This window comes from Rhodospirillales bacterium, from assembly GCA_023898785.1.
Lineage (GTDB): Bacteria > Pseudomonadota > Alphaproteobacteria > Micavibrionales > Micavibrionaceae > TMED27.
This window is the reverse complement of sequence record CP060239.1, coordinates 632,504-747,846: the sequence shown is the minus strand read 5'-3', so window position 1 is coordinate 747,846 and position 115,343 is coordinate 632,504. Positions and strand designations below refer to the sequence as shown.

The window sequence follows — 115,343 nt, the reverse complement described above, 5'->3', positions numbered from 1 at the left end:
GGAAGTATTGATAAACAAAGAAAAAACACAAAAAAAATAATTTATACAACAAACTTTCAGTATTCGTGTTCGGGCAGAAAGAATAACGCGAAACGCAGGCAAACTCTATGTAAGCCAAAATTTAACGATGCCCGAGCGTTGACACTGAAGGCCTTAATCAATTGTTTCCTTATAATTTTCCGCCCGGTGTTCTTTAATCCAGCGCCGTACAGCAACAATGCCGTGCCGATCACGGTTATAGCGTGAAGCACTGAGATCCGCCACTTTCTCAAGGTCTTTCTTCGGCACCGGATCAGCGCTGGGGTCAAATTCCCGAATAAAATGCCGTACACGCGGCATAATTTCGTTACGCCAGCGCCGCCCGTTGAAAATCCCATAATGCCCGCATTCCGGCTGAAAACGGTGATATTGCATGCGCTGCGGGATGGAATAGCAAATCTCATGCGCCGCTGTGGTTTGTCCGCGTGCCGAAATATCGTCCAATTCCCCTTCAATTGTTAAAAGCGCCGTTTTACGAATATCTTGCGGACGTACATCTATCAATTCGTCACTTAAGGGATCTCGCCACTTCATTGCTCCGCGTGGCAACAGATGCCGTTGAAAAACAATTTCTACAGTTTGTAGATAAAATTCAGCCGGAATATCCATTACAGAAAGGTACTCGTCATAAAACTTACGGTGCGCCACGGCGCTTTCGCCGTCTCCTTGAACAAGATGCTGGTAAAACTGCATGAATGAACCCACATGCCGGTCCAGATTCATCGACATAAACCCGCCAAGCTGCAGAAAGCCGGGGTAAACTCTCCGGTGTGCACCGGGATAGTAAAATGGAACATCATGAACAACGCTTTGTTCAAACCAGCTTAAGGGGCGCGTTTCCGCCAATTCCGTCACTTCGGTTTTAGAAACACGCGTATCAATCGGCCCGCCCATAAGAGTCATCGACAGCGGCTGGTTTGGATCATCATCCGATGCCATCAGGGATACGGCAGCCAGCACCGGTACCACCGGCTGACACACACCGATAATGTGTGTTTGTGGCCCCAACAGGCTCATAAATTCACGCAGGTATGTGATGTACGTATCAAGGCTAAACTTACCATCGCTCAGCGGAACCTGCCGTGCATCCTCCCAATCAGTGATATAAACATTGTGATGCGGGAGCAGGGCTGCCACTGTCCCGCGCAACAGCGTTGCATAATGCCCGGACATCGGCGCAACCAGCAGCACGGTCGGATCATGACGCTTGATTTTGCGCTGGAAATTAAGCAACCGGCAAAACGGCTTTTCCACGATATTTTTTTCTACTACCTCAACCTTGCGTCCATCAATCTGTGTTTCATGCAAGCCGAAATCAGGACGGCCAAAGCGCCGGGTTGAACGCTCAATCATCTCCGCCGAAGCCGCTACCATTCGCCCGGCCTGAGTATAAGACAGAGGATTCCAAGGGTTTTGAAATGCGCTGCGCATAAGCTCCGCCTGAAAGCGCAGCGGCGTCATCATGGCATGTTGGAATTCATAAAGTTGATAGAGCATATCCGTGACCTTTGAAGTTCTGTCAAAGTTTTTGAAAGCTTCCACTTTGATAAGTGAACCGCATTATTGTACACTTCATTCTACGGGAAAAACACTGCAAATCGTACTGAAGATGACTAATTTTATCACGCAATGGCATGTCCAGATCATGAATGTGGACCGGATTCCAGTCATTGTGCTGGCGTTGTTGCTCTGCGCCGTAGTCGGCATGATCACCGGGCCTTTGGCAGGTAACGCGCATCCGTTTTTCTGGAGAGTTATAGATTTATTTTTTGGCAAGTTGGGCGACCGGATGGACCGCGCTCACCGCCCGCAGGCTGATTTGATGTTTCGCGGGCTGTTTTTAAGCGTGCTCGTGATTATTCTAGCCACCTTCATCGGCCAAAGCTTCGAAACATTTGCAGCGCAAACGCCTGCTTACGGTATTACGCGAATTATATTACTTTCTTCGCTATTTGCCGCGGGAAGCATCTGGTTTGTGCTCTTAAAACTCTATTTTACAATGGAAAACAATACGGTCGGGCAAGGGGCTTTTTACGCCATCGCCCGCACCACACGGATCAATCTCGCCGCCGGCGATGATTATGGTGTCACCCGCGCCGCTGTGAGCTTAAGTGCCCGAAGCTTTGATAAGGGGCTCGTCGCCCCGGCGCTGTGGTATTTAATCGGCGGTTTTCCAGCTGCTTGCACCTATGTGGCGCTCACTGCTCTCAGCTGGCGTTTTGGAAAAAATGGCCTCGGTAGCGGTTTTGCCGCCGTGCCATTGGTATTAGAGCGGCTAATGGGTATGATCCCCTCATTCTTTGCGGCCCTGCTGATCACGCTCGCCGCAGGACTAACTCCAACAGCCAGGCTGCATAAAGGCATTGCCGCATGGTTCGGCCATAAAAACCGCGCCCCCTACGCGCAAGGCGGAGCACCTGTTTCAGCTTTGTCTTGGGCGCTGAATGTTTCAGTCGGTGGGGCTGTGCAGGATCTTTCAGGAACAGCGTTAAAGGGCGAATGGGTCGGCCCGGAAGGAGCAACGGCGAAACTTGATCATAAACACCTTCGCCGCGCGATCTATATCAATGTCATGGCGCATATCCTGTTTGTCGCCGTACTTTTGGCCACCTATATGTGGGGCGGTATTTTATAGCTTGACTTAGAGGGGCTCTTTCGATTACTTTCCGCACCTGAATGAACACGAGATAAAGGAATCAGGCCATGAGCCGTAAATGCATGATTACAGGAAAGAGCGTAATGAGCGGGAACAATGTGTCTCACGCTTTGAATAGAACGCGCCGTAAATTCCTCCCCAATGTTCAGGATACAAGCCTGTACAGTGAAGCTTTGAATAAATGGGTAAAAGTAAAGGCCAGCTCTGCCGGTCTGCGCACGGTTGAGCACAAAGGCGGCTTTGATGCTTATCTGACCGTAACGGCCAAAACCAAGCTCGATCCCGCATTGCGTCCGGTAAAAGCCGCTATTGAAAAGGCAAAGGGTGCAAAAGCTGCTTAAGTAAACGGCGTTAAAACGTTAAGATGCCCGCCAAAGCTCTGGCGGGCTTTTTATTAGAAAAATCATGACCATCGCTTACCCCAATTTCGCTTACGACATCACCCACCGGGGCGCAAAATCCGGGGCGCGGCTGGGGGTGCTTAAAACCCCGCACGGGGTTATCGAAACTCCCAATTACATCTTTTGCGGCACCAAAGCCGCTATCAAAGCGCTCTCCCCGGCGCAAATGATCGAGGCCAAAACCGATATTATTCTCGCCAACACCTACCACCTGATGCTCCAGCCTGGCGCCGATCTGATCGAAAAAATAGGCGGACTGCATGAATTCATGAACTGGAACGGCCCGCTCCTCACCGACAGCGGGGGCTTTCAGGTCTTTTCGCTGGGCGAAGGGACCATGGCCAACGAAATAAAGGGTAAGAATCAAGATAAAGGCCACGAGAATAAAAACCTGATCTCAATCACCGAGGAAGGCTGTGTTTTCCGCTCCTACGTTGATGGGCGCAAAATCAAACTCACCCCCGAAAGCGCCATGGAAATCCAGCGCAAACTCGGCGCGGATCTGCTCATGCAATTTGATGAATGCACCCCGTATCACGTCGATAAAGACTACACTGCACGCTCTATGGAAATGAGTATGCGCTGGGGCGATCGCTGCCTTGCCGAGTTTGAGCGTCATGATAACGGGGCTCAAGGTCTCTACGGCATCGTTCAGGGCGGCGTGCACAGCGATCTGCGCCGCATCTCCGCCGAATACACCAAAGACCGTCCGTTTTTCGGTACCGCCGTCGGCGGCTGTCTGGGCGGCAGCGACGAAGAAATGGAAACCGTTGTTTCTGCGAGCCTCCCCTATGCGCACCCGGATAGGCCTGTGCATTTCCTCGGGATCGGCCAGATCAAGGATGTGTTCCGCTTCGTGCGCATGGGCGTTGATACGTTTGATTGCGTTATCCCAACCCGCCTGGCTCGCCATGGCAGCGCGCTGATGAAAGGCCACCCCGGAGAGACGATTAACCTCAAAAATGCATGTTATCGCGAAGATAAAACGCCTCTGGATGAAAAAAACGGCGTGTCTGCCTCATGCGATTACTCCAAAGCCTATATTCACCATTTGCTGAAAAGCGGTGAAATTCTGGGGCTGCAAATTCTTGCCCAGCATAATGTCGCCACCATCAATCGCCTGATGCGTGAAATTCGCGCCGCCATCCGTTCTGGTACCCTCGATAAGCTGGAAAAAGAGTGGCGAACGCACTAAATCATTGGAAAAGAAATTTTTCTGCTTTTTATTAACCAAATCAATACGATTACGGTATAACTTCCAAATAAGGCACGATGCCAATTTTTGCAAAACATGATGAAAAACTATGGCTATTCAAAAAACACTCAATAATCAACTCATGATTATCCAGGAATTTACGGATGAGTACCAGTTTTGGTGCCAAAACGTACTGGCAAAGTCCTTTTTTTTAAAAGAACAGGCAGAGTCCACTGCGTCTCCCCGGAAGTTTGTAGAATGGCTTCAGGACCTATCACTGAAAGCTATCGACATTGACGAGCGCTATGACACGCGGCGAAGACAGTTATTAGAAGCACATCATGGGCTGCTAACACTTTCAAGCACATGTGAAAAGGATATAACGAAGGAAAATTTTAGCCGGTTTTATAATAATTTTCGCGCGTACATAATAGAATTGCAGAATTTCACACAGACAATCGTGCTGGAAGAATGGGGCTTTGATGTTTTCTCAGGATTGAAAAACAATGTTGTAATGAAGAGCGGACTTCAAATTGAACTGGATCGTCTTTCACGCGAAGGTTATCCGTTCTGTGTCGGCTTGGCGCGTATTGATAACTTTGCAAAATTTGAAAAAACAGCCGGGCAGGAAAAAGCTGATGAACTGGTGAAAACGGTGGCCGAGCTGATCCAAAAAACATTGCGTACATACGACGAGGCATACAGGGTGAGCCGCAATCATTTTATTATGTGCATTAAACAGTCAGACATATCAAAAGGTCAAAGAGCGCTTGAGCGTTTGCGGGAGTTACTGGAGAAAAGTGAGGCATTGGCCGCCTTGAATGACAGAAATAATATATCTATGTCCTGCTGTGTTGCATCTCCGATTCCAGCGGATAAGATCGAAGATCTGATAGACAATCTGTATGTTGATTTGGATACACAAATAAAAGAGCAAGGCACTGTCCTGACCTATCAGGAACTTAGTCCGCTACAGCGCTATATTTTGAGTGATTCTGAAAAGAACGCTTAAAAAGCAAGAATGCTAAGGTTGAAATGTCCAAAGAATATTTAAAATTTTTTAACGAGATGCGCATTCCGCGCTTCATAGTGAAGCAGGCAAGCGATGGGGCATACTGCGTTGAAGCCACAAATCAACTCGGTCTTGACTATTTTGGATCTGATAAAAAACAGGTCGTTGGGCAAAACATAAAAAAATTCATGAATACGGAAAACGCTATCCACTTTGAACAATCTTTCGAAGTCGCTATATCTAAAAAACGCTCTGTAACCATTCAGTCTTTGCCAAGCGTTCCTGGAACTGTACGTGTTCACGGATTTTATATCAGTCCAATTTTGGACGAAGAGGGGAATGTAGAATATCTTGATGTTATCGGGCAGTTTGACGTTGCAGATCAATCAATTGTCCAGCGCGAGCGCGACGATGCAATTTCACTCCTAACCTCAATCTTCGAAGTGAGCGAGGTTGGGATTGTCGTGACAGATGTAAATGCTCGCGTTGTACGCGTAAATGATAGTTTTATTAGGGCGTTCGGCTGGTCACGAGACGAACTGGTTAACCAGGAAGTTATCAGTATAATCACGCCCGACGAACGCGAACTCGCCCGGCGTAACCATGAAGAATATATCCGCTCAGGGTTGCGCTCTTCAGGTGAAATGAAGATTATCCGCAAAGACGGTTCTATTGCCAATGCCCTGTATACAACAGCGACTCTCGAACTAAGCCAGAAACGGCGCTTTCAGGTCACAACAGTGATGGACATCACCTTGCGTAAACAGATGGAACAATCCTTGCGCATGGCCAAGGACCAAGCCGATGCTGCTAATCGCGCTAAATCTGTGTTCCTAGCAAACATGAGTCATGAACTCCGCACACCGATGAATGCGATCCTCGGTTTTTCAGAAATGATGATCAAGGAAACATTCGGTCCGTTGGGGCATGAAAAATACAAAGAGTATATCGGCGATGTCCACTCAAGCGCGCGGCACCTGCTGTCTATCATTAACGAAGTTCTCGACATGTCCAAAATTGAAGCGGGTAGAATTGAGGTTGACGAAGGAGAAATGGACGTTGGAGGATTAATCGAGTCGGTTATACGTATGATGGACTCTCGGGCCTTTGGCAGTAACATTCGTTTGGTCATCAAGGTTGATAAGGATCTTCCCAATATTAAAGCTGATCAGCGCTTAATTCGCCAGGTCCTGATCAATTTGGTTACGAATGCCATGAAATTCTCTGAGGCTGGAAAAACCGTAACCGTATCAGCCTATATGCTTGATGATAAGGGAATACAGATAAAAGTTTCTGATCAGGGCAAAGGCATTCCCGATGGCAAAATTGAACAGGCGATGGAACCGTTTGGGCAGGTGACAAGCGGAGAGGAAAATTCAACAATTGAAGGCACAGGTCTAGGCCTGCCTTTGGCCAAGGCCATGGTTGATTTGCATGATGGAACACTTCATATCGAATCAGAAGTTGGCAAGGGAACAGATGTGTTTGTAACTTTTCCAGCCTACCGGACGCTTGAATGTAAGCAGTAAAAAACACAGCGGTATCAAACCAAATCTTGTCATCACGTTATTCCCATCGTATGGTCTTAACTGATTTTTACGATAAGAAGCAAAGAGGTTGAAATGCCGGATTTGGAAGAACGATGTGCGTCTGCGGGCTTAAAAATGACAGGCCAGCGCCGCGTGATTCTAAAAGTTTTAGGAGAGGCTGATGATCACCCGTCCGTTGAAGATGTATATGATCGTGCCAAGGGGCTTGATTCTTCAATCAGCATTGCAACAGTGTATCGCACATTAAGCTTATTGGATGAACTGGATCTTGTCGTTCGGCATGAGTTTCAGGAAGGCTATTCCCGTTATGAGGTAAATGCAGACCATCACCATCATTTGGTTGATCTTGAAACCGGTAAAGTCATTGAATTTCAAAATGAAGAACTTGAAAAATTAAAAATAAAAATCGCCAAAGACTTAGGGTATGACCTCGTCGATCACCGCCTCGAGCTTTACGGTAAGAAAACAAAGAAAAAGAAATAACAATATGCCTTGCAATATCCCTGTCCAAAAAGGCGTAAAAACGCCCTCAGATTGTAAATGCTATAGCGCGGTTATGCGTACATATAAAGCCATGCAAAGCGAACCTCCGCACGTGGCAAGAGAAGCCGCCTTGCGCGTTTATTGTTATCATCATCCTGAAGATGCAAAATCAGATGCATACTTAACGGTTGAGCGTTGGATTATTGCCGAGCACATTCATTAATGTCTGCCCAAATTCCAACAGCACTTTTTGTCGAGGGGCATCTGGCCAATTTAACAGCCAAAGCTGTGTCCTATTACTTCATCCAAAAAGGAAACGCCGCCTCTGGCCTGATTCTTGTCAAAATTACGAATATAAACGGCCGTGCCAGACTTTTGGTACAACAGCGTGATTTTACACATGATTGTTTGGTGTGGAGAGCCGCCCTTGAGGAAGAAACAGTTGAGGAACGCGACGCAGACGCGTACATTAAACGGGCAATCTCACGGGACCCGGACTTATGGGTTCTTGAAATAGAAGACGAAACATTGGCCAACCCCTTTGAAGAAGCGAGCAGGATTGAATCATGAAAAGTATTAAGCTGCTAATAATTATTGTTGTGATTGTAGGCGTCGCGGGCGTGCTTGGCCTCTTCGGAGCAAAGCAAGCGCTGGAAAAACAGGCTTCCGAAAAAGTCGCTGCAATTATTGAGGAAAATGCACAACAAGAAGATTTGCAAACCAAACTTATGAATACGGCGCGCTTTGCATATGAGCAATATAAAACTGCGGAAAAGAAAGATTCCAAAAGTCCTGTTGCTCTTATGAAACAGGTTTTGAATTGGAAAGAACTGCCTGCTTCTTTGCAATTATCTGAAGAGATGAAAGATGTCTTTGGCTTGCAAGCCGGCTCGGAGGAAAGTGCCGCGCATTTTCTAGTTTATCTCCTAAAACAACAAGGACTGGAATCTGGAATTTGGACGATTATTTCCCCCAAAGCAACGAAGCTCGCAGTTGGCGTAAAGGTGGATGCAGGCGGATATAAATATCTTGATCCGGCCAGCGGCGTAATTGCGATGTACCAGGACAAGATAATGGTTGGCCCTTATGCTGCACGCTACCTTATGGTCGATGGTGCAGATTATCGGCAGGTCTTTGTTAAACTCGATGAAGACTCTGATACATCTTTTTACAAAGATTTTGCTCATACGATCATGGCAGCGCCTGGTATGCCGCTTCACGTAAATTTGGCAGCTCCCGTCTTTGACGAACCATTGGTTTTAGGCGCTGTCGATGGTGAATCACAAGACGTTGCAGAAGCCTCCGAAGAGGTTCAATTAACGGCTTATATTGATTACATTGGCCAAAAACATGGCGAGAATGTGCATCGCTCATTCTATTTTACTGACGCGACTAAAATGACGATGATTTTGACAAAAAATTATAACCCCGGCATTTTGAATGCGAATATCAAGCCGCAAGTCGAAGGCAATAAGTTAGTTTTTAGCATCCCTGAAGGTGAAAAATTAACACTCGAAGATTTGCCCGGCGCTTATATTCCGGTTGACCAGATTATCATTGAGCGCCTATAAGCCTCTTTATGCTCGAAAACATCATTAGAAACCGGCGCACTTTTGCCATTATTTCTCACCCTGATGCTGGGAAGACAACGCTAACCGAAAAGTTGTTGCTCTTTGGCGGTGCGATTGAATTGGCCGGAGCGGTTAAAGCCAAGGGCGATCGGCGCCGCGCGCGCTCCGACTGGATGAAGGTCGAGCAAGAGCGCGGAATTTCTGTCGCCTCATCCGTCATGACTTTCGTGAATAATGACATTACCTATAATCTGCTCGATACGCCCGGCCACGAGGATTTCTCTGAAGACACTTACCGCGTCCTTACTGCCGTGGACAGTGCCATCATGGTACTCGATTGCGCCAAGGGTATCGAAACCCAGACCCGCAAATTGTTCGAAGTCTGCCGCCTGCGCGATATGCCGATTATCACCTTCATCAATAAGATGGACCGCGATGGCCAGGACCCGTTCGACTTGCTCGATGAAATCGAACAAAGCCTTGCCCTCGATGTTACGCCCGCCAGCTGGCCCATCGGCATGGGTCGCGATTTCAAAGGCTGCTATGATTTGCTGAATGATCAGCTCATTTTGTTTGATCGCTCCAAAGGTGAAAGCCTGAAAGAAGGCATTAAATGCTCTGGCCTTGATGATCCAAAGCTCGATGAATTGCTCACGCAAAATGAAGTCGCCAAATTGCGCGAAGACATTGAAATGGTTCGCGGTCTGTGTCCTGAATTTGATAAACAAGCCTATCTCGATGGCACAATGACGCCCGTCTTCTTCGGCTCTGCCGTCAATAACTTCGGGGTCCGCGAACTTCTGAACGGTATCGGCGTTTTTGCTCCATGCCCGCATGAGCAAAAAACCCGCGATCGCATAGTCTTTCCGCATGAGAAAAAAGTCTCCGCTTTTGTTTTTAAAATTCAAGCCAATATGGACCCCAAACACCGCGACCGCATGGCCTTTGCTCGCATATGCTCTGGCAAGTTTAAACGTGGTATGAAGCTCAAACATGTGCGTTCCGGCAAAACGCAAGTCATCCATTCGCCCCAGCTTTTCTTCGCTCAGGACCGTGAAATGGCCGAAGAAGCCTTTCCCGGCGATATTATAGGTCTGCCCAACTATGGCGGCTTGCGCATTGGTGATGCGCTAACCGAAGGCGAAGATCTGGTTTTTACAGACATTCCGAGTTTCGCACCTGAACTGATGCAAAAAGCCCGCCCGGAAGACCCGCTCAAAGCCAAACATCTTGGTAAAGCCTTGGAGCAACTGGCCGAAGAAGGCGCAGCAAGGGTGTTCAAGCCTGCAATAGGGTCAGATTGGGTCGTTGGTGTGGTCGGCGCCCTGCAATTTGAAGTGCTGCGCGACCGTATCCGCACAGAATATGAAATTCCTGTAAAATTTGAACAAACAGAGCTTTACACCGCCCGTTGGCTTTCATCTGCAGATCCGCAAAAACTAAAAAAATTCGTTGATTCCAATCAAAGCGCGATTGCCAATGACCATGATGGTGATCCAGTTTTTCTCGCCCGCAACACCTGGCACCTTGGCGATGCGCAGGAGAAAAACCCCGACATCGAGTTTAAGGCGACGAAATAGCGGCTTTGTCCTCATAAAGCTCAGGATTACTGAGCTTAAGGCGTATAGCTACAGTTTTGTTACCGATCACGCTGACAATATTTGAATAATCGTCGGTCCAGGTTTTTACACCCTTCCTGGAAATTCCAGGCCCCCAGTTATTTTTCTCAAACTCACGAAGTAGTTTTTTATTGTACGTCAGTACAATGCCATGAGCCACATGATAATGAATATCTGTACCCTCCGGACCAACGAGTCCGGACAAGCGCAGCTTGAATTAGAGTGATACCACGGGCCTTGGCCCGTGGAGGTTCATTCAAAGAGTTATTTTTGTAAATTTATCCAAATTTTTCACAGTTTTTCCCTTGAAATCCGCAGCCAGCCATGACATTTAAATCGTACATTTCTAGTCCGGATTAAGGGTAATGATTAAAATATCGCGTCTTGCAGATTATGCTGTAGTCACTCTTGCAGAACTCGCACAGCAAAAAACGCCAGTCAGCGCTGTGGTGGTGGCAGGGCAAACCCGTTTGCCCGAACCTACAGTCGCAAAAGTGCTTAAACTTCTGGCCAAAGCGGGATTGGTGCAATCAATTCGCGGTGTTAATGGCGGCTATCAACTCAAAAAGCCGCCTGCGCAAATTGACGTCGCACAAATCGTTGCGGCCATTGAAGGGCCTGTTTCACTCACCGCCTGCGTCGAGGGCAGCACTGATATTTGTAACTATCAGAAGCATTGTAGCGTCAAAGGCCGCTGGGACGATGTACATAGTACGCTGCGTAAAGCACTTGAATCTGTAACATTGGCCGATATGATGGCCCGGCCAAAAGGGTGTTCTCAAATGGAAAAAAGGTATAAGTGCCCATGAGCATCTCTGAAAAAACAATCGCCACCGTCGCGGATATGGCCGGGCGCTACGAGGCCGGTTTTGTTACCGATATTGAAACGGATAAAGCGCCCAAAGGCCTGTCTGAAGACATTGTACGTTTTATTTCAACAAAAAAGGGCGAGCCTGAATGGATGTTGGAGTGGCGTCTCAAAGCCTATTGCCGGTGGTTGGAAATGCCTGAGCCGGAGTGGGCCAAGGTTGAATTTTCACCCATCGACTATCAAGACGCTTATTACTACGCCGCGCCCAAAAGCACAGGTGATGGGCCAAAAAGCCTGGATGACGTTGATCCCAAACTGCTTGAAACTTACGAAAAACTTGGCATTCCCCTGCGGGAGCAGGAAATCCTTGCCGGAGTGCAGGATCGTACGCCCGTCGCCGTTGATGTGGTGTTCGACTCTGTATCCGTCGCGACAACTTTTAAGGAAAAGCTCAAAGAATCAGGGGTCATTTTTTGCTCTATTTCTGAAGCCATCAAGGAACACCCTGAACTCGTAAAAAAATATATCGGCTCGGTTGTTCCGCCCGGTGACAATAAACATGCCTGCCTCAACAGTGCAGTCTTTACCGACGGCTCCTTCGTCTATATTCCACCGGGCGTACGCTGCCCGATGGAACTGTCCACCTATTTCCGCATTAACGAACTCAATACGGGCCAGTTTGAACGTACGCTGATTATCGCGGATAAAGGATCGTACGTATCCTATTTGGAAGGGTGCACCGCGCCCATGCGTGACGAGAATCAACTCCACGCCGCTGTGGTCGAGCTGGTTGCTCACGATGATGCCGAAATCAAATACTCCACCGTACAAAACTGGTATCCCGGTGATTTTAAAACAGGGCAGGGTGGCGTCTACAATTTCGTAACCAAACGCGCTTTATGTGAAGGGCGCAATTCGAAGGTAAGCTGGACACAGGTTGAAACCGGATCAGCGATTACCTGGAAATATCCATCCTGTATTCTCAAAGGCGATAATTCCCAAGGCGAATTTTATTCCGTGGCCATCACCAATGGCCGCCAGCAAGCCGACACCGGCACTAAAATGATCCATATCGGTAAAAACACGAAAAGTCGCATCGTCTCAAAAGGGATCAGCGCCGGCCATTCCAACAGCACGTACAGGGGGCTTGTTAAGATTTTGTCCAAAGCCGAAGGTGCGCGTAACTTTACCCAATGCGACAGCCTTCTGATTGGCGATCAATGCGGCGCGCATACGGTCCCCTATATCGAAAGCCGCAATAAATCTGCGAATTTAGAGCATGAGGCCACAACCTCAAAAATCTCCGAAGATCAGCTCTTTTATTGTATGCAGCGCGGAATAAGTGAAGAAGAAGCGCTGGCTCTCATCGTCAACGGCTTTGCCCGCGAAGTTATGCAGCACTTGCCCATGGAATTCGCTGTCGAGGCGCAAAAACTCGTTGGCATCTCTCTGGAAGGAAGCGTTGGATAAGTGTACACTGAAAGGCACATATTTTTGAATAAGGAGCATAAAAATGATGATTGCAGATTATATTAACACCGGTGACCCGTTCCTGCTGTTTTTCGGTGGGTTCTACCTGGTTTTAGGGTTCTCATGTTTCTTTGCGCGTAAGCCCTGGGAGGAATTTACAGCACTTTTCATCGACAATGACGCCTTAAGCCTTGTTGCTGGCATTTTGATCTTGCCGATTTCGCTCTCGATTATCGCCTTTTACAATAATTGGGAAACACTGGCTTCAACCATATTAATGGTTATCGGCTATCTGGCGTTCCTCAAATCTCTTGTTTTGTTAATGCGTCCCAGTTTAATTCAGGCCTTTGTGCAAAAAGAATTCGTCCGCAAATGGATATGGCTTGACGGCATCTCCGGCGTCGTGCTCGGGCTGGCGCTGCTATTGTTATAACCTTAAGGAAAAGTAATGCTGCATATCAAAGATCTTCATGCATCTATCGAAACCGACGATGGCACAGTCGATATCCTGAAAGGGATTTCGCTCGATGTCCAGGCCGGGCAGGTTCACGCGATTATGGGCCCCAACGGCTCTGGCAAGTCCACGCTCTCATACGTACTGGCCGGGCGCGAGGATTATGACGTTACAGGTGGTACGGTCGAGTTGGGCGGAACGGACCTTCTGGATCTGAAGCCGGAAGAACGCGCCGCCGCCGGTCTGTTCCTTGCTTTCCAATATCCGGTTGAAATTCCCGGCGTAAATATGAGCTCCTTTCTCAAAACTGCAATCAATTCCATCCGTAAACAACGCGGCGAGGATGAATTGGACGCACTCGCCATGCTGAAACGCATCAAATCGACCTGCGCCAGGCTCGGCATTTCTGATGATATGATGAAACGCGCTGTCAATGTAGGCTTTTCCGGCGGTGAGAAAAAGCGCAACGAAGTCCTGCAAATGGCGATGCTAGAGCCAAAATTTTGCGTTCTCGATGAAACCGACAGCGGCCTCGATATTGATGCGCTCAAGGTTGTCGCCGATGGTGTGAATGCCATGCGCAGCCCAGACCGCGGTTTTCTGGTTATCACCCACTACCAACGCCTGCTGGATTATATCCAGCCCGACGTCGTACATGTGTTGGCCAAAGGCAAGATCGTTAAAACCGGCGGACCAGAATTGGCCAAAGAGCTTGAAGACAAGGGCTACGCTGAATTCCTTGATGAGGCAGCGTGATGTTAAAGGCTTTTAAAATTTGCGTAAGCCTGCTGGTTTTTCTCAATGTAATCATCATTGCGATCGTAATGTTTTTAGCATTGATGGCGACAGTGGAAGTGGATATAGGAGCCGTATTCTTTATCTGGCTCATATGTTTATTATTAGCAGCCGCAGATTTATTCTGTTTGAAAAAAATGTGGAGTGACCCCTCCAGGAAAATGTTGCCCTTTTTATTAGTACCAGCAAATGTTCTCCCTATAATCGTGACGTTGTCATTTTTCATTGAATAGAAGAAACGATGAATTTTTTAGAATTAAAAAATCTGCCAACTCCTAAAGACGAAACGTGGAAGTACACCAATCTGGGCCGTACGCTTCCGGCTAATCTCGTGCTGGCCGATAAACCGCAGAACATAGTTATCCACAAAAACCGTGGACAGATCTGTGAACAGCCTGAGGACATTCTGTTCACAGCTTTCGAAAACCAGCACACACAACCACGCTTGAAGATTGTGCTCGAAGACGGTGCGCAGGCGACCATGATTGAACGGCACAATGGCGAAGGCGCCTATTGGAAAAACATGGTCACAGAAATTGAGCTAGGGCAGGGCGCTATTCTTCATCACATTCGCATCCAAAACGACGCTCCCAAGGCGGTCAATACCAATATGGTCAGCCTCAAAGCCGCCCGTGACGCGGTCTATAACGGCTTTGCCCTGAATAGCGGTGCCAAACTCTCTCGTCATGAAATCCACGCCATTATTGAAGGAGAGAATGCCGAAGTGTCCTTCAACGGCGTAAACCTGCTGAACGGTGAGCAGCACGGCGACACCACCATTCTGATCGAGCATCAAGCCCCCAATGGACGCTCCAACCAGTTTTACCGCTCTTTGCTCGATGATAAAGCCCATGGCGTGTTTCAGGGCAAGGTACACGTACACCAAATCGCTCAGAAAACCGATGGTTACCAGCTCTCCAACGCGCTTCTGCTCTCACCCGAGGCTGAAATGGATACCAAACCGGAGCTTGAAATTTATGCCGACGATGTAAAATGTTCACATGGTGCCACCACAGGACAACTCGATGAAGAACCGCTCTTTTATCTGCGTCAACGGGGCTTAAACGAAGCTCAGGGGCGGTTTTTAATCATTCAAGCCTTTGTGGATGAGGTTGTGGATAAAATTGTGGATAAGAAAATCCGCAGCGAAATTTTGGAAGTAACGCAAACATGGCTGCACACAGCGCTAAAAATATGAACGTGTCTCGTAATTACCGCGATGACTTTCCTGTTTTGGCCACGCAAATGAACGGCAAGCCCTTGGCGTTCCTCGATACCGCGGCCAGCGCTCAAAAACCGCAAAGCGTTATCAATGCGATGAATAAGGTGCTTGAAACCGGCTACTCAAACATTCATCGCGGCCTTTATCGCATTTCTCAGGATTTAACTGCCGATTTTGAGGCCGTACGCGCAAAAATCGCCCGCTTTATTGGCGCTAAATCCGAAAAAGAGATTGTTTTTACCCGCAATGCGACCGAAAGCATCAATCTTGTTGCTCAAACATGGGGGCGTACGCACATGAAACAGGGTGATGAGATTATTCTCACCGAGATGGAGCATCACGCCAATATTGTGCCCTGGCAACTCCTGCAAAAAGAAATTGGCTTCACGATTAAAGTTATTCCCGTTCGTGACGATGGCGCGCTTGACCTTGATGCATTTGAAACGCTCTTGAGCGAAAAGACGCGGCTCGTCTCCATCGTTCAGATTTCCAACGCTTTTGGTATTATAAATCCTATAAATAAAATCATAACGTTATCGAAGAAGTTTAATCCAGAAATTAAAGTCTTGATTGATGGCTCCCAAGGTATCGTCCACCAGAAAATTGATGTCAAAACTCTCGGTGCGGACTTCTATGTCTTCACCGGGCATAAGCTCTACGGCCCTACCGGCGTTGGCGTCCTGTACGGGCGCTATGATGTGCTCGAAACTGTGCCGCCATATCAGGGCGGCGGTGATATGATCGAACGTGTCAGCTTTGACGGCACAACCTTCAAGGAACCGCCATATCGCTTTGAAGCCGGTACACCCGCCATTGTCGAGGTCATCGGTCTTGGCGCGGCCATCGATTACGTGCAAAGAGTAGGGTACGAACATATTATCATGCATGAAGCGGCGCTGCGCGATTACGGCCATGAACGGCTCAGTGAAATAGACGGCCTCAAGCTCTATGGTCTTAACACCGAAAAAACCGGCATCTTCAGCTTCACGATGGACTGCGCTCACCCCAGCGACATCGGCATGATCCTTGATCAATGCGGCGTCGCTGTGCGTGCCGGGCACCATTGTTGTATGCCGCTGATGCAGCGCTTTGGGCTGGATGCCACAGTGCGCGCCTCTTTGGGTCTGTATTCTAATAGACAGGATATAGATCAACTGCTAGAAGGTCTGTACAAGGTAAAGGAATTATTTGTATGAGCCAGCAGCAAAAAAAGACAGAAAAAGAGCCGTGCTCCCACGTTTATGACGAACTGGCAGAGCCGCAAGAAGCGGATGTCCCACGTGAGCATCCGCTATGGCCCGCTATGCTGGCAGCGCTTAGGGAAATCTACGACCCGGAAATTCCAGTCAATGTCTATGAACTTGGCCTGATTTACGCCGTTAAAATTGCTGAAAAAAATGGCGGCGTTCACGATGTCGAGGTTAAAATGACGCTGACCTCACCGGGCTGTCCAGTAGCTCAGGAAATGCCCGGCTGGGTGCAAGGTGCGCTTTTGCCCGTTGACGGCGTCGGTGAAGTCGATGTCGAAATAATATGGGACCCGCCATGGACGCCTGCAATGATGGCTGAAACTGCCAAGATGCAACTCAATATGTTCATGTAGGGCAGAATGAACATTAAAATCACAAACGCCGCTGCCGCTCAAATCAAAACGCTGATGGGCAAAGCGCCGCAAGATGCAATCGGCTTGCGCCTAAACGTCAAGACCACCGGCTGTTCGGGAAACTCGTATGCCATGGAATATGCAGACGAAAGTTCCAAAGCCGATGACCGCATCGAAAGCAATGGTGCCACCATCTATATTTCCAAAAGCTATTCATGGATGCTGATCGGCACAACGATAGACTACATTGCCGACGAACTGGGCAATAGTCGTTTCGATTTTCAAAATCCTAACGAAACCGGCCGCTGCGGTTGTGGCGAAAGTTTTCAGGTTGAACGGAAAGAAGAGGGCAAAGAGGCTTAGGTTTGCCGTGTTGCAGTCGCAAACGATCCGCCGCCTTGAGAATGTTGCAGCGTTGCACTATCCCCGGCATTGCGCGGCCCGCCGACAAAATCCGCCGGGTTGCCAAAAGTCATAATCGGACGGTAGCGGTTGCGTTTAAGGCCAAAAGATTCATGTGGAATATGCCCCAGTCGAATATATCCATGATCATGTCCTGTAAACTGCGTGGGCGGCATGCTCATAAAGCCCGAGCTAAACGAACTCGACGCGCCTTTTGAGGCGGCTTGGCTGGCTAAACCTAATGTTGTGCTCATTCTTCTATCACTTTCAGTTCAAAAATTCTCGCGGCAATCCGGACAAGGTCTTCACCGGAGACTTCATTCTTATAGCCGCTGTAAAAATCGCCAAATCCAGACTCTTTAAATTTACGCAAAATATCTTCGTGTCCGGCGGAGGCCAATTCATCTCCAATTATACATATTTCTAACAAAATCTCCAAATTTATGATCAAATGCTGCTCAAGAACCTCATGCAGCTCGCCATGGGGATCTGGCCGCTTCTTCCCCATAAGCATCAGTTCCATTTCCCGTAAAACACCAATCATTGTAATGATTTGGTAAGGACTGCACGTCTCGATATTTTCCGGCGCAACGATGTAACCCGTGCTGCGTGAGGCAATGGCCAGCCCATTACTTCCTACACCGGAAACAAATTTAAGCTCACCATTATAGCTCTTGATCGTTTCCCAAAGACGTTTTCCTTCCTCAGATTGCATTAAAATATCCAGATTTTGTGCTAAAAGGTCTTTTTCATGCAAATGATCGTAATCCAGCGGTGCATGCTCACGCTTGCCATCCATAAGCGGGATTTTAACTGGCTCCAGGATATTGATTTGACCGCTTTTCATCACCTGTACGTACCCGCCAACGGTCTCTCCGTTATATAACAGCGGCATATGCACGTAAAAACAGGCATCCTCTGCACTTTCATGAAGGTCAAATTTTGCATGATGTTTCAAGGTCTTGAAATGATGTCCCATCGCACTGGCCCCGGAATAGGGCGTTTTCGATGGATCTATGATGAACTTTACTTTGCGATAAGGGTAAAACGTTACATCGCTATGAAACCCTATGTAATCCATGACGTTATCTTTATCTAAACATAAACAGCCATGCCGAATCAGCAACTCCAAAGGGTGTTCCGATCCGTCCAGATAGAAATGATCCTCGCCATTGCTGATATAGTGCAGGGCAAAATAAGGAAACGTGCCTTTGTTGCACAGCAAATAATGACCGTACCCGTCTAAAAATTGCAAATCGCGGGTCCAGAGATCATAACCCGGGCCATCAAACAGACCGCCAAACGCCGGGTCAGAAACTTCTTTGATAAATTTCTTGGTTTCGTATGTGTCTAAAAGCTGCCAATCACCGCTATCGGCCATAATAAATCCCTATACTTAAGTCTTTAAAGTACACCAATTTTTATGACTTATGCAGTTCTTTGTGTCGCTACGGCTTTATTTTTCGCTTTAAGGGCAGCTTCTATAACCTCTGGGCCTGCACCATCTTCATAAGGAAGCGTGCTTAAAGCCTGTTTCCAGGCTTTTGCCCCGGCCTGATGATGGTATAATCCTAGAATATGACGCGTGATTGATTTAACGGGAGTGCCATGGCGATTAGCCTGTTCTTGCGCATAATGCGCCATCTTTTTCGCAATGTCGTCTCGCTTCCAAAGGGGCTCATTACCAAAGATTTCCTGTTCAATCTCGGCTAGAAAATAAGGGTTTGAATAAGCTTCGCGGCCAATCATTACGCCGTTAAGCCTTTCACACTGCGCCAATATTGTTCCCGTATCGGTAATTCCGCCGTTTAAAATGATGCGCAGTGCGGGGTTTTTCTCTTTAATCGCTGCCACCCGTTCATAATTCAGTGACGGAACCTCACGGTTTTGCTTTGGTGAAAGCCCTTGCAGCCAGGCTTTGCGCGCATGAATGATAAAGGTCTGACAGCCTGCATCGGCCACCATGCAGACAAACCGATCGAGAAACTCGAAGTCATCCTGCTCGTCAATGCCAATGCGGCATTTAACGGTAACGGGAATATCCACGGCTCGGATCATCGACCTGACGCAATCAGAAACCAGATCCGGCTCCTTCATCAAACAAGCTCCGAAAGCACCCTTTTGTACGCGTTCAGAAGGACATCCGCAATTCAGGTTGATCTCATCGTAACCTGAGCAAGCAACTATATCCGCGCAGCGTACCAGATCCTCAGGCTCAGATCCGCCAAGCTGAAGTGCTACCGGATGTTCGCTCTCATCAAAACGCAAGAAACGCTCGCGATCACCATGCAAAAGCGCGCCCGTTGTGATCATCTCAGTGTAAAGTCGAACATGCGGAGCAATCAGCCGATGAAAATACCGACAATGCCGGTCCGTCCAATCCATCATCGGCGCTACAGAAATTTCAGGTAAATCGTTCATGGCAGGAGTTTTAGCGCGGGGGGTGCCTTATTCGCAATAATTTTCATCAATAGACCATTGCGTTTTTAATGTGCGCCGCGCTAAAAATACATATGCGTATTCCAATTCTCACACTCTGGCTTTTGATCTTTTCACTGTCTGTAGCAGCACAAGAGCCCTCCAAAGCTTTCCGTGCGACGGATTTGCCGTTGCCACGTTTTGTATCCTTGCACTCAGGCGAAGTATATGTTCGCTCCGGTCCAGGGCAGAAATACCCGGTGCAATGGATATTGAAAAAGAAAGGTCTCCCGCTTGAAATCATCCTTGAATACGACATTTGGCGTAAAGTGAAAGATTATGACGGCCATGAAGGCTGGGTTCATAAATCCATGCTTAGTGGACGGCGCACAGGTTTTATCCACAATGATAAAATGGTTTCTATCCATAGAAAACCTAATAATAAAAGTAAGATACATGTATATCTTGAGCCAGAGGTTTTAGTTGAAATTAAGCAATGCGGCGAAGGCTGGTGCCACGTTGATGCTGCAGGTTACAAGGGCTGGCTGCCACAAAAATTCATTTGGGGTGTTTACGAAGACGAAGAATTCGATTAGTCTTTTACATGCAGTTGATTCTGCGCCCTCCACAGTATCTATCCACAGTTTTATTCACAAACCCAGTTCGAGTGAGCCTTAACCCCAAGGCCCGTTTTTTGTATGTTTGCATTAACCAATAAGCCCGACATGGGCGCGCGTTTATATTCCGGTTTGATCCGCATGGCCACAGATCCATCGCGCGGTACTGACGGTATGAAACTTATCCAGCATATCGCCGGCGTACTTGTGGAAACCTATTTGGTATTTGACGAGCCTGATAAGGCAATGGAAGCCAGCCTACAGGAGCTTTCCGGCATGATGGGCTGTCGCCCCGCAGCCGGAGCTCTGGGGCAGGGCGTCCTGCCGCCTGCAAATATAATCGATTTGGAAACGGAAAAAGGCCGCGCCGCCGCACGCGCATTTTTTGAAGAATGGCTGGATTGTGCTTTTGAATTTCACAAGCTGATGCTGGTGATCGTTCACAATATTCTCATAAGCTGGGAAGCCGAAGGCTTGCCGCGGGCTGAAAGCCTGCGTCTGTTAATCGAATGCGCTCATAAAGCTATGGGTTTTGAGCTTGCCGCTCAGGAATTATGTGATGTCGTCATTGACCGCAAAGTCGCCTCCGAGGGCTGGGGGCTGGGTGACTGCATCGCATCGTTGAGCGCTGTTGCCGGGCGCCGCCTCGCACTCTCCCTCAACACCGATGCCTGCATGATCTTCCGGGGCTGTAACTTGCCCGATAATCTCGATCATGTCGTTTTTGTCATGACACAAGAAGCTGTACGTCTCGGCGTACCTGCGGGTACAGATTGGCGGTTCGGCCTTGCGGCAAATGACGTGCCGGTCAATGCGCCCCTTGATCTGATCTTCGGCATCGAGCCATATTGCCAGAGCTTCTTCAATGCCATCAACATGAACTGTCAATACGACCAGTCGGTATCTTGCGCCAAAGCTGCCGGGCGTATGCTTGCCGTGGCCGCAGGCGGCGAAGTGCCTGAAATGGAACCGGCAATCGCCAAACCTCTGGCTATGGCGGCGATGACCGAGACTTATAAATCGGTTTGCATGGAATACGAAATCGTTTCTCTTTAACTGCCGTATTCTATCCACCGATAGATGTCTGACAGGGCTTGCGTAGCGCCCTGAATCTCCCTATAAATCAAGTGCAGTTTTCACAAACCAGATGGGTGATTCATGACTTCCAATCTCCACGCAGGGCACCAGCAATCCAGCTACAGCTACGAAGAAATCATCAAATGCGGTGAGGGTGAATTATTTGGTCCCGGTAATGCGCAACTGCCGCTGCCGCCCATGTTGATGTTTGACCGCATCACGCACGTCTCTGAAGATGGTGGTGAATATGGGAAAGGCCATATCGCTGCGGAATTTGATATTAAGCCCGACCTGTGGTTCTTTGCATGCCACTTCAAAGGCGATCCTGTTATGCCAGGCTGTCTGGGTCTTGACGCGCTCTGGCAACTCACTGGCTTTTTCCTCGGCTGGACCGGCGCAGAAGGGTCAGGCCGCGCGCTGGGAATAGGGGAGTTGAAATTCACCGATCAGGTTTTGCCGAGCACAAAACTCGTGCGCTATATCGTCAATTTCAAACGCGTCATAAACCGTAAGCTGGTTCTGGGCGTTGCTGATGGCAAACTCGAAGCCGACGGACAAGTCATTTACGAGGCCAAAGACATGAAAGTCGGCCTGTTCGATAATTCCAAAGGGTAAATTTTTAGTGTTTAGTTTGTAGTTTTTAGAATTTTGACGAACTAAACATGAGAAGCTATAAACTACAAACTAAGAGCTAAAAACCATGAGACGCGTTGTTATTACAGGCATAGGGATTATCTCCTGCATCGGCAATAATCAGGACGAAGTGCTTGAGAGCTTAAAAGCGGGTAAATCGGGTATCATCGCCGCGCCGGAATACGCTGAAATGGGCTTCCGTTCACAGGTTCACGGCAAACCGGACATTGATCTGGCGGCAAATATCGATAAACGCCTTTGGCGCTTTATGGGCGATGCGGCTGGCTATGTACATCTCTCAATGGAACAAGCCATCGACGATGCAGGGCTTGGCGAAGACCTCATCTCAAACGAACGCACTGGCATTATTGTCGGCTCTGGCGGCCCGTCAACCCGCGCTCAGGTGCTCGCTGCCGATGTAACGCGCGAAAAAGGCCCTAAGCGCGTCGGTCCGTTCGCCGTGCCTAAAGCCATGTGCTCGACGACGTCTGCCACTGCGGCCACAAATTTTAAGATCAAGGGTGTGAATTACTCCATTTCCTCGGCCTGTAGTACCTCCGCACATTGCATCGGCAATGCCGCCGAACAAATCCAGTGGGGCAAGCAGGACATCATGTTCGCCGGTGGTGGCGAAGAGCTTGATTGGACACTTTCTGTTTTGTTCGACGCAATGGGCGCGATGAGTTCCAAATATAACGACACACCGGAAAAGGCCGCCCGTGCCTATGACGTTGACCGTGACGGCTTTGTCATCGCCGGCGGGGGCGGGATTGTGGTGCTCGAAGAACTCGAACATGCCAAAGCGCGCGGGGCAAAAATCTATGGCGAAATCACCGGCTATGGCGCAACATCCGACGGCGCCGACATGGTCGCGCCGAGCGGGGAAGGGGCGGTGCGCTGCATGCGCCAGGCGCTGTCCACCATCAAAACGCCAGTGACCTATATCAATACGCACGGCACCTCGACGCCTGTGGGTGATATCACCGAAATCAATGCGATCAAAGAAGTTTTCGAACCGCTCGATCAAGCCATGCCGCATATCAGCGCCACAAAATCGATGACCGGCCACTCTCTGGGCGGTACCGGCGTACAGGAAGCAGTCTATTCGCTACTGATGATGAAACATAATTTCGTTGCCCCGTCCATCAACATCGAAAATCTTGACGAAGGCGCCGCCGGACTCCCCATCGCCCGCGCGCGCGTCGATAACGTCCAGCACGAAACAATAATTTCCAACAGCTTTGGCTTCGGCGGCACCAACTGCACCCTCGCCATCAGTAAGTACAAAGGGTAGGGCGCAATGCATTCAGAATTCATGAAAGGCAAAAAAGGGCTCATCATGGGCGTGGCCAATGATCACTCCATCGCCTGGGGCATGGCCAAGGCCTTGCACGAAGCGGGCGCGGAAATGGCTTTTACCTATCAAGGCGAAGCCTTTGGCAAGCGCGTGAAACCACTCGCTGAAAGCATTGGTTCCGATATCCTGATCGATTGCGACGTAACTAGTGAGGATAACCTCGATGAAGTTTTTTCCACACTTGCGGATAAATGGGGCAGGCTCGACTTTCTTGTCCACGCCATCGCCTATTCTGATAAGAATGAGCTGCAGGGCCGCTATGTGGATACCTCGCTGGATAACTTTCTGAAAACCATGCATATCTCCTGCTATTCTTTCACCTCTGTCATGCGCCGGGCCAGGGATTTGATGAGCGATGGCGGCAGCGCAGTGACACTCACCTATTACGGTGCGGAAAAAGTCATGCCGAATTATAACGTTATGGGCGTGGCCAAAGCCGCGTTGGAAGCCTCAACCCGCTATCTGGCGGCCGATCTCGGCCCTGAAAACATCCGCGTCAATGCGATCAGCGCCGGGCCGATGCGCACATTGGCGGGCGCTGTCATTGGCGGCTCCCGCAAAACCTTCAAATATTGCAACGCCGCAGCGCCCTTGCGAAGACCCGTAGAACTCGATGAACTGGGAGGAACCGCCCTGTATTTGCTCTCAGACCTGTCGAGCGCTGTCACCGGTGAAACCCACTATGTTGATTGCGGCTTCAACGCCATGGGCATGGCCCCGCACGATCAGTTGGATCAACTTTAACGTCATTGCGAGGAGCAAAGCGACGAAGCAATCTACTCTATTGTGAAAATGGATTGCTTCGCTGTGCTCACAATGGCAAAAAAGCCTAATGCACGCTAAAAAGCCCGTCCTGCAGGACATCAGGCGCGTCGGAGAAAAAACCGTCCACGCCCCAGCTTTGCAGGAATCGCGCCCGGTCCGTGTCGTTGATCGTATAGGCTAGCACCGGCTTTTCCAATTCCATTGCCATATCAACTTGTTCACGGGTGCAGGTGTTACCGTTCAAATGTACGGTCGAAACCTGCAAATATTCGGCCAGCTCCCGCCAGTTTTCCGGCCACGCCTCAGGCAACAAAAACCCGCGATACCAGTCCGCAGCCATATCCAGCGCAGTTTCCATGCTCACATGCTGGAATGACGAAATCAACAACCTATCATGGTCATCCCAAATGCCGGAAAGGACATCGAGCGCCACTTCCGCCGTTTCTTTTTCACGCCCGGGGCAGGGCTTGATCTCTAAATTCAGTCCCAAATCCCGTTCAATCAACGCATCGACAGCCTCTTCCAGAGTCGGCACGCTCACACCAAAAAAACCATCGGAAAACCAGCTTCCAGCATCCAGTTCCTTAACTTCCTGCAGGGTCAAATCACGGATATTCCCGCTGCTATCCGTCGTGCGTTCCAGCGTTTCATCATGGAAGATAATCGGCACCTGATCCTTGGTCAGCTTCACATCCAGCTCAACCCATTCCACGCCCATATCCGCCGCCGTATGAATGCCTTCAATCGTGTTTTCCGGCGCATAGGCCGCGCACCCGCGGTGACCAATAATTTTTGGGAGTTTTAGGGGCATAGATCCTCATCATTGTCATTGCGAGGAAGGCCGAAGCCCTGACGCGGCAATCCAACTCCTGTAGATGGATTGCTTCGCTCCGCTCGCAGGTGACGTGTCCTCAGTGATTAAGCGGCATCTTCTTTCTCGATTTTCTCGCCAGTCTCCTGATCAACGCGTTTCATGGAAAGCTTGATCTTGCCGCGATCATCAATGCCCATGAGCAGAACCTTGACCTCGTCACCTTCATTCACTACATCGGTGGTGTTAGCGGTGCGGGCATCCTGCAATTCAGAGATATGAACCAGACCATCCTTCGCGCCCATAAAGTTTACAAAGGCCCCGAAATCAACGGTTTTTACGACTTTGCCGGTATAGACTTCGCCCACTTCCGGCTCGTCCGTTAGGTCTTTGATCCACTTCACAGCCGCATCAATGGATTCCTGATTAGCAGCAGCAACTTTGATCGTGCCGTCATCTTCCACATCCATTTTAACGCCCGTGGTTTCAGTGATTTCACGAATGACCTTACCGCCTGTGCCGATCACATCGCGGATTTTATCAACTGGGATTTTCAGCGATACAATCTGCGGTGCATGCTCGTTCAGCTCGGCGCGTGCTTCGGCCAACGCTTTCGCCATTTCACCCAGAATATGGATACGGCCATCTTTCGCCTGCGCCAGGGCAATCGTCATGATTTCCTCGGTGATAGACGTAATCTTGATGTCCATCTGCAAAGCGGTAATCCCGTTCTCGGTTCCAGCGACTTTGAAGTCCATATCACCTAAGTGATCTTCATCACCAAGGATGTCAGACAGAACTGCAAACTCATCGCCTTCTTTAATCAATCCCATCGCAATCCCCGCGACAGGAGCCTTCAACGGTATGCCCGCATCCATAAGTGCTAAAGACGTTCCGCAAACAGTTGCCATAGAGGACGAACCATTACTTTCAGTAATCTCGGATACGCTGCGCATCGTGTAAGGAAAATCCTCAGCAGACGGAAGCAGGGGATGTATAGCGCGCCATGCCAGTTTCCCATGACCGATTTCACGTCGGCCTGGAGGCCCCATACGGCCGGCCTCACCAACGGAATATGGCGGGAAGTTATAATGCAGCAAGAAACGCTCGCGATATTCACCTTCCAACGTGTCCATGATTTGCTCGTCCTGACCGGTTCCAAGAGTGGAAACAACCAAAGCTTGCGTTTCTCCGCGCGTAAACAGAGCAGAGCCGTGCGTACGCGGCAAAACGCCAACTTCCGCAACAATCGGGCGCACAGCCTTTGTGTCGCGCTCATCAATACGCTTGCCTGTTTTTAGGATCGAGCCGCGCACAACATCGGCTTCCAGAGATTTGAACTTGGCGGTGATGATTTTGTCATTAATGCCGTTTTCCTCATCCGTAAAGGCTTCAATCGCCGCATTGCGGACTTCGCCAACAGCCGTTTGGCGCTCAAGCTTGTCGGTAATGCCATAGGCTTTTTCAACATCCGCCGCAAACTTGGCTTTAATATCGGCTTCCAACTTCTTGATCGCTTCCGGTGTTTCCTCGATATCCCACGGATCTTTCGCGGCCATTTCCGCCAGCTCAATAATACCGCTAATCACAGACTGATAAGCCTTATGACCGGCGCTCACCGCGCCAAGCATCACCTCTTCGGAAAGCTCCTGCGCTTCGGATTCAACCATCAACACGCCTTCACCCGTACCGGCAACAACCAAATCCAGATCCGTCTCGCCAACCTCAGGCATCGGCGGGTTGATCAGATATTCACCGTCTTTATAACAAACGCGCGCACCGCCAATCGGTCCCATAAACGGAATGCCCGAGAGTGTAAGTGCGGCAGAGCACCCCACCATGGCAATCATGTCTGGATCGTTTTCCAGATCGTGAGAAATCACCGTCGCCACAACCTGCACCTCGTTGAGGAAGCCTTTAGGGAACAGCGGACGAATCGGACGGTCGATTAAGCGTGATGTTAGCGTTTCTTTTTCGCTAGGGCGCGCCTCACGTTTGAAAAAGCCGCCCGGAATTTTACCGGCGGCATATGTTTTTTCCTGATAGTGAACGGAAAGCGGGAAGAAGTCCTGCCCTTCTTTTACGCTTTTGGCTGCCGTTACGCAGCATAAAACGGATGTTTCGCCAATGGTGGCAAGTACGCTGCCATCGGCTTGACGGGCGATTTTTCCTGTTTCCAGAGTGAGTATTTTTCCTGCAAAATCAATTTCTTTGCGATAGACTTTAAACATGTATTTTACCTTTCATATAACCGCAAACGCATCTCCGGCGTTACGGTTTCATTGATGTTTAAAATTTTGGGAATTTGTGGGGTGGACTGTAAAATGCAAACGTTTGCACTTAACGGTCAACCTCACGCTTCCCCCTTTTCAATTGCGCGTGAGAGTGGCATGATCCGCTCTGAAAGTCAAAGATAAAAGGCAAGCCGTGTTTATATTAGAGGTGTTTCTTTCGATCATTATACTGATTTTGGCAATACCTTTGGCAGCCTTTTTACTTTTTATATTGAATCCTGAATTATGGATTTTTGATTTTATTTACCCCCAAAGAAAGTCAATAAAAATGTCCAATACACTCGTCCTTCTCCGCCATGGCCAATCACAATGGAACCTTGAAAACAAATTCACCGGATTTCACGATGTAGATTTGTCCGGCAAAGGCATCGAAGAAGCCCGCCAGGCCGGCGAACAGATCAAGCAGGCCGGCATTACCTTCGATCAGGTGTTTACCAGCACGCTGACCCGCGCCAACCGCACAGCCAAGCTGGCCTTGGAAGCAGCCGGGCAGAGCGATTTAATCGACACCATGACTTTTCATGATGATCTGCGCGAACGTGATTACGGCGATCTCACCGGGCTAAATAAGGACGAAACCCGCGCCAAATACGGCGATGAACAGGTCCATATCTGGCGTCGTTCATATGACACGCGTCCGCCGGGCGGCGAATGTCTGCAAGATGTGGTCGAAAACCGTGTTCGCCCGTACTATGAGGCCAATATCAAGCCGCTGCTCGATGACGGAAAAAACATCCTTATTGCCGCCCATGGTAATTCTTTGCGCGCCATGCTGATCATTCTCGGCGTCGAAACGCCCGATAGCATCAACAATGCCGAAATTCCAACCGGCCAGCCTTTGGTTTTCGAACTGGATAACGGCGAGATCAAAGCCCGTTATTTTCTCAGTGAAAAAGAGGTGGCTTAAAGTTTACCAGCGGCAATTGAAATGCTCGAATGAAGGGCCTTTCGCGCCCAAAGCTTTTTGAATAACGCGCGCAGGTTCGAATCGATTATTATAGTGAATCCTGCGGTTAAGTTCGCGCACATCCGCATAATCTGAAGGCTTTCGTGAAGCCATAGTCGCGTTTACCGGCGCAAGATAAATCTCAAGATCGGATAAAAATTTCTTAGCGTCCCAAACACTTTTGATCTCGTCCAGTGGGCTGTAGAATGTGATGTTTTCATCCATCTCCTGGCCATATTTATCAAGCCACCCTTGCGCTTGCACTACCACATCCCGTTCGCAGTCATCTTTAGGTTCATCATTTCCATGAATCCAGGATTGTATAGTCGGCTGAACGGGAATTGGTCCAAAAATAAGCGGCCCGCCATTTGGTTGTCTAGGGGTGCTGCATCCATCCAAAAACGTTAGAGTAGAATACAGGGCAAAAACTTTAACTAAAGGTGGTGTATTCATGATACCCTCCAAATTTGCCATAACGTACACCTACCGCCTTACAGAATGCAAGAAAAAAGCGCTTTCCGCACGAAAAGCGCTCTTTCAAATCTATATATCCGTGTTTTAGCGACGGATACCCAGGCGTTTAATCAAATCCTGATACCGCGCTTCGTTCTTACCTTTCAGGTAATCCAACAACTTACGGCGCTTGGCGACCATGGCCAGCAGACCGTGGCGGCTGTGGAAGTCTTTTTTGTGCTGCTGCATATGTTCAGACAGCTCGTTAATACGGGTAGTCAGAATAGCAACCTGAACTTCAGGTGAGCCTGTGTCACCTTTTTTCGTGGCATATTCTTCAATGGTTTTTGCTTTTTTCTCGGCAATATTGGCACTAATCGACATCGTCTTCTCCTTCGTTAAATGTTGAAAACGCGAACCGGCTGTATATTGGGTCCCTGACGCTCAACCATAGCAATCGGACGTTCTTGAAACATCGCAATCGCTATATGGTCGTTTTCCAGCCCGATTTGTTTCAATCGTTCAAAATCAGGTCTGGCGACAAAGGACACAGACTGTCCGTTACGAAACTTCGCCATTTCGCCCTCTTTAATGGCCAGAGCCGGGATGTCGTCCAGCACGGTCTCAAGAGGAAGCAAAGCTTCGCGCGCTTTATCCCCCATTTCTTCTAACTTTTCAAGGGAAATCGCATTTTTCTCGCTAAAAGGGCCGACTTTCAAGCGCCGCAGTGCCGAAACATAGCCGTACGTGCCCAGCTTTTCGGCCATATCACGCGCCAGCGAGCGTACATAGGTGCCTTTTCCGCATGTCATCACGAAATCGGCGTCATCCGCTCGCGCATCAAGCAACTCAAGGCTCTCAATAAAGACCTTACGGGGCTTGAGCTCAACGTCTTCCCCGCCCCTCGCCAGATCATAGGCCCGCTGCCCGTCAATCTTTATGGCAGAAAACCGCGGCGGAATTTGCTCAATTTCACCCATAAATTCACAGAGCAAAGCCTCAATATCCGCAGGGGCAGGGCGCACATCTGAAGTTGCTATCGTTTCACCTTCTGAGTCATCCGTGTCGCGCTGTTCCCCCCATGTGATGGTAAATTCATAGATTTTTAGACGGTCCTGCGCAAAAGGAATGGTCTTGGTAGCCTCACCCAGCGCAATCGGCAAAATCCCGGTAGCCGACGGGTCGAGCGTTCCGGCATGCCCGGCCTTTTGCGCATTGAGAATTCGCCTCACCTTGGCCATCGCTTGCGTGGAAGTCAACCCCAGGGGCTTGTCGAGATTGACCCACCCGTCAATCTTATCGCCTTTTTTCCGCCGCCCCATGATTTATTCCTCGGGAAGATGCACGCCGCGCAGCAGATCATCAATGCGCTGTGCTTCATCAAAGCTTTCGTCTCTAACAAAACGTATCTTGGGCGTGAATTTCATATTTTGCTGTCGTCCAATTTCTTTTTGAAAAACATGAGCTTCTTCATTTAGGGCGGGCAGAATAATATCCATATCTGCACCACCTAAAGACATCACATAGGCTTTTGCGTTCTTCAAATCCGGCGTTACTCGCACTTCGGTCACGCTTACCCGCCCCGCATCCAGCAAGGCCTCATGATGAAAATGTCCGCGGCTCATCGTCTCGGCAATAATATGGCGCAACTGTTCTCCAACGCGTAATTGCCGTTGCGACGGCCCTTTATGTGTGTGATGCGAACTCATAGCTATATTGACCGACTATTGAACCGTACGGGCTTCTTCAATGATTTCAAAGCATTCGATAACATCGCCCGCCTTGATGTCGTCGTAATTTTCGAACGCCATCCCGCATTCAGTGCCTTCTTTAACCTCTTTGACCTCGTCCTTAAAGCGCTGGAGGGTTTTTAGCTTGCCTTCATGGATCACCACATCATCGCGCAGCAGACGGACGCCCGCCCCGCGCTTAACGATGCCCATATCCACCATACATCCAGCCACTTTTCCGACCTTGGTGACATTAAACACCTGCAGGATTGTGGCATTGCCGATGTATTCTTCGCGTTGTGACGGTGACAGCATACCTGACAGGATCGCCTTGGCATCGTCGATCACATCGTAAATCACATTGTAATAGCGAATATCCACGCCCTCGCGCTGAGCTAGATCCCGCGCCTGCACATTGGCCCGCACGTTAAAGCCGATAATCATTCCGCCAGATGCCCGCGCCAGCTTCACATCGCTCTCGGTAATCCCGCCAACGCCGGTATGCAGCGCCTGCACCTCAATATCGTCGTTCTCTGCAACCATTTTATCGAAGGACCCCAAAATCGCTTCGACAGAGCCATGCACATCCCCCTTAACAATGACGGGCAGGGCGGTTTTTTCACCAGCTTCACGTGCAGCTAGTAGATCATCAATCGTTGTACGCCCTTTGACAGCGGCAACAGCTTGCATCTCACGGCGCTTGCGCTGGCGATACTCGCTGATTTCACGTGCTTTACCTTCATCAGGCGTTACACTTACCAGATCACCGGAATCAGGCACACCATTCAGACCGAGAACCTCAACCGGCTGTCCCGGAATGGCCTCGTCAACATTTTTACCCTGATCATTGATCAACGCCCGCACTTTGCCAAATTCTGCACCCGCAACAAAGACATCGCCAATATGCAGTGTTCCGTTTTGCACAAGCACAGTCACAACTGGTCCACGGCCTTTTTCCAGCTTGGATTCTATAACTACACCCTGTGCTTCGCGATTCGGGTTGGCTTTAAGTTCCAGCACTTCAGCTTGCAGCAAGATCGCTTCTTCCAGCTTATCCAGATTGGTTTTCTGCTTGGCAGAGACCTCTACACATTGCACATCCCCGCTCAGGTCTTCGACAACCACTTCATGCTGCAACAATTCGGTCTTCACCTTCATCGGATCAGCCGCAGGCAGGTCAATTTTATTCACCGCAATAATAATCGGCACCTTCGCCGCCTTGGCATGGTTAATTGCTTCAATTGTTTGCGGCATCACGCTGTCTTCGGCAGAAACTACAATCACGCAAATATCCGTAACATTGGCGCCGCGTGCGCGCATTTCTGTAAAAGCCGCGTGTCCAGGTGTATCAAGGAATGTAATCTTTTCACCAGACTCCATATGGACCTGATAAGCACCAATATGCTGGGTAATCCCGCCAGCCTCACCGGAAACAACATTGGTTTGACGCATTGCATCCAGCAGCGAGGTCTTTCCATGGTCGACATGGCCCATAATGGTCACAACCGGTGGTCGCGTTTTAAGATTTTCCGGCTTGTCCTCAACACCGCTTAGGCCTTCTTCAACATCAGCCTCGGTTACGCGCTTGATTGTATGGCCGAACTCACCAATAACCAACTCGGCCGTGTCCGCATCAATACTCTGTGTTACAGTTGCCATCACGCCGAGTTTCATAAGTGTTTTGACAACCTCTCCCGTTGGTTCCGTCATTCTGTTAGCGAGTTCGCCCACAGTAATAACTTCAGGCACAACCACTTCACGAAAAACCTTCTGTGCAGGCTCCTTCGGCCCCTTCGCCGCCATGCGGGCTTTTTCACGCGCCCGGCGCTGCGCAGCCATCGACATCCCGCGGTCACGGTCAAAGTCACGATTTAAGGCCTGAGTTACAGTCAGGCGGCCTCCGCGTCTATCTTCAGCAGTTTTGGACGGAGCTTTAGGCGCAGCCTTTTTAAGTTTGTCGCGATAATTTTCCGATGTAGAATCCTCACCAAATTTCGCTCTTCGTGCCGTGCTTGGGTCATCGGGGTTGAGAGGGATCGTCGGAGCATTAGCTTGAGCATCTGCGGCTTTTTTGGATTCTTCAGCTTCTATGCGCTCAAGCTCTTCCAGCTCTTTTTCACGCGCTGATTTTTCGGCCTGCTCTTTATTGGCAGCTTCTTCTTTCTTCTTGTCTTCAATTGTAGTGCGTCGTTTCGGTAAAGAGCTTTTCGTCTTGCCACCATCGGCCAGCGCCTTCTCAAGCGCTTTCGCCCGCGCCTCACGTTCTGCGTCTGAAAGATGAGCATCACTTTGCGGGGTATTGTCCTGCGGTGCAGAGGTTGGTGCCGTCGTTCTTTTACGGCGTACTTCAACGGCAACGGTTCCTGGTGCGATACCTGGTCTTGGGGTCGGCGCACCGCCCTTTAGGCTCAAAGTTCCGCCAAGGCTCAAGGTTTTCTTTCCGCCTTCTTTCTTTTGGTCATCACTGTCTTTGTTTTTCGTTTCGCTCATAATCTCTTCAAGGTCTTTCTTGTATATTTTGAGTGTCGCGCACACAGGGTTATACACCACTGAGCCAGCGGTGCAAAATTTTTGTTTAAGTTTAAATGATTAGATGGAAATGCGAAGGAAACAGATTCCGGCTCAGCGTTCGTTAAAACGCTGGTCCGGTTGATAAAATATAAGACTGTGTATATGCGGTTCAAAATGTTTCTGTCTCCCATACATCGCTTTAAGCCGCATTCTCAGCGGCGGCAGCAGATTCCGCTTCTGCCGCGACCTTGTCTTCCGCCTCAAACCAGTGCGCACGCGCAGCCATAATCACGGCGTTGGCATCCTTGACGGTGATTTGACCTTCACCCAAAGTTTCAGCCAGTTCATCTGCCGCCAAATCAGCCAGATCATCCAGTGTCTTAACACCTGTTTTGCCTAGCATGATAATCTGCGCCGGAGTTAAGCCCTCCGCGTGCATCAAATCATCGGCAATTCCCAGCTCAACCTGCTTTTCAGACAGCTCTTTCTGCTTGGCGTCCAGCCATGTCGCCGCCCGGTTTTGCAGCTCAGTAGAAATTTCTTCTTCAAAACCCTCAATCTGGTTTAGTTCGTCAATCGGCGTTTCAACAATTTCTTCGACTTTGGTAAAGCCTTCGGCCACCAACAGATGTGCAATCACATCATCAACGTCCAAAGCCTCCATGAATAGAGAAGAGCGCGTTTTGAATTCTTCAGCGCGGCGCTCGGATTCCTCGGCTTCAGTCAGAATATCAATATCCCAGCCAACCAAAATGGAAGCCAGGCGTACATTCTGTCCACGTCGTCCAATCGCCAATGACAGTTGCTCGTCAGGCACAACCACTTCCATACGCTTGGTTTCTTCATCCAGAACAACCTTGGTCACTTCCGCAGGTTGTAAAGCATTTACCACAAAGCCGGCAATATCTTCAGACCACGGTACAATGTCGATTTTTTCACCGCCGAGCTCATTCACAACAGCCTGTACGCGGCTCCCGCGCATCCCGACGCAAGCGCCAACAGGGTCGATAGAACCTTCTTTGGAAACCACAGCGATTTTCGCACGACTCCCCGGATCGCGGGCGACAGATTTAATCTCGATAATTCCGTCGTAGATTTCCGGCACTTCCTGCATAAACAGCTTGGCCATAAATTCAGGGTGCGTACGGGAAAGGAAAATCTGGGGTCCGCGCATTTCCTCGCGTACTTCATAAATAATGGCACGTACACGATCGCCATTTTTCAAATGCTCGCGCGGCAAGCCTTCATCACGGCGTAGAACCGCTTCGGCGCGCCCCTGAATATCTACAGTAGCATTGCCGTACTCAACACGCTTCACAACGCCGTTAATAACTTCACCAACGCGGTCTTTAAATTCGCTGTATTGGCGTGAACGCTCAGCTTCACGCACTTTTTGCATGATCACCTGCTTGGCGGTCTGCGCGGCAATCCTGCCAAAGTCCAGCGGTGGCAACTCATCAATCAGGAATTCCCCAATTTTGGCATCCGGTTTAATCCGCTGTGCTTGAGAAAGCGGCATCTGCGCCATCTCATTTTCGATTTCGGCCGTCTCTTCAACCACCTCGCGATAACGCTTCAGCGCGATATTCCCGGTCTTGCGGTTGATCTCCGCACGAATGTCATGATCATGACCGTATTTCGAACGCCCGGCTTTCTGGATTGCTTCTTCCATCGCCGTGACGACGATCTCGCGATCAATGTTTTTCTCTCTTGCGACGTTATCCGCAACTTGTAGCAATTCCATTTTTCTTTCTCCTTATAGATTTGCTGTTTTTTGTATTAATTCATCACTCATGACCAATTTAGCCTTGGTCAAATTCGAGAAAGGGATCTCGGCCTTGCCCTGATCGGTGTCAATCAATACACTCTCGCCGTTTAATCCCTGCAAAACCCCGCGAAAGCGCTTTTGCCCGTTTTCCGCCGGGACGCAGCTTTCAATTTTCGCTTCAAACCCTTTATAGGTTTCAAAATCTTCAATCCGCACCAGCGGGCGGTCGATGCCCGGGCTACTGACTTCGAGACGATACGCCCCTTTAATCGGGTCTTCAACGTCAAACACGGCGGATAAAGCTCGGCTGATCACGGCCGCATCATCCACGCCCAGATTGCGCGTCGCCGGATCTTCGGCCAGAATCTGCACGTTCTGGCTGCCGCCTTCACCAACCACCTTAATCAGCACAAGCGCAAAGCCGAGATCTTCAATCACGGGCCGTGCATATTCGCTCAAGCGCTGTTCCAAAGGTGTTAACTTCATCACTATCCTCACCGTCATTGCGAGGAAGCCCGAAGGGCTGACGCGGCAATCCAGAATTTTGGCTTTGTGGCTCTGGATTGCTTCGCTGCGCTCGCAATGACGCATTAAATTCAAAAAACCCAACAAAAAAGGCGGGCCTCTTGATGAGCCCACCTATATCAAATGATCAGGTTGTTGAAGCATGTATACGTATGTTTTAGAGCATAGGCAAGATATTTTTGCGTTAGACACCCATTAATATGTCCCAGAACGAAAAATGATAAGCCCGTTCAATCAGATACGTTTTAGATATATGGTGTTTCTTTCCATTCGCCGTGAAATCGATAATCACGTTCTCGATCATATCGTGAGGAAGATTTGAATCATTATAAACTTGCTCATAATAGCATATTTGGTTTGCCCCGATTATACAGGATTTAAATTCCTTGAGATTGTTTTTCAGTGGTGGAATTAAACGCCCTTCCGGAGTTCTGTGCTCCAGAGTAATATTCTCAACAGATGAAATTTTGGATTGATAGGTATTGAAGATAACCTTTGAAAGGCGGGTATTTTTTAAGGCGCCACTGACCGGGCTATCCATATGTTGCATATAAATAAGCGCATCATATTGCTTGTTAAATGTGCCGGTGCGTGTGTGCAGTACGGTGCTAAAATCGTGTTGTAAATTATCTTCGTAAAAATAAGACGGGTATGGAAGATCAGTTTTGTTTTTGTTAATGCCATAGTCATAATAACGGATAAAGTGGGGTACAATAAGAAATGCCAGCACAAAAAGTCCCACAATCGAGGCGAATGCCAGAAGTACAAATTTTATAATCTTAAAAACAACATGCATGAGATTAACAATCGTCTAGAGTTTGTTTTTTATCAAACAGCAAATATACCATCTTATCCGCACCTTTCGCGCACTCCTTTTAAGAACAAAAATCTACTGTTTTTCAGAAAAACCGAGTTTCTTGTCCATTTCCTCCCAATACCAGTTCTTGGTTTTCAGGTAAGGAAAGCGGTTGCAAAAGACATTTCTCACGCGAACATGCTCAAAGTTTTTAACATTGATCCATTGCTCATAGGTTTTTATCGGCATGGCGGCCTGGCAAAAAAGCTCAAGGTCTTTTGGCAAATGGGTAAGGTTATCAAGAAATTGTGTAAGGTCCTGGACAAAAATTTTATAGTTTGGGTCTCTTGCATTGTGTTCTTGGGCTGTAAGAACGCCATAGCCGTATATTTGCGCAATTTTGTCGGCGCGCTTGTCTCCCGCCATCATGAGATAGAGGAAACCTCTGTCTCTTGCTTTTTTGCAAGGATGTATTTCCAAATAGCTGCAATTGGTATAGCCCGCTTCGGCATAAAAATTATGAGGAATAGAATGATAGCATTGTTGCTGATTAAACAGGCTCTCAAATTGCCCGCAATCTTTAATTTCTTTGGCATATTTTTGTTGCGTCGGGGGAATGCTCACGTGTACAGCTGCTAAATCCATCTGGCTTTGGTAGCGGGATAAAAGGGTAGTTCGATAACATGAGTAACGGTTTTCAACGTCCTGTATATTGCGGCAGGGCTTAAAGTTTGTATTGTCTTCTTTAAAGCTTTTCTTCCCTGCAAAATAAGTTAGGCAATTCGCATGGGTTTTCTCATTTTCCGCACCTATAAAATTGCAAATTTCAGGATTGTCCTCCTGAATTGTAATGTTTTTAAGACAAAGCGGTTGTTTGTTTTCCGATAATTGCAGACACCGCAAAAGGGTCGTTTGTCCTTCCTGCTTCATGAGCGCCATATAGCACTCATCGCGTTCGAGATGTTTGCGAGCAAAAGCCCTTCGGGTAGGTTCCCCGGATGCCGAGTTTTTCGCTCCATGGCTGTTTTTACAAATCTCTTCGGTAAGTTCCAAAGAAGGGTTTGTTTTAAGATCTTTCAGATAGTCCTGATATCCGTATTGCCCAGTGTCATCTCCCCATAGATCCGTTTGTTCCACAGAATTCGTCTCTTCTGCATAGGAAGCAGAAAATGCAAAAACGCCCAAAACCAGGATAAATGCTAAAAAAATAAAAGATTTCATGTGCGCCGTCCCCTCAAAGTTCATTGTCTCACGGGTTGGATTTTGAGGCAAATTTATGTCCGTGAAAAAAACAAATACACCATCTTGTCCGCGCCTTTGGCCCCTTTGGTCTGATAGGCCGTATCGATCCAGTCCTCAAGCTTAGTTTCCCAGTCACGTTTACTGTTTGCCAGCCACGTGAAGCCACCATGAATCATCACTTCCGTAATCATCCATTCAGCCAGATACGGCACATCGGTGCTTAAAATCAATTGCCCACCGGGTTTTAAAATGCGGTGAAAACACTTCAAATTTTCACGATTCACAATCCGGCGCTTATGATGGCGCTTTTTATGCCACGGATCGGGGTTGAGAATATATATCCCGTCCAGACATTCGTCTTCCAATGAACCCGCCAGCATCATCGCATCGTCCATATGTACGCGGATACGGGTCTGCAGATCGTTCTGAATATCTTTGAGAAAAGCGGCCATACCATTAATAAACGGCTCGGCCCCAAAATACGCATGCTCAGGATGCCGACGCATCAACGCGCTTAAATGCTCACCATTGCCAAATCCGATCTCAAACCAGCATTCTTTGTATGGCGCTTCAAACAAAGAGGAGGGCCCCAGCGTACCATCTTCCTTCAGCATTTCCACAGGCACAGACAGCTTAGGCAAAAGCGTTTCAATCACTTCCGTCCGGCTCTTATTCAAAGGGCGGCCGTGACGCCGCCCAAAGACTCGTTTCTGTGGCGATGGGTTATCCAAGAATCTTGCGCAAATCATCAACCAAGTCGGTTTTTTCCCATGAAAATCCGCCATCGGCCGTCGGCGTCCGGCCAAAATGGCCATAAGCTGCGCTACGCGCATAAATCGGCTTGTTAAGCTGTAAATGCTCACGAATGCCGCGCGGACTAAGATCAACCAGCTTGATCAGCGCATTGATAATCTCCTGCTCCGGCGCAGATCCTGTTCCATGCGTGTTTACATACACGGATAAGGGTTTAGATACGCCAATCGCATAAGCCAGTTGAATCGTACAGCCATCAGCGTACCCCGCTGCCACAACGTTTTTGGCCAAATACCGTGCAGCGTACGCCGCAGAGCGGTCAACCTTCGTCGGATCCTTTCCGGAAAATGCACCACCACCATGCGGAGCAGCACCGCCATAAGTATCCACGATAATCTTGCGACCGGTCAGGCCTGCATCGCCAACCGGCCCGCCAATCACAAAGCGCCCGGTGGGGTTCACATAGAATTCCTCTTCTGGCGGCATCCATCCTTCGGGTAATGTTTTTTCTACATAAGGACGCACCAGCTCTTTAACTTCGTCTTGCGACAAATGATCAGCATGCTGCGTCGAAACCACAACAGAAGTCGCACGCACAGGTTTGTCGTCACGATACTCCAAAGTGATTTGAGACTTTGAATCCGGTTCAATCTTACCTTCCAGCGGCCCGCCCTTACGCGCCTCAGCCAGTGCCCGCAAAATCTCATGCGAGAAATGAATCGGCGCGGGCATTAAAGCTTTGGTTTCCCTGCATGCATAACCAAACATAATCCCCTGGTCGCCGGCACCTTCATTGGTATCAACGCCTGTGCCTTCATCAACGCCTTGAGCAATATCAGCAGATTGTTTATGCAACAGGATTTGTACGTTTGCGGTTTTCCAATGAAAGCCCTCCTGCTCGTAACCAATATCTTTAATGGCCGCGCGCGCCGCTTCTTCTATCACGTCTTTGGTAATACTCTCAGGTCCGCGCGTTTCTCCAGCAATTATAACCGTATCAGTTGTAACCAGCGTTTCCGCCGCCACGCGTGAATAAGGGTCTGCGGTGAGGAATAGGTCAACAACCGTATCGGAAATGCGGTCACAGACTTTATCCGGGTGGCCCTCAGAAACTGATTCACTGGTAAAAATATAATCCTTCAGTTCAGGACGTGAATCTGGATGTTCATGTTCTTGCAGGGCAGGGGCTGTGTTTTCTAGCATGTCTGTTTCCATTCGTTACATATTTAATCGATAAGGCTGCTCGTTTGCTTTTGACCTTTCAAAAACCCAACATTAGTGACCAAGACCGGCCATGGCAAGCTGAAAGTCTATGCAAAACGAAGAACAAAAAACTAAGATATCTTTTCTGCCATGGATTTAATGAATTTAAGAATATCTTTTCGCGCTTTAGGGTCCTGCACAGAATAGTACGTGCGTACAAGATCAAGAGTCTCTTTATTATTCATCAAATCTTCACCACCAAAAGCTTGCTGCGTATTGTCAGCCATGCCACTGAGGGCCTGTGTATCTTGAGGTTTACCAAATTGCTCAAAGAAATAGCTGATAGGCACATCAAGAATTTTGCTAAGGGCATACAAACGTCCGGCACTGACTCTGTTTGTGCCACGCTCGTATTTTTGGATCTGTTGAAAGGTTAGCCCCAATGCATCGGCTAATTTTTCCTGACTTAATCCCAGTAAAGCCCGCCTCACACGCAACCGCTGCCCGACATGAACATCGACCTCGCTTGGGGTGCCTTTTGTTTTCTTGTGCATATAAAACCCTATCCTAAAGCAGTATTTACGTTTATTATTTAAGTATCATCGTGGCTTTAAAAAAACGCACTGTGAAACTCTCTAAAAAGAAATACCCCATGATTACTAGTGTATGCAACTAACCTTAGGTATGTCTATGTGCAAAAAAATCAACCTTTCTTTGAAAATTTTTGCCCACCATAGATTCCAAGCGATATAAAAAACAATAAAAATAATAGGGTTAGTGGTGTACGCAATGTAATAGCATACTTTTGTGAAAGTCTTTTTGAAGGAAGTTGTATATCGATTCGATTCGTTTCAAAAAGATTCGACTGAGCCTCGACATGTCCATAGGGAGAAATCAAAACAGAAAACCCCGTATTGGCCGCACGAACGACGGGCACCCCGGTTTCAACCGCTCTAAAAAGAGCTTGCGTAAGATGTTGATACGGTCCGGCACTAAGCCCGTACCATGCGTCATTGGTGACATTGACGATAAAATCCGGAGTGAAATCATGCGCGATACTCCCTCCCGGAAAAATGATTTCATAGCAAATCAACGGGCTGTATGTATGCCCGGAAGGGGTCGTGAATGTCTGCGCCCCTGATCCCGCTTTAAAGCCTTTAAATTGCACAATCGGCGCCAGCGGAATCCAACGCTGAAAAGGGATGTATTCACCAAACGGCACCAAATGGCGCTTATCATAGGTATTTGAAACCGTGCCACTTCGATCTACCATCACCAAAGAATTGCCGTAACTGTCGTCATTTAGGTCACGGCGCAATAAACCTGTGAGTAAAACAGAATTTTTCGGGTGCGCCGCCAACATCTCTTTTAATTCCGCCATCGCCGCCGGTTCCTCAAGCAGTCGGTAACTAAGTGCTGTTTCCGGCCAGACGATAATCGTTGGCAGGTCATAACCATTCGTGTTTTCAGAAAGCTGCAGATGTTTGCGAAAATGCGCCGCCATTTTATCCGGTTGCCATTTTTCAGCCTGATCAATATCAGGCTGCACAATCCGAACCCGTACATCCTTGTTAAAGTCAAGTGTATCAGGCAAAACAGCCAAGCCGTAACCATAGCACCCGGCAAAACTGATCAGAGCAATAACAATCGGCCATGCGCGCTGAGTCGCAGGAAGAAAAACAGCGGCCCCCAAGGCGCTTGCCCATAAAATTGTCAACCAGGTAAGTGCGTATACATCGCTGAGCCATAGCACTTGCAGCACCGGCAGGTAATCAGCCCACGTATAACCAAATAAATTCCACGGAAAGCCTGTGAAAATATGACCGCGTAGCCATTCAAACCCGCAATATATCGAAACAAACCCGAGCCATCCACTTACGCTGCGCAGGTCAAAGATCTTTTGTGATGCAAGGGCGGCAAAAGCAGGAAAAAATGCAAGCAGGGCAGGCAGTCCCGACACAGCCAGCGGCCAGGCCCATTTATATGGATTACCTTCAACCAGCAGCGCATTGCCGATCCACGACAGGCTGAACGCAAAATAGCCAAAACCAAACAGCCAGCCTAAACCAAACGCACGCTTTCCGGTTGGCGCAAATACCAATGCACCGTACAAAATCGGCAGGCTGATAAACAAAACCGGCCAGCCATTGAGCGGTGCCATCGACAGAGCGGCCAAAGCCCCTGCGCAAAAGCACAGCGTCAATGATTGCAAAGGGCGCTTAAATAAATTCAACAGAAGAATTGTGGCAGGCAAACTCATTCAATATTTGTAGAGCTATTCACCATCCTGCGCAAGGTCAGGGTTCTGCGGTATGCGTGTGATTTTTAGACGGTTAATCCGGCGCGGATCAGCATCTAGAATTTCAAACATCATACCGTTAGAATGGGTAAGAACTTCTCCGCGCGCAGGCACCCGACCTGCCAGATAAAATACAAGCCCCCCCAGCGTATCACTTTCCTCACGTTCTTCTTCATCCAGTATATGTCCATAGCGTCGCTCAAATTCTTCTAACCACACGCGGGCATCTGCCACCACAGAAGAACCATCCAATGCTTCGAGCATTTGCGGATCATCTTGCGTATCGTGCTCATCTTCAATCTCTCCAATGATGCTCTCAATCACATCACCAATCGTGATAAGCCCGTCAATCCCGCCATATTCATCTACCACCAGCGCCATATGCCGCCGCGAATGACGCATTTTCAGAACCAGATCAAGGATTGGCATTGAAGGGGAAACGATCGGAATCTCGGTAATCATTTCTTTAAGATTGATCCTTTCGCCCTTGCTCAGACCCGCAACGATATCTTTGACATGTACTGTCCCTAAAACATCGTCCAGCGTTTCCTTGTAAACAGGAAGACGGCTGAATTGCAAATCTGCAAGCAATGCCAGCAAATCGTCTTGCTTTATATCCACATCAATCGCGACAATATCGGCGCGTGGGATCATTTCATCTACAACAGTGATGTCGCGGAGCTTCAGAATGTTGGAAAGCAAAACGCGTTCATGCGTCGAAACAGAATCGGTGTTAAAGCCCTGTGGCTTGACAATATATTCTTCAATGGCTTCACGAAGATCATCATCACCTCTGTCTTTCCGGCCTGTAATTAAAAATTTTAAACGGGGAAGAAAACCGGGGCGTTCGTGTTTTTTGCTACAGCCACGCTCACTCCTGTCATCAGGAGTTTCATCCTGAGACGTGTGTGCTGTATCAGTGAGGGGTAAATTTTCCAAATCTATACGCATTTCCAACATGTCTTTGGCAAGGATTATGCCACGAAACTCTCGTGATCATAAGGGTTTTTTATATTCAACGTTCTTAATATCTCGATTTCAAGCGATTCCATGATCTGCGCATCTGCTTCTTCAATATGATCATGCCCAAGCAAATGCAAAAGTCCATGCACAATCAAATGCGTCGCATGATCTTCAAACCTCTTATCCTGTTCTTTGGCTTCATCGCGCACGGTTTCATAAGCCAGAATAATATCACCCAGCAGCATCGGCTCGTCTTGCGGGAAGGACAGCACATTGGTCGGTTTATCCTTGCCCCGCCATTCCTTATTCAGCGCTTGCACAAAATCATTATCCGCCAGCACAAGGCTCAGCTCTTTACCCTGCGCCTCAACATCGGCTTTTTCCAATGTCAGACCAATCACGGAAATCACAATATTTTGAATATCGCGTATCGCGCGTGTCCATTCACTATGCTGGATTGATATATCAATAATGGGCTGGTTCATAAAGTAAGGCTATTTCTTGTTCTCATAAGCATTAACAATCTTGCTCACCAACTTATGACGAATGACATCATCTTTTTGGAAGTGAATAAACTGGATGTCTTCAATGCCGTCAAGAATCTCGCTCGCATCGCGCAGGCCTGATTTCACTCCCACAGGTAAATCGGTCTGCGAAAGGTCGCCATTTATCACCATGCGTGAGGACTCCCCCAGCCGTGTCAAAATCATCTTCATCTGCGTTGTCGTGGTGTTTTGTGCCTCATCCAGAATCACAAATGCATTGCTTAAGGTGCGCCCGCGCATAAAGGCCAGCGGTGCAATTTCAATATCCCCATCTTCGATTTTTTTAACCATAAAATCATATGGCATCATGTCGTGCAGCGCGTCATAAATTGGTCGCAAATATGGATCAACTTTATCCTTCATGTCGCCAGGTAAAAAGCCCAGCCGCTCCCCGGCTTCTACGGCAGGGCGAGCAAAGATTAAACGCTCCACCTTGCCTTCAAGATACATCGCAACACCCACGGCTACAGCCAGATATGTCTTTCCGGTCCCCGCAGGGCCAAGTCCAAACACCATTTCATGATCAAGAATAGAGCGCATATAGAGCGCCTGATTAGGCGAGCGAGCTACAATCGTCTTCTTCTTGGTTTTAATTACAATGTCATCTTTGGACATAACCTTGTCTTTTTGTTCCTGTGTTTTCGGCTTTTCTTTATCTTCTAAAAAACGCAGCTCTGCATCAATTTCTGCTGTGCCGACCTCATGATTTTGTTCAATTTTATTCCATAAACGATTGAGAATGTGCTCGGCAGTTTTTATAGCCCCGGCATCACCCGAAAGCGTAAGCCGGTTACCGCGATCGGCAATATCAATACCAAGCCTGTCTTCAAGATAATGCAGATGCGCATTATGCGCACCAAACAGCAGGGGGAGGAGGTCGTTCTTCCTGAACTCAATAGTTTGACCGGAAACTTTTTCAGTGCTCAAACAGCTTTTCCTTTGCCAGTTTCTGATACATTAATTTTACAACAAAAATGTTAAGATTTCCATTTTATTTAGGGTGCAACCCGGCTCTCGGTTTCCCCCGTCACCACGTTGCCGGTCAGTGAGTTTTCATACCCCTCACTGATCTTAACATCAGCGATTGAATTCATCAGACGTTCATTGCCCTCAACAAACACCGATTGATTAAACGGGCTGCGCCCCACAAGCTGCCCCTCGCGTTTGCCCTTGCGATCAAACAGAATGGGCAGGGTAAGGCCAACGCTCTGGCGGTTAAAGGCAATCTGCTGTTCATTGAGCAAACTCTGCAAACGCGCCAGACGCTCAGAGGCAATGCTCTCATGTACAAGATTTTGCATATTCGCCGCCGGCGTACCGGGACGGGCGGAGAATTTAAAACTATAGCACGAAGAAAACTCAACCCGGCGTACCAGATTCATCGTGTCTTCGAAATCTTCTTCCGTTTCACCGGGAAAACCGACAATAAAGTCCGATGAAAAGGCAAGATCAGGCCGCGCCTTGCGTAGCTTTTCAATCACATCAAAATACAAATCGCGCGTATGCTTGCGGTTCATCGCTTTCAAAATTTTGTCAGAGCCCGACTGCACCGGCAAATGCAAAAACGGCATCAGCTTGTCCAGTTCCCCATGTGCCGCAATCAGATCATCGTCCATATCACGCGGGTGCGAAGTGGTATAACGGATGCGCTGTATGCCTTCAATCTCGTTAATCGCGCGTAAAAGCTGTCCCAGCCCCCAAACACTGCCATCCGGTCCGGTGCCGTGAAACGCATTCACATTCTGCCCCAGCACAATAATTTCGAGTGCGCCGTTATCGACCAGCCGCTTGGCCTCATTCAATATCTCCTGAACGCTGCGTGAATATTCACTGCCGCGCGTATAGGGCACCACGCAAAACGTGCAAAATTTATCGCATCCTTCCTGAATAGAAAGAAACGCCGATACGCCGGAATTTTTTTGCTCTTCGGGCAGCTTGTCGAACTTGTTGTCTCCGTCAAAGTCGGTATTCACAATTCGCTCATTGCCGTTGGCTTTGAGCACCATCTCTGGCAATTCATGATAGGTCTGCGGCCCAAACACCATGTCTACATAGGGCGCGCGTTCTAAAATGAAATCACCTTCAGCTTGGGCCACGCAACCTGCAACCGCCATCAGCATCTTGCCACCGTCCGCCTCTTTCTTTTCTTTCAAAGGACGCAAGCGCCCCAAATCTGAAAACACCTTATCGGTGGCTTTTTCCCGAATATGGCAGGTATTGAGAATCACCATATCCGCATCGTCTGGCGTATCAACGACTCTATAGCCCAGTGGTCGCAGAATATCAGACATGCGATTGCTGTCATAACTGTTCATCTGACAGCCCCACGTCTTAATAAATAGCTTTTTGCTCTTCTGTACGTTATTTGGCATGCAGGCTTTAAATCACAGACTTCATTGGAAAATCAAGATTTATCATCAGAAAACTGGACAAATATGGCATCATTAGACTATAAGCAGAGCTTCAATTTGACCCGTTCATCAAGGACATTGCATGCCACGACTTTTATCCTTTATCACGCTGATCATTTTGCTTATTCCAACTTTTGCAATGGCCGCCTCTTGTTATTCACCGGTTGAGGCTGAAGCTGAGCAAGGTATTCGCATCCATAGCGAACTCATGGTTATCGGCCTGAACTGCCAGCATATGGGCGTGCGCAAGGGTGATAATTTATATCTCAAATATCGGCAATTTACCGCCGATCATGCGGAATTGTTCGCAAAATATGAACAAATTCTCCTGTCCCATTTTTCAAAATCAGGCACAAAAAAGCCTGAGGAAAAGCTCAACGCGCTGCGCACCAATTTCGCCAACAAAATTTCTAACGATGCAGCCGCTATGCGCCCTGATGTTTTCTGCTCACGCTACGCCCCGCGCATTACGAAAGCATCCGAAATGAAACACAACGACCTGCGCAAATGGGCGTCAACATTTTATGAATCGCATCCCGTATCTAAACCATTCTGCGCATCCGGGGGATAAATCTGTGGATATTTTTATGGGCTCAAGGCTTTTTTCTTTAAATATAGGCCTGTAAACGCAACGCTAAACCTATGAGTATTGATTCAAAAATTGACACATTCGTTCAGCCCTTTGCCGAACATGCGGCAAACTTTGTATTTTACTCCGTACCTATCGGCAGTGGCCATGAAATAAAGCTGATCCTGGTCTGGCTCGTTGTTGCCTCGCTGTTCTTTACCATCTATCTCGGCTTCGTCAATTTTCGTTATTTTAAACACGCGATCGATCTGCTACGCGAACCCGCAAATCCTGACGATCAGACGACAGGTCAGATTACCAGATTTCAGGCACTTGCCACTTCGCTCTCCGGCACTATTGGGCTGGGAAATATCGCAGGCGTAGCAGTCGCTATTTCGGTCGGCGGCCCCGGCGCAGCGCTGTGGATGGTCTTTATGGGCTTGTTCGGTATGTCGACTAAGTTTGCCGAGGTCGTAATGGGGGTCAAATACCGCCAGTTTCTCGATCCCAATCACCCGGATCGCGTATCTGGCGGGCCGATGTATTACATTCGTGAGGCTTTTCGCGAAAAAAACATGCCGCTGCTCGGCGGCGTCATGGGAAGCTTCTTTGCCATTTGCTGCTGCTTTGGCGTACTCGGTGCGGCCAGCCTGTTTCAAACCAATCAGGTGTTCCAGCAAGCCCTGATCATTACCGGCGGCGAGGGCAGCTTTCTGATTGGTAAGGCCTGGATGGTTGGGCTGTTCATGGTCTTTATTGTCGGGCTTGTTATCATTGGTGGCATCCGTTCCATCGCCGCCGTAACCAGCAAAATCGTCCCTTTCATGGGCGGGCTTTACCTTTTGACCGGATTATTTGTTATCGGCACATATTATGCACAACTCCCCGCCGCGCTGGTCAGTATTGTAACAGCCTCATTTTCTCCTGAGGCCGGTTTGGGAGGGTTTCTCGGTGCGCTCGTCATGGGTGTGCAGCGCGCAGTTTTTTCCAATGAGGCAGGACTCGGCTCTGCTGCCATTGCTCACGCCGCTGTCAAAACAGATCAGCCTGTAACCCAAGGGCTTGTCGGTATGTTAGGCCCCTTCATCGATACCATTATCGTGTGCATGGTCACGGCATTGGTCATCATCATCACTGGTGCTTACGAACAGGGCAATGGCATGGAAGGGGTAGAACTGACCTCCCGTGCCTTTGGCAGCGTATTGCCATGGTTCCCTTACGTGCTGTTTGTCGTCGTCTTCCTGTTCGCGTATTCAACTTTACTGTCATGGGCTTATTACGGCGTAAAAGCCTTCACCTACCTATTCGGTAACACTGACCTCAACGAAATGTTCTATAAAATCATCTTCTGCATTTTCATTGTCATTGGCGCATCCGCCAAGCTCGATAACGTTATCCTGCTCACAGACGCATCCGTCTTCATGATGGCGATCCCCAACCTGATTGGCTTATATTTACTCGCTCCCGCATTGAAAAAAGATCTCAATGCCTACACCGAGAAATTAAAAGCCACATAACCACATAATAAGTTATCCACAATCACCGCTTTTAAAAAACACAACAATAACAAGCAGATAATTTAGTGCAAATCGCCGCTCTGTGAATAACTCAAACGTTGTAAAAAAACCCGCTTGCGCCCACCTGTCTATCATGGCTTTTTAGAATTCCATCGAAACCATGGAAGAAATATTGCTCGCCACAATTATGGCCGGCAATAAGGAGTGCTGGGCATGCGCGATAAAGCGGCTGTAAAAATGACGGAGTCCCCGAAAGTAACGAAGAAAGAGGCTGATGAAAAAGCCCCGGTAAAGTCTGCACAGGACTTAAGCATAGATGTCCGTGCCAGCAAAGCTCAGGAATTGCGGGAAAAAATTTCCGATAAAACAATAGGCAAAGCAAGCGGCTTCGGTGCGCTGAAAATCTCCGCCGTATCTGAAGGGCATGGCGACACATTATCCGAAAGAACGGAAAGTTTTGACCACGATGAGGAGCCGGTTCTGCTGCTCAAACCCTCCAACCAGAATATCAGCCTTGGTGAAACGCCGCGCACCATGAAAATCGCCGGTGCGGCGGGTGTTTTCGCCACATTATTCTGGCTCGGCTTTTGCGTGGCTTATATCGCCACCGCTCCGGCATTGGAACTTACGCCGCAAAGTCTCGGCGCAGTTCTGGCAGGCATGATGGCACCGCCGGCGTTGTTTTGGTTAATTCTCTCATCACTCAATCGTCGCAGCGACATCGACATCTACGCCGCGTCCCTGCGCTCAGAATTGCAAACGCTGCTCTTCCCATCCGAAGAAACCGCCAGCCTGATCAACAAAGATGTTGAGCGTCTTTGCCGTCAGGCCGCTGAAATTGCCGCCGCTTCCAAGGCAACTCTAAAATCCTTGCAGCGCGCCCGTCAGGGCTTGCGTGTTGAGATCCGGGACTTCTCAGGCGTATCTAAAAAGGCAGAATTCCACATCGACCGTCTCGCGGAAGGCTTGCAAGAACGCTCCGGCAAGCTTCTGTCCCTGACCGAGGAAATCGAACAGCGCACGGCTACGATTGATGAACGTACGCAAGTCGGTGCCGACGCCTGGGATCAGGCCACGCTTATTGTCCTTGAGCGCGCTGCTGAAATGGAGGCTGCTTTGGGCAAAGGCACAGATAAATTGCTTGAAGCAGCAGAGAAAACCTCAGATAAAACCAAGGACATTGAAAACGCGCTGCAAGGCACGTATACGGCGCTAAACGATACAGTAGATCAAATTGCCGGTCGTCTTGAAGATTTAAGCGGACGTTTTGACGATCACCGTTCTGGCCTGGCCGATACAGCCGATACCATGAGCAATGAAACCGAACGCCTTGCTGAAATGATCCGCGATCAGGTCGAAGGGCTCGAAGAGATAACCGATCGTACCATTGAGGCCATGACCCGCTCAGCCGACACGATCAAAAGCCACAAACAGGGGCTCGAAGACAGCGCTCAAGATCTTGCTCTTCGTTCTCAGGATATTGCCAAAACATTATCATCTGAAGTGAGGAATATTCACGAAGCAATTGATTTTGCAGATGAAAAAAGCTCTAAACTAGAAGAACGTCTAAACTCAAAAACTCAAAAACTCCACGATGTCGTCAGCGGTATTGCTGACGAAGCCAATGTGATCGAAATCGCTGGTGAAAAGGCTGCCCACCAATTAAGCGAGGCCCTATCCTCAGCCATTGCAGGTTCCGAAAATATTGGCAGTGCTGTAAACCGTGCAGTAGAAGCTCTTGATATTGCAACACAATCTGCCAACGATAAAGCCGAAGGCTTGTTGCAAAATACACAAAACCATATCGGTAGTCTCAATGAGGCGGGGCGCAAGCATGCCGAAGAAATTCGTAATATTGCCAAAATGCTCGAAGATAGCCGCGCCCAGATCGAAAGTGCGTCAACTGCAACACAAAGCCATATCGAAGACCTATCTCAGGCCGTCGAGGCCCAAAACCACCAGATCACGGTTTCTAGTGCCAGCCTGATGGAGCGTATCAGCGCTGTGAAAGAGGCGTTAAGTGCGCCGCTTTCCGATATTAGGAGCGCAATTAATGATGCTGATATGCGTCATGAAATGATTGAAAGCGTCTTGAAGCGCCGTGTTTCCGACTTAAACGAAGCTAGTGAAAAAGCTACACAAAGCGCTGAAAATATTAGAGAAATTCTGCGTGGGCAAGCACAGGAAATTTCCTCGCTCTCCGGGCGGATTTCCGGCAACGCCCGTACCATCAACGACCAGATGCGTACGCAAAAAGACGATTTGGCCGCGCAGGTGCGTGATGCTCTGGAAAAAGTTGATAGCGTACGCATGGCTCTGGATAAACAGTCTCAGGATATTGAACACATATCAGAACAGGCTTGTGAAAAAATTTCAGTATTCAGTAAAGAGCTTTCAGGTCGTTGTGTTGAAATGAGCAATCTGACCAGGCACAATTTCGATCGCCTTGATGAGCTTGATGAGGCTTTGGCAGAAAAAACAGGCGCATTGAAATCCCGTGCTGACGAGGCAGCGCAGTCAATTGAGATTTTTAAAACTGCTCTGCTGGATACGGCAGAGGAAATTGAACCGGTCTACGAAAAGGCGATTCAGGGCGCTGAAGATGTTCAGGATCGTTTCGAAACACTGCGAATTGAATATGAGAAAACTAGTGAAAGTAATTTAAATAAACTCAGGCAGATAGGAGTTGTTTTTGATAGCAGACTTGAAGATTTAAAAGCCGGTTCTGACGAAGCAGCCTCCATCCTCAAATCCTCCAGCGACCATTTGCAAGCCCGCGCCCAGGACATTGAAACGGCGTCTCGCTCCGCCAGTAGCAAAATGCAGGAAATCGCCGCAGCATTATCCGATCAATCCTCCGATATCCACTTAACAACCGATCAGGCGCTTTTGAAAATTGAAACCGTGCAAAAAGCGATTAACGAGCAGTTCCACGAGCTTTCTGCTTCTGTCGGGCAAGCCATTGCCCGCATTCAGGATGCCGGAACTGAGTTTACTCACCAATCCGAAGGTCTGCAGGCGCAATCAGACCGTGTCGCAATGCATTTCGAAGGTCTTGGCGCCAAGGCGCGTGAAGAAACAGGCATGCTTCACGAAGCCAGTCAGAAAACCGTGATTGATACCGAAGAAATGGTTCGTCGCGTACAGGCCGAAGCCGAAGATCTGCTGTCCAAAGCACAAGGAGCATTGCTGGATCTCAAGAAATCCGGCGACAGCTTTACACTGCGCGCCCGCGAAATCGAGGAGCATATGAAAGCTTCCCTCAAGACGTCCGAAAAATACGGTCAGCAAATGCGTACACAAGCCGCTCAGGTTGCCGAAACCTCCGCGCAATCCGTTGACAAGCTTGGCAAATCTATAAAAGCCTTGAAAACACGCATGGATGATATTGGACAAGCCGCCAATGATGTGAGCGCCAAGGTCGAAAGCACTCGCGAGAAGCTCTCCGGAGAGTCTGAGCGCCTCATCAGTGTTTCAACTGCCGCACTGGAATCGGCCCAAACTGCGTCTCAAACTTTTGGTAAGCAATCTGAAACGCTGCTCAAGGCATCGCAAGATGCTGTACAGGCCGCCGAAAAAATGCACCAAAACACGCTGCACGTACAACGCGAAAACTTCATGAACAGCGCCAAATTCATTGTTGAAAGCCTACATTCTATGTCTGTCGATCTTACGCGAATTAAAGACGGTGAAATCTCCGAAAAAACCTGGAAAGCTTTCCAGAAAGGCGATGTTTCAGCCTTTACGCGCCGCCTCTCCGGCCTCACAGATCAGGCCGCGATCGACAAAGCGCGTGATAAATTCGCCAAAGACACGGAGTTTCGTACATACGTACAACGCTATATTCGCCAGTTTGAGGAAATGTACACTCAGGCGCAAACCAACGATCATGGCGCAATGTTAAGCTCGACCATCGCGTCCAGCGAAATTGGCAAGTTATACGAAACGCTGGTCTCCATCGCCGGTAAAAAATCCGCTATCTCTGAAGGGACATTAAAGGCGGCTTAATGCGAATGAGCTGAATACAATTAAGGTCTATTGATCTCCGCTTGCAAAACCATAATAATATGAAGCGTCAAATTTGAGCATTCTCTCTTAAGACTATAGACGGGCCAGATAATGAACACCAAGACCAAGTTTTGTAACGGTATTTCCGATATTTCCGACAGCTATGCCGGCTTTATCATCGACCAGTGGGGCGTACTCCACGATGGACACAAGCCCTACGACGGTGTGGTTGACTGCTTGAAAGAACTCAAATCCCGTAAAAAACACATTATCATCCTGTCCAATTCCGGCAAGCGCGCTGAAGCTAACAAAGAACGTCTAAAAAAAATCGGTATCGGTCCCAGCCTTTATGATCAGATTGTAACCTCCGGGGAGATAACCTGGCAGGGAATTGATCAACAAAATGAAGGGTTTTTTATCGGGCTTGGCAAAAAAGTTTATGTCATAAGCCGCGGCGGAGACCGCTCAATTGTTGACGGGCTTGATATTGAGGTTGTGGGCGACCCTGCCAAGGCAGACTTCCTGATTATCAGCGGCTCTGACGCGCCAGATAAAACGCTCGAGGATTATGAGCCAACCCTGAAGAGTGCAGCACGCAAAGGCCTGACTGCTCTTTGTGCAAATCCTGACAGCCGCGGCGTTATGGGATCACAAAGCATTATGGGGCCTGGCACACTGGCCCGCCGTTATCAGGATTTTGGCGGCGTTGTACATTATATCGGCAAGCCTCATCAGCCAATTTTCAAACATTGCATCAGGATATTGCAGGAAAAAGAGATATATCCCGGCCAGACAATCGTGATCGGTGATGCGCTTGCCCACGATATCCTGGGCGGCGATCTGGTGAATATTGATACCTGCCTGGTCAAAACCGGCTTGCACACACACGCCTTCGAGCACGCACAAACTCCGGCTTCAATGAATAAAGCCCTGATCCTGCTTTCACATCAGTTTAACAACGTACGCCCAACATATTTGGTGGAAAGCCTGAAATGGGGCAACCCGCTTCCGGATCGGAAACACAAAAAACGCGCCGCGCGTTAAGTAGAAGGCTAAGCATCATGCGGAGGCAGAAAAACCTCCATCGCATCTCTAATATCTGGTAGAGCCTTCACTGCGGCATCTTCTCCGCGCGCAATAAGTTCTTCGGCCTTTTCAAATTCCAACAAACCAATGTCACCGATCTGGGGCTTGATATGAATATCCGGCGGATCCCCGGCCAGCCGCGAACGGGTCATACGATCCTGCATAATCCCCAACGCCGAAACCATAACGCCAAACAGACTCGGCGCATGCTCCTGACGCTTAAACAGCCGCTTGGTCAGTGTTGATGTATATTTAGCTTGCTCTTCTGGCGGCACATCGGCATCATTAAACAAATCAAATCCGGCCACTGTCTGATACCCTTGGCCGGGTTTAGCCGCTTTCCCGATAATATCGGCGTTCAAATCAACGCCAATCGTCATACGTGCGCCCATCGCTTGCGCCGGGGCTACCGGCACGGGGTTAACCAGCGCACCATCCACTAAAAAGCGATGATTGCGCTCTACCGGAGGAAACACACCGGGCAGCGCAAACGAAGCGGTCATTGCCTCAATCAAAGAGCCCTTGCGCAGCCAGACTTCGTGACCCGTTACCAAATCCGCGGCAATCGCAATAAACGGGGCAGGGAGGTCTTCAATCTCCATATCCTTAAAATTTTGCTCAAGAATTTTTTTGAGCTTGTGTCCGCCGATCATTCCGGCGCTGCGCACCCGAAAATCGAGATAGGATAAAATGCGCATCCGGTTAAGCGAAAGCGCCCAGTCTTCAAACTCGTCAAGCTTCCCGGCCAGATAACTCGCCCCGACAACCGCACCAATCGATGTGCCCGCAACAATAGACGGACGAATGCCGTGACGATTTAAAACATTCAGCACACCGATATGCGCAAATCCGCGCGCCATACCGCCGCCTAGGGCTAAACCAATTCCCGGCGGATGTGCCGGAGCTTCAGAATCCAAAACCTCTTTATCGCTCTCAGAATCGCTCATGTGTACTTCTTTTCTTGAAGTTTTCTCTCCTTCAAGTATAACACAAAACACATGTCTAAAGATATTACTCATCACGCTGCGCTGCCGAAGAAAACAACGCTTAACCTCATGAAAAGGTTGGTGAAAACATATCTTGCGCCATATTGGGTGAGTGTTTTGACGGCCTTGCTTTTCATGGCTCTGGCCGCCGCAATGACCGCCGCCGTCGCCCAGCTTATGCAGCCAATCCTGGATGAGGTTCTCAATGGCAAAAAAACCGACATGATTTTGCCCGTAGCCGCAGTAATTTTGACTGTGTTTATCCTACGGGGAATTTCAACCTATGCGCATACAATCATGATGAACAAGGTCGGCCAATCTATTGTTGCCGATATCCAAAAAGATCTATTTTCGCACTTCATGGTGCTGGATTTACAATTTTTCCACGACAATCCAAGCGGCCAGCTCATCTCACGTGTGATCAATGATGTGAATGTTATGCGCATCGCCGTTTCCGATACACTCACCGGCTTTGGCAAAAGCATCCTGACATTGGTTTTTCTCACCGGCGTAATGTTTTATCAGGACTGGAAACTCTCACTGGTCGCCTTCACGATCTTTCCATTTGCTGCGCTCTTTGTCGCGCGACTTGGTCGCCGCTTGCGTAAGGTTTCAACATCCATTCAAAAAGAACTCGGCAGCCTGTCCGACCGTCTCTCACAAATCTTCCACGGCATACGCCAGGTCCAGGCCTACGGTATGGAAGACTTTGAGCGCGGCCGCGCCGGAGAAGCTATCGACAGTGTAAAAAACCTGAACATCAAATCTGTACGCATTGGCAATCTTTCCACACCGGTCAATGAAATTCTCGTCGGTTTCGTTTTCTTCGGCATTATTCTTTATGGTGGGCATGAATCTGCAGAAGGGCGCATGAGCGCCGGACAACTCGGCGCGTTCATCGCGGCTTTTACACTGGCCTATGAACCCATGAAAAAACTCGCAAGACTAAACAACACAATGCAAACGGGCCTAGGCGCAGCGGAGCGTGTGTTCCAGATGATAGATCTTGTTCCCAACATTCAAAATGAATCCGGCGCGCGGGAACTCGCCGATAAAACGCCCTCTATTACCTTCACCGATGTCCAGTTCCAATATGAGGAGGGTGATACCCACGCTCTTGATGGCATCAGCTTTACCGCCAAATCCGGCAGCGTCACAGCGCTTGTTGGTCCATCTGGCGGCGGGAAAAGTACCGTCATGAATCTTATCCTGCGCTTTTATGATGCAAAATCTGGCCACATAGAAATTGCCAATCAGGATATTCGTACCCTTACACTTGAAACCCTGCGGAGGCATATAGCGCTTGTCTCGCAGGACATCACGATCTTTGATGATACCATCGCTGCTAATATCGCCTATGGTCGCCCCGACGCCACACAAGATGAAATTATCGCCGCCGCCAGGGCCGCCGCCGCCCATGATTTTATTGAAAGTTTTCCAAGAGGCTATGAAACGCAAGTTGGTGAAGACGGCGTAAAACTTTCCGGCGGTCAGCGCCAGCGTCTTTCAATTGCTCGCGCAATATTGCGTGATGCCCCAATCTTGTTGCTCGATGAAGCTACATCCGCGCTCGATAACGAATCTGAAAAACTGGTGCAAGACGCGCTGCATAAACTGGAGGAGGGACGTACAACACTTGTAATCGCGCATCGCCTCTCCACCGTACAAAATGCAGATCAAATCCTTGTGCTTGATCATGGTCGAATTGTTGAACGTGGAAATCACGAGGCCCTGATACAGGAAAAAGGACTTTATGCTAAAATGTATCAGACAGGCTTAAAGGATTAGGCTGAACAGGATTGCATATTTTTTCATTATTAAGCAGAATAGCCATACAAAATCTATAAGGACTGAACTCAGATGCCTAGTCATGCCGCCATTACCGAACAGTTTCTAGCCCTCCCTCCCGACACTGAGGTAGAAAAAGCCCTTAAAGAACTCAAAAAGAAAAAACTGGAATCCGCTATTATTATTAATGGAAAAGGGCAGGTAGAAGGTACGTTTTCCTTGCAAGGTGTCATGAAAAATTTATTGCCGGTGTCAGTGGCTATGGAAGACGGTATTCAGCTTGATGTAACGGTGCGCGCAGCACCTGGAATTGCCAAGCGCCTGAGAAAGGTATATCCGCTTAAAGTTTCGGAACTCATGGATCGCAAAGTACAGGCGGTTGCCCCGGAAACGCCGATTTGGGAGGTTATAAACTATCTGGTCAGCCATAACGACTCATTATGGGTCATTGAGCCTGAATCAGGTAAGTGTTTGGGGATGATTACAGCCCAATCGGCCATGGATGAGCTCAAACGTTTGCAGGAAAGTGAATCATGAAAAACTTAAAGCCCACCGCAAAATATATCCTTATTCTCACCGCATTGATTGGAATCCTCGCCGCATTCGCGATGCAACCTAGCAAGATACACGCACAAAGCCAGCAGCCACAAGAAACGGAGCCCCCGCGCACTGCAATCAAAATCCCCCCACTGCTGGAGGCCGAACCATTCGCGCAGGACACTCTGAGGATCAGAAAAGATAACGGTGAAGAACTTTATTTCAATATCGAACTGGCTCTTACACCTCGCCAACAGTCTCAGGGATTAATGTACCGCACGGAAATGCCGAAAGATTCCGGAATGTTGTTTCTCTTCAACGGCCCCATAAAAACATCCTTTTGGATGAAAAATACACTCATTCCGCTCGATATGTTGTTTGTGCATCCTGATGGCACTATTCACCATATACATCACAACGCTCGCCCTCAGGATAAAACAAGTATAACATCAAAATTTCCGGCCAAAGCTGTTTTGGAACTGAACGGCGGCACCGCAGACAAAATGGGCATTAAAGAGGGAGATCAGATCATTCATCGTCTGTTTAATAATGACGCTGCAAAACCCTAAACAAGAACTTGCTCTTGGAATTATGATAGTGTAAGACTGCCCCTCGAAGGTACGGAGTGTAGCGCAGCCTGGTAGCGCAACTGCTTTGGGAGCAGTGGGTCGGGAGTTCGAATCTCTCCACTCCGACCAGCCTTCCCACATGAAGTGGAGTATTGATGACAACCAGCCCATCAAACACCAACACCAAACCCACAGACGAACAACGTTGGCGCGAATATGCTGTAAAGGCGCAAAGTGGCGACAAGCGGGCTTACAATGCGCTTCTCAAAGAAATCGCCTCATTTGCGCGCAGCTACATTTTATCCAGCCTAGCAAATCCGGAATGGGTCGACGACATTACACAGGAAATTTTGATTTCCGTGCATAAATCCCTGCATACATACAGCGCCGATCGCGCGTTTCGTCCATGGCTCATGTCAATTATCCATTTTCGCCGCACAGATTACTTACGCAAATACTATAACGCACGCGGAAACAAGCAAACCACGCTCGATAACGCGGATTTTCAACGCGCAAATGTAACGAATCCAGAGCATGCAGGCGAATACAAAGACATAGAGGCGGCTTTGGCAGATCTGCCGGAAAACCAGAGAAAGGTCTTTGAGATGATCAAAATACAAGGCTATACGGCCAAAGAAGTGGCGGGTGAAATGGGCATGAGCGTCAGCGCGGTAAAAGTCTCTGCCCACAGAACAGCCAAAAAACTAAAGGAAGCATTAGAGTAACTGCCAATGAACGAAGAAAAAAATATTGATACCGTCATTAACGGCCTTTGCGACGAGTTGGAGCCTTGTAAATGCCTTGCTCATCCGTTCGTCAGAGTTTTACCGTTTTTGGGTGTTGCAATTATTTACATCGCAACACTGGCCTGCTTAATTGGCATTCGTTCTGATTTGCCACAAAAATTCGCCGAGGCTTCCTTTATGTTTGAGTTGTTTTTAATGGCCTTCATGTCAATCTCAGCGGCAATTTCCTCATCTTATCTGGCTGTGCCAGGTGCTTGCGAAAAGAAATGGATCATCATCCCTCCACTAACGGCCTTTGGCATTTTTTGCATGTGGAGCCTCATTCTCGCCGTATCGGAAGGCATGCACATGCCGGTGCTGCATATGGATCATTGCATGGGCGAGGGGATGTTTATGGCCCTTATTCCCATGACCATGATGATCGTTCTGGTGCGAAACGGCGCAACGACTTTTCCCAAGATAACGGCGCTTATGAATGCCTTGGCCGCCACAGGGCTCGGCTATATTGGTTTACGCTTTACATGCTCTATGGATACAGTCGGCCACGTCACGGTTTCCCATCTTCTTCCTTACGTGGTTATAGGCATGATCATGGGACTAGGCGCCAGAAAGCTCTTTAAATGGTAGAAATGACGGCGTATTTGCTCTAAATTCAAAGAAGAAAAATTCAAGGACAAACCATGATTAAAGCCAGAATTTACAAACCGTCTAAAACAGCTATGCAATCAGGGCGGGCCAAAACAAAGCCCTGGATCTTGGAATATGAAAGTAAATCTGCTCGTTGCCCTGAACCATTAATGGGCTGGACAGCTTGCGAAGATACGCTCGGCCAGGTTCGTCTAAAATTTAATACAATGGAAGATGCTGAAAATTATGCCGAATCCAACGGCTTGTACTACATAGTTCAGGCTGAGGCCGTACGAAAACTCAAGCCCCGGAATTACGGAGATAATTTCAAATATATCCCGCCGGAAGACGAAGATTAGAAGGCCGAGCAGTTAATTCTTATTTTACAAAGTCGAAATATTCTATTATTCCATTCTATGATCCAGCAAAAGACGGTCCCGTAGCTCAATTGGATAGAGCACCTGCCTTCTAAGCAGGGGGTTCCAGGTTCGAGTCCTGGCGGGATCGCCATTTCATAAAAATAGGCCCAACAGGATCTTTTTAGGCTTATGCCGCGCTCACAGCCTCAAGGGCTTTAGTCATAGACGCACCCGGCATGCGCTTTTGTATCTGCTCGATATAATTTTCGCCGAAATACCCCATCAATAGCGAGATAAGCCCGTCATACTTCTGACCGTCCTGTTTTCTCGTGTCATAAATTATGCGGTCCTCATACGCCGAAATCCACAAAGCTTCCGGGTTTCTTTTGGCGATAATAAGATCACCTTGTGAACGCGCCTGATGCGGCGATCTGTGCGACTTAAAAACAATCAGCCCATCACCCAGAATTTCTTTAAACGTGTCCTGAATCGCCAAAGGCAGAAAGTTGAAATTAAACGCATCGTTGCTTAACGGGTCAATAATACTCACGATTTCCATCTTTCCCCATTCCGTAGACATCGCAAAACGAGAGCGCGCCGTATCAGACAGCCCCTTCATCGCATTATTGTGAATTTTCCACGCTTGCTCTACGGGGAGAGAAAACGCCTTATGTCCCTCAATATCACGGCCCTGAAATATATATTTGGGCTTTACGCCCATACGCCGAAGCTCTTCATGCAAAACGCGAAGAGAGCGTTCATCGTCATTCACTTTCAAAATAATCGGCGTTTGGTTTTCAACGGAAATAAAACTATGCGCAAGTATCCGCTCAACGGCCTCTTTCGAAATATCCATCCATTGATAGCCCGGTCCGTTTGTATTCGGAATGTAGTTATTCTCCGCGTCACGAACCAAAAACTCATCCGGGTGCGTAAAGTGTGAAACGATATTGATATGCATATGCGGGAATTCCGCGTGGATAATGCGGAAAGTCTCCGCCATCGCCTCATCAAAACGCTCAGGACGAAAGGCAATCTCTTTCGTCCCGAAACGCAAAAGGCTTACGCCGGCTTGTCCGGCGGCGGCGGCAAATTTATATAAGGTCTGATTGGGCAAAACCATAATATCGCCGCCGGAAAGCAGAAGCTCACGAATGGGGTAGCGTTTCTCTCCGTTTTTCGGATCAATCCCGCCATTCTTCTCCAGCTTTCGATTGTAATCTAAAATATAATCGCGTAGCTCTTCCGGACGAACACTGATCTTGCCGGTGTCCTTGTTAAATAGATCCAGCCGGTAGCAATAGCGGCAATGAGCAGAGCATGTCGGCGAAGCATAGCCCAGAACAATCTCGTCATATTTGTGCAAGAGTTTTCCATGAAGATCGTTATCGCCCGGCGTAAAATTCATTTGGTTAGAAGGATCTTTTGCGCCCTCAATACTAAACATCTCGTTAAGGCGAGGCAGAATAAGCGCGGCAATCGGCAAGCTTGGCGGCATTTTAGGAATAAGAACATTGCCATGATTATCGCAAAGCTCTTCGCCGGTAACCAAAGCTTGATAATGCGGATTGATACCAAACATCATGCGCCTGTCTACGCCTGCGTCTTTCATAGCCTCAAATTCTTCGAAGCCATAGATGTCTTCCATCAACGTACTGACGCGCTTATGCGTGAATCTGCCGCGCATGGGACGTATATATCGCAAATCCGATTTAGGAACATTCTCGTTCCTTTGAATAACATTATTTTCGCTAGCCATGTTCACCGTTCTCGTTTGCAAAATTATTTCGTAATGCATATCGACAAGAAGTAAGGTTAGTGGAAAAGAGTGTTGGAAGCTATTGTTTTTTAAGGGTTTTTTGTGTGCATCGCAGCAATCTTGCCGATATTGTGCAATGGTGCAATGCGAAAAATAACGCCGGAATTTTTGCTAAGTTATTGTATAAGAATTTATATTTGGTGACGCTAAAGTGAAAAGAATGGCCGTACCAAAAAGTGCACAAATGTGTACAAAAAGGTCATAAAAAGATGGCTCAAAGGGCCAAAATAAGGACCGCGGATACACAAAACATACGAATCACACAAAAAAGGTCCGGAGACCTTTTAAAGATGCTCCGGACAAACGGCGGTAATAGAGGGTGTGTAGCCTCCAATATACGCGTTTTCGAAACGATTGCAAGGAAAAAACACAAAATTTATATAAAATTTTATCAAAACCGAAACTAATAGCAATTTTAAATATAAAGAGTAAGTAATCAAAAAATAATTTAGAATTATACAAGTATAATTAATTATATTCTATTATTAATATTATGCTTTATATAAAATATTATTGTTAATTTATTTTATTTCAAAAATATATTTCTTGTTTTTATATATTCCATACTTATATTTGTATAATGTTATAGCTCACAAAAAAGCAATTCTATGAGCGTTGTCTTTGGTATGAATACCATTTATCGTGATTTAGAATTAAACCCTAAAGAAACTTTATATGAAACATATCCTTTCATTTTTAGTCGTATTGTTATTTCCTTCATCGGCTCTTGCACATGAAGGTGTATCCGGCGGGTTTGAGGCTGGAATATCACACCCTGTTTTGGGTCTCGATCACCTTCTTGCCATGGTAAGCGTCGGTATCATCAGCTCTCAAATAGGCGGTAAGGCTATATGGACTGTACCCACAACATTTGTCATTGTTATGGTAGTTGGTGGCGCACTTGGTATGATTGATATGGGCCTTGTTGCAATTGAGATCGGTATTGCTTTATCAGTCGTAGTCTTAGGATTTACAATCGCCGGTAATGCCAAACTTCACCAGGTTGGTATTTGTGCATTTGTGGCCATGTTTGCTGTTTTTCATGGCTATGCCCATGGTCAGGAAATCCCCGAGCTGGTAACTTCATGGTCTTATATAGCAGGCTTTATGATGGGTACCGCAGCGCTACATATTCTTGGTGTTGCTATCGGGCTTTTTGCGAAGAGAGTAAGAAATGGAAACGTTTTGTTACGTTATGCTGGAGCTGTTATTGCCGGTATGGGAATTCATATCCTTATAGGTATGGCCGAATTCTATTACCTTTTTTAGTTCCTGTTGGTTTTGGCTTTGGAGTAGGGTGTATATATTGCCAGATCGGAAGTCTTGAAAGCAGTGGATCAAGATATAGGAACCCCTCGACGGAGCATGTTACGGGGCATTCTAATTATAATTTCCTGTAAGATTTACCGTCCCGGTATAAGTACCTGCTGCTTGGCCGGGATTAACATTTAATGTGCCCCCCAGCCTAAAACCGGTTTGGGTTAATACTGTTAAGATATGAGTAAAAGCTGTGGCATTGATGGTGCCAGCCGCGCCGTTAATCGTAAACAAGCCTACGGTCATTGTGGCAGCAGCCCCGTTTGAAATTACAACGCTAGTCGGTGCCGTAACATCAATCTGGCGCCCCGGAGTTCCTCTGAGGGTAAAGCCTCCCGACGTAATTGTGCCACCGTAAGACGTCACCCCTCCGCCAACTGTTGGGGTATCAGAATTATCTACATTAATCGTACCGCCCGCACCGGAATCGGTTATTGAGCCAAAATTCAACGTGCGCGTTTGTGTAATCGCAAGAGCACCATGGACAGCAGCCTGAATAGGAACGCTGCCTGTAGCCGCGTACGCCGCCTGAGCGCTCCCTACGGCCAGAACAGTTATCGCTCTTAGTAAAATTTTTTCGGATAAAATATCCATTATCTATCCACACATGCTCTTAATTTCACATCCTGACCTAACATAATTAAGGCGCCCCTTAATAATATCCGGATGCAAATGCAATCCTAACATATAACAGACCTGTTGCAAAAGTAGTTTGATTTTGAGCAGGGAGAAATCTGGGCTTTGTGTTTTTCTATCAGAACCCTGCGAGAAGATTCGTAAAGCCTGTTTACCTCCTTTGCAAAGGCAGTTTATAATGTGAACTGCAAAGCCTCTCACTGTTCTGCATAATATAAAAACTGAACGGCTTTTAAATCCGAAAGCGGCTAATGACAAAGGGGATAATCCTCGTCCTGCCCGCAATAAGAGGCGCAAGCCTAATGGACAGAATAAGCCCCATAATCAATCAAGACCCGGCAACAAGAAACGGTTTTATCGCAGCAAGAAAAAAGCGGCTTAGAAATTTCAGTATTGTTTACGGATAAATCAGTTCGGCTTCACAACACGGACACGAACCAGCGACCAAAATCTTAATGTGTTTGATGACGAAAAATTGGGACAAAATTGCTGTGGCTTTTCGCCGCCTATTGTCCCACCAGTGCCCCAAATTTGATTATAATGTCTGGAAAGTGGCTCACCCGTTTTGATACATTACGAACGCATCATTATCAAGATGTGCTGTTCATTTACAAGACAATAAGCTTTACCTGTTATTTCGGGAAAATGCAATGCGGGGCTTACTTGAAGCCGAAGTTACGGTTTTTCAAAAATACCGATATTCTTGCCCCTGTAAGGGATGGACATGACCATATTAAAGTCATTAACTTCAGTGGGTTTGTGATAGCGGATGACGGCTATACCGTTCGGGTGGGAATGGAACCATTCTTCAATATTTTCAAAGGTTCTATCATCCATATGGTGATGTAATCGCCCTAAGAACGTTAGTTCGCCCTGATATTTGCGAACAAAGGCACAATCCTTGTTTTCATGCTGGCTAACATAATCCGCGATGGGCTGTAAGTCATATTTCTTGAAAATCGTTTGTGACGCGGCAATCTGACCGGTAATGATAAGTGCGACCATGGCAACCGATACAGCCCTAATTCGGGCAGGTTTCATAGACATCGTATAGGCGATGAAAATCAATACACCCGGCAACAATGGCACAAGATAGTGTGGCTGTTTTCCGCCGATAAAGGAAAACCCAAGAACCACGGGTATAATCCAGCACGCCAAAAATCTTAATGCCGGATTTGTTTTAAAGCTATTCTTAACAGACCCTAGCCCTGTCCAAAAAGACGGGAAAAAAGCCCACGGTAAAAACAGAACCGGAAGCAACGGTAAATAGAAATAAACCGGTCTTGTATGCGCGTTTTCCATGTTTCCGCTAATTCGGCCCGCCGTCTGTTCCCAAATCAGCGAAAAGGCAAAATCGGGATTGGATGCTTTTAAAACCGGGATAAGCCAAAGCAGAACGGGTATTGTGGAAAGGATGAAAGCAAGGCCGCAGCCCCCATACCATGACAGCCATTTTTTATGACCGTCCAACCAAAAGGGCGCAAACAGAACTGGAAAAATCACGTAAAGCCATGCGACCGGGCCTTTGGTCAAAACGCCCAAACCCATCGCCAAGGCCATCCCCAATATAAAAACCGGCCTTCTGTCGTTTGCGAAGGCAATAAGGGCAAGCAAAGCCAGCAAGACAAACAGGGTCAAGGTCACGTCAAACATGACCAATGTGCTGTATATCAGAAAGGGGACACTGCCTGTCATCAAGAATGGTAAGGTTTTAAATTCAAGCTTTTCTGCTTTAAAAAGTTCTTGTGCAAAAATTTGCGTAAAATAGACACAGCCCGTGGCGGCGAAAACTACTGGCAGCAGTCCGGCCCACCGGCTTACGCCGAAAATTGACCATGTGTCATTAATAAGCCAGAACAATAAAGGCGGCTTATGATGGTAGGGTTCAAAATTCAGCGTTAACGGTCCAAACCAATCACCCCGCAGCCACATTTCCCATGCTACCGTCATGTAACGGGTTTCATCAATCGGCAAAAGCGGCCTGAAGAACACAGCCGTTAAAAACAGGGCTGTCATGGCGATGATGGGCCAGAATGGTTGCAGCTTGGTTTGTATCATGTCAGGTGCTTTAATTTGAGCCCGAAACACCTTCAGGAGTGCCATCTTTTTCTTTGTTATGGATGAAATAAAGATTGCGGGCATATATAAAAAGCCCTGTGCTTTGGCCTAGCATAAATACCGGGTCTTGCCGCCAGATTGCATAGGAAAATAAAACCAGACCGCCCGCAAGGCTGAAATACCAAAACGCGTCGGGCATAACGCTTTTTCCTGCTTTTTCAGAAGCCAGCCATTGCACGAAAAAACGCATAAAAAAAAGACCTTGACCCAAAAAGCCGATGGCAAGCCAGACGGTTTCAAAGTTGAGTGCTGGAAGTGTCAATGTCATAGTGTTTCCTTTTTTAATTAAGTTCTTCGTAAACATCGTCAAAATTAGCACGGCGGTTTCTTTTTTGAAGCCACAGAACCCCCCTTATATCACTTATCCCGACAAGGGCACGGTCCAGCGTTCCATATTTGGATTGGCCGTGAACACGGGGGCGGTGCGATACCGGCACATGAACAAGCTGTACATTATCACGCATCATCAGGGCTGGCAAAAAGCGGTGCATATGGTCGAAATAGGGAAGATTTAAGTAATCCTTGCGCTGGAATAATTTTAACGAACATCCGGTATCTTTCGTTTGGTCCTTTAGAAAGCCGGAACGGATGCTGTTCGCAATTCGTGATGACAGGCGGCGTACAAGGCTATCGTGGCGCTCGATTCGTTCACCAAGCACTATAACTTTCGGCAAGGTCTTTTTATGGTATTCGTACGCTTCCCACAGCGTTTTTATATCGGTGGGATCGTTCTGGCCGTCCCCGTCCATGGTTACGATAAGGTCGTTTCCTGCGGCCCTTACACCCGTCCAAATGGCTGCGGATTGGCCCGACTGGTTTTTATGTTTTAGTATTCTTAAGGCGGAATATTGGGGGCGAAGCTGCTTCAAAAGGTCAAAGGAACCGTCTGTGCTGGCATCATCGACATACACGATTTCGCTGATAGGAAGATTTTCTGCGGCCCCGGCAATTTCCCTGACCAAAGCTTCGATATTGTCTTTTTCATTATAGACAGGAACGACAACACTTATCATGGATACAATTCACCCTTACTTATTTCGTGAATTGCAAAATGTAATTTGAAACTTAAGGGAAACTTAAGGGCTTAAAAATCATTCAAAAAACGATGTTAAAAGCTGTCCCTGTGTCGTCCAGACCTTTATCGACAGTGATAGTGCCGTTATGACGCTGTGCAATGGTTTTAACAATTGAAAGGCCAAGCCCGGAACCGGTCGCGTTTGTGCCGACAATACGGTAAAAGCGGTCGAAAATGCGCGTTTTTTCTTCTTCTGGAATACCGGGGCCATTATCAGCAATGCGAAGGGTTGCACCATCCGGCGTTTTTGATAAAGATACCTGTACCTTACCGCCGGTTTCCGTGTAAAGAATGGCGTTGTTCAAAAGATTGCCGACCATAATGCCAAGAGCATTTTTGTCACCTTCTATGTTGCAGTTTTCATCTGGCGTAAATTGAATGTCTATATTCTTGTCTTTTGCAAGCGCCCTGTGTTGTTCCAGAACATCCGTGACAATATCCCTTAAATCACAGATTTTAGACGGCGCTTGAACCGCATCGGGTTCCTGACGGGCCAGTTCCAACAACTGCTTAACCAAATGTGCGCTGCGTTCGACCCCTTTATAAAGTTCGGCAATCGCGTCTTCTTTTTCTACGTCCGTCTTCGCGCGGCGTAATATATCCAGTTGAAGGGATATGTGTTTTCTTTGCACTTCAAAGCTTTGGCTTTTAAAAATTCGCCAAACCCATTACAATTTTGCTGTCAGCAATCCTAAAGTGAAAAGATTTAAGTATGAAAGCCGTAATCTTAGCCCGTGTATCGACCAAGGAACAACAAGAAGACGGCCATTCGCTGGACGCGCAGCTTGGAAATTTAAAGAACTACGCCAAATTAAAAAATCTGACCATCATCAAGCAATATACCGTCATTGAAAGTTCGACGAAGGGCGGGCGGCCTGAATTTATGCGGATGCTTGATTTCGTCAAAGCGCAGAAAGAAAAGATTGCCGTTATTGCTGACACCGTTGACAGGTTCCAGCGTAGCTTTCGTGAAATGCCACTTTTGTTGGATTTACTGGATAGGGATGCCGCCGAATATCATTTCATCAAAGAAAATAACGTCCTGACTAATAATTCAAACAGCATGGAAAGGGCTATGTGGGGGATTGGCGTGGTCATGGCGCAATCCTATACGGACCAGCTTTCCGATAACGTCAAGCGCAGCGTGAAGCACAAAGTTGCCAATGGGGAATGGCCCGGAACCGCGCCTTTGGGCTACTTGAACGCGATTGACGCACTGACAGCCAAAAAGACCATTATTCCTGACCCTGATAGGGGGTTTCTGATAAAGCGGTTTTTCGAAGAATACGCAACTGGCGTTTATTCCTTGTCAGAATTGGGGCGTAAAGCCAAGGAATGGGGCTTACGTTCGCGGAAGGGCAAGGAAGTCAGTAACCAGACCCTGCATGACCTTATCCAAAACCCGTTTTATTACGGTGTGATGCGGATTAAGGGCGGGTTGCAGCCCCACAGATACGAAAGCCTTATCAGCAAGGAACTATTCGATGCCTGTGAAGCCGTTAGAACCGGCAGGGGACGGACACAGGCTGTCGCTGAAACGAAATACCCGTTCATCTTTCGCGGCCTTATCAAATGCGCTGTATCAGGCCGGATTGTCAGTTGCGACCGGAAGAAGGAACGGCATAATTACCTGATTTGCCGGAAACCCAAAGATGCCGATAAAAAGATGTGGGTAAAAGAAGAAGACGTTCTGGAACAGGTGCGCGATGTTTTCTTATCTTGTAATCGTAGCGCCAGCTTTTGCCTCCGGCCTTCATAACAAGCAGGTATAGCCCTTGGCCATCGCGGAGTTTGTAATTCTTTTCCGTGGGCTTTGCTGTGCGGCATGCAATGTCTGTCAGTTTCATTTTCGGGTATCTCCTTTTCCGCATATACCCGAATACCCGAAGATGTACCCGAAAACATGCTGGATTTCGTCAAGGTTATTGAGACGTTATAGGAGCCTAAAGGCTTCGATAACGCTAGGTTTCCTAGACTTTTTGGATTGTATCGGATTTTCTGGGATAAGGAAAGTGGCTCCTCGGGCCGGATTCGAACCAGCGACCAAGTGATTAACAGTCACCTGCTCTACCGCTGAGCTACCGAGGAACACGAGGCAATTTTATGCCTATAGGAAAAAGCTTTGTCAACAATAATGGCACGGTTTTCTATTAAGAAGCGAAGGATACTTTCCTGACCGTTGTTGATTGTTATTTCTAGCGGGGAATCCAGCGCGTGTTGTAAATGCCAAAAATTTCAGGCATCTTTTTCATGTCGATCTGAGAGAACAAAACACCGCCCTTGCTGTTCTTTTGGTGGTAATCACAAAGCCCGCCAGAGTTATATTCAGGGGATAGCTCTTTTATAACATTAAGTTTGCCTGTGGAATCACGCTTAAGTTTTGCACGGCTTATGTCTTCAAACGCAACTAAATAGCACCCGTCATGGGCTCTGTTCTTAACAAACAACCCTTTTTTGCCGGAAGGTGTAATCAGAAGATATGGTTGGCCGTCATGTTCAATAAGACTTGTCCCGGTAAGGGCAAAATACCCAAATCCGGAAGCATCATTATAATCTGTAAGAACACCATTATAGCGCCAGCTTTTTCCATGATCATTTGATGAAAACAGCACGGTCTTGCGTTTTTCCCAATCGCCGACTCCTGAAGGGGCCGTGTTCGCATCTAGGCTCATATACAAGACGCCGTCATAAAAGAAGGCTCCAACCTCGTTATAGAACAGGTTTCCAGACAAGGATGGGTGCAACGAATTGGGCTGAACTCTGCAATTATGTTTCTTATGCCCAAATAAGCATTCCGGTTTTGACCAGGGCCCTTCGGGGTTAGGGGCACTCTTATACTCAATCCAGCCTTCTCTCATCAAGCCATCGTCTTTTTTAAATGGAGGCAGAACATAATATCTTTGCGAAAACAATTTCCATCGTCTCGCCGGAATGTCTCTTGGGTCGTAAACAAGACTCGGCGTTTCATAACGCCAAACGCCCTTAAAGCTTTTGCCATTAACGCGCACATCTTCGGCGCTGGATTTATTTATCGTGGAAATATATGTCCAGGACGCACCGTTATCCATACTTTTAGCAAGATGCGTTGAAACAAATTCCGGCACAGAAACCCGGGAATAGGCCATCCACCCTACACCATCTGCACCATATTCCACGGAAAGATCGAATATGCCGTTAAGTGCCTTATCTCCTTGCGGTGAAATTTTTGTAAACGCAAGAGATTCATCCGCATAAAGGGCAGAAATGTTAAGTAAGAAAAGAGCAAAAACAAAAAGAATTGATTTCTTGATCATGGTCTAACATCTCCTTCATTAGGGGAGAATGGAGGCACGGACCGGAGTCGAACCGGTGTACACGGATTTGCAATCCGCTGCATAGCCACTCTGCCACCGCGCCAACAATAACAAACAGATACAAATAAATGCAAACTGTTATGATGTTTAGTGTAAAATACCTATGCAAGTCAATTGTGAAAGTCTTGTACGGAGTGTTTTATGTAACGAATCAGAGGCAATGTTTAAAAACGGCTGGAATGATCATGATAACTACGGTAAACAGAAGCTAACAGATTGTTTCACAACATCAAGAGCGCACAAGTCATGGCGGATTTTCAGCAAGTACGAAAAAATATGGTCAATGGGCAAATCAGCATCAACGGCGTGATTATTCCAGAAATTCTTGAGGCTTTTGAAAATACCCCGCGGGAACTGTTTGTTCCTGAAAAATATAAGAACCTGGCCTGTAATGATGAAGATATTCCATTAGGACGCGGGCGCTTTATTTTAGAGCCGTCTGTGCACGCCAAAATGATTCAGGCGTTGGAGCCTAAAGCCGATGATGTCGTATTGGAAATTGGCGGCGGGACCGGTTATGGCGCAGCGATTCTCTCATCACTTGTCTCCACGGTCGTTGTCACTGAAAGCGAGCCTGAGTGTATAGCCAAAGCCCAAAAACTTTGGGATTCTTTAGGATTATGCAATATAGCGGTTTTCGAAGGGCCGCTGGCAAAAGGCAACCCGGAACATAGCCCATACGATTCGATCATTATCAAGGGCGCCGTATCAAGCGTTCCAGAGCAGATACTGGAGCAATTAAACGAAGGTGGACAACTGATATGTGTTATAAAGGCCGCAGAAAAAAACACCGGACAAGTAACATTATTTAAAAAACTGAGCGGAGAGAGACAATATTCATCCTATCCTCTTTTCGATGCGGCAACCCCCTATTTGCAAGGCTTTGAGCCAAAAGAGACCTTCCATTTTTAACTAGTCTTTGTGTAGTAAATAAAACTCAGATGTGGATAGGCTGAGAGAAACTCTGCTCTCCCTCTTTGACAAGCTGTGTAGTATGATAGAAACTGAAATGAAATAACACGCTGATATATATTCAATTTGCATGTCCGAACAAGAAACCGAAGAAGAACCGTCCATCGAAGAAATCCTGACGTCTATACGCCAGATCATTTCTGACGACGATGAAGAAGCCGCTGCTGAAGAAGTTGTTGCGGATGAACCTGCTCCAGAACCGGATCCAGAAGAGGAAGTTATTGAATTAACAGACAAAATCGACGATGAGCCGGAGCCAGAACCGGAGCCAGAACCGGAAGAGGAGCCAGAACCGGAAGAGGAGATCGAGGAACCTGAACCAATCGAGGTTGAGATGCAGGACAGTGTCACTCCGTCTGAACCTGTTTCAAGGGAAGACGATGAAGATGCGCTGTTGACCCACGCCGCCGAAAATGCTGCATTCGATGCTTTTTCAGAACTCGCGAAAAAAACAGCCGTAGAGCACGGTGGAATCACCGTTGAAGAAATCGTTCGCTCGGAGCTGCGGCCTCTGCTGAAAGACTGGCTGGATAAAAACTTGCCGCCGATTATTGAACGCCTTGTCCAGGAAGAGCTTGAGCGCGTGGCCAAGAGGGCCCTCGAAGAGTAATCCCTTATCTTTTTTGTTCCTAAAACCTTGCTTTTGCAAGGAAAACCCTTATGATCTGTGCGCTAAACAAGATCGCTCAAAGGATAAGCTATGCTTGAAAAAACATTTGATCCCAAAGCCATTGAGAAAAATCGTTATAAGCGCTGGAAAAATTCTGGTGCATTCGCATGTAATCCGGAAGGCAACGCGCAACCTTTCACCATCATGATGCCACCGCCCAATGTAACGGGATCTTTGCATATTGGCCATGCGCTAAACCACACACTGCAGGATATCCTGATTCGCTATCAACGCATGAAAGGCCGTGATGCTTTGTGGCAGCCCGGAACAGATCACGCCGGAATCGCTACGCAAATGGTGGTCGAGCGTAAACTGGCGGAAGAGGGTGCCTCACCACGCCGTGAAATGGGCCGCAAAAAATTTCTTGAAAAAGTCTGGGAATGGAAGGCTCATAGCGGCGGCACCATTGTCGATCAACTCCACTCACTGGGCACCACGCCCGATTGGAACCGTGAGCGGTTCACGATGGATGAAGGGCTGTCCAAAGCAGTTCTCAAAGCGTTCGTTCAGCTTTACCACGAGGAGCTGATCTACAAAGACAGCCGCCTTGTGAATTGGGACCCCAAACTCGAAACGGCCATTTCCGATCTTGAGGTTGAGCAAAAAGAACAAAAAGGCCATATGTGGCACCTTAAATACCCGGTTGAAGGTGAAGAAGAGCAATTCATCACTGTCGCCACCACCCGCCCCGAAACGATGCTCGGCGATTCCGCCGTAGCTGTGCATCCGAACGATGAACGCTACAAAGACATAATTGGAAAATCTGTTGTTTTGCCGATTACGGAACGCCTCATTCCTATCATCGCCGATGAATATTCTGATCCCGAAAAGGGCACAGGCGCGGTGAAAATCACCCCGGCGCACGATTTCAATGACTTCGAAGTAGGCAAGCGCCACGATCTGCCGATGATCAATATCTTCGACCGTCATGCCTGTATTGCCCCGCTGGAAAGCATACCGAGCGAATATCACGGCCTCGACCGCTACGATGCGCGTAAGAAAGTGCTAAAAGAATTTGAGGAACTGGATCTGCTGGTCGAGGTCGAAGATATCAAAAACGCCGTGCCCTATGGCGACCGCTCCGGCGTGGTGATCGAACCGTTTTTAACAGAACAATGGTTTTGCGATACGCCCACACTGGCCAAGCCTGCGGCTCAAGCCGTACGCGATGGCCGTACGCGTTTTGTGCCCCAGCAATACGAAAATATGTATTTCGCTTGGATGGATAATCAGCTCCCCTGGTGCATTTCGCGCCAGCTCTGGTGGGGGCACCAAATCCCCGCATGGTACGACGAAGACGGCAACGTCTATGTCGCCGAAACTGAAGAAGAGGCACAAGCACAGGCAGGCACAGGCGTTAAGCTCACCCGCGACGAAGACGTGCTCGATACATGGTTTTCTTCCGCACTGTGGCCGTTTTCCACCCTTGGCTGGCCCGATGACGGCGAAGAGGCAAAACGCATGCTGAAAAAATATTATCCCGGTGATGTTCTTGTCACAGGGTTTGACATCATCACCTTCTGGGTTTCCCGCATGATGATGATGAGCCTGCATTTCATGGGCGAGGTGCCATTTAAGGATGTGTACGTACATGCGCTGGTCCGCGATGCTAAGGGCCAGAAAATGTCCAAATCCAAGGGCAATGTCATGGACCCGCTCGAACTCAGCGAGAAATACGGCACAGATGCCCTGCGCTTTACGCTTGCTGCCATGGCCGCACAAGGGCGCGACATTCGCCTGGCCGATGAACGCCTGCAAGGCTACCGCAATTTCGCCACCAAACTCTGGAACGCTTCACGCTACTGCGAGATGAATGGCTGCAAGGCCATCGCAGGCTTCGACCCGGCCAAGGTCGAGTACACGCCGAATCAATGGATTATCACGGCCCTGACAGAAGCCAAAGTTGAAATTGAAAACGCCTTAGACGCATATCGCTTTAATGAAGCCGCCAATGCGATCTATCAATTCACCTGGGGCACATTTTGCGACTGGTATCTAGAATTCACCAAACCTGTATTGCAAAGTGGAGGAGACGCTGCTGAGGAAGTAAAACAAACCACCGGTTGGGTGCTCGAACAAATCCTGATTCTGCTCAATCCTTTCATGCCCTTCATCACCGAGGAATTACATGAAGCGTTGACCGGCAGAGATCAGCAGATCATCGCTATGAATTGGCCCGAATATGATGAGAGACTAGGTTCTCCAGCTGCGCGTGAGAAAATGGATTGGTTGATCCGCATGATCTCCGAAATCCGCTCTGTACGCGCTGACATGAACGTGCCTGCAGGTGCAAAAATTCAGCTTTTGGTCAAAGATGCCTGTGCGGATACAAAAGCCGGGCTGGAAATCTTCGGAGACATCATGAAGCAAATGGCGCGCCTTGAAAGCATTGAACATGTCGAGGATGTTCCCAAAGGCGCAATTCAAACCCTGGTGGGTGAAACCACGTTGATTTTGCCAATCGCCGATATTATCGATCTCGATGCCGAACGTATGCGTCTCAAAAAACGCATTGATAAACTCGAAGATGACATTAATAAAATATCTCAACAGCTTGATAATAAAAAATTTATTGAGAACGCTCCAGAGGAAATCATTGCTGAACAAAAAGAACTTGTCGCTGAAAAACAAAGCGCTCGCAAAAAACTCACCGCCGCCCTCCAGCAGCTCGAAGCGGCTTAATTCTCAGTTCCTTGCATGAGCCAAGCAATAAAAAACGCCCTCAAAGCGGGGCGTTTTTGTATTCCGGCGCTGTAAAAAGCGGTCTATTTCTTATCATTGGCCTTTTCAGACTTCTGGTCCTCTGCCAGACCAAAATTCCCAAAACGTTTTTCAAACTTGGAAAGCTGGCCTTTCTCGATCACTTTACCCGTTCCACCTTGCCACGCAGGATGTGTCAACGGATCAACGTCGAGCTTGATTACATCACCTTTTTTGCCATAGGTGCTGCGGGTTGTGTATTCGCTTCCGTCTGTCATCACAACTTTAATGTCATGGTAGTCGGGGTGAATATCGGCTTTCATATCGTATCTCCTATTGATCGAGGCGAATATTTATCGTTTATAGCCGGGGAATGCAAGTATTTTCTTGAAAAACAAAGGGCGCAGGCATGAATTGGTGGCTTCCGCATAAATTTGAAACCAAAAAAACATATCTCGAAGTGAGAGTGCAACTTATCCGGGCCATGCGCGCGCATTTCGATGATCAGGATTTTTGGGAAGTCCAAACCCCAATATTGCAAACCATGCCCGGCGCGGATGTTCATATTCATGCCTATAAACTTGAAAACGGCGCTTACCTCCACAACAGCCCCGAATTCGCGATGAAAAAACTTCTCGTTGCCGGCGCACCGAAAATTTATCAAATATGTCCAGTTTTTCGCCGTGAAGAGCGCACAAATCTCCATAACCCCGAATTTACGATGCTGGAATGGTACAGGGCACAGGCCGATTACACCAACATCATGAAAGATTGCGAAGAATTACTGCGCAGTCTGGAAATCAAGGAGTTTCATTATAACGGCCAAACCTGCGATCCCCACGCTCCCTGGAGGCGCATAACCGTCTGCGAAGCTTTCAAGCAATATACCGATATTGATCTTGCATCTCACTTCGGTAACGTAGATACTTTTCGCTCCACTGTCGCCGAAAAAGGCATCCGCACCATCGAAACCGACAACTGGGACGACATCTTCCACGCCGTGATGGCGGAGAAAATCGAGCCGCATCTGGGGCAGGGGGCTCCGACTATCCTGTATGATTACCCCGCATCCATGGCCGTGCTTTCACGCAAGAAGCCCGAAGATCCGCGCCTCGCCGAACGTTTTGAGCTATATGTCTGCGGCGTTGAGCTCGCCAACGCTTTTAGCGAACTCACCGATCCAGCCGAACAACGCGCCCGCTTCATCGCTGATATGGCCGAAAAACAACGTCTCTACGGCGAAAGCTACCCGCTCGATGAAGATTTCCTCGCCGCGCTCGATCACGGCATGCCCGAAAGCGCAGGAATAGCCCTCGGTGTTGATCGCCTTATTATGCTCGCCACCGGCGCTAAAGAGATTGTGCAAGTTCTGTGGACGCAGGACTAGAAAGAGTCGTTTGTGAAAGCTCAAGAAGCTTTTGGCGTGCAGTCTCTCGTACATGCGCTCAACCTCGGCTGTTTGCTCTTGTGAAGACCCCAGTGCAGAAAAAGTCAGCACATCTTGATCCATTTTTCGCATAAGCTGTCGATACACACTCTGGTCAAAATTAGTCAAACGGCCGTCTTCAATCAAAAAGACCGAAAGAGATAGAAAGCGGCTGTTTCACACCCCAGAAAAGCAGGAGCAGGAACGCTGCAAAATTGACGATTAAAAGCGCATAAAAAGGCGTCGCCACATGTTTCCAATCTACATGAAGGTCCCGATGTCTATTTTCATTTGTAGTAGAGGTAATCCAAGGAGTTCCCCAGTCGTGCAATTGCCGGAATTTTGACAAAGTAGCTTTCGCGGCGAGCCATGTCACAAAAAGCTGCGTTCCCAGAATAAAGAATGTTTTAGCAAACAGAGTAGGAAATAATGCGCTTATTAAATCCATTTTAAGCCGCCTGCGCCCCGGCTTCCTTACCGACAGAAGCAGTATAGATCTTATCAATAGCATTGCTCAGCGCCGCATTAAACTCTTCATCGCTCTGCTGCGCCCGTAGATCGTTGGACAGGGCCCGCGAGAAGCTGGCAATCATCCCGTCATTTTCAGCCAGACGGCGACAAGCTTCGGCCAGATCATACCCCCCTGACAGCGCCACCACCTGCAATACATTTGGATGGGAGATCAACTCTGCAAAGAAATTTGCCTCTTCAGGCAAGGTCAGTTTCAACATAATCTTCTGATCATCACTCAAAGCATCCAGTTGCTTCAAAATTTCCGCCTTCATAATGCGTTCGCAATCGGCTTTATCGTCCGCGTTGATATTCACTTCCGGCTCGATAATCGGCACCAGCCCATGACTTAAAATCTGCTTACCCACTTCAAATTGCTGCGCGATCACCGCCGCAATGCCGCTTTCGGAGGCTGAATGAATAACAGAGCGCATCTTGGTGCCGAAAATGCCTTTGGCTGTTGCACGTTCCAGCAAGCCATCCAGCTCCGGCATCGGCTTCATCAACTGCACACCGTCGGCCTGTTCGGCCAGCCCCTTATCAACTTTCAAAAACGGCACAACGCCAAGCTCTTCCCAGAGATACTGCGCGGTGGGCGTGCCATCAATATCGCTATCCATCGTCTTTTCAAACAAAATTGCGCCCAAAATTTTCTCGCCGTTAAACGCCGGAGAGGTAATAATCCGCGTACGCATTTCATGCACCCTAGCAAACATTTCCGTCTCATTGCTATAAGCGCTTTCATCCACACCATAATTCTTCAGCGCCTTGGGTGTCGACCCACCGCTTTGATCCAGAGCAGCGATAAACCCTTTTCCTGATGTGATTTTTGTACGTTGTTCAGCATTTGACATGAAGAGCACCCCATCGAATTAAAAACAAAAAATTGGCTATTGCCCTTACGTATAGCCAACCTTCTGATGTTTAACAAGGGGGGATTACGCCTAGCGCTCAAGAGCCTCGGGGACAAAACTCATTGATGTCGGTGCGCTACCGGCACGACGGCCAAAACCACTGGAAATATGGGGCGTGTTCGAAGCTGCCAGATGATAAACATTGTCGCCTGTTGTGCGTCTGACAAGCGCTAGCACACCATCAGCCAGTTCTGCATTTGCTCTAAACGTGTTCGCCATCTTCTTCTATCAACCTTTCTTCCAGTAACTTGGTAAACGCCCTGTTCTTGGTTGCTACTGACCCTTCATAAAGCATATCTATAATATCCTGCTTCGAAGCAGCCTTTTTCTCTGTCAACGCTGCGATAATCTTGGCATCGCGAAGCGAGGGTTTTTCCTGCTTCAAATATCCCGTAAGCCCTTCCAGGAAAATCTTCAAACTCTCGTGCCGCCCGTCAAAATATCCCAGTGCGCCGTCCAGGCCTTTTTTCGAATAACCGCAAATCTCTATCCTTTTGGCGCGGCCATCGCTGTCACAATCTTGAACCCGAATGCAGCCATAATCAAAAAGCCAGTCTGCCTCGCGCTTCACGGTGGATTTATCGAGATGCAAACGCTCCATAATTCCGGCCTGCGTGGTCCCCGGGTTTTGATCAATATCGCTAAGGATCATGGCCCGGCGCAAAGAAGAGGAGGCGTCATTCCCCAAGGCTTCGACAAGATGATCAATGATCATGCAGGCCTTCTGGCCCTCTGTTGTCATTACCCGCTTTGCGAGATGTGTAACCATAACTCTTATATACACCATCAGGCGTTTCTAATACAAGAAAATTTGACATTTTGTTAATATATATGCCACAAGTGTAATAATTTATAGCATTGGGCGGGGTTTATGTGCATAAAAAAGCCGGCCTGGAAACGAATTTCACAGACCGGCTTTGCCACGGAGAACGGTTTAGACTCACAAATATGGTGAGCGATTCGCCTCCTGTCAACAAAATCAGGTATATTTTTTAGGGGTATTCAATAAGTAATATTTAATAGCCAGTTTCATGCATTTTTAATGCAATATTTAGGAGTTAGCCCCTAAGAAAATTGTAAGAGAAACAAAAAAGAACGCAAGGAAGAGCCCCAATGCAGGAACAAGAACAGGGTAACTTTTATAGCTTTTCGGAAGAAACAGTAATATGGGTATAGCCAAAAAGGGAAGATAGAGAAGATAGAGACCAATTTTAAAAAATAACAAAAGAGGAAAAGCCAATGTGATTAGGGCCACAAAAAGAGGCATCAGGGCAACGCCTGCAATAAATTCTATAGCAAGAAAAAGAAAAGTGGTATCTCCCCTGTTAACGTAATATGAATAATAATCATCAGCAAAGATACAAAAGAGGGTAACAACAACAATGGAAACAAAGGGGCTGAATAATAAGCCTGCAAGATAGCCTCTCAACAAATCTCCCCATCGTGACTGAGAGTTTTCGGCCAAGAGCAAGTCACGAATTTTCGTGCTAAAAGACAAATTTTAATACCCGACTTTATGCATCTTCAACGCGGTGTCGATCATCCGGCAGGAAAAACCCCACTCATTGTCATACCAGCTCATCACCCGGACGAAATCGCCATCAACAATTTTTGTCCCGGCCAGACTGAAGATTGAAGAATGCGGATCATGATTAAAGTCGATCGACACACACGGATCGTCATAAACATCCAGCACGCCTTTCATTTCACCGTGCGCATATTTCGTCACAGCCGCGTTCACCGCCTCAACGCTCGTTGCTTTTGACGGCAGGAACGTCAGATCAACCAGCGACACATTCGCCGTCGGCACGCGCAGCGCAACGCCGTCCAATTTACCGTCCAGCTCCGGCAACACCTTGCCCACAGCCTTGGCCGCGCCGGTCGAGGAGGGGATAATGCTCATCGCCGCCGCCCGCGCACGCAAAGGGTCTTTGTGAGAACCGTCAACCAGATTCTGGTCGCCCGTATAGGCATGAATCGTCGTCATAAAACCTTTTTCAATTCCGATTTCCTTATGCAGCGCATAAGCCACCGGGGCCAGACAGTTTGTCGTGCATGACGCATTTGAAACAATCTTGTGCTCTTTTTGTACAAGATCGTGATTAACCCCGTAAACAACCGTAATATCTTCATCTTCACCCGGCGCAGAAATCAGAACCTTCTTCGCACCCCGATCCATATGCAACTGAGCGCCCTCGCGATCCTTAAAACGCCCCGTACACTCCAGTAAAATATCAACGCCTTCATCGCCCCATTTCAGTTCCTTCGGGTCACGGCTGCGGAACCGGTGAATAACCTTGCCGTCAATCATAATGTGATCATGCTCAAGATCGCGCTCAACGGTAAATGGCGCGCGTCCGTGAATGGAATCATATTTCAAAAGTGGAAAAAAGTTTCCACCCGGATCATTGATTGCCACAATCTCGACGTCATCGCCAGCATAGCCCTCAAACACGGCCCGCGCGACCAAACGTCCAATACGCCCAAACCCGTTAATCCCAATCCGTAATGTCATGAGCTTTATTCTCCTTACTTTTGAGCCAATTTAGTATTAGCCGCTTCAACAATCGCTTCCGTTGTAATGCCGAAATGTTCATACAATTCATCCGCCGGGGCCGAGGCTCCAAAACTGTCCATCCCGATGAAATATGAATGCGCACCGATAATCCGGTCCCACCCTTGGCGAATGCCCGCTTCAACGCCGATCTTGATACTCTTGTTACACACCAGCTTTACAAAGTCTGCGCTGTCTTTCTGCGCATTCTCATAAAACAAATCCATACACGGCACGGACACAACCCGTACGCCAGCGCTGATTTTCTCTGCGGCTTCAACCGCCAGCATCACTTCCGAACCCGAAGCAAAAATAGTCACCTCCGGCTCGCCATCGCAATCGCGCAGAATATAAGCCCCGCGGGCCACCATATTCTCATCGCGGTATTCACACAAAGTCGGCAAGCTTTGACGCGTCAACGCCAGCACAGAAGGGGCATCTTTTTTATTTATAGCCAACTCCCAGCTTTCCGCCGTTTCAATCCCGTCACAAGGGCGGAACACATACACATTGGGAATGGCCCGCAGCGCCGCAACATGCTCAACCGGCTGATGCGTCGGCCCGTCTTCCCCCAGCCCGATTGAATCATGGGTCATTACATGAATAACCCGCTGTTTCATCAATGCGCCCAAACGAATGGCGGCCCGCGAATAATCAGCAAATTGCAGGAATGTTCCGGCATACGGAACAAACCCGCCATGCAGGGTCAGCCCGTTCATGCACGCGGCCATGCCAAATTCCCTCACCCCGTAATTGATATAATTGCCGGAATAATCCTCTTTATTGATGACCTTGGATGCCGCCACCTTGGTGTTATTTGACCCAGTCAAATCCGCCGACCCGCCAACCAGCGAGTCAATGGCAGGCACCAAAGCTTCCAGCACCATGCCGGAAAGCTGGCGCGTCGCCTTTTTCGGCTTCTCAGTCGCAAAATCACTTTTCAACTTCGCAATCAGCGGCGCGAGAGCAGGGGCCAGATCCAAAGTCATCGCCCCCATAAAGGCATCTTTCTGCTCATGGCTGTTTAACCGATTCTTCCAGTCATGGGAAAGCGCCTTGCCTTTTGCCCCGATGGCCCGCCAGTTGGCCAAAATCTTATCCGGCACTTCGAACGGTGCATGCGGCCAATCCAGTTTTTCCCGCGCGCCCTTAATCTCATCCTCGCCCAAAGGCGCGCCATGCGCTTTGTTGCTGTCCTGCTTGGTCGGCGCGCCAAACCCAATATGCGTTTTGCAGCAAATCAGACTCGGCGTATCGGTGGTTTTCGCCTTGGCAATTGCCGCTTCAATCTCGACGAAATCATGACCGTCAACCGTCTGCACATCCCAGCCATAAGCCTCAAAACGCTTCGGCGTATCATCAATAAACGTCAGATCAACCGTCCCATCTATGCAGATATTATTGTCATCATACAGTACAATCAGCTTCTCAAGCTTTTGATGCCCGGCCAGCGAACAGGCTTCATGGCTGATCCCTTCCATCAAATCGCCATCACCGCACATCACATATGTATAGTGATCAACAAGATCATCACCGTAACGGCCATTCAAAATCCGTTCAGCCAGCGCCATCCCCACGGCTGTAGCAATGCCTTGCCCCAGCGGCCCGGTGGTTGTCTCGATCCCTGCATCCTGTTCAACTTCCGGATGCCCGGCCGTAATCGCCCCCATCTGACGGAAATTTTTGATCTGCTCTAGCGTCATCTTCTCATACCCGGTCAGGTAATTAAGAGAATACAGCAACATCGACGCATGCCCGCCTGAAAGCACAAACCGGTCACGATCAGGCCATTCCGGATTTTTAGGATCAAATTTCAGGAACTTCGAATAAAGAACTGTCGCCACATCGGCCAATCCCATCGGCGCGCCCGGGTGCCCGGAATTGGCTTTTTGCACCGCATCCATCGACAGGGCGCGAATGGCATTGGCCATAGATTTAAGCTGAGGTTCGGTGAGGTCCTGAATTTGCGCATCAGGAGCGGCGGCGGTTTTTGAGGTCATCAATCAGTGATCCATACTTATAAGTATAATTTTGTGCGCCTAACATGCCGCCAAGGAGGCCTCCCGTCAAGCACACAGCACATAAATTCCTGTGGTTTAAGTGGGAAAAAACTTTTCACCATCTTGACGGAGATTCAGCCGCCCTGTTAGCGTATGCCCATTCACATATAGAACAAGAAAGGTGCGCCGTGTCTCAGATACTCGAAGCTCTGGTAAAGCTGGAACAATCTATTGGTGGTTTGGAAGGCTCAGTTAGTCATATTGAAGCCTCACTGTCCGGGCAACAACGCGATATGTTTAGTGCGTCACGACCCGTCGCTGCAAATGGCAACGGCGTTGATACTCAGACCGTTGTCAAAAAGCTGGATAATATTATCGAGCAGGCCGAAACTGTCCTTAAAGAAAGTCACGGCTAATGGCTGAAGTAAATATTACAATCAATGGTCGGTCTTTCGGCATTTCCTGCGAAGACGGACAGGAGCAACGCGTTCTCGATCTCAGCCATTACGTCGATTCGCGCATGAAAGATATTTCCAAGGCTGGAGCGGCAAGCAGCGAAGCACACCTCATGGTTCTGACAACGCTTTTGCTGGCCGATGAAGTTTTTGATCTTCGCAACGATGTTGGTTCAATGAGCGAAAATCTGCAAAGCGCGCAGGCCAATCAAAACGAAGAAGCTGCCGTTGCCGGGGCAATTGAAGATCTGGCCAGCCGCATCGACCGCATCGCTAGCCGCATCCAGAATGCTTAGCTTTTCTACTTTTTGTCATTGTGAGGAGGGTAAAGCCCGCCGCAAAAATCTACCTTCATCCTTGATTGTGCGCAATTTAATCATTGACAGTTTTCATATGAGCGCAATACCGTGCAAAAATTAACAATCAAGTCATAAAACGATACTTTAAGGGAATTAAGCAATGCGCAGAGATGGTTTGAGCGAAGAAAATAGTAATAATATTACAATTTTTCAGCGAATTGCTGAGACACTGAGAAAAACAGAGCAAGACCGAATAAACCTGGTAACAAACGCTCCTCAATACATAAAAGGAGAAGTAACGCTGATTGATAACCAGAAAGCGCCGATGGGAGGAAGCCCCGCGTTAAAAATAAACGGAGACTCTCTTGTTCTTCATGAGTTTAGGGGAAGGCAATGGATTGAAGAAAGGCAAGGAAGAGGAGATTCTTCTATTTCTCAAATTCTTACGCAAATGGAGAGCCACGTGGAGCCTCAGAACCCATAATGTGGAAAAGGAATTCAACTTATGAAAAGTCTGTTAATTCGTTTTTTTAGAAAAAATACACGAACGAATTCTCTTGAAACGTCATCCCTAAATACCCCATAGTGCCCATGGGTTTGCTGCGGGGTGCGTGATACATCTATTTATCCCGGAGGCCGATGCTTTTCGCATAGGGAGCTGTCCCTGACCTTATCCACTCTCTTTGCATTGGGGATTTGATTATTACGGCGCCCACCTGGTTACCAGGGTCCCATGCGGATATTGCTTTGTACACGGCCTTTGCGGCGCCCACCCGCAACTCGTCATTGCGAGGAGGCGAAGCCGACGCAGCAATCCATTTTTTACTTTTATCTTATAGATTGCTTCGCTACGCTCGCAATGATGCCGACGAAAAAATAACACCATGACCGACCAAAAAACCATCCTCAGAGACCAGGCCCGCAAGCACCGTACACTTACCGATATTCGCGCCGAAGATCCTGACGCGGCCACACCGCTATTCTTTGATGCGCTTCAACCGCATGCGGGGCAGATAATCGCAGCCTATTGGCCCAAAGGACGCGAATTTGACCCAACCGGAATTTTGGAGCGTGCTCTCAATGAAGGCCTGACCTGCGCACTGCCAAAGGTTGAAGCAGATACCAAAATATTGCGCTTCATACAGTGGACCCATAAAACAAAACTGGTTAAAGGCGCGTTTGGAATATTGGAGCCGGAGGAGGGACCGGAACTCCAGCCTGATATCTTCCTTGTCCCTATGCTGGCTTTTGATCGCAAGGGTTACAGGCTAGGGCAGGGCGGTGGTTATTATGATGCAACACTTGAACACTACCGCGGGAAAAAAGATGTCGCAGCCGTGGGAATAGCCTATGCAGCCCAAGCCGTTTTGTTTAACCTGCCTGCCGAAGATCATGACCAGCCAATGGACTGGATCTTAACGCCCAAAGGCATAGCGAAATATAACTGACCTGTCATTGCGAGGAGTGCAACGACGAAGCAATCCAAAAATAATATTTTGCTTCGTGTTCGCCGGTGACAATTAAGGAGAAATAATGAGAATAATTTTTATCGGCGATATTATGGGTCGCTCTGGCCGTGAAGCTCTTGAAAAGCATTTGCCACATCTGCGCGAAGAACTGAAACCAGACATCATCATCGTCAACGGTGAAAATGCCACCAATGGCCGCGGGATCAATATCAAAGCCTGCAAACAATTCTACGATTGGGGAGTCGATTGCATCACCACCGGCAACCATATCTGGGACCAGCGCGAAATAATCTCTCATATAGCCAAGGATGAAAAACTCCTGCGCCCGCTCAATTTTCCGCCCGGCACACCCGGCAGCGGTGTTTATAAACATCGTCTGAATGACGGACGCACCATCACCATCGTCAACGCTATGGCACGGCTGTTCATGGACGCTATCGACGATCCGTTCCAAGCCATCAATACGCTGCTGTCTGAGGAAAAACTCGGACGCACAACCGATGCAATTTTAGTTGATTTTCATGGTGAGGCGACATCGGAAAAACTTTCCTTCGCCCACTATATCGACGGCAAAGTTACCGCCGTCGTTGGCACCCACACTCATATCCCCACCGCCGACGCACATATCTTGGAAAATGGTACGGCTTACCAAAGCGATGCTGGCATGACGGGCGATTATAACTCGGTCATCGGCGTTAAAAAAGAAATGGCGATGCAGCGTTTTATCAAGAAGATGCCCGGTGAGCGTTTTCTTCCCGCCAGCGGCGAAGCCACGCTTTGCGGCTGCTTAATCGTTTCCAATGACAAGACCGGCAAGGCTGTCTCAATCGACCCTATCCGTTTGGGCGGCATCCTCCCCGGCATTATGCCGACGGCCTAAAGCTTATCATCCGGGTGTTTGTCAAAATAGCGCATGCACGCATCGCTCAGGGCATTGAGCAAATCCTGTCCCTGCTTACCGCCATCGCCGGAAATCTTTCCCTGAAGAATGGCAATAATCGTTGTGTGAAAGGCGAGCACGATTTCCAGCACTTCAATATCAGGCTGATCAATAACCTCAAGGAATTGAATAAGCTTATCGGCAATCATCGTAACAAGGTTGTAATGGAACATTCCGCCATTGGCCTTAAGCTGCATCGTAGGATAGAGCATGTTAGCGATAATCTGCTCTTTATCCGTTGATGGAGAATATCCCTTGGCCATTTCAACGCCTTGCATCAGCGTTGCCAAATACATCATCGCTAAAGGCTCAAAATCATGTGTATTTTCCTCCAGAAGCTTTTGAGCTTTATCAAGAATCTCATCGCTCAATCCGCCATGGCCGACTTTTTGTTTCAAAGTATTAGTCGGCTTAATGAATTCCGCTTTTCGCCGTCGGGGTTGATTGTAATGCGTCATGCTTCGCCCATTTTACTTCGTACATTTATCATAACAGGCTCGGCGCGCCGCTCCCGCCCGCTATACCCTCTGTCATTTTTGCGGCGACGATCAGGACCAAAAAAATCTTCCGAACGCACAAACTGACGCGGCTTTTCAATGATCTGCGCAATTCTGCGATATAAATCCCTGGCATTAAAGGGCTTCACCAAAAATTCCGTAACACCCACGTCACGAGCCTGCATCACCCGCCGCTTTTCACTAAACCCCGTCATCAAAATCACAGGGACGTACTGATTGGGGCTGAGTGGATCATTGCGTAGCCGTCGCGTCAAAGATATGCCGTCAACCGGCTTCATCATCCAGTCCGTAATAACCAGATCGAATGTCTCTTTACGATAAAGGACAAAACCTTCCTCGCCATCACGTGCGCTCGATATTTTTTTGATTCCGAAAGTTGTTAACAAGGATTTGATAAGCTCAACCATCGGCAGGTTGTCTTCAACAATCAGCACGGAAACATCCGAAAAATCATAGGCCATCTATCTGGTCCACTCGCTTTTATCCCTCTTAGCATTTTAGCACAAGTAATTGTAAATTCTGGAACTTTTTATTCAAAAATATGCAAATATCAAAGGAAAAACCTCTTGAAAGGCTGAAGAACCCTTTTATACTTACCTCATCTAATAAACCGGAAAAAAGTAGGTAAATCAATGGCTGGACATTCAAAATGGGCAAATATTAAGCACAGAAAAGGCCGCGCCGATGCTGTGCGTGCCAAGCTCTTCTCTAAACTGGGGCGTGAAATCTATGTTGCAGCCAAGCTCGGCGGCGGTGATCCGGATATGAATCCGCGCCTGCGTCTGGCCATCGCCACGGCCCGCGGCCAATCTATGCCCAAAGACGGCATCGAAAAAAACATTCAAAAAGGCATCGGTGGCGGCGAGGGCGAGGAGTATGAGGAAATCCGCTATGAAGGTTATGGACCTGGCGGCATCGCCGTGATCGTTGAATGTTTAAGCGATAACCGCAACCGTACAGCCGCCGAAGTACGCTCGATCTTTGCCAAAGGCAATGGCAATCTCGGCGAAACCGGTTCGGTGAATTTCATGTTCGACCGCTGTGGCGAAATCGCCTATCCTGCGGATAAAGCCGGCGCTGATGATATGTTCGAAGCCGCGCTGGAAGCCGGGGCCTCGGATGTTGAAAGCGACGACGAAGAACACCGGATATTATGCGAAGCCGATGATTTTGCTGCCGTGCGCGATACGCTCGAAGCCAAATACGGCGAACCCGAACGCCAGGGGCTCATCTGGAAACCCAACGTCACCAGCGAAGTGGACGAAGACGGCGCGCACGCCATTCTCCGGCTTGTCGATGCCCTCGAAGACAGCGACGACGTCCAGCACGTCACGACCAACTTCGAAGCCCCCGACGCGGTGATGGAAAAAATCATGGCGGAAGGGTAATGGCAATATTGAAGGAAATCTTCAGGCTTAATTTTATCATTTATCGTATCTATATCCTTTACGCACTCGTCTGCATGGGATGGATGCTGCTTACATTTCCTGTTGCAATGAAAGCTCGAGAATTCTCAGAGATAAGCCTTTTTATGTTTGTGTGTGCGGTAGCGATCTTTACCGGATTTTTAGGATTAAATTTACACTATATGAAAGTAAAAAATGCCCCTCTGATTATCCCTATGATAAGCCTCGGAATTTTAGGATTTCTACTATTTTACAGCTTTGGTATAGTTGCGATTTTTACAGCAGAGGGCTTAGGTGCTTTCGGCTGGTTATTAATATCGGGCTTCCTGTCTTTTTTTGGCGGTATCCCCGTTTATGATGGCTTCCGAATTATAAAAAAACAAAAAAGCAACCTTAAACCTTTAGATAAAATGTCCACTGAAGAAAGAAAAGCATTTCGGGAGCAATCTGCAAAAGAAGAAAAAGAAGCTCTTAAATCTATTTTGAATGATGAGGAATAATTTGTTCTTGTTTCGTTCCAATTTTGTGGTATGATTTACACATGATCATTCTCGGCATCGATCCCGGATTACAAAAAACTGGTTGGGGGCTTATAGAAAGCCTCGGTTCAGCGCTGCAATTCAAAGCCTCTGGCCTCATTAAAACCGATGCGGCCCAATCCCTGCCGGGCAGGCTTGCCTCTCTACATTGTGAACTATGTAAAATTATAGAGGCGTGGAACCCATGCGCTGCCGCCATCGAGGAAACCTTCGTCAATAAAAACCCGGCCAGCGCCCTCAAACTCGGCCAGGCGCGCGGTGTTCTTCTGGCCGTGCCCGCGCTTTACGGCATTGAAACGGCTGAATATTCCGCCAATAAGGTCAAAAAATCGATTGTCGGCACGGGCCACGCCGCCAAAGAGCAAATGGGCATGATGGTCAAAACCTTGCTCCCGGCCTGTGGGCAAGTCAGCGAGGACGAAGCCGACGCGCTTGCCGTCGCCATCACTCACGCTCATTATGGAGGGGTTCATAAGGCCCTCCGCGCGTAAAAATTAAAAACAAAGCGAAGGATTTCAACTTTTTTGAACAAAAACAAAGTGATGAGTATCCTCTATGATTGGTAAATTAAGCGGCATTATTGATTCTTTTTCCTCCGGCCATCTGATTTTGGATGTCGGGGGCGTGGGCTATCTGGTCCATGCCAGCGCCCGAACGTTAGAGAAGATCGGCCAGAAAGGCGACCCCGCCAGTCTGCTGATCGAAACCGCCGTGCGCGAGGACGCCATCACGCTTTATGGTTTCGTCGACTCAGCGGAGCAAAGCTGGTTCAAACTCCTGACCTCCGTCCAAGGCGTCGGCGCCAAAGCGGGCCTGGCCATTCTCTCGGCTTTGACACCGGAAAAAATATCCCTCGCCATCGCCGCGCAGGACAAAGCCATGCTTACCCAAGCCGATGGTGTCGGCCCCAAGCTCGCCACACGCATCCTGACCGAACTTAAAGATAAAGCCGTAAATCTAGACTTATCTCCAAAATCGGTGGAAGGGTTTGTAGATAATTCAGAGAAAACACCCGAAGGAGTCGACAACGACGCCGTCTCCGCCCTCATCAATCTCGGCTACGCCCGCGCCGATGCTTACTCCGCCGTCATCCGCGCCAAAGATAAAGCCAACGATAACCTGCAAGACCTCATCCGCCTCGCCCTTAAGGAGCTTAGCGCATGAACAGATTTCATTGTCATTCCGAACGAGCGCAGCAAGGAGGAATCTCCTTCAAACATATGAGATTTCTCGCATTCGCTCGAAATGACATTTAGGATGATTTAATGGAGCAAGCGCAGAAAAACCAGAATTTAGAAAAAGACGCTCACGAATTCGAAAAAGGCGAGGAGGGGGCTTTGCGCCCACTATCCCTCGACGAATTCATCGGCCAGCCGGCCCTGCGCGAAAACTTGCGCATTTTCGTCGAAGCCTCCAAAGCCCGCGGCGATGCAATGGACCATGTCCTGCTGTTCGGCCCGCCGGGGCTGGGCAAAACCACACTCGCGCAGATCGTTTCCAAAGAACTCGGCGTCGGTTTCCGCGCCACCTCCGGCCCCGTCATCGCAAAATCCGGCGATCTCGCCGCCATTCTCACCAACCTTGAGCCTAACGACGTCCTGTTCATCGATGAAATCCACCGCCTCAACCCGGCGGTCGAGGAAATTCTCTACCCGGCGATGGAAGACGGCAAGCTCGACCTCATCATCGGCGAAGGCCCCGCTGCGCGCAGCGTTCAGATCGATCTCGTGCCCTTTACGCTTGTTGGCGCCACCACACGCTCCGGCCTGCTCACCAACCCCTTGCGCGATCGTTTTGGCATCCCGCTGCGCCTTGAATTCTATTCTCCCGAAGAACTCTCCCTCATCGTCGCCCGCACGGCGCGCCTGCTGAATATGCCCCTGGCCGAAGACGGTGCGCTTGAAATCGCTAAGCGCTCCCGCGGCACCCCCCGTATTGCCGGGCGCCTCACACGCCGCGTCCGCGATTTTGCTCATGGCCAAAACGCCGCCAAAATCAATAAAGCCCACGTCGATCATGCGCTTGGTCGCCTCGATGTCGATGCCAGCGGTCTTGATTCCATGGACCGGCGCTATCTCAATTGCATCGCCGTGAATTACGGCGGCGGCCCCGTCGGGGTCGATACGCTCGCCGCCGCTTTGTCCGAACAGCGCGACATGATCGAAGACGTCATTGAACCCTACCTTCTTCAGCGAGGCCTGCTGCAAAGAACTCCACGTGGAAGAATGATTTCTTCAAAAGGATACAATTACTTAGGGTTAAAAAATAAAGTTAGATCTCAACTATCTATGGAGAGTTTGGATGAACAGTAAATTGTCTGAATTTCGTTCCAAATTAAACGATCTCAATACTCGTCTTGAGAATAGCGGTTATGGCGCTTTGTTAATGGGCGCTATCTTAATTGCCGCCTTCTTAACACTAACTTACTATACGGATTTCCCGAACTTTTTTGAAAAACCCATTCCCACCTCTATGCTGTGCCTGTGTCTTTTAATTAATTTGCTGCTAACTATTTATCTCATCAGGCCGAAGCCGGTCAGAAATTATATAGCCCTTTTTATTACCGTTATCGTTTTGATGTTTGGTTCTTATTTCTATGGAAGGGAATATAATCGGATAAATTATTTTATCTCACTATCTGGTTCTCTCTTTTTCCACTGGACCGAAAATGAAGAACAATACTTTTTATGGACCAGAGCAAATTTGGAAGAAGCGGAGGTTTACGCAGAAATAGAGGAATGGGAAGCGCAGTGGGCAAAGTATTCAAAGAATTTTTCACGTATGAATTTAGGCTGGCTTTACCTTGAGGGAAAAGGAACAGAAAAAAATGAAGAAAAGGGCTTAGAACTTCTTAAACAGGCTGCGGATGAAGGTTTTTTTAAGGCACATCTTAAATTATCTAGTTATTACTTTGAAAAACAGGATAAGGATAACGCGATTTTATATTTGCAAAAGGCGCAAGAGACAAGGCCTGACCTGATACCTGAAGAGTATTTAAAAACATCAGAAGAATCTATTAAGAACGAACACTCAAACAAAAAACAGTAATGCAGCACACAACCGACATCCGCATTTACTATGAAGACACCGATGCGGGTGGGGTTGTCTATCACGCCAACTACATCGCCTATGGTGAACGCGCCCGCGCTGAATTCTTGCGCCATATTGGCCACCAATCCAGTAACCTTGCGAAGGATTGCGGTGTCACATTCGTAGTAAAACATATCGACATTGAATATCACAAACCGGCTTTTTTAGATGACCTGCTCACCGTTCACACAAGCATTACCAGCATAAAGAATTCGAGCTTTACCATGCACCATCAGATCAAAAAAAACGGGGAGATCATCACGGATCTGCATGTCGTGCTTGTCTGCGTCGATGCAAATAAGCTAAAACCAGTGCGTATACCTGAAATCCTACGTGCTGAATTTGAAAAGCTGATCTAAGAGGAAAAAAGACCATGCCCGAAGCCGTTCCCGCCGCCGCCGTTGAAACTGTCGAAAATCTCGGCAGCTATAGCCACGATCTCAGCATGTTCGGCCTGTTTATGGAAGCCGATCTCATCGTCAAAGCCGTAATGATGATCCTCATGATGGCATCGCTCTGGAGCTGGACCATCATTTTTTCCAAACGCTCCAATCTTAAGCGCGTCAACCGCAAAGCCAATATTTTCGAAGATTCTTTCTGGTCGGGCGAACCTCTCGATAAAATCTATCAGCGCGTTAAAAATTCCAAGCCTGACCCTATTCTTGCGACTTTTTCCGCCGGTATGGAGGAATGGCAAGCCGGCGTTGCCGGCGGCATCCCTGCTAAGGAAAGTCTGCATACCTCACTGCGTCAGCGCGTTGAACGCGCGATGAATGTCGCTATAGGTCGTGAGATTAACGCACTTGAACGCGGTATGACTTTTCTGGCTTCGGTTGGTTCGACCGCGCCTTTTATCGGCCTGTTCGGCACGGTCTGGGGGATTATGAATTCCTTTTCTTCTATCGCTGCAACCAACAACACCTCGCTTGCAGTCGTTGCGCCGGGCATCGCCGAAGCCCTGTTTGCCACAGCTCTGGGACTGGTCGCCGCCATCCCGGCTGTCGTCGCCTATAACGTATTTTCAAGCGGTATTAACAGTTACGCCGATCGCCTCGAAGCCTTTACCGATGAATTTATGGCGATTCTTTCCCGGCACCTCGATTCGCAAGATGGCGAAGCCTCCGGCAGAAGGGCGGCTGAATAATGGGCGCGTCGTTAACCACCAAAACTAGCAGCCGTGGCCGTAGAACCGGCGGCACCTATCGCCCGATGGCTGAAATCAACGTTACGCCCTTTGTAGATGTCATGCTCGTGCTGCTCATCGTTTTCATGGTTGCTGCCCCGTTGCTGACCTCCGGCGTCGCCGTTGACTTGCCGCAATCCGAAGCAAAATCAATCCCGGACGAGGATAACAAGCCTATCGAAATTACACTGGCCAAGGACGGAAAGCTCTATATCGGCGACAGCGAAATGGATGAAAAAAAGCTGAAATTTCAGCTTGAAGCAATGACCGAAGGACAGGCCGATCGGCGCATTTATATCCGTGCCGATCAGGGACTGGAATATGGTCGGGTGATGAAAATCATTGGTTCTATCAACGCCGCAGGTTTTTCAAAAGTCGCTCTCATTTCCGAGAATACCAACAGGTAATTTTCATGAATGCCGCGCGTCCAGATAACCTGCAAAGCGCCCATCAAGGCTCTATGAAAGGCGCCCTGATCAAATCCTCGATTTTTCACGGGTTGGTGATTACTATTGCACTTGTCGGTATTCCGTTTGTAAAAACGGAGCCGCTGATTGTAGCGCCGGTCAGCGTCGAACTGGTCGATATTTCCGAACTTTCCCAGACGGATCAAAAACCGTCGCCAAAGCCTAAACCGATTCCGACGCCTGAAGAGCCGAAAAAAATCGAACCGCCAAAACCGCCGGAAGAAGAGCTGAAGAAACCGGAAGCCCAGCCAGAGCCGAAAAAGCCGGATCCCGTGCCTTTACCCAAACCGGAAGAATCGAAAAAACAGCCGGAAAAACCAAAGCCAAAGCCGAAGGAAAAGCCAAAGCCTAAACCGAAAAAAGAAGAGCCAAAGCAGGACGACCTTTTTAACTCACTGCTCAAGGACCTCACACCCACAGAAGAAGAGGACCAAAATAAACAGAATTCAAAAAACCCTGATCTGGAAGATGGTCAAACCGCGCCGATAGCAAACCAGATCAGTATGAGCGAGCTTGATGCGCTGCGCCGCCAGATTGAGCCGTGCTGGAATGTGCCATCAGGCGCAAAATATGCGGAAAATCTAGTGGTTACACTGCGTTTGAGCATGAATCGCGATATGACAGTGCGCGACGTACGTGTAATCAATGGCGGCTTAAATCCTGATCCGGCCTTCCGCGCAGCAGCGGATTCGGCTGTACGCGCCGTGCGCAACCCGCGCTGTTCACCGTTCCAATTGCCGCCCGAAAAATATGAGCAATGGAAGACGATTACTATTAATTTCGACCCCAGCGATATGCTATAACGTGTGAATTCGAAAGGATGTATCCCATGAAAAAGATTCTCTTCGCTCTTCTTTTATTGCTGGTCATGCCACAAGCCGCACACGCCGAACTGGTGCTAGACCTTAAACGCGGCGTTGTCGAACCGATGCCTATCGCCGTTTCCAGCTTTCACGCGGCCAGCCAGCAACACCACGATTTTGCCACGCAAATCCCCGGCGTCATCTCGGCCAATTTGGAAAGCTCCGGCCTGTTCAAACCCCTTAATCCTCGCGCTTTCGTGCAGGATGTGAATTCTATGCAAATCGCTGGCCCGCGCTTTGGCGAATGGCGCGCCATCGGCACACAGGCCCTTGTTTCCGGCAGCGTTACCACCACTGCGGACGGACGCACGCGCGTTGAATTTCGCCTCTGGGATGTATTCAGTGAAAAACAATTGATCGGCATGGCCTATATGACCACGCCGGAAAACTGGCGCCGCATTGCCCATATTATTTCTGATGAGATATATAAACGCCTGACTGGTGAGGAGGGCTATTTTGACACCCGCATCGTCTATGTTGCCGAAAGTGGCCCGCCGCAGGCCCGCGTCAAACGCCTCGCCATTATGGATCAGGACGGCGCCAACCATAAATATCTTACCGATGGCCGCGACCTGGTGCTTACACCGCGCTTTTCACCATCGCGCCAGCAGATCACCTATATGTCCTATGGTCGCCGGGGCCCGCGTGTTTACCTCTACGACATCAATACCGGCCGCCATGAAGAGCTAGGCAATTTCCCCAACATGACCTTTGCCCCGCGCTTTTCGCCTGATGGCAACAAAGTGATTATGTCGATGGCTACGAACGGCAACACCGATATCTATGAAATGAGCTTGCGCACCCGCCAACCGCAGCGTATCACTACCAATTCATCGATCGACACCGCGCCAAGCTATTCTCCGGATGGCAGGCAGATTGCCTTTGAATCCGACCGTGGTGGCACCCAACAGCTCTATACGATGAATGCCGACGGGACGAATGTGCAGCGCATCACCTTCGGACAGGGGCGCTATGCCAACCCGGTCTGGTCGCCGCGTGGCGATCTCATTGCCTTCACGCGCATGTATAAGGGCAAATTCTATATAGGCGTCATCCGCCCAGATGGCAAAGGTGAACGTCTGATCACCAATGCCTATCATGTCGAAGGTCCAAGCTGGTCGCCCAATGGCCGTGTCCTGACATATTTTAAAGAACGCCCCGTTGGCCCAGGCGGAACGCAGCGCCAGGCCAAAATCTATACGGTGGACATAACAGGATATAACGAGCGTTGGCTGCGCACCCCGCAAGACGGCTCCGACCCGGCCTGGAGTCCGTTAAACCCATAAAGGCGAGAGCAGAAAAGTCATTGCGAGAAGGCCGTAAGGCCGACGCTACAATCCATAGATTGCTTCGCTACGCTCGCAATGACAGCTCAGAAAACATCGCAATAACTCTCTGATAAGTATCTTGCTTAAACGGCACGATGAGTTTGAGCGTATCGCTTAGAGCCACCCACTGCCAGGCTTTAAATTCCGGGCGCTGATCAGCATCCAGCCGAATGTCGCTGTCCTCGCCGGTAAACCGCATCGCCACCCAGTGCTGTTCCTGCCCTCGATAGCGACCGTCCCAGAGCCTGCCCAGCAAATGAGCAGGTAAATCATAGCGCGTAGTTTGCTCGCTGATTTTCAACAGCTCCGCGCTATCCGTACCAATTTCTTCGCACAGCTCTCGCCGCGCCGCCACTTCCAAATCCTCACCCTCGTCAATGCCACCCTGCGGCATCTGCCAGGCACCGGGCGTATCAATTCGTTCACCGACGAAAACATGCCCCTGAGCATTAAATAAAGCGATCCCGACACAGGGTCTATAGGGCAGGGCGCTTTTATCCATTTTAAAATCCCTAATAATTATTTGCCGCCGCCACAGCGGAAACCGGTACGATCTGGATACCACGTTTTTGCAAAGACTCCAGCCAACGTTTGAGCGCCGGAATATTACGCGGAGACGGGCGCACAACCACCAGCGTCCCGCCCTGCGCATCAATCTGCTTCAACGCCTTTTTAATCGCCGGGCGTTGCGGATCGACAACATCAATATAGCTTTGTACGGCCGTATGTGGAGTGTGCATTTCCTCGGCTATGGGCTCAAAAAAACTTTTTTCTTCGCTGTTCAACTCAAGGAAGCCAAGCCCGCGCCTAAAAAGATCATTCGCCATATTTTTAAACATTTGTCCGGCGTTATCCAAAGTATCGTCAGTATACGCTGCCACGCCGACATAGCCGGTTATCCGCCCCATTAACCATTGAATACGATCCTGATTATATTGAAGGCTTACCCGCGTCAGCAGGCCTTTCGCACCAGGATCTTCCATTGGAAAATTCTTGTTTTCCATCGGTAAATGCAGCCAAACCTCATGCCCGTCGGCACGCGCTTCACTAACCCATCTCTCAGGATTCTGGCTATAAGGTGTAAGAACAAAAGAAACCGAAGCAGGCAACGCCGCAATCATTTCTTCCGATAGAGCATTCGAAAGACCAAACTGTTCTACGACTACGGCAATAAAGGGCCGCTCCTGATTAAGCACAAACGGTTTACGGTAAGCCGCAAAAGGCGTCTCAACCGCATTCTTTGCAATGGGGAGACGACCAAACGCGCTGTCTTCAAACAAGCCTTCAACGGGTGCCTTACCAAGCGACTTAGCATCTTGGATGACGACATCCTTCAAGCTGCTGTTGTCTTCATGAGAGATGTTCTCTATAGCGCTATGCTCTGAACCATGTGCAGAAGAAGGTGCTTCAACGAGATCCTCTGCGCCCAGATGATCTTGCGCGTCAATAAAACCTGTCTCGCTCAGACCATCAATCAAAACAGTCTGACTTGCCAGCTTGGATTGCAGATATTCCCGCGTAACATCAGCCTGCAAAAAGGCATAACCAAACAAGGCGCCATAGACAGCCAGAAGGACAAACACGCCACGCGCAAAGCTTTTAAAAGAAAAACGCTTCTGAATGCTGTGCATCAGTTCCATAAAAATCCTTTACGGTTGACTTTGCGTCTCTGCTGCTGACGGTTCAGCCTCAGGGGCAGGAGCGTTGTCATTCACCGCGCGCGGCTCACCTTTATACAGCATCAGGCCATTAAGAAGATCAAGAGCGCGCATCAGTTGATAATCCTGGACTTCTTCATCCTCACCTTCGCTCTCTTCCGTACTCTCACTATCATCCTTCACGGCTTTTCTATCAAGTGCACCTTTCAGATTTTCTTCTCGCAAACGTTTAATATTATAGGATTCGATCTTAGCAGGCTCAACAAGGATATCCGGCTCAATGCCTTTAGCCTGAATAGAGCGCCCCGATGGCGTATAGTAACGAGCTGTTGTCAAACGCATAGCGCCATGACCGGGCAACGGGATTACTGTTTGTACAGAGCCTTTACCAAAAGATTGTGTTCCAAGCAAAATCGCACGGCGATGGTCTTGCAATGCGCCGGCAACAATCTCCGATGCTGAAGCCGATCCACCATTGATAAGAACGATAATTGGCAAACCTTCGGCCAGATCGCCCGGTGTAGCATTGTCACGCTTGGTATCATCTTCATGTCGCCCGCGCGTCGAGACAATCTCGCCCTTATCTAAAAATATATCAGAAACCGCAATCGCCTGATCCAGCAAGCCACCGGGATTATTACGCAAATCCAGCACATAACCATTCAGCTTGTTACCAAGCTCAGCCTTAATTTCCTGAATAGCCTTTTTAACACCGCTATCTGCATTTTGGTTGAAAGTGGTAATGCGTACATAGCCGGAGTTGCCTTCAACTCGGTGACGTACAGAGCGAATCTTGATGATATCGCGAACCAACGTCATCTCAATTGGCGCATCTGCACTCTCACGAGTTATGAGAAGATCAATCTCCGTGCCAACCTTGCCGCGCATTTTATCAACAGCCTCTGAGAGTGTTAAACCCATCACAGGCTCATCATCAATTTGCACTATGTAATCTCCGGCCAGAACTCCGGCACGAAACGCAGGAGTATCATCAATTGGTGAAACCACTTTGATAACGCCGTTTTCCATCGTAACTTCAATTCCCAAGCCGCCAAACTCGCCGCGTGTGCTAATCTGCATATCTTCAAATTTTTCATTATTAAGATAGGATGAATGCGGGTCCAGCGCCGTAAGCATGCCATTAATAGCACTTTCGATCAGTTCATGGTCTGCTGTTTCCTCAACATATTGCGCGCGCACGCGCTCAAACACGTCGCCAAACAAATCAAGCTGACGGTAAGTATCGCTGTGATCTTCTACAGCAGGCTGTGTGCCTGCTGTGCGCGGCTCGTCCACGTTCTGTGCAAAAACACCGTGAAATGTAAACACCATAAGGGTAAGAGCAACAAGAAACAGTGTCAGTATGCGCATCAGCTTAAATCTCCAAATTTTTTGGCCGGGTCCACGGCTTTGCCTTTATGGCGCAGCTCATAATACAAAACAGGTCTTTGACTGGTAGAACTTTTGTGAAGCACACCCAAAGGCTCGCCAGCTCCAACAGATTGTCCGACCACTGTATCAATATTTTCCAAACCTGCAATAAGACTATGCCATCCTTTTTGATGTTCAAGGATCACCATATTGCCATAATTTTTAAAATACCCGGCAAAACGGATAATTCCGCCCATTGGCGCAACAACCAAAGCCCCCGCGCGTCCTTCAATATCAAGCCCTTTGCTCGGTGCACCAAAATTATCTGGCTCATTATAGCCGGTCTTGATTATACCGGGCAGGGGCAGGCGTGGCTGCCCAGACTTTGGCGGCTCTTGTCTGACAATACGTTTTTTATTGGCTTGCGCTACTTCCTGTCCTCGTGCGCGGTCAGCATCCAAACGGCTAACAAGATCGGCAAGATTTTTCGCTTGTGCAGAAATCTTTGCAACCTTTTTCTGCTGCGCAGCAATATCATTGCGCGTACTGGCATAAAGCCGGGTACGCTTTTTAACCATTGCATTCAGTTCGCGCTGCTGCGCCTCCAGCTTTTTTGAAGACTCAACCATAGCGGCGCGTTTAGCCTGCAAATCCTCTGATACACTTTGCAGATTCTCAAGCGTTACTTTCAGATCTGTTGCCTGCTTGTTCAGGGCCGGTAAAATCTCTTCCAGCAACATCGCGCTTTGCGCAGTTTTGAGTGGCGCTTCGGGACGCACAATAAGCGCTTCTGGCGGCAAGCGGCGAATTCGCTCCAGCGCCAAAATAAGCCGTGAAATCGACCCGCGATCATTTTGTAATTTTTCTGAAAGAGATTTTTCTTCCTTTTCCAGATCCGCAATTTTCAAATCCAGATTTTGCAGTTCTTTCTCATTTTTCTGAATCGCCTTGGCCGTTTTGACCAGAGAATTTTTAGTCGCGTTCAAATCTTTTTCTATCGTCTTAAGATCAGCTTCCAGCGCTTTTTTGTTGGCCTTTGTATTTTTCAGCTTGGTGTCTAGGTTTTCTTTCTTCGGCGGAACTGGGGCATCTTGAGCCTGCACCATCGCAGCAGGCATAAACAGAAACAATAAAACTAGAAACAGGCGCATAGAACTTAGGTCTCAAAATTTAATCCCGATGATAGGGATGTTTTTTCAAAATTTGTTGGCTCCTGTAAATCTGCTCTAAAAGCATCACGCGTGCAAGCATATGCGGCCATGTTTGGCGGCCAAAGCTGAGGAGAAAATCGGCACGCGCGCGAATCGTATCATTCAAACCATCCGCACCGCCCAAAATACACTGCACTTGCGCGTGGCTTTCATTTTGCAACATCTCAAATTTTGCCGCAATCTCACGCGATGGCATGGTCTTGCCGCGTTCATCCAATGCAATGACAAAACAATCCGGCTTAATACGCGCCAAAATCTGAACGCATTCATCGCTGTGAATTTTTTTCTGCTCTTTATAACGGGATTCAATCTCGTGAACGTGTACATTCCAATCCATCCGCTTCAGATAATCCTGAAACAGATCCGCATGCGCACCTTTTTTCATACGCCCACAGGCGAGAATTTCAATATTCATGAAATATATACTAAGCGTTATGCGTGTAACGGATCTCTGACAACTTCGAAGGGCTGGAAATTCCCCCACATTTTTTCGATATTGTAAAAATTGCGGACCTCAGGCCTGAACAGATGAATGATCACATCCCCTGCATCAATAGCAACCCAGTCCGATCGATCCTTGCCTTCCACACCAACGCTCTTAATACCGTTGAGCGCCAGTCGCTTAAGAATTTTATCTGTCAGCGCACTCACATGACGTGACGACGTTCCTGATGCAATGATCATATAATCAGCCAATCCGGTTTGTTCATCCAGTTTAATGCTGACAATATCTTCGGCCTTATCTGCATCTAACGACTGCTCGATAAGGCTTTTCAGTTCACTAGGGGTTAAGCGTCCTTTGGAACCGTGATGCGGATCATGGGTTAAAATGGCCGAGGCCTCCTTCCTTGCTTTATATTAGTTTCTACGAACATAAAAAAAGCTGAACGCAAAGGCCCAGCGGGTGCTGTGCACATACAGGCACAAGATCTGTGGTCCACAACGTACTCACAACGCCGCCCAATGAGATTATGCTGCATTGAACCCCCATCGGTTTGATCTGCTACTGCCGTCACATTTAGACCACATACTATCATTATAGGCCGTTTAGCCCTGCGCGGCAACAATCATCCTTGTCGCAGTGCACGTTTAATCGGCCGTTTTTGTTGCTTTATTATTATTTTTCAAAGCATTATGACGAATTTCAGTCGAAGATATATTGACCATTTTTTTCTGCATCATCCAGTAGGATATGCCCGAATCGAGCGGATAAGCACTGCCATGATCAATGACCATGTGTTTTTGATGTCCATACATTCGGTACGGACACCCGGAAACCAAGGAACGCGCCGGGCTGCGCGTCAGATGTAGCATCGGAATTTCATCGAGCAATTCACGCCAGTAATGCCATTTATGTAAGGAGAGCGCATTATCCATTCCGCTGATCCAGACAAACTGTGCACACGGATAACGGCGTTTAAGCTTGCGAATGGAGTGATAGGTAATCGACGTACCCAGATCCTTTTCAATGTCGGAAACAAGAATTTTCGGATGATCAACAAGCTTCTGACATAAAGCAATACGCTTAGCCAGAGGAAGAGCTTTAACGTCCTTAATCGGGTTTTGCGGACTGACCAGCCACCACACCGCATCAAGCTGCAACCCCTTAAGCGCCGCCAGGGAAATATGCACATGGCCTGCATGTGGCGGATTAAACGACCCGCCCAGCAAACCCACGCGCATATTCTTCCAGCGCGGTGAATTCAGTAAATGCGGCTTTGAAAAGACAGACATAATGGCCAGTGTGGCTCGTCAGGGCCGGGTTTGTCCAGTGCCGTGTACCAGATATTTGTAAGTGCATAGCTGCTCAAGCCCTACAGGCCCGCGCGCATGCATTTTACCTGTCGCAATGCCGATTTCCGCGCCAAAACCGTATTCGCCGCCATCAGCGAACTGTGTTGAGGTATTATGCATGACGCTGCCGCTATCGACATTCTTAAAGAAATATGCCGCTGTCTCTTCATCCTGTGTCAAAATACTGTCCGTATGATGCGATCCGTAAGTATTGATATGGTTTACAGCTTCTTCGATTCCGCCCACAACGGCGCAACTGATTTTCTTATCCAGATATTCCATTCCCCAATCATGCGCTGAAGCTACGCCAATTCGACTATCCAAGGCCTGAGCCATCTTGTCGCCAACAATTTCGCAGCCTTCATCCAGAAGTTTTGAAAGCACGGCTTTTGCAATTTCCGGATCAAGTTTCTGGTCAAGCAGCAACGTTTCCGCGGCATTGCACAGGCCCGTACGGCGCAGCTTCGAATTACGCGTGACTTCAACAGCAATTTGCGGATCGGCGTCTTTGTGAATATAGACATGGCAAATACCGTCCAGATGACTGAATACCGGCATGCGGGCATGGTTTTGAACGCGCTCAATAAGCCCTTTGCCTCCACGCGGTATCATGACGTCGATATATTGATCAGCCGCCAGCATGGCATCAACCGCCGCGCGATCAGGAACCGGAATCATGCCCACTGCGCCTTCCGGCAATCTATGTTCTTTTAGTGTTTCCTGAATGAGGCGGTGCAACGCCAGCGAGCTATGCAAACTTTCCGAACCACCACGCAAGATGACCGCATTACGAGATTTTAAACACAGCGCCGCCGCATCAATGGCTACATTCGGCCTGGATTCATAAATCATCCCCAATACACCAATCGGCACTACAACGCGCTGAATTTTAAGACCGTTTGGGCGCTCGGTCTCCCACAAAACACGGTTTACAGGGTCCGGCAAATTCGCAACCGTCTCAACACCTGCGGCCATGCCTTCAATCCGCTCCTCATTCAAAGCAAGCCGATCAAGCAGGGCAGGGGAAAGTCCTTTTTGTTCTCCAGCAGCCAAATCCTTGGCGTTACCTTCCAAAAGAATCGGAACATTGTCCCGCAACTTCACAGCTAAAGCGTTCAAAATTGCGTTGATGTTGGATTCGCTCGTTTGAACAAGAATGCGGCTGGCCTCTTTGGCCTGCATCCCCAATGTGTGCACAGTTTCCTGTGGGGATTGCTGGAAAAGGGCTTCGGACATAGGCAGGCCTCAAGAATTAATGGAGATTTTTACCAACATTTTTGATCGCTTGCGCCACCAGCTTTTCGTTGGCTTTTTTGTCAAGCTTATCGGAGATAATCTCCCTGGTCGCTGCAATTGCCAGAGAAGAGGCATACTCAAGAATCTCAGCCTGCGCATTTTGCTTCATACGCTCAAGACGTTCCTGTAACTGTTTTTCACGCCGTGCAATCACCTCATCCAGATCGTCTTCCGCTTTTTTCTGAATTTGCTTGGCTTGCTTTTGTGCGTTGGCGATAATATTTTCAGCATCTTTGACCGCATCTTTATGCTTGCGCTGATACTGCGCCAACATCTCCTGAGCCTCAACGCGCAAATTCTCCGCTGTTTTGATTTCCTCACGGATACTCGCAATACGCTGATCCAGCATGGAAAGCAGGGCATTTTTACCGAATCTAAAAATCAGCCCTGCAAAAATAATGAAAGAACATAGAAGCCAAATACTAGGATCTTCGAGAAATGTCATTACCTTTGTCCTTTACGCTGCTTTTTTGTCAATGTTCTTAACCAGAGACTTTGCCTGATCGATGTCCGTAGATATGCCGACGATTTTCTCTGCTGCCAGACTGGCAATTTCTGCTGCAACTGCGTACATGTCGGCCATCGCATCGGTTTTGGCTTTTTCGATTTGTTTTTCAGTCTCTGTGTTTTCTTTGTTTGCGCGCTCTCTAAGCTCATCGAGCTTTTTATTTGTTGTGGTCTTTATATCTTCCTCAGCTCTTTCAAACAGTTCGGAGGCTTTCTTGCGCGCACCATCGAGAATTTCATCATAGGCCTGATGAACGTCTTCCGCTTCTTCTTTTAAGCTTTGCGCACTATCAAGATCTTCTTGAATTTGCATACGACGAGCTTCCAAAGTGCCAGAGATTTCCGGCAAAATCTTCCGTGATAAAATCACATACAGACATAGGAAAGTTACTGCGAGCCAAAAAATCTGGCTGGGAAACCACGTAGGGTCCATTTGCGGCAAACCTGATGAAGCATGATGTGCCACATCCACATGCTCACCAGCATGTTCGCCTACATGTATAGCCGCTTCACCACGCTTATCGACAGCATGCACAGCCCCATCTTCCACGATATAATCAGGCGCAGAAGAATCCTTGCCAATAAATTCTTCACTATCGGCAGCAAAAGCCTCACTGGCCCATAAGAGGGCCATAGAGGCTTGTGCACCAAATTTTAAAAAAGTGGTATTCATACCATCTCCGTCTTACTTGAAGAGGATCAGCAAAGACACACCAAGAGCGAAAATAGCCAGCGCTTCTGTCAAAGCGAAGAACAGCAGATATTTACCGCCAAGGATTTCATCAGACTTAGGGTTGCGGGCGATCGCATCATTGTAAGAGGCGAAAATCAGGCCCAGACCAATACCAACACCCAGCAAAGGGATAAGGGCAATCGCAGCACCAATCAGTTTTGCAGCTTCTACTTCCATTGTTAATAACCTTCCTTTTTAGTTTAAATGGTTGTTAAAGTTGAATTCGTAAATTCTTTCCCGTTATTTGCAGCATTTGCAGCGCATCCTACAGTTTTAGTGATGAAGATCAACCGTATCTTTTAAATAAATACAGCTCAAAATCGCAAAAATGTAGGCTTGCAATACAGCCACGAGAAGCTCAAGAGAATATAGCGCGACGTTAAAGAACATCGGAATTAAACCGGCAATCAGCCCAATGCCGCCAAGTCCAAGCATCATCGTGCTGAAACCGGCAAATACTTTCAGCATCAGGTGTCCGGCCATCATGTTGGCAAACAAACGTAAGGACAAGGTTGCAGGACGGATTAAGAAAGACAGCACTTCAATCGGCACGATGAGAAGCTGCATGACAAACGGTACGCCTGGCGGGGTAAACAAAGTCAAAAATTTCAGGCCATGATTGAAAAATCCAAAGGCCGTAACGATCAAAAAGATCATCAGCGCCAAAACGCCCGTCACAATAATATGGCTGGTGTATGTAAAAGAGTAGGGAAGAAGCCCCAAAACATTGCCCATCAGCACGATAATAAAGACGGTGAAAATCAGCGGGAAATATTGCCGTCCGTGTGAGCCGACATTATCGCGCACCATGCCGGCGACAAATTCATACAGCATTTCTGAAAAAGCCTGCATACGGCTTGGAACGATCGCCTGCTTGCGCATCGCCAACATCAAAAACGAAGACGATACAAACGCGCCAATGGCCATCCAGAGGGCTGAATTTGTAAAAGACAAATCAAAACCTGAAACCTCAAAAGGGATAATGGGGGTAATCACAAACTGATGAATAGGATCGGCCACGGCGCTTACTCTTCTGTTCTCTCGTTGCTATTGGCGTTTGGCGCTTTATTATCGTCTTTTTCATCGCGATGCAACTGCGAATATCCCACGCCCATACCTAAATTTTTGGATACACGGAAAATGGACAGAAAACCCGCGCACGTGCCCAGTAAAAACAAGGAGATAAGGAAAAGCGGCGCCGTCCCTAGCCACTGGTCGATGAAATAGCCCAAAATGGCGGATAACATAACGGAAGCTACAAATTCATAGCCCGCCTGCATGGCCATTTTGCTGTTTTGCGCTTTTCTGATTCGCGAAAGCTCTTCTGCGTCCGGGTCTTTACCGTGTTTAGCCTCACGAATTTTCTTTTCTAAATCTTTCAGGTCAGAATTCATGCTCGCGGTTTTAAGCTGCCTCCTCAAGGAAGTCAAAACTTTGCTGCAAATCCACGGAGACAAGCTGCGAGACGCCGCGCTCAGCCATTGTCACGCCGTACAGCCGGTGCATTCGCGCCATCGTCAGACGGTGGTGGGTAATCACCAGAAAACGCGTTTCGCCGCGCTCGGCGATCTCTTCAAGCAAATCACACACGCGATCAACATTGGCATCATCCAGCGGCGCATCAATTTCGTCCAAAACGCAAATCGGCGAGGGGTTGGTCAAAAACATCGCAAAGATCAGCGCAATCGAGGCCATTGTTTGTTCGCCACCTGATAGTAGAGACAGGGATTGCAGTGCTTTACCCGGCGGCTGGGCAAAAATCTCAAGACCCGAATTGAGAGGATCATCCGATTCAACCAGCGCCAGATGTGCCTGACCACCACCAAACAGCCTTACAAACAACCCCTGGAAATGCGCGTTTACATGCTCGAAAGCTGCCAATAAACGCTCTCGCGCCTCGACGTTGATTTTCTGAATGCCGCTGCGCAGCTCTTCAATTGCCTGCACCAGATCATTACGCTCATGGATTAGCCCACCGGCCTCTTTCTCGAGTTCCGCCGCTTCTTCCTCGGCCCGCAAATTCACTGCGCCGATATTATCCCGCTCGCGGATCAGGTTTTCTTTCTTGCCTTTCAACGAATCCAGATCTCCCAGATTCTTATCCATATCAATCGCCGAATGCTCTGGCAGTTCTTCGGGTTTCATATCGAATTTTTCCTCAATGCTCAGGCTCATCGCGCCGCGCTGTTCCTGCATCGAAGACATCAGCGCCTGGGCATGTGCCCGTGCTTCCCGTGCTTCACCCAAAACGCCTTCCGCTTCTTTCAATGCCTTGGCCGTTTCGGCAACTTCATTCTCTACGCGTGCCAGTTTGTCTGCGGCATCACCTCGCTTATCCTCCAACTCTGAAATCATATTCAGCAATTTGGCTCTATCCTCTTCGAAGTCATCTGGACGAGAATCAAGGCTTTCGAGCTTGCCAGACAGAGCCTGGGTCCGTTCATTCAGCTCTTTAATTCGCTCCCGCGCACGAATAGCGCGGTTTTGTAGATGCAGCCGCTCGTCACCAATTGCCTGCATCCGGGCGTTGCGTGTACTTCGCTCTTGCACATAAATGTCGTAAGCGCGCACCGCTTCGCCATGAGCTTGCCGGGCCTCTTGCAGTGTCTCGCGTAAGGCTTCAAGCTTCTGTTCTTTATTCTCTTCATCGGCACTTTCATACGCCGTCAGTTCCTTGGCATCACTCTCCAGCGCGCTTTCCAACTCGTCGATCTCCTGCGCTGTCACCGCAATCACATCCTCCAGCCGCAGGATTTCACTCTGCATGCGGGCATGCTCTTCACGCAAAGATGACCACTCATTACGAACTTCATTCAGGCCGGCCTCACAAGCACGCATCGCGCTTTGCGTTTTTTGCAGCTTTTCACGCAAGCTCACGCGCTGGCCTTGTGCCGATTCCAGGGCTTTCTCCGCCACTGCCACATCTTTTTCAATTTGTGGTCGCTTCTTAATCAGGCTCTCAAGCTTGTTTTGCTGCTCAAGCTGTTGTGCATGACGATCAGGCGCAGATGATTTTACGCAATATCCATCCCAGCGCCAATAAGTCCCGTCCTTGGAGACCAGCGCCTGACCGGGCTTGAGCGATTCCCACAAAGCATCGCCGTCCTTGGCCGTTTCCACCACGCCAATCTGCGACAGCGCGATATTCAAAACTTTCGGTGCCTTCACATGCGGGCGCAATTCATCCGCACCTTTTGGTAAGGCGGGCAGGGCGGCTGTGCTTTTCACCGGCAGCCAGGTACTTGAAGCTTTTTCATCCAGTGACGCCATCAAGCTGTCGCCTAGCGCCCGCGATAATGCCTTTTCAAAACCCTGCGCCGCCGAAACATCTTGCAGCACAGGCGCAAAATCACCTTCATCTTCTAATTTAAGAACACTATACAACACACTGATTTCAGTATCAAATTCAGCTTTCTTATTCTTTGCCGTATTGAGCGCCTCTTGTGCCCGGTCAATATCGCCTGCCACAGTTTCCAGATCTGTCTCCAGCGTCTCAATTTTCTGGTCGTAATCTTCTTTTGCCTTTTCCTGATCCGTAATCTCTTTTTCAAAATTCCGGCCCTTGGCAGGCTGCGCATTGCGCACCCCTTTCAAATCGCTTTGCGCTTGATCACGCCGTGCCTCCAGCGTCTCTTTACGCCGTGTATTGCTTTCAATCCGCTGCGTCAACGCGTTTTTTCGTGCCTTGGCTTCGGCTGTGCCCTGCATCAAGGCGTTATAGCGCTCTTCCAGCTCCAGGACTTTAGCTTCCAGCATCGCCCGCGCGGCATCTTTTTCTTCCAGCTTGCTATCCTCGGACTTCTGCTCAGCCGCAATCGCGCTATGCTCCACCTCCAGCTTTTCAAGCAGGCCGCTGCTTTCCTCTAGTGAGGCCTCTTCGTGGCCCTTGTCGGTTTGCGCTTGCTCCAACTGCTCTTTGGTTTCCTCAATCAATTGATCAATTCGGCCGCTTTCATCTTCCAGCCGTTGCAGGGCAAGCTTTTGCGTTTGCAATCCAGCCGCAATCTCTGCTTCAGCCTGACGCAACGCCGGCAAATCTTCCGATTGCGTACCTTGCGTTTTGGTCAGCGCACTGACCACGCTTAAACGTGCCACCACCTGGCTTTCCGCCTCTTCAAAGCTCCGGCGCGTGGCGCTCATCCGCTCATCCAGCCTTTGCCACTCCATCCAGGCGATCAGAATTTCCATCTGACGGATTTGCGTTGAAACATTGCGGTAACGTGTAGCCTGCCGGGCCTGACGTTTCAATGCGCCCAGCCGCCCCTCCATACTCCCTAAAATATCTTCAATGCGGATAAGGTTTGTATCGGCAGCTTTAAGCCGCAGCTCAGCTTCATGTCGGCGGGCAAATAGTCCCGAAATTCCAGCGGATTCTTCCAAAACCAGCCGCCGTTCCAGCGGCTTTGCATTGATAATCTGTGTGATCCGTCCTTGCGAGACCATCGCCGGGGAATTTGCTCCGGTCACTGTATCGGCAAACAACATCTGCACATCACGGGCTCGTACGTTCTTGCCGTTAATTTTATAGTTAGACCCGCGGTCACGCTCAATCCGGCGTACAACTTCGATCTCATCGGCGCCGTTATAGGCCGCCGGCGCCACGCGCGAGGAATTATCCAGCAGGAGAGAAACATCGGCGATATTGCGCGCTGAACGTTTCGATGTGCCGTTAAAAATCACATCTTCCATCCCATCGCCGCGCATGCGCCGCGCAGAATTTTCTCCCATCACCCAGCGCAACGCTTCAACGAGATTAGACTTTCCACAACCATTCGGGCCAACCACGCCATTAAGGCCCGGACCAATATCAAGTTCGGTCCGGTCAACAAACGACTTAAAGCCGTTAATACGCAGTCGCTTGAATTGAATCATTCGCCCTCATTCGTGGGTTCGGGAGAAGCTCCTCCATGAATTTCGGTCACAGCATCTTTGATGGCTTTATCAAAAGCATCATAGGGCCGTGCGCCACTGAGCACCACCTGATTATCGATCACAAAGCTCGGGGTGGAACTGATATCCCACTGTTTTTGTACAGCCTGCATGCGTTTCAAAATGCTGTCCTGCAGCTCTTGATTTTGCACACAAGCGGCAAAAGTAGCTTTGTCTATGCCATATGCCTCCGCCTTGCTTTCGAGGAGGCTGAGATAATTATTTTCTCCAGCCCAATCTTTCTGCGTCTCAAACAGTTCCCCGATAAATTCAAAATACTTTTGATTATCAGCAATGCACCGCGCCGCCATCGTTGCGTGCAGAGCAGGCGCGTTCAACGGAAAGTCTGAGAACACAAGATAAGCCTCGCCCGTATCAAGATAGGCGGCTTTTAGCTCTTTAAAGGTTTCAGTGTGAAATTTCCCGCAATGCCCGCAGGTTAGCGAACTATGTTCGGTAATTTTGATCGGTGCAGACGGATCGCCCAAAACCCGTTCTTTCTTCGCCGCCGCCAAATCAAACGCTGGCGAAGACGTTTCAAGGTTTTCGGAGACCTCCACTTCTATATCGTCTGCGACAACCTCTTCGGCATCATCTATAGCCATGCCATCTTCGCTATAGGCCTGCTCAATTTCATCGATTTCAGATTCTTCAATGTTGGCCTTTGGCGCTTCGGGAATTTCAATAGGACCTAAGGACATCCCATAGGCAATGGCGAGGAATAAAAACAATATCCCCACACCAATGAAAATCTTCGTATCGGACGACTTCGCAGTCGCACCTTTATCTTTCTTTTTATCCGTTTTAGAAGTCTTGTCAGCCATTGGTCACGGTCCTTTATAAAGGTGTTGTTCACATAATGCATCTGATCGTCAGATGTCATAGCAGCCTTTGTTTTTGAAATGCAACTAAAATTCCCACTCTAAAGCCCATGATGTCAATGTTTCTGCGGGATCAAGGGGGGATTATCCACAAGTGATAGGGAAGAGGTTTCAATATCGGGAGATACTCAGAACAGCAGCATTTTCCTGTTCGCCGTGCACAGCACCAAGAGGACGAAGAAAAATACGTGTTTCTTGAATGCCCTTATCCATCAGCAGGGCTTCAATTACCAACGCGCGCGCAAGAGCAGTCCGTCGTGCTCCGCTTTCGACATTATTTGCGCTACTGGCGTAAGAGCGAATTTCAAGAGTTGCATCATCATATTTTTGTAAACGGATCAACACCTGTTGTAAGACGATGCGTTTCTGTACGTCGCTCAATTCAGTTTTATAAGCTTCAAATGGCAGAACAATTTCAAAAGCCTTATCATTACTCATTGAGCTTAAATCTTTGAGTGTTGTAGCTGGCTTAGAATGTGTCTGCACCACGTTGGCTTCTGGTTGAGGCACAACATCTGAGGTATCTCCGTCAATCGCGCGTAAAATATCCTGAGCGGTTTGTATAACAAGTTTACCTTCATCAATTTGCGAATTCGGCTGGCGAATAAAACCGGAATGTTGGGGTTTGTGCTGAGGTAAAGGGGCCACCACCCGCGCCAGTGGTTCTGACACTTTGGTAACAGGCTCTGATCGGGCAGGGACCTCATCAGGCACAGCCTGCTCAAACATTGGCGGTGGGCTATAGTTTTCCAGTGTCTCAAAATTAATCTCGACATTGCCTTCTTGTGCAAAAGCGAAAAGCGGTGAAGCCAAAGTCATGAAAAACAGGAAAAAAACCAGTCTAAACACCATTCTGCGGCCTCACGCAGCGCTTTTCAGCACCTTTTTGATGTCACTAAAGATGCCTTCATTAGACGCCAGAATATTACCGGTCTCCAGGGGATTGGCTTTATGATCATCCAATTCCGCAATAAAACCTCCGGCTTCCTTGACGATCAACATACCAGCTGCCACATCCCAGGGCTGGAGTTTGCGTTCCCAAAAGGCTTCATAACGTCCAGCGGCAACATAAGCCAGATCCAGCGCCGCAGCGCCAAAACGCCGCAAACCGGGGGAAACATTTAGCGCAGCGGCATATTCCCTTAAAAAACGCTCCTGATCAACAACAGCGCGGCGCGGCGCTCCAGTTGCGATAGTAGCACGCATCATGTCCTGACGCCCGGAAACCCGCAGGCGTTTATTACGGTGAATAAACGCCCCGCCATTTTTTTCGGCTGTGAACATCTCATCTTTTACCGGATCATAAATCAAACCGTGCGTCAACTCGCCTTTAGCTTCTAATGCAATCGAAATACACCAGTGCGGAATGCCGTGCAGGAAGTTCGTTGTTCCGTCCAGAGGATCGACAATCCATCGAAAATCAGGATTAGAGCCAGCGCGTTCACCGCTTTCTTCCATCAGGAAGCCATAAGTCGGCTGGCCTTTTTTCAGCTCTTCATAAATCAGTTCTTCGGCGCGTTTATCAGCAGCGCTGACAAAATCACCGGGGCCTTTCTGCGAAACCTGAAGCTGCTCAACTTCGCCAAAATCACGGATCAATGATCGCGCGGCTTTTTCCGCCGCCTTGATCATCACATTGAGAATAGGGGACGTAACAGCCATCAATCCTTCGCCCGCTCGACATAGGTGCCGTCTTCACTCTTCACCACAATCCGCGTACCCGATTCAATATGCGGCGGCACCATCACTTTTTCGCCATTGGCCAAAATAGCCGGTTTATAAGATGTCGTAGCGGTTTGACCTTTCACAACAGGCTCGGCCTCGACAATCTCAACCGTAACTGTGTCGGGCAATTTAACGCTCAGCGGCTCACCTTCAAAAGTTTCGATCTCAACAATCATCCCCTCAACCAGATACGCCGCACTCTGTCCGATCAGTTCTTTGTTAATAACAATCTGTTCAAAAGTCTCTTGGTGCATAAAGGTATAATCCTCACCATCGGCAAACAGGAATTGATAATTGTCCTGCTCCAGGCGTACGCGTTCAACAGTTTCTTGTGTCCGAAAACGCACGTTATCCTTGCTGCCGCTGCGAATATCGCGCAGTTCAACTTGCGCCACCGACGCGCCCTTGCCGGGCTGCTGAATGTCATTTTTTACTACGGCCCAAAGCTTGCCGTTGTAATCGATCACGTTCCCGGATCGTAGTGTAATAGCGTTAACCTTCATGCTTTTTCATCCATTATGATTGATTGACCCAGATGCTCGAGGCGGGCTTTCATATCCTCATCCTCAATATTCAACAACACATCGGATAAAGTCTTTTTTTCGGCGGGCGTCAAGGGGGCTTTTGGTTTTTTGAACGTTTTCGTCTGCGTATTAGACGCAACATTGACAAATTTAATCGCCGTAATCCAGCGCTCGCCAAAAATCTGATTGATCCGTTCTAAAATAAGGTCTTTTTGATAATGAAGCAATGTCGCATCCGCGCTATTGGCCGCAATTTCCAGCGTGGCATCAGGTTTTTTCTGTCCCTTCTTCTTGCGATAATGAATTTTAACCGGCTGCCCCTTATCGGCAAGCTTCTCTCCGACAATATCGCGCCAGTTATTTACAATCCTCCCCAGCGCAATATATTTACGCTCAAAGCTCTTTCCCGCGATTTTAGCCGTAGCCTCTGACAGGGGGCGCATGCTATTCAAACTCTCTACTTTATTGTGAAGCCGGAACGACCATGACAGTGACCATAGCAAACAGCAAACTTTCCGTAAATGATATTGAAAAAGTTCGGGGACAATTGCTGGATTGGTATGATGCTCATGCTCGCGATATTCCATGGCGAGCTAAAGCAGGGCAGGCACCCGATCCCTATCATGTCTGGTTATCCGAAATTATGTGCCAGCAAACCACCGTACAGGCGGTTAAGGCGTATTATCTGAAATTTCTTGAATTATGGCCAAGCGTACAAGATCTTGCCGCCGCCGATCAGGATGATGTAATGGCCGCATGGGCAGGTCTTGGCTATTACGCTCGCGCACGTAACCTGCATAAATGCGCCAAAGTTGTAGTGAATGAATTGGGTGGCGTATTTCCATCTAGGCAGGAGCAACTCAAAAAACTCCCAGGCATAGGGGACTACACCAGCGCCGCGATCGCTGCCATTGCCTTCAACCAGCCCACCACTGTCATGGACGGTAATGTTGAACGCATCATCGCTCGTTTTTTTGCTGTACGCGAACCATTACCAAAAGCAAAACCACAGTTAAAAGCGCTTGTACATCAATTCTATGACGATTTTACTGTACGTCCCGGCGATTTGGCGCAAAGCTTTATGGATTTGGGGGCGGGTATTTGCATCCCCAAAATCCCGCGCTGCGGCCTCTGCCCTCTACAAGGGGCTTGTCAGGCGCATCGGCAAGGCATCGCCGCCGAGCTACCTGCAAAAATCAAAGCCAAAACCCGCCCGCAAAAATACGGCAATATCTACTGGATCAGCAACGATCAAGGGCAGGTTCTGTTTCATCAGCGCCAAGAAAAAGGGCTGCTTGGAGGTATGCTGGGCTTGCCTACCTCTAATTGGAAGGCGGACAATACCACCCTCACACACCCAGAGTATATCAATACACCAACTCCCTTACATATTCAGGTTCAGCACACATTCACGCATTTCGATCTGAAACTCGATTTATTCAAAGCAACGCTAAAAGCGAAACTGCCCATCAAAGATATAAAATTGTGCTGGTTATGCCCGATGAGTGCAGGAAACAAACTGCCCAGCGTATTTAAAAAGGCGCACAAGATACTGGTGTCGCCCAATAAACAAAAACCTTGAAGTTGCGAGTTAACGCTAACCCCAGTATAATTAAACAATGAGGATGCGCATAAACAGAAAGTGAATGGGGTAATGTTTAAAAAGATAGGGGTGTGGATTGGTGTTATTATAGTAGGTGTTATGGCGTCTGTTTCCTACGCTCAAGAAAGTCCTGAACAAGGGCCGGTCATATATGAATCCCCCACAATTAAAAACCTTTCTCAGCTCTACTGGTCATTATCAAAATTCAAGCCGGACGAGAATGGCAAAATTGATGACATATACATTGATAATTTCTTATTTATTAATGAGTGTAGCCTGTATCAAGAATTCTCAGATAATGAATTTGAATGGGTAAACATAAGAGAATCTGCCAGAAATTTTCTTGAAGAGAATAAATCTGGATTCCCTCTGAGATTTGAATACACCCAGCCGCTGCGGCTAGCAGAATACGATCTTGAGAGTCAGACATTCGATGTATGGGAACCCTATAAAATTAATGGAATTCGGCGTTTTGAAATTTTAGCAGAAGACCTGTTTGAGGATATTTGTAATCAGCCGGCTAAATATGCAATTGAGGGTTATCCAAAGGGCCTGTTTGCAGAAATGAACCGGCCCTTTACTCTGGAAACTATTAAAACACCGCCTGAAATAGCAGAAACATATATCAAGGAAAAAATGCGAGGGGTCACCGTTACTCCAAGAAGAAAAGAAGAAAAATATAATTTAAGGGATGCGTACCTAGTGATGAAAATAAGGTTTTTTTCATATCAGGAAGAGGTGAGAAGTATAGATTATGTGAAATTAACAAAGGTCCTGGCTGTATTGGAAGGCTATGAAATTTATGGTGATCAGAATAAAGCCATGCTTTTATTTTCAGAAAATTTTAAGCGTAGGAAAAAACACTCGAACATGGAAGAAGAGTTGAAAAAACGCTACCAGGAACGCCTCAAAAAGCAGATGGAGAAAAAGAAAAAAGGCTTGTTGAGAAAAAAAAGCGAGTAGCAGGGCACCTTTCTAAGTCGCCTTTTCTGCTCGTATTTGCTCGCGCAAATGATCAATCGGCTTCACGCTCTTACCATCTGTATAATGCCAGAATGTCCAGCCGTTGCATGAAGGTGCATCCTGCACAGCCGCTCCCACCTTATGTATAGAGCCGCGCATGCTCTCAATGCGGTTCATTGCCACCACAGAGCCGTCAGCGTGAATTTTCACGCTATGGCGTTTCTTGGCATCGGTCAGGATTGTGCCGGGCTTGAGTAATCCGCGCTCAACCAACGTCCCAAACGGTACGCGCGGGGCTTCACGTCTGGTTTGAATGTTCAGAACATTATCCTCGAGCGGCTTAATTGCGTCAATCCGCGTCTGTGCGTGGTTTGCATAGTCCTGCTCTCGTTCTAAGCCAATAAAATTCCGCCCTAAAACCTTAGCCACCGCGCCTGTCGTGCCTGTGCCAAAGAACGGGTCTAAAATGGTATCCCCCTGTTTCGTTGATGCCATCAATACACGGTAAAGCAGACTCTCCGGCTTTTGTGTTGGGTGCGCTTTTTTGCCGTCTTCACCTTTCAGCCGTTCCCCGCCAGTGCACAGCGGCAAATACCAGTCACTACGCATTTGCAAATCTTCATTAAGATTTTTCATCATCTCGTAGTTAAACGTGTATTTCGAAGCTTTGGACTTGCCCGCCCAGATCAAGGTCTCGTGCGCATTGGTAAAGCGGCGCCCACGAAAATTCGGCATCGGGTTGGATTTGCGCCAGATAATATCGTTCAGCACCCAAAATCCAAGGTCCTGCAAAATCGTTCCAAGCCGAAAAATATTATGATAGCTGCCGATCACCCAGATTGAGCCGTCAGGCTTAATCAGATCTCGCGCCGCCCCCATCCATTGGCGGGTAAAGTCATCATAATGTTGCAAAGATTCATATTGATCCCAGTCATTATCAACCGCATCAACTTTTGAATTATTAGGCCGGTGCAAATCGCCGCCAAGCTGCAAATTATAGGGCGGATCAGCAAACACGCAATCAACGCTCTCTTGGGGTATGGACTTCATAATCTCGACACAATTTCCGACATGGATCTGGTTAATGCTGGAATCCAGAGTGCTTTTGCGCTTTTGCTTCGCCATGAAATACCTTCCTTGTGGATAAGTTGAGAAGGCACCATGAGTCAAAAGCGATTCGCCGTCAAGATAAAAAATGGATTCACATAATAGAATCAGGACTCTAACGGAGAGTCTTAAACGACTCTATGCCGCAGAATTTAAGAGCTTTCGAGTCGATCCGTGTGCGATAAAATTTTTCACCGGCCCGAAAGATTTACGGTGATGCTGCGTAATGCCATGAGCATCAATCCCTGCCAGATGCGCTTTGGACGGATAACCGACATTGCTGTCCCAGCCATAATGCGGATGCTCTTTATGCAGGGCGCGCATAATCCTGTCACGCGTTACCTTGGCGACAATCGAGGCTGCCGCAATCGATACGGATTTGCTATCACCTTTTACCACCGCGGTAGCCAGGCAGGGCAGGTTGGCCGGAAGCTTGTTCCCGTCCACCAGTGCACGAATATAGTTCTGTCCTGTCTTCAACAATGCATCTTCCATCGCTTGCAGGCTCGCCTGCAAAATATTGATTTCATCAATCTCCGCCGGTGATTTTTCTGCCACCGCCCAGACAAAACGCGCGGTAATCTGGTCATGTAACGCCGCAAGTTTCTTTTCCGATAACTTTTTGCTATCACGAATTTCACAGACAAAGGGCAGAGCCCGCAGCTCATCAGGAATATAAACACAAGCTGCAACCACCGGCCCGGCTAAAGGTCCGCGTCCAACTTCGTCCAGTCCGCACACCGGACCGTCAAATTTCCGCTCAAGACTAAAATCAGGCATAGATTCACCTTAAATAAACGGATCGTATGACCACTGCAGTAAAGCTTGGCGCTGTCGTGGACGGCAATCCAGGTTCCCAGGCTCGCAGTTGGCTCTGATTTGAGAGGCATGGCGCGCAAACGCTTTCCAGCGCTTGATTTGCCAGCTATCAATCTCGGGCATCCTGCGCCCTAAATAATATCGACAATACCACTGAAACCAGCCGCGTACGTCTGGCGGGGCAATCCAGCCCTTTTGTTGCCAGACTTGCAAAGGCTGACGGCTCTTGATTTTAAAACAATTCAGAGACGCATCCGCTCGTTCACTGATTTTTGCATTCTCAAACCAGTCATCGGGGAATTCATCCCGGCAATCATTACAATATTTTCCTTCAAATACGCCCAGTTCAAGCATTTCTTTGGGCGTAAAATGCGGCTTAAAAGCCGGATCAAAATTTTTACCCATTGGTGCATCCAGCCGGTAGCTGTAACCGCTTTGCATTTTGTCATTGACGGTAATTTTATCGCCAACCTTGTACATCAGGCTCAGCCCTTTAGACTTTTGCTGGCGATTTCATAAACATCTGGAGAAAGATCTTTCGTTCCCACAATCCGCTCCAGACAGCTACGCATTTTGGTCTGACGATCCTCCGTATAGCGCCTCCATTCCCGCATCGGCGTCAGCAGCCGCGCCGCGATTTGTGGATTAATCGTGTTCAACTCCAAAATCTCATCACACAAAAAGCCATATCCTGATCCATCCACAGCATGAAAACCGATCGGGTTATTCATCGCAAAGGCCGCATAGAGTGACCGAACTCTATTAGGATTTTTTATATTAAAATCAGAATGTTGTTTAAGTTTATTAAGATTTTGAATAATATCTTTGCGGACCGCCCCAGCCTGCAACGCAAAGTACTTATCCACAACCAGTGGATAAGCCTTAAACCGCGCATAAAAATCATCAAACGCCTCATCACGCTCAGCGTTTTGATTATCCGCCAGCCGAGCCAGCGCTGCCACCCGGTCGGTCATATTATCAGCCGTCTCATAATGCGCCTTGGCCAGCCTTGCGCATCCCGTTCCGTTCGTCGCGCTCAGCAGGCCGAGAACAACATTACGCAGCGCCCGGCGGCCCATTGCCTCAGGCGAAAGCGAAAACGCGTCCGCACTTCGGTTTGCTTTATACAGCTTTTCCAGCTGCGGCTTATAATTCCGTTTAATTGCGGCCAGTAAAGCCTGACGCGCCTTATGAATGCCGTCCGGATCAATCACCGCACGCTGCTGTCCGATCAAGCCGACCGAGGGCACGCTTAACGCCCGCGCCATCAACGCTTTATCAGCCACCGGGTCCAGAGCATCCTCAATCAACGCGCCAATCGTATCCATAAATTTCGGACAAATCTCCTTGCTGTCCCCATCAATCATCTGGTCCAGCATTCGCAAAATCAGCGCTTGCCCCGCCTCCCAG

Annotated in this window: 123 protein-coding genes, 4 tRNA genes and 1 other RNA gene (1 of these 128 cut by a window edge); 61 read left to right on the top strand and 67 right to left on the bottom strand. The window is 48.4% G+C overall.

The genetic code is table 11. The annotated features are described in order from the left end of the window. Positions 1-153 precede the first annotated feature (153 nt). Positions 154-1,536 carry a polyhydroxyalkanoate depolymerase gene (locus H6859_03900; GenBank protein USO06341.1) on the bottom strand — a complete coding sequence of 461 codons (1,383 nt, stop codon included), beginning with the start codon at positions 1,534-1,536 and terminating at the stop codon, positions 154-156. Between the two features lie 112 nt (positions 1,537-1,648). On the opposite strand from H6859_03900, the gene H6859_03895 reads away from it, so the two are divergent. The 10 genes from H6859_03895 (at position 1,649) to H6859_03850 (ending at position 10,487) form a co-directional block, all read left to right on the top strand. After that, complete coding sequence (locus H6859_03895) at positions 1,649-2,674, top strand: cobalamin biosynthesis protein (GenBank protein ID USO06340.1); 1,026 nt, start codon at positions 1,649-1,651, stop codon at positions 2,672-2,674. A 68-nt stretch (positions 2,675-2,742) separates the two neighbouring features. Continuing rightward, the gene (rpmB, locus tag H6859_03890) at positions 2,743-3,036 is read left to right on the top strand and encodes a 50S ribosomal protein L28 (GenBank protein ID USO06339.1); all 294 of its coding nucleotides are present in this window, start codon (positions 2,743-2,745) and stop codon (positions 3,034-3,036) included. 64 nt (positions 3,037-3,100) lie between these two features. Then, a complete protein-coding gene (tgt, locus tag H6859_03885) occupies positions 3,101-4,291 on the top strand; it encodes a tRNA guanosine(34) transglycosylase Tgt (protein ID USO06338.1) in 1,191 nt (396 codons plus the stop codon). 109 nt (positions 4,292-4,400) lie between these two features. Beyond that, a complete protein-coding gene (locus H6859_03880; GenBank protein USO06337.1) occupies positions 4,401-5,303 on the top strand; it encodes a diguanylate cyclase in 903 nt (300 codons plus the stop codon). A 23-nt stretch (positions 5,304-5,326) separates the two neighbouring features. Beyond that, a complete protein-coding gene (locus H6859_03875) occupies positions 5,327-6,832 on the top strand; it encodes a PAS domain S-box protein (protein ID USO06336.1) in 1,506 nt (501 codons plus the stop codon). 93 nt (positions 6,833-6,925) lie between these two features. Beyond that, positions 6,926-7,336, top strand: a complete 411-nt coding sequence (locus H6859_03870; GenBank protein ID USO06335.1) for a transcriptional repressor — start codon at positions 6,926-6,928, stop codon at positions 7,334-7,336. Positions 7,337-7,340: 4 nt separating this feature from the next. Beyond that, on the top strand, positions 7,341-7,559 hold the full coding sequence (locus tag H6859_03865) for a hypothetical protein (GenBank protein ID USO06334.1): 219 nt from the start codon (positions 7,341-7,343) through the stop codon (positions 7,557-7,559). Continuing rightward, the gene (locus tag H6859_03860) at positions 7,559-7,906 is read left to right on the top strand and encodes a DUF1491 family protein (GenBank protein USO06333.1); all 348 of its coding nucleotides are present in this window, start codon (positions 7,559-7,561) and stop codon (positions 7,904-7,906) included. The genes H6859_03865 and H6859_03860 overlap by 1 nt, the downstream gene beginning before the upstream one ends. Then, a complete protein-coding gene (locus H6859_03855) occupies positions 7,903-8,907 on the top strand; it encodes a hypothetical protein (protein USO06332.1) in 1,005 nt (334 codons plus the stop codon). The genes H6859_03860 and H6859_03855 overlap by 4 nt, the downstream gene beginning before the upstream one ends. Positions 8,908-8,915: 8 nt before the next feature. Then, the gene (locus H6859_03850) at positions 8,916-10,487 is read left to right on the top strand and encodes a peptide chain release factor 3 (GenBank protein USO06331.1); all 1,572 of its coding nucleotides are present in this window, start codon (positions 8,916-8,918) and stop codon (positions 10,485-10,487) included. On the opposite strand, the gene H6859_03845 is transcribed toward H6859_03850, so the two are convergent. Continuing rightward, complete coding sequence (locus H6859_03845; protein USO06330.1) at positions 10,471-10,731, bottom strand: hypothetical protein; 261 nt, start codon at positions 10,729-10,731, stop codon at positions 10,471-10,473. The two genes, H6859_03850 and H6859_03845, sit on opposite strands and share 17 nt — an antisense overlap. A gap of 160 nt (positions 10,732-10,891) precedes the next feature. On the opposite strand from H6859_03845, the gene H6859_03840 reads away from it, so the two are divergent. The 8 genes from H6859_03840 to H6859_03805 all read left to right on the top strand — a co-directional run bounded on the left by H6859_03840 (position 10,892) and on the right by H6859_03805 (position 17,244). Beyond that, the gene (locus tag H6859_03840) at positions 10,892-11,335 is read left to right on the top strand and encodes an SUF system Fe-S cluster assembly regulator (GenBank protein ID USO06329.1); all 444 of its coding nucleotides are present in this window, start codon (positions 10,892-10,894) and stop codon (positions 11,333-11,335) included. After that, on the top strand, positions 11,332-12,807 hold the full coding sequence (sufB, locus tag H6859_03835) for a Fe-S cluster assembly protein SufB (protein ID USO06328.1): 1,476 nt from the start codon (positions 11,332-11,334) through the stop codon (positions 12,805-12,807). Before H6859_03840 ends, sufB begins: the two co-directional genes overlap by 4 nt. A 43-nt stretch (positions 12,808-12,850) precedes the next feature. Beyond that, on the top strand, positions 12,851-13,240 hold the full coding sequence (locus H6859_03830) for a hypothetical protein (protein USO06327.1): 390 nt from the start codon (positions 12,851-12,853) through the stop codon (positions 13,238-13,240). A gap of 15 nt (positions 13,241-13,255) precedes the next feature. Beyond that, positions 13,256-14,017 (top strand): Fe-S cluster assembly ATPase SufC, encoded by a 762-nt coding sequence (sufC, locus tag H6859_03825; GenBank protein ID USO06326.1) that lies wholly within the window; start codon positions 13,256-13,258, stop codon positions 14,015-14,017. Between the two features lie 280 nt (positions 14,018-14,297). Then, positions 14,298-15,254, top strand: a complete 957-nt coding sequence (sufD, locus tag H6859_03820) for a Fe-S cluster assembly protein SufD (protein USO06325.1) — start codon at positions 14,298-14,300, stop codon at positions 15,252-15,254. Further along, a complete protein-coding gene (locus tag H6859_03815) occupies positions 15,251-16,474 on the top strand; it encodes a cysteine desulfurase (protein ID USO06683.1) in 1,224 nt (407 codons plus the stop codon). Before sufD ends, H6859_03815 begins: the two co-directional genes overlap by 4 nt. Then, a complete protein-coding gene (locus H6859_03810) occupies positions 16,471-16,881 on the top strand; it encodes a DUF59 domain-containing protein (protein USO06324.1) in 411 nt (136 codons plus the stop codon). Before H6859_03815 ends, H6859_03810 begins: the two co-directional genes overlap by 4 nt. Before the next feature lie 6 nt (positions 16,882-16,887). Continuing rightward, the gene (locus H6859_03805) at positions 16,888-17,244 is read left to right on the top strand and encodes an iron-sulfur cluster assembly accessory protein (GenBank protein ID USO06323.1); all 357 of its coding nucleotides are present in this window, start codon (positions 16,888-16,890) and stop codon (positions 17,242-17,244) included. Here H6859_03805 and H6859_03800 read toward each other — a convergent pair. The 3 genes from H6859_03800 to dusA are packed head-to-tail and all read right to left on the bottom strand — an operon-like array spanning position 17,241 to position 19,704. Further along, entirely contained in the window at positions 17,241-17,537 is a 297-nt protein-coding gene (locus tag H6859_03800; GenBank protein ID USO06322.1) for a hypothetical protein, read from the bottom strand. The two genes, H6859_03805 and H6859_03800, sit on opposite strands and share 4 nt — an antisense overlap. Next, the gene (locus tag H6859_03795) at positions 17,534-18,664 is read right to left on the bottom strand and encodes a hypothetical protein (GenBank protein ID USO06321.1); all 1,131 of its coding nucleotides are present in this window, start codon (positions 18,662-18,664) and stop codon (positions 17,534-17,536) included. Before H6859_03795 ends, H6859_03800 begins: the two co-directional genes overlap by 4 nt. Before the next feature lie 47 nt (positions 18,665-18,711). After that, positions 18,712-19,704, bottom strand: a complete 993-nt coding sequence (dusA, locus tag H6859_03790; protein ID USO06320.1) for a tRNA dihydrouridine(20/20a) synthase DusA — start codon at positions 19,702-19,704, stop codon at positions 18,712-18,714. Positions 19,705-19,892: 188 nt separating this feature from the next. Here dusA and H6859_03785 point away from each other — a divergent pair, with 188 nt between their 5' ends. From H6859_03785 to H6859_03765, 5 genes are all read left to right on the top strand, one after another. Then, positions 19,893-20,297 carry an SH3 domain-containing protein gene (locus tag H6859_03785; GenBank protein USO06319.1) on the top strand — a complete coding sequence of 135 codons (405 nt, stop codon included), beginning with the start codon at positions 19,893-19,895 and terminating at the stop codon, positions 20,295-20,297. Between the two features lie 102 nt (positions 20,298-20,399). Continuing rightward, positions 20,400-21,374, top strand: a complete 975-nt coding sequence (locus H6859_03780) for a hypothetical protein (GenBank protein USO06318.1) — start codon at positions 20,400-20,402, stop codon at positions 21,372-21,374. 102 nt (positions 21,375-21,476) lie between these two features. Further along, positions 21,477-22,010 (top strand): bifunctional 3-hydroxydecanoyl-ACP dehydratase/trans-2-decenoyl-ACP isomerase, encoded by a 534-nt coding sequence (gene fabA / locus H6859_03775; GenBank protein ID USO06317.1) that lies wholly within the window; start codon positions 21,477-21,479, stop codon positions 22,008-22,010. An 85-nt stretch (positions 22,011-22,095) separates the two neighbouring features. Then, positions 22,096-23,322, top strand: coding sequence for a beta-ketoacyl-ACP synthase I (gene fabB / locus H6859_03770; GenBank protein ID USO06316.1), 1,227 nt, complete (start codon positions 22,096-22,098; stop codon positions 23,320-23,322). Between the two features lie 21 nt (positions 23,323-23,343). Further along, a complete protein-coding gene (locus tag H6859_03765; GenBank protein USO06682.1) occupies positions 23,344-24,129 on the top strand; it encodes an SDR family oxidoreductase in 786 nt (261 codons plus the stop codon). Positions 24,130-24,214: 85 nt separating this feature from the next. Here the strand turns inward: H6859_03765 and H6859_03760 are convergent, their stop codons facing one another. Further along, positions 24,215-24,961, bottom strand: coding sequence for a glycerophosphoryl diester phosphodiesterase (locus H6859_03760; protein ID USO06315.1), 747 nt, complete (start codon positions 24,959-24,961; stop codon positions 24,215-24,217). Positions 24,962-25,068: 107 nt separating this feature from the next. Next, entirely contained in the window at positions 25,069-27,192 is a 2,124-nt protein-coding gene (pnp, locus tag H6859_03755; protein ID USO06314.1) for a polyribonucleotide nucleotidyltransferase, read from the bottom strand. Positions 27,193-27,523: 331 nt separating this feature from the next. On the opposite strand from pnp, the gene H6859_03750 reads away from it, so the two are divergent. Beyond that, positions 27,524-28,162, top strand: a complete 639-nt coding sequence (locus tag H6859_03750) for a 2,3-diphosphoglycerate-dependent phosphoglycerate mutase (protein ID USO06313.1) — start codon at positions 27,524-27,526, stop codon at positions 28,160-28,162. 3 nt (positions 28,163-28,165) lie between these two features. On the opposite strand, the gene H6859_03745 is transcribed toward H6859_03750, so the two are convergent. The 17 genes from H6859_03745 to miaB all read right to left on the bottom strand — a co-directional run bounded on the left by H6859_03745 (position 28,166) and on the right by miaB (position 45,361). Then, a complete protein-coding gene (locus H6859_03745; protein ID USO06312.1) occupies positions 28,166-28,654 on the bottom strand; it encodes a hypothetical protein in 489 nt (162 codons plus the stop codon). Between the two features lie 105 nt (positions 28,655-28,759). Next, complete coding sequence (rpsO, locus tag H6859_03740) at positions 28,760-29,038, bottom strand: 30S ribosomal protein S15 (GenBank protein USO06311.1); 279 nt, start codon at positions 29,036-29,038, stop codon at positions 28,760-28,762. A 14-nt stretch (positions 29,039-29,052) separates the two neighbouring features. Further along, positions 29,053-29,976 carry a tRNA pseudouridine(55) synthase TruB gene (gene truB, locus H6859_03735; protein ID USO06310.1) on the bottom strand — a complete coding sequence of 308 codons (924 nt, stop codon included), beginning with the start codon at positions 29,974-29,976 and terminating at the stop codon, positions 29,053-29,055. A 3-nt stretch (positions 29,977-29,979) separates the two neighbouring features. Continuing rightward, positions 29,980-30,363: a 30S ribosome-binding factor RbfA gene (gene rbfA, locus H6859_03730; protein ID USO06309.1), complete on the bottom strand. Its 384-nt coding sequence runs from the start codon at positions 30,361-30,363 to the stop codon at positions 29,980-29,982. Between the two features lie 15 nt (positions 30,364-30,378). Further along, positions 30,379-32,874, bottom strand: coding sequence for a translation initiation factor IF-2 (infB, locus tag H6859_03725; GenBank protein USO06308.1), 2,496 nt, complete (start codon positions 32,872-32,874; stop codon positions 30,379-30,381). Between the two features lie 220 nt (positions 32,875-33,094). Further along, positions 33,095-34,639: a transcription termination/antitermination protein NusA gene (gene nusA / locus H6859_03720; GenBank protein ID USO06307.1), complete on the bottom strand. Its 1,545-nt coding sequence runs from the start codon at positions 34,637-34,639 to the stop codon at positions 33,095-33,097. Positions 34,640-34,651: 12 nt separating this feature from the next. Continuing rightward, a complete protein-coding gene (locus tag H6859_03715; GenBank protein USO06681.1) occupies positions 34,652-35,149 on the bottom strand; it encodes a ribosome maturation factor RimP in 498 nt (165 codons plus the stop codon). A gap of 223 nt (positions 35,150-35,372) precedes the next feature. Continuing rightward, positions 35,373-35,984, bottom strand: a complete 612-nt coding sequence (locus tag H6859_03710; GenBank protein ID USO06306.1) for a hypothetical protein — start codon at positions 35,982-35,984, stop codon at positions 35,373-35,375. Between the two features lie 93 nt (positions 35,985-36,077). After that, positions 36,078-36,629: a hypothetical protein gene (locus tag H6859_03705; GenBank protein USO06305.1), complete on the bottom strand. Its 552-nt coding sequence runs from the start codon at positions 36,627-36,629 to the stop codon at positions 36,078-36,080. Positions 36,630-37,258: 629 nt separating this feature from the next. Then, complete coding sequence (trmB, locus tag H6859_03700) at positions 37,259-37,957, bottom strand: tRNA (guanosine(46)-N7)-methyltransferase TrmB (protein USO06304.1); 699 nt, start codon at positions 37,955-37,957, stop codon at positions 37,259-37,261. Then, a complete protein-coding gene (locus H6859_03695) occupies positions 37,950-39,182 on the bottom strand; it encodes a methionine adenosyltransferase (GenBank protein USO06303.1) in 1,233 nt (410 codons plus the stop codon). Before H6859_03695 ends, trmB begins: the two co-directional genes overlap by 8 nt. A gap of 131 nt (positions 39,183-39,313) precedes the next feature. Then, on the bottom strand, positions 39,314-39,736 hold the full coding sequence (locus H6859_03690) for a helix-turn-helix transcriptional regulator (protein USO06302.1): 423 nt from the start codon (positions 39,734-39,736) through the stop codon (positions 39,314-39,316). A 149-nt stretch (positions 39,737-39,885) separates the two neighbouring features. Then, positions 39,886-41,442, bottom strand: coding sequence for an apolipoprotein N-acyltransferase (lnt, locus tag H6859_03685; GenBank protein USO06301.1), 1,557 nt, complete (start codon positions 41,440-41,442; stop codon positions 39,886-39,888). 15 nt (positions 41,443-41,457) lie between these two features. Continuing rightward, the gene (locus H6859_03680; GenBank protein USO06300.1) at positions 41,458-42,432 is read right to left on the bottom strand and encodes an HlyC/CorC family transporter; all 975 of its coding nucleotides are present in this window, start codon (positions 42,430-42,432) and stop codon (positions 41,458-41,460) included. Positions 42,433-42,455: 23 nt separating this feature from the next. Then, positions 42,456-42,929, bottom strand: a complete 474-nt coding sequence (gene ybeY / locus H6859_03675) for an rRNA maturation RNase YbeY (GenBank protein ID USO06299.1) — start codon at positions 42,927-42,929, stop codon at positions 42,456-42,458. A gap of 9 nt (positions 42,930-42,938) precedes the next feature. Then, on the bottom strand, positions 42,939-43,853 hold the full coding sequence (locus H6859_03670; protein ID USO06680.1) for a PhoH family protein: 915 nt from the start codon (positions 43,851-43,853) through the stop codon (positions 42,939-42,941). Between the two features lie 131 nt (positions 43,854-43,984). After that, entirely contained in the window at positions 43,985-45,361 is a 1,377-nt protein-coding gene (gene miaB, locus H6859_03665) for a tRNA (N6-isopentenyl adenosine(37)-C2)-methylthiotransferase MiaB (protein ID USO06298.1), read from the bottom strand. Between the two features lie 121 nt (positions 45,362-45,482). On the opposite strand from miaB, the gene H6859_03660 reads away from it, so the two are divergent. From H6859_03660 to H6859_03645, 4 genes are all read left to right on the top strand, one after another. Further along, positions 45,483-45,971 carry a hypothetical protein gene (locus H6859_03660; protein USO06297.1) on the top strand — a complete coding sequence of 163 codons (489 nt, stop codon included), beginning with the start codon at positions 45,483-45,485 and terminating at the stop codon, positions 45,969-45,971. Positions 45,972-46,042: 71 nt separating this feature from the next. Continuing rightward, positions 46,043-47,485, top strand: a complete 1,443-nt coding sequence (locus H6859_03655; GenBank protein ID USO06296.1) for an alanine:cation symporter family protein — start codon at positions 46,043-46,045, stop codon at positions 47,483-47,485. Between the two features lie 213 nt (positions 47,486-47,698). Further along, complete coding sequence (locus H6859_03650; GenBank protein USO06295.1) at positions 47,699-51,493, top strand: hypothetical protein; 3,795 nt, start codon at positions 47,699-47,701, stop codon at positions 51,491-51,493. 111 nt (positions 51,494-51,604) lie between these two features. Then, positions 51,605-52,537 carry a TIGR01459 family HAD-type hydrolase gene (locus H6859_03645; protein USO06294.1) on the top strand — a complete coding sequence of 311 codons (933 nt, stop codon included), beginning with the start codon at positions 51,605-51,607 and terminating at the stop codon, positions 52,535-52,537. 8 nt (positions 52,538-52,545) lie between these two features. Here the strand turns inward: H6859_03645 and H6859_03640 are convergent, their stop codons facing one another. Continuing rightward, a complete protein-coding gene (locus tag H6859_03640; GenBank protein ID USO06293.1) occupies positions 52,546-53,526 on the bottom strand; it encodes a patatin-like phospholipase family protein in 981 nt (326 codons plus the stop codon). Positions 53,527-53,577: 51 nt separating this feature from the next. Here H6859_03640 and H6859_03635 point away from each other — a divergent pair, with 51 nt between their 5' ends. From H6859_03635 to H6859_03600, 8 genes are all read left to right on the top strand, one after another. Further along, positions 53,578-55,353, top strand: a complete 1,776-nt coding sequence (locus H6859_03635; protein ID USO06292.1) for an ABC transporter ATP-binding protein — start codon at positions 53,578-53,580, stop codon at positions 55,351-55,353. A 72-nt stretch (positions 55,354-55,425) separates the two neighbouring features. Beyond that, positions 55,426-55,890, top strand: a complete 465-nt coding sequence (locus H6859_03630; GenBank protein ID USO06291.1) for a CBS domain-containing protein — start codon at positions 55,426-55,428, stop codon at positions 55,888-55,890. Continuing rightward, positions 55,887-56,459 (top strand): DUF192 domain-containing protein, encoded by a 573-nt coding sequence (locus tag H6859_03625; GenBank protein ID USO06290.1) that lies wholly within the window; start codon positions 55,887-55,889, stop codon positions 56,457-56,459. The genes H6859_03630 and H6859_03625 overlap by 4 nt, the downstream gene beginning before the upstream one ends. Before the next feature lie 52 nt (positions 56,460-56,511). Continuing rightward, positions 56,512-56,588: transfer RNA gene (locus tag H6859_03620), tRNA-Pro, on the top strand. A gap of 26 nt (positions 56,589-56,614) precedes the next feature. Beyond that, complete coding sequence (locus H6859_03615) at positions 56,615-57,184, top strand: sigma-70 family RNA polymerase sigma factor (GenBank protein ID USO06289.1); 570 nt, start codon at positions 56,615-56,617, stop codon at positions 57,182-57,184. Positions 57,185-57,190: 6 nt separating this feature from the next. Continuing rightward, complete coding sequence (locus H6859_03610; protein ID USO06288.1) at positions 57,191-57,832, top strand: DUF1109 family protein; 642 nt, start codon at positions 57,191-57,193, stop codon at positions 57,830-57,832. A 56-nt stretch (positions 57,833-57,888) separates the two neighbouring features. Further along, a complete protein-coding gene (locus tag H6859_03605; protein ID USO06679.1) occupies positions 57,889-58,191 on the top strand; it encodes an ETC complex I subunit in 303 nt (100 codons plus the stop codon). Positions 58,192-58,265: 74 nt separating this feature from the next. After that, positions 58,266-58,342 (top strand) — tRNA-Arg (locus H6859_03600). A gap of 36 nt (positions 58,343-58,378) precedes the next feature. Here H6859_03600 and H6859_03595 read toward each other — a convergent pair. After that, a complete protein-coding gene (locus H6859_03595) occupies positions 58,379-59,950 on the bottom strand; it encodes a hypothetical protein (GenBank protein ID USO06287.1) in 1,572 nt (523 codons plus the stop codon). Positions 59,951-60,685: 735 nt separating this feature from the next. On the opposite strand from H6859_03595, the gene H6859_03590 reads away from it, so the two are divergent. Beyond that, positions 60,686-61,279 (top strand): HupE/UreJ family protein, encoded by a 594-nt coding sequence (locus H6859_03590; GenBank protein ID USO06286.1) that lies wholly within the window; start codon positions 60,686-60,688, stop codon positions 61,277-61,279. A 111-nt stretch (positions 61,280-61,390) separates the two neighbouring features. Here the strand turns inward: H6859_03590 and H6859_03585 are convergent, their stop codons facing one another. From H6859_03585 to H6859_03565, 5 genes are all read right to left on the bottom strand, one after another. Beyond that, the gene (locus tag H6859_03585; GenBank protein USO06285.1) at positions 61,391-61,921 is read right to left on the bottom strand and encodes a DUF4402 domain-containing protein; all 531 of its coding nucleotides are present in this window, start codon (positions 61,919-61,921) and stop codon (positions 61,391-61,393) included. A gap of 717 nt (positions 61,922-62,638) precedes the next feature. Then, a complete protein-coding gene (locus H6859_03580) occupies positions 62,639-64,021 on the bottom strand; it encodes a glycosyltransferase family 39 protein (protein ID USO06284.1) in 1,383 nt (460 codons plus the stop codon). Positions 64,022-64,031: 10 nt separating this feature from the next. Continuing rightward, positions 64,032-64,349, bottom strand: coding sequence for a lipid-A-disaccharide synthase N-terminal domain-containing protein (locus tag H6859_03575; GenBank protein USO06283.1), 318 nt, complete (start codon positions 64,347-64,349; stop codon positions 64,032-64,034). A gap of 13 nt (positions 64,350-64,362) precedes the next feature. Then, positions 64,363-65,094 carry a glycosyltransferase family 2 protein gene (locus H6859_03570; protein USO06282.1) on the bottom strand — a complete coding sequence of 244 codons (732 nt, stop codon included), beginning with the start codon at positions 65,092-65,094 and terminating at the stop codon, positions 64,363-64,365. Positions 65,095-65,176: 82 nt separating this feature from the next. After that, complete coding sequence (locus H6859_03565) at positions 65,177-65,788, bottom strand: HAMP domain-containing histidine kinase (protein USO06281.1); 612 nt, start codon at positions 65,786-65,788, stop codon at positions 65,177-65,179. An 80-nt stretch (positions 65,789-65,868) separates the two neighbouring features. Between H6859_03565 and H6859_03560 the strand changes: the two genes are divergently transcribed. Then, complete coding sequence (locus tag H6859_03560) at positions 65,869-66,915, top strand: recombinase family protein (protein ID USO06280.1); 1,047 nt, start codon at positions 65,869-65,871, stop codon at positions 66,913-66,915. A 254-nt stretch (positions 66,916-67,169) separates the two neighbouring features. Here H6859_03560 and H6859_03555 read toward each other — a convergent pair. The 3 genes from H6859_03555 to H6859_03545 all read right to left on the bottom strand — a co-directional run bounded on the left by H6859_03555 (position 67,170) and on the right by H6859_03545 (position 68,552). Further along, positions 67,170-67,244: transfer RNA gene (locus H6859_03555), tRNA-Asn, on the bottom strand. A 107-nt stretch (positions 67,245-67,351) separates the two neighbouring features. Continuing rightward, complete coding sequence (locus tag H6859_03550; protein ID USO06279.1) at positions 67,352-68,449, bottom strand: hypothetical protein; 1,098 nt, start codon at positions 68,447-68,449, stop codon at positions 67,352-67,354. Positions 68,450-68,478: 29 nt separating this feature from the next. Beyond that, a tRNA-Cys gene (locus H6859_03545) sits at positions 68,479-68,552 on the bottom strand. 203 nt (positions 68,553-68,755) lie between these two features. On the opposite strand from H6859_03545, the gene H6859_03540 reads away from it, so the two are divergent. From H6859_03540 to H6859_03530, 3 genes are all read left to right on the top strand, one after another. Next, positions 68,756-69,421, top strand: a complete 666-nt coding sequence (locus H6859_03540) for a protein-L-isoaspartate O-methyltransferase (GenBank protein ID USO06278.1) — start codon at positions 68,756-68,758, stop codon at positions 69,419-69,421. A 130-nt stretch (positions 69,422-69,551) separates the two neighbouring features. Then, complete coding sequence (locus H6859_03535; GenBank protein ID USO06277.1) at positions 69,552-70,091, top strand: DUF2497 domain-containing protein; 540 nt, start codon at positions 69,552-69,554, stop codon at positions 70,089-70,091. A gap of 90 nt (positions 70,092-70,181) precedes the next feature. Continuing rightward, positions 70,182-72,833, top strand: a complete 2,652-nt coding sequence (locus H6859_03530) for a valine--tRNA ligase (GenBank protein ID USO06276.1) — start codon at positions 70,182-70,184, stop codon at positions 72,831-72,833. Positions 72,834-72,916: 83 nt separating this feature from the next. Here H6859_03530 and rpmE read toward each other — a convergent pair whose 3' ends face one another. After that, positions 72,917-73,174, bottom strand: coding sequence for a 50S ribosomal protein L31 (rpmE, locus tag H6859_03525; protein USO06275.1), 258 nt, complete (start codon positions 73,172-73,174; stop codon positions 72,917-72,919). A gap of 86 nt (positions 73,175-73,260) precedes the next feature. On the opposite strand from rpmE, the gene genX reads away from it, so the two are divergent. Next, positions 73,261-74,238 carry an EF-P lysine aminoacylase GenX gene (genX, locus tag H6859_03520; protein USO06274.1) on the top strand — a complete coding sequence of 326 codons (978 nt, stop codon included), beginning with the start codon at positions 73,261-73,263 and terminating at the stop codon, positions 74,236-74,238. Between the two features lie 178 nt (positions 74,239-74,416). Here genX and H6859_03515 read toward each other — a convergent pair whose 3' ends face one another. From H6859_03515 to tkt, 7 genes are all read right to left on the bottom strand, one after another. Further along, positions 74,417-74,725: a hypothetical protein gene (locus H6859_03515; GenBank protein ID USO06273.1), complete on the bottom strand. Its 309-nt coding sequence runs from the start codon at positions 74,723-74,725 to the stop codon at positions 74,417-74,419. Between the two features lies 1 nt (position 74,726). After that, on the bottom strand, positions 74,727-75,641 hold the full coding sequence (locus H6859_03510) for a fructose bisphosphate aldolase (GenBank protein USO06272.1): 915 nt from the start codon (positions 75,639-75,641) through the stop codon (positions 74,727-74,729). A 90-nt stretch (positions 75,642-75,731) separates the two neighbouring features. Next, positions 75,732-75,920, bottom strand: coding sequence for a hypothetical protein (locus H6859_03505; protein ID USO06271.1), 189 nt, complete (start codon positions 75,918-75,920; stop codon positions 75,732-75,734). Beyond that, entirely contained in the window at positions 75,904-76,443 is a 540-nt protein-coding gene (locus H6859_03500; GenBank protein USO06270.1) for a MarR family transcriptional regulator, read from the bottom strand. Before H6859_03500 ends, H6859_03505 begins: the two co-directional genes overlap by 17 nt. Before the next feature lie 309 nt (positions 76,444-76,752). Next, the gene (locus H6859_03495) at positions 76,753-77,166 is read right to left on the bottom strand and encodes a hypothetical protein (GenBank protein USO06269.1); all 414 of its coding nucleotides are present in this window, start codon (positions 77,164-77,166) and stop codon (positions 76,753-76,755) included. 36 nt (positions 77,167-77,202) lie between these two features. Further along, positions 77,203-78,216 carry a type I glyceraldehyde-3-phosphate dehydrogenase gene (gap, locus tag H6859_03490; protein USO06268.1) on the bottom strand — a complete coding sequence of 338 codons (1,014 nt, stop codon included), beginning with the start codon at positions 78,214-78,216 and terminating at the stop codon, positions 77,203-77,205. Positions 78,217-78,230: 14 nt separating this feature from the next. Further along, positions 78,231-80,255 (bottom strand): transketolase, encoded by a 2,025-nt coding sequence (tkt, locus tag H6859_03485; GenBank protein ID USO06267.1) that lies wholly within the window; start codon positions 80,253-80,255, stop codon positions 78,231-78,233. 188 nt (positions 80,256-80,443) lie between these two features. On the opposite strand from tkt, the gene H6859_03480 reads away from it, so the two are divergent. From H6859_03480 to H6859_03455, 6 genes are all read left to right on the top strand, one after another. Continuing rightward, positions 80,444-80,671 carry a hypothetical protein gene (locus tag H6859_03480; GenBank protein ID USO06266.1) on the top strand — a complete coding sequence of 76 codons (228 nt, stop codon included), beginning with the start codon at positions 80,444-80,446 and terminating at the stop codon, positions 80,669-80,671. Next, positions 80,671-81,006, top strand: coding sequence for a cell division protein ZapA (locus tag H6859_03475; GenBank protein USO06265.1), 336 nt, complete (start codon positions 80,671-80,673; stop codon positions 81,004-81,006). Before H6859_03480 ends, H6859_03475 begins: the two co-directional genes overlap by 1 nt. 163 nt (positions 81,007-81,169) lie before the next feature. Further along, positions 81,170-81,493, top strand: coding sequence for a hypothetical protein (locus H6859_03470; protein ID USO06264.1), 324 nt, complete (start codon positions 81,170-81,172; stop codon positions 81,491-81,493). Between the two features lie 110 nt (positions 81,494-81,603). Further along, positions 81,604-81,782, top strand: a non-coding RNA gene (gene ssrS / locus H6859_03465) — 6S RNA. A gap of 111 nt (positions 81,783-81,893) precedes the next feature. Beyond that, positions 81,894-82,457, top strand: coding sequence for a 5-formyltetrahydrofolate cyclo-ligase (locus H6859_03460; protein USO06263.1), 564 nt, complete (start codon positions 81,894-81,896; stop codon positions 82,455-82,457). An 85-nt stretch (positions 82,458-82,542) separates the two neighbouring features. Next, complete coding sequence (locus H6859_03455) at positions 82,543-83,358, top strand: TIGR00282 family metallophosphoesterase (protein USO06262.1); 816 nt, start codon at positions 82,543-82,545, stop codon at positions 83,356-83,358. Here H6859_03455 and H6859_03450 read toward each other — a convergent pair. Together H6859_03450 and H6859_03445 are read right to left on the bottom strand one after the other, a co-directional pair. Beyond that, on the bottom strand, positions 83,355-83,876 hold the full coding sequence (locus H6859_03450) for a hypothetical protein (protein USO06261.1): 522 nt from the start codon (positions 83,874-83,876) through the stop codon (positions 83,355-83,357). The two genes, H6859_03455 and H6859_03450, sit on opposite strands and share 4 nt — an antisense overlap. After that, entirely contained in the window at positions 83,873-84,397 is a 525-nt protein-coding gene (locus tag H6859_03445; GenBank protein USO06260.1) for a response regulator, read from the bottom strand. The genes H6859_03450 and H6859_03445 overlap by 4 nt, the downstream gene beginning before the upstream one ends. 171 nt (positions 84,398-84,568) lie before the next feature. Here H6859_03445 and H6859_03440 point away from each other — a divergent pair, with 171 nt between their 5' ends. From H6859_03440 to tolB, 11 genes are all read left to right on the top strand, one after another. Further along, positions 84,569-85,324, top strand: a complete 756-nt coding sequence (locus H6859_03440; GenBank protein USO06259.1) for a YebC/PmpR family DNA-binding transcriptional regulator — start codon at positions 84,569-84,571, stop codon at positions 85,322-85,324. Next, positions 85,324-85,842 carry a hypothetical protein gene (locus H6859_03435; GenBank protein USO06258.1) on the top strand — a complete coding sequence of 173 codons (519 nt, stop codon included), beginning with the start codon at positions 85,324-85,326 and terminating at the stop codon, positions 85,840-85,842. The genes H6859_03440 and H6859_03435 overlap by 1 nt, the downstream gene beginning before the upstream one ends. A 41-nt stretch (positions 85,843-85,883) precedes the next feature. Beyond that, positions 85,884-86,372, top strand: coding sequence for a crossover junction endodeoxyribonuclease RuvC (gene ruvC, locus H6859_03430; GenBank protein ID USO06257.1), 489 nt, complete (start codon positions 85,884-85,886; stop codon positions 86,370-86,372). A 64-nt stretch (positions 86,373-86,436) separates the two neighbouring features. Beyond that, positions 86,437-87,045 (top strand): Holliday junction branch migration protein RuvA, encoded by a 609-nt coding sequence (gene ruvA, locus H6859_03425; GenBank protein ID USO06256.1) that lies wholly within the window; start codon positions 86,437-86,439, stop codon positions 87,043-87,045. A gap of 101 nt (positions 87,046-87,146) precedes the next feature. Continuing rightward, positions 87,147-88,193 carry a Holliday junction branch migration DNA helicase RuvB gene (gene ruvB, locus H6859_03420; protein ID USO06255.1) on the top strand — a complete coding sequence of 349 codons (1,047 nt, stop codon included), beginning with the start codon at positions 87,147-87,149 and terminating at the stop codon, positions 88,191-88,193. Further along, a complete protein-coding gene (locus H6859_03415) occupies positions 88,183-88,929 on the top strand; it encodes a sel1 repeat family protein (protein ID USO06254.1) in 747 nt (248 codons plus the stop codon). Before ruvB ends, H6859_03415 begins: the two co-directional genes overlap by 11 nt. Beyond that, entirely contained in the window at positions 88,929-89,330 is a 402-nt protein-coding gene (gene ybgC, locus H6859_03410; GenBank protein ID USO06253.1) for a tol-pal system-associated acyl-CoA thioesterase, read from the top strand. The genes H6859_03415 and ybgC overlap by 1 nt, the downstream gene beginning before the upstream one ends. Positions 89,331-89,344: 14 nt before the next feature. Further along, positions 89,345-90,115 (top strand): protein TolQ, encoded by a 771-nt coding sequence (tolQ, locus tag H6859_03405; GenBank protein ID USO06252.1) that lies wholly within the window; start codon positions 89,345-89,347, stop codon positions 90,113-90,115. Next, complete coding sequence (gene tolR / locus H6859_03400) at positions 90,115-90,561, top strand: protein TolR (GenBank protein USO06251.1); 447 nt, start codon at positions 90,115-90,117, stop codon at positions 90,559-90,561. The genes tolQ and tolR overlap by 1 nt, the downstream gene beginning before the upstream one ends. 5 nt (positions 90,562-90,566) lie before the next feature. Continuing rightward, entirely contained in the window at positions 90,567-91,424 is an 858-nt protein-coding gene (locus tag H6859_03395; GenBank protein USO06250.1) for a cell envelope integrity protein TolA, read from the top strand. 17 nt (positions 91,425-91,441) lie between these two features. Continuing rightward, a complete protein-coding gene (gene tolB, locus H6859_03390) occupies positions 91,442-92,770 on the top strand; it encodes a Tol-Pal system protein TolB (protein ID USO06249.1) in 1,329 nt (442 codons plus the stop codon). 67 nt (positions 92,771-92,837) lie between these two features. On the opposite strand, the gene H6859_03385 is transcribed toward tolB, so the two are convergent. The 19 genes from H6859_03385 to H6859_03295 all read right to left on the bottom strand — a co-directional run bounded on the left by H6859_03385 (position 92,838) and on the right by H6859_03295 (position 109,884). After that, complete coding sequence (locus tag H6859_03385) at positions 92,838-93,314, bottom strand: RNA pyrophosphohydrolase (GenBank protein ID USO06248.1); 477 nt, start codon at positions 93,312-93,314, stop codon at positions 92,838-92,840. Positions 93,315-93,324: 10 nt separating this feature from the next. Then, positions 93,325-94,452, bottom strand: a complete 1,128-nt coding sequence (locus H6859_03380) for a divergent polysaccharide deacetylase family protein (GenBank protein USO06247.1) — start codon at positions 94,450-94,452, stop codon at positions 93,325-93,327. A gap of 9 nt (positions 94,453-94,461) precedes the next feature. Continuing rightward, entirely contained in the window at positions 94,462-95,802 is a 1,341-nt protein-coding gene (locus H6859_03375) for a S41 family peptidase (protein USO06678.1), read from the bottom strand. Positions 95,803-95,840: 38 nt separating this feature from the next. Then, positions 95,841-96,992, bottom strand: a complete 1,152-nt coding sequence (locus H6859_03370; protein ID USO06246.1) for a peptidoglycan DD-metalloendopeptidase family protein — start codon at positions 96,990-96,992, stop codon at positions 95,841-95,843. Positions 96,993-97,011: 19 nt separating this feature from the next. Beyond that, complete coding sequence (locus tag H6859_03365; protein USO06245.1) at positions 97,012-97,467, bottom strand: 23S rRNA (pseudouridine(1915)-N(3))-methyltransferase RlmH; 456 nt, start codon at positions 97,465-97,467, stop codon at positions 97,012-97,014. A 17-nt stretch (positions 97,468-97,484) separates the two neighbouring features. Beyond that, complete coding sequence (gene rsfS / locus H6859_03360; protein USO06677.1) at positions 97,485-97,883, bottom strand: ribosome silencing factor; 399 nt, start codon at positions 97,881-97,883, stop codon at positions 97,485-97,487. Between the two features lie 258 nt (positions 97,884-98,141). Continuing rightward, positions 98,142-98,786 carry a nicotinate-nicotinamide nucleotide adenylyltransferase gene (locus tag H6859_03355; protein ID USO06244.1) on the bottom strand — a complete coding sequence of 215 codons (645 nt, stop codon included), beginning with the start codon at positions 98,784-98,786 and terminating at the stop codon, positions 98,142-98,144. An 18-nt stretch (positions 98,787-98,804) separates the two neighbouring features. Further along, positions 98,805-100,082 (bottom strand): glutamate-5-semialdehyde dehydrogenase, encoded by a 1,278-nt coding sequence (locus H6859_03350; GenBank protein ID USO06243.1) that lies wholly within the window; start codon positions 100,080-100,082, stop codon positions 98,805-98,807. A gap of 16 nt (positions 100,083-100,098) precedes the next feature. Beyond that, the gene (locus H6859_03345) at positions 100,099-100,587 is read right to left on the bottom strand and encodes a hypothetical protein (GenBank protein USO06242.1); all 489 of its coding nucleotides are present in this window, start codon (positions 100,585-100,587) and stop codon (positions 100,099-100,101) included. Between the two features lie 12 nt (positions 100,588-100,599). Further along, positions 100,600-101,322, bottom strand: a complete 723-nt coding sequence (locus tag H6859_03340) for a hypothetical protein (protein ID USO06241.1) — start codon at positions 101,320-101,322, stop codon at positions 100,600-100,602. Between the two features lie 12 nt (positions 101,323-101,334). After that, the gene (locus tag H6859_03335; protein ID USO06240.1) at positions 101,335-101,559 is read right to left on the bottom strand and encodes a F0F1 ATP synthase subunit C; all 225 of its coding nucleotides are present in this window, start codon (positions 101,557-101,559) and stop codon (positions 101,335-101,337) included. Between the two features lie 96 nt (positions 101,560-101,655). Further along, positions 101,656-102,402, bottom strand: a complete 747-nt coding sequence (locus tag H6859_03330) for a F0F1 ATP synthase subunit A (protein ID USO06239.1) — start codon at positions 102,400-102,402, stop codon at positions 101,656-101,658. Between the two features lie 5 nt (positions 102,403-102,407). Then, positions 102,408-102,776 carry an AtpZ/AtpI family protein gene (locus H6859_03325; GenBank protein ID USO06238.1) on the bottom strand — a complete coding sequence of 123 codons (369 nt, stop codon included), beginning with the start codon at positions 102,774-102,776 and terminating at the stop codon, positions 102,408-102,410. 10 nt (positions 102,777-102,786) lie between these two features. Then, positions 102,787-106,254: a chromosome segregation protein SMC gene (gene smc, locus H6859_03320; protein USO06237.1), complete on the bottom strand. Its 3,468-nt coding sequence runs from the start codon at positions 106,252-106,254 to the stop codon at positions 102,787-102,789. Next, on the bottom strand, positions 106,251-107,135 hold the full coding sequence (locus H6859_03315) for a DsbA family protein (protein ID USO06236.1): 885 nt from the start codon (positions 107,133-107,135) through the stop codon (positions 106,251-106,253). The genes smc and H6859_03315 overlap by 4 nt, the downstream gene beginning before the upstream one ends. Before the next feature lie 168 nt (positions 107,136-107,303). After that, positions 107,304-108,044, bottom strand: coding sequence for a hypothetical protein (locus H6859_03310; protein USO06235.1), 741 nt, complete (start codon positions 108,042-108,044; stop codon positions 107,304-107,306). 9 nt (positions 108,045-108,053) lie between these two features. Further along, complete coding sequence (locus tag H6859_03305) at positions 108,054-108,854, bottom strand: inositol monophosphatase (protein ID USO06234.1); 801 nt, start codon at positions 108,852-108,854, stop codon at positions 108,054-108,056. Beyond that, positions 108,854-109,420: an elongation factor P gene (gene efp / locus H6859_03300; GenBank protein USO06233.1), complete on the bottom strand. Its 567-nt coding sequence runs from the start codon at positions 109,418-109,420 to the stop codon at positions 108,854-108,856. Before efp ends, H6859_03305 begins: the two co-directional genes overlap by 1 nt. Further along, positions 109,417-109,884, bottom strand: a complete 468-nt coding sequence (locus tag H6859_03295; GenBank protein USO06232.1) for a DUF721 domain-containing protein — start codon at positions 109,882-109,884, stop codon at positions 109,417-109,419. Before H6859_03295 ends, efp begins: the two co-directional genes overlap by 4 nt. Positions 109,885-109,925: 41 nt before the next feature. On the opposite strand from H6859_03295, the gene mutY reads away from it, so the two are divergent. Continuing rightward, positions 109,926-111,023 (top strand): A/G-specific adenine glycosylase, encoded by a 1,098-nt coding sequence (mutY, locus tag H6859_03290; protein USO06231.1) that lies wholly within the window; start codon positions 109,926-109,928, stop codon positions 111,021-111,023. 72 nt (positions 111,024-111,095) lie between these two features. Beyond that, positions 111,096-112,007, top strand: a complete 912-nt coding sequence (locus H6859_03285; protein ID USO06230.1) for a DUF4852 domain-containing protein — start codon at positions 111,096-111,098, stop codon at positions 112,005-112,007. Between the two features lie 12 nt (positions 112,008-112,019). Here the strand turns inward: H6859_03285 and H6859_03280 are convergent, their stop codons facing one another. From H6859_03280 to pepN, 4 genes are all read right to left on the bottom strand, one after another. Continuing rightward, positions 112,020-113,132, bottom strand: coding sequence for a site-specific DNA-methyltransferase (locus tag H6859_03280; protein ID USO06229.1), 1,113 nt, complete (start codon positions 113,130-113,132; stop codon positions 112,020-112,022). A gap of 120 nt (positions 113,133-113,252) precedes the next feature. Next, on the bottom strand, positions 113,253-113,894 hold the full coding sequence (locus tag H6859_03275) for a ribonuclease HII (protein USO06228.1): 642 nt from the start codon (positions 113,892-113,894) through the stop codon (positions 113,253-113,255). A gap of 9 nt (positions 113,895-113,903) precedes the next feature. Beyond that, on the bottom strand, positions 113,904-114,413 hold the full coding sequence (locus H6859_03270; GenBank protein USO06227.1) for a hypothetical protein: 510 nt from the start codon (positions 114,411-114,413) through the stop codon (positions 113,904-113,906). A 5-nt stretch (positions 114,414-114,418) separates the two neighbouring features. Next, on the bottom strand, positions 114,419-115,343 hold the end of the coding sequence (gene pepN, locus H6859_03265) for an aminopeptidase N (GenBank protein ID USO06226.1). It continues 1,676 nt past the right edge of the window; the window shows 925 of its 2,601 coding nt (coding positions 1,677-2,601); its start codon lies off the right edge, out of view — the gene reads right to left on this strand; its stop codon occupies positions 114,419-114,421.

Coding starts and splice junctions, on each gene's coding strand:
- H6859_03850 (USO06331.1), top strand. CDS start 8,916: ATGCTCGAAAACATCATTAGAAACCGGCGCACTTTTGCCATTATTTCT.
- H6859_03570 (USO06282.1), bottom strand. CDS start 65,094: ATGATAAGTGTTGTCGTTCCTGTCTATAATGAAAAAGACAATATCGAA.
- H6859_03415 (USO06254.1), top strand. CDS start 88,183: ATGAACAGTAAATTGTCTGAATTTCGTTCCAAATTAAACGATCTCAAT.
- ruvC (USO06257.1), top strand. CDS start 85,884: ATGATCATTCTCGGCATCGATCCCGGATTACAAAAAACTGGTTGGGGG.
- H6859_03750 (USO06313.1), top strand. CDS start 27,524: ATGTCCAATACACTCGTCCTTCTCCGCCATGGCCAATCACAATGGAAC.
- H6859_03795 (USO06321.1), bottom strand. CDS start 18,664: ATGGCCGATAGCGGTGATTGGCAGCTTTTAGACACATACGAAACCAAG.
- H6859_03515 (USO06273.1), bottom strand. CDS start 74,725: ATGGATTTAATAAGCGCATTATTTCCTACTCTGTTTGCTAAAACATTC.
- H6859_03440 (USO06259.1), top strand. CDS start 84,569: ATGGCTGGACATTCAAAATGGGCAAATATTAAGCACAGAAAAGGCCGC.
- H6859_03275 (USO06228.1), bottom strand. CDS start 113,894: ATGCCTGATTTTAGTCTTGAGCGGAAATTTGACGGTCCGGTGTGCGGA.
- H6859_03310 (USO06235.1), bottom strand. CDS start 108,044: ATGGTGTTTAGACTGGTTTTTTTCCTGTTTTTCATGACTTTGGCTTCA.
- H6859_03455 (USO06262.1), top strand. CDS start 82,543: ATGAGAATAATTTTTATCGGCGATATTATGGGTCGCTCTGGCCGTGAA.
- H6859_03590 (USO06286.1), top strand. CDS start 60,686: ATGAAACATATCCTTTCATTTTTAGTCGTATTGTTATTTCCTTCATCG.
- rbfA (USO06309.1), bottom strand. CDS start 30,363: ATGAGTTCGCATCACACACATAAAGGGCCGTCGCAACGGCAATTACGC.
- H6859_03780 (USO06318.1), top strand. CDS start 20,400: ATGTTTGCATTAACCAATAAGCCCGACATGGGCGCGCGTTTATATTCC.
- H6859_03690 (USO06302.1), bottom strand. CDS start 39,736: ATGCACAAGAAAACAAAAGGCACCCCAAGCGAGGTCGATGTTCATGTC.
- H6859_03810 (USO06324.1), top strand. CDS start 16,471: ATGAGCCAGCAGCAAAAAAAGACAGAAAAAGAGCCGTGCTCCCACGTT.
- sufB (USO06328.1), top strand. CDS start 11,332: ATGAGCATCTCTGAAAAAACAATCGCCACCGTCGCGGATATGGCCGGG.
- H6859_03280 (USO06229.1), bottom strand. CDS start 113,132: ATGGCGAAGCAAAAGCGCAAAAGCACTCTGGATTCCAGCATTAACCAG.
- H6859_03630 (USO06291.1), top strand. CDS start 55,426: ATGCCTAGTCATGCCGCCATTACCGAACAGTTTCTAGCCCTCCCTCCC.
- H6859_03880 (USO06337.1), top strand. CDS start 4,401: ATGGCTATTCAAAAAACACTCAATAATCAACTCATGATTATCCAGGAA.
- H6859_03435 (USO06258.1), top strand. CDS start 85,324: ATGGCAATATTGAAGGAAATCTTCAGGCTTAATTTTATCATTTATCGT.
- H6859_03340 (USO06241.1), bottom strand. CDS start 101,322: ATGAATACCACTTTTTTAAAATTTGGTGCACAAGCCTCTATGGCCCTC.
- H6859_03325 (USO06238.1), bottom strand. CDS start 102,776: ATGAATTCTGACCTGAAAGATTTAGAAAAGAAAATTCGTGAGGCTAAA.
- H6859_03270 (USO06227.1), bottom strand. CDS start 114,413: ATGTACAAGGTTGGCGATAAAATTACCGTCAATGACAAAATGCAAAGC.
- ybeY (USO06299.1), bottom strand. CDS start 42,929: ATGAACCAGCCCATTATTGATATATCAATCCAGCATAGTGAATGGACA.
- H6859_03580 (USO06284.1), bottom strand. CDS start 64,021: ATGATACAAACCAAGCTGCAACCATTCTGGCCCATCATCGCCATGACA.
- H6859_03510 (USO06272.1), bottom strand. CDS start 75,641: ATGTCAAATGCTGAACAACGTACAAAAATCACATCAGGAAAAGGGTTT.
- H6859_03295 (USO06232.1), bottom strand. CDS start 109,884: ATGCGCCCCCTGTCAGAGGCTACGGCTAAAATCGCGGGAAAGAGCTTT.
- fabA (USO06317.1), top strand. CDS start 21,477: ATGACTTCCAATCTCCACGCAGGGCACCAGCAATCCAGCTACAGCTAC.
- miaB (USO06298.1), bottom strand. CDS start 45,361: ATGCCAAATAACGTACAGAAGAGCAAAAAGCTATTTATTAAGACGTGG.
- genX (USO06274.1), top strand. CDS start 73,261: ATGAATTGGTGGCTTCCGCATAAATTTGAAACCAAAAAAACATATCTC.
- H6859_03645 (USO06294.1), top strand. CDS start 51,605: ATGAACACCAAGACCAAGTTTTGTAACGGTATTTCCGATATTTCCGAC.
- fabB (USO06316.1), top strand. CDS start 22,096: ATGAGACGCGTTGTTATTACAGGCATAGGGATTATCTCCTGCATCGGC.
- truB (USO06310.1), bottom strand. CDS start 29,976: ATGGGGCGGCGGAAAAAAGGCGATAAGATTGACGGGTGGGTCAATCTC.
- tolR (USO06251.1), top strand. CDS start 90,115: ATGGGCGCGTCGTTAACCACCAAAACTAGCAGCCGTGGCCGTAGAACC.
- H6859_03625 (USO06290.1), top strand. CDS start 55,887: ATGAAAAACTTAAAGCCCACCGCAAAATATATCCTTATTCTCACCGCA.
- sufD (USO06325.1), top strand. CDS start 14,298: ATGAATTTTTTAGAATTAAAAAATCTGCCAACTCCTAAAGACGAAACG.
- rpmE (USO06275.1), bottom strand. CDS start 73,174: ATGAAAGCCGATATTCACCCCGACTACCATGACATTAAAGTTGTGATG.
- H6859_03470 (USO06264.1), top strand. CDS start 81,170: ATGCGCAGAGATGGTTTGAGCGAAGAAAATAGTAATAATATTACAATT.
- tkt (USO06267.1), bottom strand. CDS start 80,255: ATGACCTCAAAAACCGCCGCCGCTCCTGATGCGCAAATTCAGGACCTC.
- H6859_03815 (USO06683.1), top strand. CDS start 15,251: ATGAACGTGTCTCGTAATTACCGCGATGACTTTCCTGTTTTGGCCACG.
- H6859_03650 (USO06295.1), top strand. CDS start 47,699: ATGCGCGATAAAGCGGCTGTAAAAATGACGGAGTCCCCGAAAGTAACG.
- H6859_03575 (USO06283.1), bottom strand. CDS start 64,349: ATGACATTGACACTTCCAGCACTCAACTTTGAAACCGTCTGGCTTGCC.
- H6859_03505 (USO06271.1), bottom strand. CDS start 75,920: ATGGCGAACACGTTTAGAGCAAATGCAGAACTGGCTGATGGTGTGCTA.
- H6859_03585 (USO06285.1), bottom strand. CDS start 61,921: ATGGATATTTTATCCGAAAAAATTTTACTAAGAGCGATAACTGTTCTG.
- smc (USO06237.1), bottom strand. CDS start 106,254: ATGATTCAATTCAAGCGACTGCGTATTAACGGCTTTAAGTCGTTTGTT.
- H6859_03855 (USO06332.1), top strand. CDS start 7,903: ATGAAAAGTATTAAGCTGCTAATAATTATTGTTGTGATTGTAGGCGTC.
- H6859_03900 (USO06341.1), bottom strand. CDS start 1,536: ATGCTCTATCAACTTTATGAATTCCAACATGCCATGATGACGCCGCTG.
- H6859_03830 (USO06327.1), top strand. CDS start 12,851: ATGATGATTGCAGATTATATTAACACCGGTGACCCGTTCCTGCTGTTT.
- H6859_03860 (USO06333.1), top strand. CDS start 7,559: ATGTCTGCCCAAATTCCAACAGCACTTTTTGTCGAGGGGCATCTGGCC.
- H6859_03760 (USO06315.1), bottom strand. CDS start 24,961: ATGCCCCTAAAACTCCCAAAAATTATTGGTCACCGCGGGTGCGCGGCC.
- H6859_03660 (USO06297.1), top strand. CDS start 45,483: ATGCCACGACTTTTATCCTTTATCACGCTGATCATTTTGCTTATTCCA.
- H6859_03445 (USO06260.1), bottom strand. CDS start 84,397: ATGGCCTATGATTTTTCGGATGTTTCCGTGCTGATTGTTGAAGACAAC.
- H6859_03695 (USO06303.1), bottom strand. CDS start 39,182: ATGCTAGAAAACACAGCCCCTGCCCTGCAAGAACATGAACATCCAGAT.
- H6859_03610 (USO06288.1), top strand. CDS start 57,191: ATGAACGAAGAAAAAAATATTGATACCGTCATTAACGGCCTTTGCGAC.
- H6859_03285 (USO06230.1), top strand. CDS start 111,096: ATGTTTAAAAAGATAGGGGTGTGGATTGGTGTTATTATAGTAGGTGTT.
- lnt (USO06301.1), bottom strand. CDS start 41,442: ATGAGTTTGCCTGCCACAATTCTTCTGTTGAATTTATTTAAGCGCCCT.
- H6859_03305 (USO06234.1), bottom strand. CDS start 108,854: ATGGCTGTTACGTCCCCTATTCTCAATGTGATGATCAAGGCGGCGGAA.
- H6859_03380 (USO06247.1), bottom strand. CDS start 94,452: ATGGAACTGATGCACAGCATTCAGAAGCGTTTTTCTTTTAAAAGCTTT.
- H6859_03370 (USO06246.1), bottom strand. CDS start 96,992: ATGCGCCTGTTTCTAGTTTTATTGTTTCTGTTTATGCCTGCTGCGATG.
- H6859_03385 (USO06248.1), bottom strand. CDS start 93,314: ATGGATAAAAGCGCCCTGCCCTATAGACCCTGTGTCGGGATCGCTTTA.
- H6859_03335 (USO06240.1), bottom strand. CDS start 101,559: ATGGAAGTAGAAGCTGCAAAACTGATTGGTGCTGCGATTGCCCTTATC.
- H6859_03500 (USO06270.1), bottom strand. CDS start 76,443: ATGACAACAGAGGGCCAGAAGGCCTGCATGATCATTGATCATCTTGTC.
- H6859_03365 (USO06245.1), bottom strand. CDS start 97,467: ATGAATATTGAAATTCTCGCCTGTGGGCGTATGAAAAAAGGTGCGCAT.
- H6859_03710 (USO06306.1), bottom strand. CDS start 35,984: ATGCATGTTGTTTTTAAGATTATAAAATTTGTACTTCTGGCATTCGCC.
- H6859_03705 (USO06305.1), bottom strand. CDS start 36,629: ATGGATTTAGCAGCTGTACACGTGAGCATTCCCCCGACGCAACAAAAA.
- H6859_03715 (USO06681.1), bottom strand. CDS start 35,149: ATGAAGTTAACACCTTTGGAACAGCGCTTGAGCGAATATGCACGGCCC.
- H6859_03450 (USO06261.1), bottom strand. CDS start 83,876: ATGACGCATTACAATCAACCCCGACGGCGAAAAGCGGAATTCATTAAG.
- sufC (USO06326.1), top strand. CDS start 13,256: ATGCTGCATATCAAAGATCTTCATGCATCTATCGAAACCGACGATGGC.
- H6859_03870 (USO06335.1), top strand. CDS start 6,926: ATGCCGGATTTGGAAGAACGATGTGCGTCTGCGGGCTTAAAAATGACA.
- H6859_03655 (USO06296.1), top strand. CDS start 46,043: ATGAGTATTGATTCAAAAATTGACACATTCGTTCAGCCCTTTGCCGAA.
- H6859_03530 (USO06276.1), top strand. CDS start 70,182: ATGCTTGAAAAAACATTTGATCCCAAAGCCATTGAGAAAAATCGTTAT.
- rpmB (USO06339.1), top strand. CDS start 2,743: ATGAGCCGTAAATGCATGATTACAGGAAAGAGCGTAATGAGCGGGAAC.
- H6859_03535 (USO06277.1), top strand. CDS start 69,552: ATGTCCGAACAAGAAACCGAAGAAGAACCGTCCATCGAAGAAATCCTG.
- H6859_03460 (USO06263.1), top strand. CDS start 81,894: ATGACCGACCAAAAAACCATCCTCAGAGACCAGGCCCGCAAGCACCGT.
- H6859_03680 (USO06300.1), bottom strand. CDS start 42,432: ATGCGTATAGATTTGGAAAATTTACCCCTCACTGATACAGCACACACG.
- ruvB (USO06255.1), top strand. CDS start 87,147: ATGGAGCAAGCGCAGAAAAACCAGAATTTAGAAAAAGACGCTCACGAA.
- H6859_03615 (USO06289.1), top strand. CDS start 56,615: ATGACAACCAGCCCATCAAACACCAACACCAAACCCACAGACGAACAA.
- H6859_03355 (USO06244.1), bottom strand. CDS start 98,786: ATGTCTGTCTTTTCAAAGCCGCATTTACTGAATTCACCGCGCTGGAAG.
- H6859_03745 (USO06312.1), bottom strand. CDS start 28,654: ATGAATACACCACCTTTAGTTAAAGTTTTTGCCCTGTATTCTACTCTA.
- H6859_03805 (USO06323.1), top strand. CDS start 16,888: ATGAACATTAAAATCACAAACGCCGCTGCCGCTCAAATCAAAACGCTG.
- nusA (USO06307.1), bottom strand. CDS start 34,639: ATGGAATTGCTACAAGTTGCGGATAACGTCGCAAGAGAGAAAAACATT.
- gap (USO06268.1), bottom strand. CDS start 78,216: ATGACATTACGGATTGGGATTAACGGGTTTGGGCGTATTGGACGTTTG.
- H6859_03895 (USO06340.1), top strand. CDS start 1,649: ATGACTAATTTTATCACGCAATGGCATGTCCAGATCATGAATGTGGAC.
- H6859_03315 (USO06236.1), bottom strand. CDS start 107,135: ATGGCTGACAAGACTTCTAAAACGGATAAAAAGAAAGATAAAGGTGCG.
- H6859_03395 (USO06250.1), top strand. CDS start 90,567: ATGAATGCCGCGCGTCCAGATAACCTGCAAAGCGCCCATCAAGGCTCT.
- infB (USO06308.1), bottom strand. CDS start 32,874: ATGAGCGAAACGAAAAACAAAGACAGTGATGACCAAAAGAAAGAAGGC.
- H6859_03375 (USO06678.1), bottom strand. CDS start 95,802: ATGGTGTTTACATTTCACGGTGTTTTTGCACAGAACGTGGACGAGCCG.
- tolQ (USO06252.1), top strand. CDS start 89,345: ATGCCCGAAGCCGTTCCCGCCGCCGCCGTTGAAACTGTCGAAAATCTC.
- H6859_03800 (USO06322.1), bottom strand. CDS start 17,537: ATGAGCACAACATTAGGTTTAGCCAGCCAAGCCGCCTCAAAAGGCGCG.
- H6859_03540 (USO06278.1), top strand. CDS start 68,756: ATGGCGGATTTTCAGCAAGTACGAAAAAATATGGTCAATGGGCAAATC.
- H6859_03865 (USO06334.1), top strand. CDS start 7,341: ATGCCTTGCAATATCCCTGTCCAAAAAGGCGTAAAAACGCCCTCAGAT.
- pnp (USO06314.1), bottom strand. CDS start 27,192: ATGTTTAAAGTCTATCGCAAAGAAATTGATTTTGCAGGAAAAATACTC.
- H6859_03635 (USO06292.1), top strand. CDS start 53,578: ATGTCTAAAGATATTACTCATCACGCTGCGCTGCCGAAGAAAACAACG.
- efp (USO06233.1), bottom strand. CDS start 109,420: ATGAAGGTTAACGCTATTACACTACGATCCGGGAACGTGATCGATTAC.
- ybgC (USO06253.1), top strand. CDS start 88,929: ATGCAGCACACAACCGACATCCGCATTTACTATGAAGACACCGATGCG.
- H6859_03640 (USO06293.1), bottom strand. CDS start 53,526: ATGAGCGATTCTGAGAGCGATAAAGAGGTTTTGGATTCTGAAGCTCCG.
- H6859_03345 (USO06242.1), bottom strand. CDS start 100,587: ATGACATTTCTCGAAGATCCTAGTATTTGGCTTCTATGTTCTTTCATT.
- tolB (USO06249.1), top strand. CDS start 91,442: ATGTATCCCATGAAAAAGATTCTCTTCGCTCTTCTTTTATTGCTGGTC.
- H6859_03875 (USO06336.1), top strand. CDS start 5,327: ATGTCCAAAGAATATTTAAAATTTTTTAACGAGATGCGCATTCCGCGC.
- H6859_03765 (USO06682.1), top strand. CDS start 23,344: ATGAAAGGCAAAAAAGGGCTCATCATGGGCGTGGCCAATGATCACTCC.
- ruvA (USO06256.1), top strand. CDS start 86,437: ATGATTGGTAAATTAAGCGGCATTATTGATTCTTTTTCCTCCGGCCAT.
- dusA (USO06320.1), bottom strand. CDS start 19,704: ATGAACGATTTACCTGAAATTTCTGTAGCGCCGATGATGGATTGGACG.
- H6859_03840 (USO06329.1), top strand. CDS start 10,892: ATGATTAAAATATCGCGTCTTGCAGATTATGCTGTAGTCACTCTTGCA.
- H6859_03475 (USO06265.1), top strand. CDS start 80,671: ATGGCTGAAGTAAATATTACAATCAATGGTCGGTCTTTCGGCATTTCC.
- H6859_03595 (USO06287.1), bottom strand. CDS start 59,950: ATGGCTAGCGAAAATAATGTTATTCAAAGGAACGAGAATGTTCCTAAA.
- H6859_03560 (USO06280.1), top strand. CDS start 65,869: ATGAAAGCCGTAATCTTAGCCCGTGTATCGACCAAGGAACAACAAGAA.
- tgt (USO06338.1), top strand. CDS start 3,101: ATGACCATCGCTTACCCCAATTTCGCTTACGACATCACCCACCGGGGC.
- H6859_03550 (USO06279.1), bottom strand. CDS start 68,449: ATGATCAAGAAATCAATTCTTTTTGTTTTTGCTCTTTTCTTACTTAAC.
- H6859_03350 (USO06243.1), bottom strand. CDS start 100,082: ATGTCCGAAGCCCTTTTCCAGCAATCCCCACAGGAAACTGTGCACACA.
- mutY (USO06231.1), top strand. CDS start 109,926: ATGACAGTGACCATAGCAAACAGCAAACTTTCCGTAAATGATATTGAA.
- rpsO (USO06311.1), bottom strand. CDS start 29,038: ATGTCGATTAGTGCCAATATTGCCGAGAAAAAAGCAAAAACCATTGAA.